Source organism: Anabaena sp. 90 (genome assembly GCF_000312705.1).
Taxonomy (GTDB): Bacteria; Cyanobacteriota; Cyanobacteriia; order Cyanobacteriales; family Nostocaceae; genus Dolichospermum; species Dolichospermum lemmermannii.
The window spans coordinates 3,336,000-3,451,342 of record NC_019427.1; the positions used below are offsets into that span (position 1 = coordinate 3,336,000).

The window sequence follows — 115,343 nt, forward strand, 5'->3', positions numbered from 1 at the left end:
GTTTCGGGTATGCTTATGATATGGGTGGGAAAGTGTGCGCCCATATATATAAGGTTTTTATTTATCAAGATAATTATTTCCCAAATAAATCCCTCCAAGCAGGGAAATAGGAAAATAAAGTTTGTCCTCATAACCAAAATACCAAGACGTTATTTGTATCTCAGAATGAAGATGCAATTACAGTAGATGGAGAACTGGGAAAGATGGTTAAAATCAGCAGATAAATAAGTAATTAAGAAATTTCAAAATCAGGAATAATGCACACAGACACAATATTTTATCAAATCTTCCTCACTTTTCACACCCTATTATTTGAAATTCTGGGAGAACCTACAGAAAACGCCACAGATTATAAATTTACCTCTGTGGAAGTGAAAGAAAAAGCATTTCGATTTGATGGAATTTTTATGGCAGATAGTCTAGAAAAACCCATCTATTTTGTAGAAGTGCAATTTCAACCAAAACCGGATTTTTACTGGGAATTAATCGCCGAAATCAACATTTATCTTAATCAATTTAAACCTGTACAAGATTGGCAAGGAGTAGCTTTATTTGCGAAACGGAGTTTAGATGTAGGAGAATTGACTGCTTATCAACAAGAATTGATTAATAGTGGGAGAATTAAACGAATTTATTTAGATGAATTACCACCAGGTTCAATTGGTATGGGGTTAATTGAGTTAATTGTCAGTAAGGAAGCACAAGCACCGAAATTAGTTAAAGCTCTCTTGGACAGAACTAAGACAGAAGTTGAGAATGACAGAGAAAAACAAGGTATTATAGAATTGTTGGAGACTGTTTTATTGTCCAAATTTTCACAATTAAGCCGTCAGGAGATAGAAGCAATGTTTTTAGTGAGTGATATTAAGCAAACAAGGGTATATCAAGAAGCCAAGCAGGAAGGGAGAGAAGAAGGTAGAGAAGAAGGTAGGCAGAATGGTGAGATGATTTTATTAATACGTCAGTTATCAAAAAGATTTGGAAAATTGAAAGATATTTACATCGAAAATATCAACAGTTTGAATATAGAACAACTGGAAAAGTTAGGAGAAGCATTATTAGATTTTACAGATATTAATGATTTGGAAACATGGTTAAAATCTGAGATAGACAAGTAGGTTTATTTAATTGTCAGAATCAGGATATCCAGGATTTGAGGATTTTCAGGATGTTATTTTTGGTGGGGAGTTGGTGATTTTTATTTGTCAGAATCAGGATATCCAGGATTTGAGAAATTCAGATACCCGAAAACTTTTAACAATCTTCTCATTTATCACATTAATTATCGCAGAAGCCAGGGATATTTAGGGCTTGCTGAAAAATTGGGAAAAGGCAAGAAAAAAGATGACTAAGTAATTAGGCAAAAGTAAATATAAGTTTTTGTTGTTTAAATTTTTGCAAAATATAACTTTTGCTAATCAAATTAGAGAAAAAAGACGTTATTTGCAAAAATTGCCATAAAAATCCCCGAAAAAACCTTGATAGCAAGGTAGAAAGATTCATAACTAAAAAAGTAATAGCAATACTAGTACAGCACGGCGTAAATAAACCAACCATTCTTAATCGTCAAAAAGCTTGCTCAATATTACTTTTGACTTTTGACTTTTGACTTTTGACTTTTGACTTCCGCCTTGCGGTACTAGTCAGAGAGGTATGAGGAAGTTTAGCCATAACTCTACCCAAGCTAAATCTCCGTTTACCTTGCCCAAATTTGCCCTCAATACAGTTACGAATTCCTTCATCATCAGCGGCTTGTTTCTTTGTTTCTGAACTGACATTTTTGGGCGGTCTTCCTAATGGTAGACCACTAATTCTAATTCCTCTTTCTTGACAATTGCTGCATATTCTGATTCAAATTCAGACAAAGGTATCATTTTTGTCATGATTACCCACGGATTATCTAATGCCAATTTCTCCTCGAAAGGTAGTTGAAACTTTCCTGGTGCTGTTTCTTGTTCTTGCGCTTTTCTATACATTCTATTACGCTTTTGTGCAAGGGTTTTTACCCATTTTAACTCTTTTTCTTGCACCTTTTCATTTTCTATCCCCCCTCAAGTCATTGATTTGTCACGGTTCTATGTTTATTCAGCAAGCCCTAGTTAGGGTTTGCTGAATAAGTCTCTCAAATCCACATTTACTGAAGTCAACTCTTGGTTTAAGAGATAAAATCTACCTATAATACTAACAGAATTATAAAATCCATTTTTAGATTTTTTCAGCATTATTTTGGCATTTCTTTGATTATTTATCCCTTTAAGGATGAGAACACCAGCAAAATTAAAACTACCTGATGCAGTTAATTTACTGCTATTTACACTAGCAGTAATATTAGCAAAAGTATAACCTAAAAACTTGAGATTCCCGGAAATACTAGCAGAATTATTGATATTACCATGAGTTCCCTTGCCTAGATTAACTGTAGCACCGTTGAAAGCTAAAATGCCAAAGTTGAAATTACTTGTGGCTTGAAATCCACTCTCATTCAGACTAATTCCTAGTAATGTGAATTGTTTACCCAGGAGAGTAATATCACCTAAACCAAAAATCTTTTTATTCATTAAATCTACTTTAAACTTAGGAACATTTAGCTTGAGAACATTGGCTAAATTAAGAGCTACATCATTAATTAAAACGTCTTGAAGGTTAAATGATAACGTACCCTTACCTAAAGATTGATTAAAACCAATAATATTTGTTTTTCCGGTTGCGCTTTGATTCTTTAAATTAACTGTGAGATTAGGAATAGTCAAAGTTAAGAAACTTGCTAAATTCAGTTGAACGTTCTTCAGGTTAACACTATTGTGATTAACATCAAAGGTAATCCCTACCAGAGTATTACCCAAAATTGAAACCTTTCCTGAACCACTACCAGAACCAGATTTTATATCTATAGTTAGGTCATCAACATCAATACTCAATAAATTAGCTAAACTCAAGTCAAAGTTTTTAAAGGTAGCATTGCTAGAAGTAATTTTAAATTCAACATTTGCAATTTGATTATTAAACAACTCTACATAGCCATCTCCTTGAAAATACTGCTCGCTAGGTGTTACGTTTAAAGCTAAATCTAAGCTATCGTCATCTGTTCCCTTAATTTTGATAAATCCTAAATCTATTTCTAAAACTTTTAACGAACCACTAATATTATTTAAACTTTTGTCACCTTCAAGGAATAAGATTGCTTCATGACCCCAAGCATTGACTTTGCCATTAATTTCTAAACCTTCTGATATTGGTTGGCCTGCAATCATCGTCGGGAAGGGAACATACTTAATTAATGGGTTAATTTTTCCGTCTCTATCCCTATCAATTGATTCGATAGTCAAATTTACCAGACTTTCTAATAAACCTAGGGCTTTGTTAACTAAATCAATTGAGCAACCTACTTGTTTGGTAATAAAGGAACTGACTAGACCGCGCCACAAATCTATTAAACTAACGGCTTGATTAGGAGTTAAAACTAAAGCTAATCGCTCAGGATCATTAGTATCTATGAGGAATGCTACCTCAATATCTATTTTTTCCCATCTCAAATCACCAATGAAGCCAAAATTATCAAAGTAAGGAGGTAAATATGTTCCACCTCCTTGAAACCTGATATTGCGAAGTTCAGTTCCTACCAAACCATAGGGATTATGCCAGGATTTTTCACTTTGTTGACAGAAAGATGCTGTTAAAGATTCAGGTTCGAGAGAGAGAGAACCAGAGAGAAATAGTTTAGGTTCTTTTTCCTGGGTAGGGTCGTAACCTTGAAGAATTAAATTTCCAGTTAATCCAAAGTTTGGCTCTAAATCAGGATCAATTTTTAATTCCATGAGCAAGTTACTAAAATTAGCTTTAAATTGTTGGCGGGAAAATAGTTGCATATCACTTGCAATATTACCTGTTAAGCTAACTTGTCCTGTGGGATTGAAACTAATCATAGATTCCAAGTATGTAATCCCTAAATTTTTATGTAGAAAATTACTAAAGTTTTTAGGGAACTTTCTTAAATCAATATCTCCGATAAAGTTTAGTCCTCTGTTTAAATTAATATCACCTGATTTTGAATGTGCAAAAGCATGGGCAATGTTAGTGATAATTAACTCTGAATTGGCTAATTTTAGATTGTTGATAATAGGAATTTTATTTGTGAGTTTACTGAAACTAAAATCACTAGTTAATTGATATCTTAATGTGGTTTTTCGTCCAAAAATCAATTCAATTTTTCTGTTATTTAGGAATCCTCGACACCTAATTTCAATTTTATGATGATTTTTATAAAGTTTACATTTTGATGCGGATATTTTAATTTCAGGTTGGCTAAATATTTCAACAATAATTCTATCTAGGGCTACATTCATGTATGGGATTTTACTATGAATGTTAAAAATTTCGTCTAAATTTAATTGCAAATCATGATCTAAATCTAAATCTAAATAAACTTCTGAATTTGACGAGACTAAATCTATATTATCCAAAGATTCCAGTTTTAATTTGAGAGCCTTAGGTAAGGTAATTCCTGCTAGGTCAATGTTAGGAGACATAAGTAAATTGACGTAAATGTTTTGAAGTTTTGAAAGGGTAGACGGTGATCAACTTCTGCTGCTGACACAGCGATGGGAGGAGGTAAGCCGGATTTCTCACAAAGAAAAGAAAAAAAGGGGTCAAAAACTGCGAAAACGTATATGTAACAAGCATTTCAGTAATTATAAAATATGACCCCAGTCAGAACAGATTGTATACCAAAACAGTTCACTTGCAAACAAGAAAAACTCCCTCCAGTAGTAGTGAATTTCCAGGGTGGTAAAGTAACATCAGATGCAGGTCTAAGTTTAATTTATTAAAAAATGATAATTTCATACAAATTTTTTACTTAAATTAAGAGAATTTTATCTTATTTTTTCAAAATGAGAATTGCTGCATTTTAACTCTTTTTCTTGCACCTTTTTCACTTTCTATCCCCATCAAGTCATTTATTTGTCCCGGTTTTATGTTTATTCAGCAAGCCCTACGTATGTAGCAGATGCCCTGACTTCTCTTTTTAAACCTACCCCTTTAGGAGTCTGCTTCTGTATGCTTTTAATTAAAGCCAGTAAGCGTTCATAACCAATTAAATGATTATCCAGATTGATTGCCGTATCTGGGTTTGAACTTTCCCCCATTTTTCCCCCAAGTTAATTTTGAGGTGAGGGAAATCTGAGGGAAAAACTAGATCAGTTATGTTACTAGCTGCTTACAACTGCTAACAGTCAAACCACTTTTATCATGCAATTTCCGTTGTTGCCAGTTTTTTAGCTGCAACACTAGCGCAAAATTCAAAAGTCTGATATTATGAGTTAATGAACGGGTGAGTAGCTCAACGGTAGAGCAGTTGACTCTTAATCAATTGGTTGCGGGTTCGATTCCCTCCTCACCCATTAGAAGCAATGATAATAGTTTAAACCTGCCTGGTAATGATAGCGTAGCTTGGCATAAGCCATATTCCCAGTCTCATGACAAAAGCCGACTCAAGCCGGCTCAAAAATTGTTATTGTGTTTTGTCTATAAAATCAAATTAAGCCTCAACCGATACCATGCGTTTTTTAGCAAGATGGTTTCTGCGGAGTTTAGCAGCGCCAAAACAAACAGCTAATGATGCTGGTAGCGCAATAGGACTAGACTCAAAGGGAACAGGTGTCGCAGCAGTGAATTGTGTTGTAGTGTTGGTGTAATCGGCATAAGAGAAAGTACTCATATCAGTTAAATCGTTATAATAACTGTCATTCCCAGATGTTCCCAAAAATAAGAAGGTGTCAGCAGAATTGATAAACGAAGCATCAGCAAAAGTTATATTACCACTGGTAACGTTAAAAGCATTACCGTTACCAGTGGAAGAAAAATTATAACCAGAACCGACTCCTTTACCACCGGGACTAGATATAACCGTTGCTGTAATCCCTGTTCCAGAGTTATTACCTTCCACTAAACCGCTTAATGTTCCCTTAACTAACCCGTTAGTACCTCCAGGCCGTGTATCCTGAAACTGAAAATTGAAACTAATAGCATGAGCCGGGGCTGCACTTAGGAAAACAGAAGCCGCAAATCCGCTTACAGCAAGGGTTTTAGCGATTATGGGGGGGTAGAGATATTGATCTTGACCATGACTATCAAAAAAATATTTACACAACTTGGTACACAGTATCATTCTACGTGCTTAGTGTCAACTACTTTGAAGATTTATTATCTAGAGAAAAATACTGAAAAACACAGATTCTCGACTTCTTGAAGAAGTCGAGAATCTTCAAATTAAAAATTCAATTCTTTAGTTTATATAAAATCACATTTAAGTTATCAAATTCCCTTTCTAAGATAGAAGCAGGAACATGACCCCATAGCAGCGAACAACATGACACAAATATCAGAATCTTTAGATTTGTCCACAGATAAAGCTTTAGATCGTGATTGTACAACATTATCCCGTCACGTCCTCCAGCAATTACAAAGCTTTGGACCAAATGCCCAGGATTTAAGTGCGCTGATGAATCGTATCGCTTTAGCGGGTAAATTAGTTGCCCGTCGGTTGAGTCGCGCTGGTTTAATGGAAGGGGTGCTGGGATTTACTGGAGAAGTCAACGTCCAGGGAGAATCCGTCAAAAAGATGGATGTTTACGCCAATGAAGTATTTATTTCCGTGTTCAAGCAAAGCGGCTTAGTCTGTCGTCTCGCTTCCGAAGAAATGGAAAAACCCTACTACATCCCCGAAAACTGCCCCATTGGTCGTTATACTCTCCTTTATGACCCCATTGACGGCTCATCTAACACAGATAACAATCTCAGTTTAGGTTCTATCTTTGCCATTCGTCAGCAAGAAGGAGAAGATGCTGATGGTGAAGCCAAGGATCTACTTACAAATGGACGCAAGCAATTAGCAGCCGGATATATTCTCTATGGACCAAGCACTATGCTAGTTTATAGCATAGGTACAGGTGTACATTCATTCATTCTTGATCCTAGTTTGGGTGAGTTTATTCTCTGTCAAGAAAATATCAAAATGCCAGATCATGCCGCCACCTATAGCGTTAATGATGGTAACTTCTGGCAATGGGATGAATCTTTTAGAGAATATATCCGTTATGTTCATCGCACAGAAGGCTATAGTTCCCGTTACAGTGGGGCAATGGTGAGCGATATTCACAGAATATTATTACAGGGTGGGGTATTTCTCTATCCCGGCACACTACAAAAACCAGAAGGTAAATTACGTTTGCTGTATGAAACTGCTCCCCTAGCATTTTTAATTGAACAAGCTGGAGGTATAGCGACTACAGGAACAATGGATATTTTAGATGTAGTTCCCAGCAAATTGCACCAGCGGACACCATTAATTATTGGTAGTAAAGAAAATGTAGCCAAGGTCATGTCTTTTATCAAAACAGGTAATTAGATAAAACTCTAATTAATTAAAAAATCAAACCTCATGTTCCACATAGAACAAATAACAGAAAAACAGTCGGTTAAAACCGACTTTAGCTATAAGACAGGGAATAAATTCCCTGGATTCTGGATTCTAAATTCTGGATTCTAAATTCTGATTCTGTACTCTATGTACTTGCAATAACCTGTCTGTGTCCTTTCCGTGTGATTCATGAACTCTTTCAAAGGTCAAGTCAAGCTATTCTCACCTATAGAGGAGATTGCGGAATTTAAGAAAAGATCAGGAAGTAGAGATCTTTTTCTTCTTGCCCTTCACCTCTGGCAAAATCTAAAATCTAAAATCTAAAATCCTATGGTCAGTCTGCTAGAAAATCCATTGCGCGTCGGTCTACAGCAGCAAGGGATGCCCGAACCACAAATTATCGTCATCTTTGGTGCTTCTGGAGATCTAACCTGGCGTAAATTAGTACCAGCACTGTACAAATTGCGGAGAGAAAGACGTATTCCCGCAGAAACCACCATTGTGGGCGTAGCGCGTCGGGAATGGAGTCACGAATACTTCCGCGAGCAAATGCAAAAAGGCATGGCAGAAGCTCACGCTAATGTGGAATTAGGTGAACTTTGGCAAGACTTTTCCCAAGGTTTATTTTACTGTCCTGGAAATATAGATGATCCCACAGGATACCAAAAACTGAAAACCCTATTGGCTGAACTAGACGAGAAACGAGGAACAAGAGGAAACCGGATGTTTTACCTCTCTGTTGCCCCTAATTTCTTCCCTGAAGCTATTAAGCAACTAGGGTTAGCAGGAATGCTAGAAGACCCCGAAAAACAGCGTTTAGTCATTGAAAAACCCTTTGGTCGTGATTTAGCTTCCGCTCAAAATCTCAACCAAGTAGTACAAAAGGTTTGTAAAGAAAACCAAGTTTATCGTCTTGACCACTACTTAGGGAAAGAAACGGTACAAAACTTGCTGGTTTTCCGCTTTGCTAATGCCATTTTTGAACCTTTGTGGAATCGGCAATTTGTAGATCATGTACAAATTACTGTCGCCGAAACCGTGGGAGTAGAAGACCGGGCGGGTTATTATGAAAGTGCGGGCGCGTTGCGAGATATGCTGCAAAATCACCTCATGCAGCTTTACTGTTTAACGGCCATGGAAGCACCTAACTCTATGGATGCTGACAGTATCCGCACGGAAAAAGTTAAAGTATTACAAGCGACTCGTTTAGCTGATGTTAATAATTTGTCAAAATCAGCAATTCGTGGACAATACAGCGCGGGTTGGATGAAAGGTCAACAGGTGGCAGGGTATCGAACTGAACCAGGTGTTAATCCTGAATCTACTACCCCTACTTACGTAGCCATGAAGTTCATGGTAGATAACTGGCGTTGGCAAGGTGTTCCTTTTTACCTACGAACTGGTAAGCGGATGCCGAAAAAAGTCAGTGAAATTGCGATTCATTTCCGCGAAGTTCCTTCGAGAATGTTCCCCTCTGCGGCTCAACAAACAAACGCCAACGTTTTGGCCATGCGAATACAACCCAATGAAGGTATTTCCCTCCGGTTTGATGTGAAAATGCCCGGTGGTGATTTCCGTACCCGTGCCGTAGATATGGATTTTAGCTACGGCTCTCTAGGTATTTCTGCTACTTCCGATGCCTACGATCGTCTCTTCCTTGATTGTATGATGGGCGACCAAACTTTGTTTACACGGGCGGACGAAGTAGAAGCGGCTTGGCAAGTAGTTACACCTGCCTTGTCTGTATGGGATTTACCAGCCAATCCTGCGAATATTCCTCAGTATGAAGCCGGTACTTGGGAACCAGAAGAAGCAGAATTACTAATCAACCAAGACGGTCGCCGCTGGCGCAGACTTTAATTAGTCCTTGGTCATTGGTCAGTAGCAAAACAACGAACAACTGACAACGAACAACTGTACGGGCGAAGCATTTGGAGAACTATTTTTGGCAATGACCGATAATTTATCTTCCAAATGCTTCGCCCCTACTGACAACGAACAACTGACAACGAACAACTGACAAATATGATTTCCCAAGCACCGACAATTTTTTCTTTGCAAGCGCCCAAGGATGTTTCCCTCACAGAAATTGAGGTAGAACTTAATCAAGTTTGGCAAAGTTACGGTATTCAAGGGGAAGACGGTGGTTTACCCGCTGCTACCCGCGCCACAACATTTACTTTAGTAGTTTATGAACCGGAAGAAACTCAGTATTTGTTAACTGCAACCGGCTTTTACAAGGGTCCAGTTGACGGTATTCTCGGACCACAAACTAAAACAGCTTTACAGGAAGTCCAGAAAAAGCACCACCTTCCAGAAACTGGTACTGCTACACCAGAAACTCTGACGGCTTTACGGGCTGAATATTTCCAAAAGCAGCGCACTGGACCAAATGGAGATAATCATGGTGCAGCTATGGGGTATACTTTTAGTCCTACCAGTCCCACTATTGCTGACGAAATTGCTACCCGTAACCCTTGCCGAATTATTGCTTTATGTCCCATTGCCGGCGATGATGAAGGGGTAAAAGCCCAAGTTTCTGCCTATTGTCCCATTCAAAAGCAATCTTCCAGCACTCTTATCTGTTGTGAGTACATTACCCTTACTGGTACTGTTGCAGCTTTAGAACGGATTGGGGGCATGATTCCCGCTTTGTTAATTGGTGGTTTGCCTAAGTTCCTCTGGTGGAAAGCTACACCAGATGCTGGCAATACTTTGTTTAGGCGTTTAGCGTCTGTTTGCAATAATGTCATTGTTGACTCCTGCAACTTTAATACACCAGAAGATGATTTACTCAGCTTGCAGAAGTTAGTAGAATCTGGTATACCTTTGGCTGATTTGAATTGGCGGCGGTTGTCAGCATGGCAGGAGTTAACAGCACAAGCTTATGATGCGCCTAATCGTCGCGCTGCTCTTAGAGAAATTGATCGTGTCAATATTGATTATGAAAAAGGCAATGCTGCTCAAGCCTTATTGTATTTGGGTTGGTTAGCTAATCGCTTAGAATGGCAGCCAGTTTCCTATAAACAGGAAAACGGTGATTATAATATCACCTCGATTCAGTTCCTGTCTCAAGACCAAAAACACATAGAAGCTGAGTTAGCAGGTGTTCCCATTGCTGATATGGGGGAAATTATCGGTGATTTAATTGGTTTGCGTTTGAGTTCTACTAATATTCAAGCTAATTGCGGAACTGTGATTTGTTCGGAAACTGGCGGTTGTATGCGAATGGAAACTCATGGAGGCGCTCAGTCGTCTGGCTTGTTCCAACAAGTAACTTCTCTTTCTGAACAAAAAGCCGAAGCGTTGTTAAGTCAACAAGTACAACGCTGGGGACGTGAGGCTTTATTTGAAGACAGTTTAACTGCAATTGGCAACACTATTAAGTTAGGCAAGTAGTTAATGGGTAATGGGTTAGTTGTCAGTTGTCAGTTGTCAGTGGAAAATATTTTCCCCATGCCCTCTGCTTCTGCCCTCTGCTTCTGCCCTGTTCCCTGTTTTAAATATTAAAAAACCCGGATAAACCGGGCAGATGTACTGTTTGTCGAGTGTTAGCCAATGATAATTATTGGTTAATTTCACAAGTTAAAGGACAAGCTGCATAAACAGTGGTTTGGGCTTTTTCAGCTTTACCATGCAACCAACTTAACCATTTTATTTGCGTAGGATGAATACCTTTAGCTGTTAGCACTCCAGCAGCAATTAATACTGCCATAACATTAAACATTACTAAACCACCTGCCACAATTAACACGGCACTAGCGGGCATCACAGATTGTAAAACAATGGACAATAGACAGCCAACCGTAGCCATCAATACAACCAATGGAAAGCCGACGACTAACAAGCACACTGCCAATGTAAATGTCCAGATTAAAAAGCTTTTCATCATTAATAAGGAGTCGGTCTGAACTAGATTAGAGCTTTGAGCAGAAACCATGACTTTTCCTCCTAATACACAGCAAGTTTAAATTTCAGTTGTTTATCACTCGAAAGCGAATTAACTGATTTTGTTTCAGTGAAATTTAGTATATAAAACCTTAGCTCCAAAATGAGCATTTCTTTACTAAAGTTTACAGTTGATTTTTTCTACTTATGAATAAGAATTCACATATACCCACAGGTAGGGAAGAGAGTTTTGGTCTATGCCTTGAGAAATATAGACTAAGGATAGATGAGAAGCAGATATTGATCCCCGCAATCTGATTACCCAGATGCTTAACATTTCTTATAAAAAACGATATCATTTCTCATAATTTATCAAAAAGTGATCAAAACAGATTGTAGATGATGGGTAATTCTTAATTTCTTTCACTTTGCCCCGCCTCTTTATCCTTAATTACTCCGTATTATTAGTTGCTAATATATTACGTAAATCCTATGAAAGACCAAGGATAATCAGTATGTGTTAAAAAATATGTATATTGGTGAATAACCCACTAAGAAGACTGCATAACAGAGGCAGGGGAAGCAGGAAGCAGGAAGCAGGAAGCAGGGGACAGAAGGAAAATATTTTCCACTGACAACTGACAACTGACAACTGACAACTGACAACTGACAACTGACCAATTAAAAAAAGTGAAGATATATGACAGAATCACAAACATTCAGAATACCGCCACCCTTGCCAAAAGTAAAAATACAGCATCAGTCGGCAAATTTAGAAATAAATGCACCAGCACCGTCAATAATTACTCTGCCACCACCAATATATTCTTATGACAATGCGCCCACGGATGAACCTTTAGAACGGACATTGGTACAGCTTATCCAGGAAGCATTTGATGAAGGTTACTCTGATGTTCACTTGGGAGTAGGAGAAATACCCCGCTTCCGCAACCGGGGCGAAATTCTGACCACAAGTTACCCCGAAACTGATAAACCGACTTTTATGAATTGGTTGCGGGAGATTCTCTCTGATTCTGAAATTCAAAGGTTTCAAGAACATTTAGAATTTGATGGTGCGACTCAGTACGATTTTGCCCGTGTGCGGATTAATGTGTTCGATTCCCTGCGCGGTTATGCCATGGTACTGCGGTTAATTCCTCTCAAAATTCTATCTATGGAGCAGTTGCGCTTACCACCAGTGTTTAGAGATATTTGTCACCATCACAAGGGTTTAGTTTTGGTGACAGGTCCTACTGGTTCAGGTAAATCCACGACAATGGCAGCAATGGTTGATTATATTAATCGGGAGATGGCTAAACATATTATTACGATTGAGGACCCGGTAGAATTTGTCCACCAAAGTCGTAAGTCTTTAGTTAAACAGCGGCAAGTGGGAATGCACACCCGCAAATTTGATAATGCTTTAAAAGCAGCTTTGCGGGAAGATCCAGATTTAATTCTGGTGGGGGAAATGCGGGATAAGGAAACTGTAAATACGGCACTAAAAGCGGCGCAAACAGGTCAATTGGTGATGGGAACTCTGCACACTAATAGTGCGGTAAAAACTATTGAACGGATTCTCAATTTGTATTCGGGTGAAGAACAGGAAGCTATGCGGATAGCGCTTGCGGAATCTTTAGTAGCTGTAATTGCTCAAGGTTTATGCCGCACTACAGATGGTAATCGGGCGGCTTTCCACGATATTCTCATTAATACTGAGGCTGTTAAGGAATGGGTGAAGAATGGCAAGTATGATGAGATTGCGGACTTGATGAAACAAGCCAGTTTTGATGGCATGGTGACAATGAATCAGTCATTACTCAACCTTTACCAAGAAGGCCGGATTACTGAAGAAACAGCTTTGGAAATGTCGGCAACTCCTAACGAAATGGCGCAATTCCTCCGAGGTCGTGTTTAATTAACAACTGACAACTGACCCTGGACAACTGACCAATGACTAAGTTGAATTTAGACAAACTATCTAAACCCCAGTTGTTCAAGGGTATTGCCTTGTTTACGCCTGGTGGGGATTTGATTTATTGTATTGACCCTAGTAAGCAAGGAAGATGGCATTTACATTTATGTGCGGCTTTGCAGGAAATTCTCGACTTACCAGAGCCGCCACATTTTTTAGTACCTTGTTATACTGCAACCATTGATCACTGGTTAAATCCTCGGACTCAAAAAGTACAAATTTTTGCGGAGGCTTATCCAGCAGTAATGCGTCATCAAGCTGTGCTGAATGCGATTTTTGGGACGGGAGATTTGGTTTGGCAATCAGCACCTTGGCAAGATGGTTTGTGCGATCGCTTGGTATTATCAACTTATCGCTCTACATTTCCTCAACTTTGGCAAGATCATGATTTAATTGTGCGTTTGGATTTGGCTGATTCTCCCTCACAGTACCAGCAACCAGTCATTAATACACAACCAGTGCTACAAAAGATCCCAGGTCCCCCAGGCTTTGTTTTGCGCTTGTTTGTGGCTGGTCATAGTGCGACTACAGAAAAAATTTTACAAAACCTGCACGAATCCTTAGAGCGCTCGCTAGGATATCCTTATACTCTCAAAGTTATTGATGTTCTCACCAATCCAGAACAGGCAGAAATTGATCAAGTTTCTGCTACTCCTACTTTAGTTAAGGTTTGGCCTCATCCAATTCGGCGCATGGTTGGTAATTTACATAATGCGGACAAACTCCTACAAATGTTAGCGGGACAATAGACAACTGATGATAAAGAATGTATGGACTCTACAAGGATTTTAGGACTGGAATTAGCTGTAAAAAATCCTGTTAATCCTGATTCTGACAATTTTATCAAAAATTTACATAAATTCCGCTAAATTACTGAGAAGTCAGGATTACACTTAGAACCACTCATGAAGCAGCAATCATCAAGGTTGTGGCTAATTTTATTCATCTTATATCAATCTGATAACAGCTTTACAAGCAGAGATCAGATGATAAATTTTCTGCTGGCACGCATAAATATACGGATACTAAAAAAATAAAATTCACTAACTCTTGAAAATTAAAGTATACAAGCTGCTATACTGGCTCGCATAGAATGAAAGGTAACAAGACCACTAATCTTTACATGATAAGGCATCTATGTTTGAGCTATCCTTAGACTCTCAACAATCAGGGTTCATATCTACCCCCCCTACAACAATCTAGGTTTGAGCGATTATCAAGATCCTGTATTCGCTGTTAATCCTGCCAATTCTTCTGAGTTACCTGTTCCGTTTATTGATACAGTTTTTCAGGCAATTAATGAAACTAAATATATCCTGAGTGGACTCAGCAGTAATTCTCAAAGAGATTACATTATGGGGACTGCTTTTGGTCTTTATAACCAGGAGTCAGCTAATCAAATATTGACAGCTTGGGCGCGAAATAATTTTACTAATACACCGCATATAGAATTAGTATTTGGTCAAAACTTCAATGGAGCGTATGCAAAGGACAATAATACTATTTATCTATCTGGGGAATTTTTAGGGGCTAATAAGGATAATATTGAGGCTGTTACAGGGGTTTTAGTAGAGGAGGTTGGGCATTATTTAGATAGTCAAATTAATGTACAGGATGCTGCTGGGGATGAAGGGGATATTTTCTCGCGGTTGGTAAGGGGGCAAAGTATTAGTGAGGGAGAATTGGTATCATTGCATGGTGAGGATGATACAGCAACTTTTACTTTAAATGGACAAAATATTGCTGTTGAGATGTCTAAGGTTGCGATGGAAGTATTTAACAACCGCATCTATCAGTCAGTCAGAGGTACTGACAATGGAATTTATAATCGTTCCTCTGCTGATGGTACTAACTGGACTGCTTGGCAAAACTTCGGTGGTGCTACTCTCGGTGGACCTGATTTAGAAGTGTTTAATGGCAGACTATATCAAACAGTTAGAGGTACTGACAACCAAATCTATAATCGTTCTTCTGATAATGGGAGCAATTGGACTGCTTGGCAAAACTTTGGTGGTGCTACTCTCAGTGGACCTGATTTAGAAGTGTTTAATGGCAGACTATATCAAACAGTTAGAGGTACTGACAACCAAATCTATAATCGTTCTTCTGATAATGGGAGCAATTGGACTGCTTGGCAAAACTTTGGTGGTGCTACTCTCAGTGGACCTGATTTAGAAGTGTTTAATGGCAGACTATATCAAACAGTTAGAGGTACTGACAACCAAATCTATAATCGTTCTTCTGATAATGGGAGCAATTGGACAAGTTGGCAAAACTTTGGTGGTGCTACTCTAGCTGATCCGGAGTTAAAAGTCTTTAATGGGAAATTATTTCAAGCTGTACAAGGAACAGATGATCGAATTTATACTCGTGATTCATTTAATGGAACAAATTGGAATGGATGGCAAGAAAGAGGAGGTTTAACTCCTGCGGATGCACCCTCTGGTTTAATGGCCACTTCTAGCTATTTAACACAGCTTAGTAATGAAACTCTAATTGGTAAATATAGTAGAAATGTTGATAATGCTTATGGTTATCAATGTTGGGATTTAGTTGCTGATGCAACAGCAATTTCTGGATCAAGTCCTTATTGGAATGCAGGTACTTGGAAACGAAGAGTTAGTGTGATAGGTAATGGCAATGTTGCGGTAGGTACGGCGATCGCCACTTTTGCTGGTACAAATAATAGTTATTATGGTACATATAACCATACCGGAATTTTTGCTGGATACAGACTTAATAGCGCAGGTGCAATAGATGGTTTTTGGATGTGGGAACAAAATGCTCCATTGGGTTCTGCTATTGGCAAAGGATTTTATTCAATTAGCGGTTCTGGTGTTTCTGATGCCGATAATTATTATTTAGTTAGTGTTTAAAGCGTTGTAGGGGTTTAGCAGTGCTAAACCCCTACGTTTGTGGGAAAACGTTAAGACTGGTGTATCGCTTTTCTGTATTTGTAGAAAATGCGATAGCAAAGCTCACCGCTTGTTTATTTTCAATGATACATTGCGATCGCTCATCTACCGTCAATGATTGTAGGGGTTTAGCAATGCTAAACCCCTACCCGTATCGCCACCAACCGATTAATCCCACATTCCCTACCCATGAATGATATATAATCATATAAAAATTCATCAAAACCATCCCTCATCACCAAAGTGTCCTATAATCCAGAAATTCACCATCGCCGTTCTATTAGATTAAAAGACCACGATTACACCCAAGAAGGTGCATATTTCATTACCATTTGCACTAAAGACAAACAATGTATATTTGGTGATATCAAACAAGGGGAAATGAAATTAAACTTGCTAGGAACAATTGCTGATGAATGCTGGCAAGAAATTCCTCAACATTTCCCACATATCAACTTAGACGTATTTGTGATTATGCCAAATCACATTCATGGCATATTATGGATAGTTAAAACAATTCCCAAAGAAGACAAAACCAGAAATTATGGTAAAATGATTCCCGGATCAATTCCCACCGTCATCAGGTCTTATAAAAGTATTGTTACTAAGAAAATTAATATTATTTGCCATCAAAAAGGAATATCTTCTGTATGGCAAAGAAACTTTTATGAACATATTAACCGTAATGAAACATCTTTGGAAGGAATTAGAAAATACATTATTAATAATCCTCTAAATTGGGATAATGATGATGAAAATATAGGGCAAAATATTCAAGAACAACGATTATTATTAGATATACCTTTTTAGATAAAACCTTCGCTTTTACTGCACATATTGTAGTAGGGGTTTAGCAATGCTAAACCCCTACGTTTTCGCTATAATTGGATTATAGATAGCGTTTTCTGTAATTATGAATTTTACTTGGTTAGATAGTAATAGTTGGTTGATTGAAATTGGTGAACAGCGGATACTAATTGACCCCTGGTTAATTGGTGATTTAACCTTTAATAATTTAGATTGGTTATTTAAAGGTTCTCGGACTCAAGATCGGTCAATACCAGATAATATAAACTTAATTTTGCTTTCTCAAGGATTAGAAGATCACGCACACCCACCCACCTTAAAACAGCTTAACAAAAATATCCCCGTTGTCGCTTCCCCCAATGCGGCTAAAGTTGTCAAACAACTGGGTTATCAACAAATCATCAGTCTCAATCATGGTGAAACCTTCACCTTAAATCATCAAATAGAAATCAAAGCTGTTCCCGGTTCTCCCATTGGACCAACCTTATTAGAAAACGGCTATCTACTCAAAGATTTAGCAAATAATTCCACATTGTATTATGAACCTCATGGTTATCATTCCCCCCAACTTGAAGAAATAGCAGCCATTGACGTAGTAATTACACCAATCATTGATTTGAGTTTACCCCTACTCGGTCCGATTATCAAAGGCATGAATAGCGCCCTAGAAGTAGCAAAATCGGTAAAACCTCGATTTATGCTCCCTACCGCCGCCGGAGGGGATATTTTGTTTGCAGGACTACTGGTAAAATTCCTGCAAGCTAAGGGAACTGTAGAAGAATTTCGCACATTACTGGAAAAAAACAATTTAACAACCCAGGTAATTGCTCCTCAACCTGGTGAAAAAGTTATGGTTTGATTGACACTCTCCGCGTCTTTAGACGCGGAGATTCTACAGAGAGTTTCAGTCTATATCCCTCAGTTATCCCAGTTTCAGGCAGGGTTCCTTAAATATTTGGGTTCTTGCCCTGATTTCGTTTGCCCCTGGCGGGCGAAATCATATCTGACAAGCGTAACCTTCCGAGAGTCTCTCGGTAGCTTTTTATGTCTTTAGTGACAATTTAATTCTATCACGAATATGGATTAAAAGAATGCAGAATTTAGAATTTAGAATTACGTTTTGCAACGGGGATTTTACCCCGACGCAAAACCCGCTGCTTGTAGAAGCAGGGGACTTTAACCCCCAAAGGTAGATGAAAATTTGAAATTATTTCAAATTTTCAAATTAACGTCAATGCAGGATAAAGGAAAGCCTCTAGCCTTCATCCCTTGTCTAAAGCCCAAATGTGGCTGACTCAGTCAGCCACATTTTCAAGGGTTTTCGGCGTTCTTCCTTATAATTTAAAACCAATAATAGTGTGAGGATGTTATAATCTGCGATTTAAAGGCTTAATGTAAATATATCTACATCAAGTTTTCTAAATATCTGTGTGATTAACTATGGCAAAAATTCGTATTTCCCTAGCCTTGAGTCTAGCTACCCTAGCCAGTGGTTTCTTGTTAGCCGCTTGTGAAAATCCTAATCCTTCATCATCTACCGGAAATAGTACCACCTCCCCAACAGCTACCACTACAACCAGTGATACTAAAGGACTGAAAATCGGGAGTTTATTACCAACAACTGGTGACTTGGCTTCTATTGGACAACAAATGGTTGGTTCAGTTCCCTTACTGGTAGACACAGTTAACGCTTGTGGGGGTGTGAATGGTGAAAAAGTCAGTTTAGTACAAGTAGACGACCAAACAGACCCTAAAGCCGGTGCTGCGGGAATGACCAAATTAGCAACTTTAGATAAAGTCGGTGGTGTAGTCGGTTCTTTTGCCAGTAGCGTTTCCACTGCGGCGGTTTCTGTGGCTGTACCCAATAAAGTCATGCTGATTTCTCCTGGTAGCACCAGTCCTGTATTTACCGACAAAGCTAAAAAAGGCGACTTTAAGGGCTTTTGGGCGCGGACTGCTCCCCCAGATACCTACCAAGCATTGGCTTTAGCCCAACTTGCTCGGAAAAAAGGTTTTAAACGAGTTTCCACAGTAGTTATTAACAATGACTATGGTGTAGGTTTTGAAAAAGCATTTGTGGAAACTTTTGAAAAATTAGGGGGAACAGTAATTAATAAAGATAAACCTATTCGCTATGATCCCAAAGCTCAAACTTTTGATACAGAAGCAACTGCGGCTTTTGCTGGCAAACCAGATGCAGTTTTAGGGGTGTTATATGCGGAAACTGGGAGTTTATTCCTCAAAGCGGCTTATCAGCAAGGTGTCACCAAAGGCGTACAAATTTTACTCACAGACGGCGTAAAATCCCCTGCTTTCCCTGATCAAGTAGGCAAAGCTAGTGATGGTAAGTATATTTTATCCGGGGCAATTGGGACAGTTCCTGGTTCTAGTGGTCCAGGTTTAGAAAACTTTAATAAACTTTGGAAGGAGAAAAAAGGCGGTTCTCCTGGAGAATATGCACCTCAATCTTGGGACGCTGCGGCTTTGTTGGTATTAGCCGCTCAAGCTGCGAAGGAAAATACCGGGGTTGCTATTGCTGGTAAAATTCGGGAAGTCTCTGCTGGTAAGGGTACACCAGTTAGTGATGTCTGTGAAGGATTGAAGCTACTTAAAGCAGGAAAACAGATTAATTATCAAGGCGCAAGCGGTGATGTAGATGTTGACGCTAATGGCGATGTCATTGGTACTTATGATGTCTGGACTGTGGGCGATGATGGTAAAATCAAGGTGATTGATAAAGTTAGTCCTAAGTAAGTAATTGAGATCCTCGAGATACACAAATAACGTAGTTTAACCTTGGTCAAACAGCGTTAATTGCTGATAATTCGCTCTCTGATTGACCTTACTCGTAAGGAGAGCTTTTAGGTTCTAGAGTCTGGGGCTTATCCTTGCCCGTTTTCGCTTCAGCTTCCATTACTATGGAGTCCCGAAACTTCTGCGTCCGTTCTAGCAAGATTACTTTTACATCGGAATGTTTCATGTATCGAGTGATTTCAACATCACTCATTCTTGCTAGAACGTTATCAGCAGCATTAGTATCTGAGTGCATTACGACCCCATCATGTCCGGTAAACTTGTCACCATTTCTACTACCCGTTAAGGTAGCAAATCTGGAGTCAAGTTGTGACGTATATGCACAATTCACACTAACAACCGTGCAACCTACACGGGTTGAAACTTGTTTGAGAGCATCCGCAACCATCCCCTTGCACCATGAAGAAACATTTCTCTTCATGCGCTTTCTCATGGGCTTTTTGCTTTTTATTGCTTCCGTCAAATCTTCAAAAGCTACCTTAATTGCATTTAACATCAAGTCATGGGTAGCTGTAAAAACGATTGTTTTAATCCTACCTTTAAAGGATGTTTCCCGATTATTCCACTTGATTTTACCAAGGTTATTCCGTTTAATTTACCTTTGGGGGTTAAAGTCCCCTGCTTCTACAAGCAGCGGGTTTTGCGTCGGGGTAAAATCCCCGTTGCAAAACGTAATTCTAAATTCTAAATTCTAAATTCTGCATTCTTTTAATTCTATCAGCTTTGGCACTGTTTCCTTTAGCGATAGATTTATGAAAAACTGACCTGATTTTGCTGCGTTTAACTTGTTTCGCTGTTCTATAATCAGTTTCTTCTGTTTGGATTTTACCAAAATTATTGCCTAAAAATCTAGCACCATCGTTAGATGATGTAGCATAAACTTCTGTATAACCTCGGTCACATCCAATTATTTTACCTTGAGTCTTTTTTTCAGCTTTTTGGATGTCAGTCGTGTAATGTATTTCCCATCTGCAATTACGCTTGATTAGCCTTAATTGACATTTTACTTCTGTCGGTAAAGTCGTTGGTAGCTTGAGGGTTTTACATGGAGTTAGTCCACCAAAACGCAACCACACTAAGCCTTTGCTATCTAATTTAGTATCAAAAGCCCTAAGAATAATTTGGTTACAAACTTTTGTGTGACCTCGATACCAAAACTTTCTAATCAATGTGCAAAGTTTGGGGTGTTCCAACCATTCACGACTTTCTAATGTAAGTTGTAAAACCCCTTTTTTAGATGGGAACGATTGGAACGATTGACCCAAATATTTCATCACCTTTTCGACACAAGCAGCCTGAACCAAGTGGATATCATCAATTACATCGTAGAGGGTTGAATCCCATAACTTAGCAGGTAATTGATACTTGTCTTTCGATGTGCGTAGCTGTTTGTCAATCTCAAATTTAGACACACCCCAGGCTTTCAACGACCCGAACTCATTCCACAAGTCAGAGCGTAGTTGTCCCAAACGCAAAGCAATTAAATCAAGTTCGTTAGATTTCCAAGTATTTAGTTTTTCAGTCCCTAAAATAGCGATTCTCGTAACGGTTAACTGATTCTTGACAATACGTTTCATATTCTAGACTTACTACATTGTTTATAAACTTGTTCTGGGGTTAAGTATTTCATCTTCCGGTTAAATACGATTAACCCCAGTATACTACGTTATTTTGAAATTAAAATGATAGACTTTTGAGATTAATAGAAGTCGGGGATTTTTGATCAAGCGATAATATCTTTTTCTGGCTTCAGAAATATCCTCAGACGTGCCGAGATTTTTTAATTTTCGCTGACAATTTTTAATTTTTAATTGTAATAGATGCGCCTAATATCTCAGATATCCAAACTTCAATATTGCGGATAGGATGGGAACGGAGGGCTGTAAAATCGGGATGGATGATTGGTTCGACTAAAATTGTAAACATTCCCAAGCGATTACCGGCTAAAACATCAGTAAACAAGCGATCGCCTACCATACCTACTTGATGTGCAGGTAAATTCATTTCTTGCAACGCCGCCCGAATTTTCCGCCGGGAGGGTTTGGCCGCACCCAAGTAATAAGGTAAATTTAGAGAACGGGCAATACCGCCAATTCGCGCTTCACTTAAATTATTACTAACTAACCATAGTGCTGTACAAATCCGAATTTCTGCCACCCATGCTTGCAATTCTGGGAAAGTAGAACTCGTTGTCATGGGTACTAAAGTTTCATCCACATCTAATACTAGCCCTTTCAGCCCATATTGTTGGATGACACCTGGTGTCAGCGTTAATACTGAACCTGATAAAATCAAGTTAGGCTCTAATAGATGGTTGCGAGTCATAATTTTTTGTGAAGGCTAGGAGGTAGGGGCGCAGGGACTAAGCCCATTCAGGAGTCAGGAGTCAGAAAGAAAAATTTGAAGTTTAGATTTATTAAGCAAACTCTAACTAAATTTAGATTTTTGAATAAGGCAAAAGGTAAAAGGCAACAGTAATTAATTAAATTACCAATCACCAATTACCAATTACCAATTACCAATTAATCAAGCTCATTAAACAGATGTTCTTCTAAGAGGGGTTGAAATTTACGAAACTCTTCGGGGGAAAGTAATTCTGGTTCACCCGTTTTAGTCATTCTCGCAAAAAAGAGCAGGGGATCAAGGGGAGTATAAATTGCATACTCCTGTTCATCATGATAAAAAGTGGCAATTTCCATTAATTGCTCTGGTTCTAAACCGTTTTCTTCATCTTCAAGTTCTAAAGTAAAGAATTTTGATTCATCTTCAGGAGGCAACTCACCTGCTACAGTTAAGGCATAAGCAGTATTCTTGAGAATCAAGTTTTGCTCAGAAAGAACCGCTTGAGCAGTGCCGAAAATTTCGTCAATGATCTCATCATCTTCCACCAAGACGGCTTCTTCTTCGTCGCCATCAACTTGCCAAGCAAAAATTTCTATTGGTGCATCTATAGGCAGAAGGAGAACATATTTTTCCCCCTCTACATCGAGCGTATGCTCAATGTAACATTCTAGTGTCCGTTTTAGCTCATCTGTTAAAATCAGAGAACTTTCGGAATCGTGATCATTGTCTTCAGGAAGTGGAGATGAATACATAGCTGAATTATGTAACTGTAACAATACTCTTATATATGGAAATCATTGAACCGCTAAATGACAGCCGATGTCAACCATAAATTGAGAGATCCAACTGACGCTCTCAGGTCTAAAGACACTGAAATCATTAAGATCAAATAAATGATCTGTAATAGTTTTTAGAATACCATTTAAAAGGGATCACTCATCGGTAAATGCTACCGATCTCTGTACCGAACTCCGTCTAGCATCTAGCCATTGTTGTAAAATCAATGCAGCAGCCTTACGATCAATTAAACCCTTATTCCTTGATGGGGAACGATTCTCAGCTATTATCAGTTGTTCCGCTTGATAAGAAGTTAATCGTTCATCCATATATTCTAAAGGAAGTTTCAGCGCATCCGCCAATCTAGCCGCAAATTTTTGGACATGACGGGCTTGAAACCCGATAGTACCATCCATTGAATAAGGTAAACCAACAACGAGAATTTGTACCTGTCGCTCATTGACTATTTGCTGAATTTTCTCCACATCTTCAACAAAAGATTTGCGCTCAATTGTGGTTATACCCGTAGCAATTAACCCAGTCCCATCACATCCAGCTAAACCGATGCGTTTACTACCAACATCCACACCCAAAGCCGAAATAAATGATTTTGATTGCTGTTGAGAGATCACGCTATTGTTGCTCCTGGGATTCATCTGCGGCTGAATCTGATGGACAGGGTATATCCATGTTAGGATTTTGATAAGTAGAAGCCACAATTTCTGACTGCATTGGTATAGCCCTTTCTGGATGCACCTGCTGAGTTTGCGGCATCCATGACATCCCCCCAGGGATAGGTTTCCGGGTTGGTTGTAGTCCTTGTAACATTTCCTGCCACTGAATCCCCTCTAAGGAGACAAATTTCGATTCTCGCAGTTTATGCCAAACTGAGCGAGACATGATCAGGGTATGTTCTTTGCGTTTAGCCCCAATCCGCTCTAAATATTCTTCTCTTTCTGGTTGATAGTCTGAAGAAGCTAATTGTAATCCTTGTTGAGGAAAATCTTGAGCAATGCGGGCTAATTGAGACAATAATTCAGGATACAACCAAGTATAAGCCGGATGAACTGTAAGAGTTGCTACATGAGGATTTTCACCTGTGCGATCAAGTTGCACCTGAAAATAACCAATGGCTGCTTTCCGCTGGGGTTCAAAGACATAACCACTCACAACTTCAGTTTTTGTCATCCACTGCTTGAGAGCATCAATAATAGCCCCAAACAAAGTCGTTTTAAAGTCGTGGGTGTGTCGATCAAATACTTGCCTTACCAAAGGTGGCATTGATGCTGTATCCAGTTGATATAGCAACGGAGCATCAGCATTACTCACCGGTAAGAGGTTGGGTAAATCTGGTTCAGTTTGAATTAATTCCGCTAATAACTGGGGACTAATTTCCCAGTATGTCATTTCTGCTAACCGTTGAAATCCATTGTGGCGATACAGTGCTAAGGCATCAACGTCATTGATATTAACTTCTAGTATCCATGTTCGCGCTTCTAAAATTGATTCAAAGCAATGGCGCAGTAGTTGTGAACCTACTCCCATTCTGTCGCCAGTGCCTGCTAACATTACCCGATTAATTCGCCAAGTGCTGCGGGTTCGGTTAAATGGTGATACTTGAATCATTCCCAGTAGTATCCGTCCCTGTTCGGCAACATAGCCCCAGAAGCGATACTGTAATGGGTTGGGAAACCAACTTAAGAATTTGAGTAACCCATACCAGCGTCGTAGCCATTGCATTTGCCGCATGGCCGCACCAGCTTCTTGGGGAGAAAGATGGGACAATGATTCTTGAGTTAAGCAATCAATTCCGTCCAAATCCCTATGTTGGACTGGTCGGATAACAACGCTGAGGTTTCGAGGGAGTAGTGAAGTCATGTTGATTCAAGCCGCCATTTAACCTTTAAAAAATAGGATTGGTGATGTGATGCTGCAATCATTTTAACGGCTTTTTTTCTCTTAGGTCTTGCTCCCAAAGAGTGATTTTTTTAAGTGACCACGTAAAAAAAATATAAAAAGCAGAAACCGTGATTATACCTTTGGGGTGAAAACCACAATACCTGCTTCTATTCTAGGATAATTCTACTCAAAATACTTTTAAATCTATAGACCTTGGCGAGAAGCGAATTTTTCAAAGTCGGCTTGGGTTTGATGAAGTAATTGTTGACGACTATCTTGAATTGTTTGTTTGCAGTTGGGAACCAAGTTGGGAACCAGATTTCGAGCTTGTAGTGCCATGTGCATTTGTAGATGAGCAACGTATTCACTTATATCTTGGTTGTCTACAGTTGCGCCCGTTAGTACATTTGATTCCATTGCCACTGGGTTCTCCTTGATAAATTTGGTGTAATTGCTTTACTAGACTAGATCAGAAGTTATCATTTTTTTTACTTAACTGCCTAATTTCGCAATGAAGTGTAATGATTGGGAAGGAGGGAACAGCCAAAAATCAAGATAAATAACCTGATTTTTTCCCAAATAGAAATTTTCTAATCCTCCCAAAGTGTATAAGTTTCGTTAAAAACCTCATCCCAACTTAAAGCAATAATATCTGGTTTTTTACCCATTTCATCTCTAGCATCCTGTTTTGCAGCCAGAAAACACTTGTTCCAAATTGATTCCAAAAAATCTCGATTGAGACTTGGCATTTCTTCTTGACTGGCAGTAATTTCTGCCCTAGCTGAACGAATAGAAATTACCCAACTAGCGCTACGTTTTTCCGGTTGACATTTCCACTTAATTATATGCAGTATCAATCGAGTTAGGCGATTAATTACTGCTCTTTTTTCTGATCTTCCCATAGACTCGGCTAAACTCTCTAAAATATCATCAACTTCTTTCATTTTCCCCTCCTCTAGCAGTTGTTTTGCTTTTACTACAGCTAAATATGGTGATTGAAAAACCAGTTCGTCATAAGGTACTGTCATAATTAATAACTCCTTGGCTTGTTTTTTCCCAAATCTTGCATAAAAGATGGTACTGTTTTAACAACTTATACAAAAAATATCCTTTTGTGATTAGATACAATCAGCAAAGACCTCCACTCTAAGAGTATTGTAGGTTTACAAATCAGTCAATAATCTTGGTTTACATGAAATCACCATAAACACATCATATTATTAATTTTATATGCCTATACTTGACGATTAACGATAGACTGTTGATTATGGATAAGTAAATCAAAACTCAACACACAAAATGATTTTAGAACTCTCTCCACAAATTCATTACTTGGTGGGAATGTCTCAACCAGAAACCCATTTATTTGAGGTGACTTTACACATTGTTAACTATCCGTCAGCAGTTCTCGATTTAAAAATGCCAGTGTGGACTCCTGGTTCATATTTGGTGCGGGAATATGGCAGACATTTACAGGATTTTGCGGCTTTTGCGAATAATCAACCCTTATCTTGGCATAAAGTTAGTAAAAATCATTGGCAAGTAGAAAAAGGCAATACTTCAGAAGTAACTATTCATTACCGTGTATTTGCTAATGAATTAACAGTAAGAACAAATCATTTAGATGCTACTCATGGTTACTTTAATGGGGCAGCTTTGTTTTTTAGAATCCCTGGTTGGGAAAATTTTCCCATGCAGATAAGGGTAATTCCTGCTAACCCTCAATGGCAAGTAACTACTAGTTTACCAACATTTGCAGAAACAGTAAATACTTTTTTAGCGGCAGATTTTGATACTTTAGTTGATAGTCCTTTTGAAGTTGGTTGTCATCAATTATATAATTTTGAAGTTTTGGGTAAACCCCATGAATTAGCAGTTTGGGGAAAAGGAAATTTTCAACCAGAACAAATGATTGCTGATTGCCAAAAAATTATTGAGGTAGAATCACAAATGTTTGGTGGTTTACCTTATGACAGATATGTATTTTTTCTGCATTTGCTTCAGCAGGGTTTTGGTGGTTTAGAACATAAAAATTCTTGTTCTTTAATTTATCAAAAGTTTGGATTTCGGACTGTGGATAAATATGAGCCATTTTTGCAATTGGTAGCCCATGAATTCTTTCATTTATGGAATGTTAAAAGAATTCGTCCTTTGGGGTTAGAAGTGTTTGATTATGATCAGGAAAATTATACACCATCTTTGTGGTTTTGCGAGGGAACAACCAGTTATTATGATTTAATCATTCCTTTACGGGCAGGTATTTATAAAACCAAGGCATATTTAAACTATTTGAGTAAGGAAATTACCAGATATTTGATGACTCCAGGACGAAAAGTTCAACCTTTGTCGGAGTCAAGTTTTGATGCTTGGATTAAACTTTATCGTCCAGATGCTAATAGTGGTAATTCTCAAATTTCCTATTATATCAAAGGGGAAATGGTGTCACTTTTATTAGATTTATTAATTCGCGTTCATCACGGGAATCAGCTTTCTTTAGATGATGTAATGCGGCAAATGTGGGAGAAGTTTGGAAAGGACGAAGTTGGTTATACTCCCGAACAATTAGAGGGTGTGATTGAGTCTGTAGCGGGTATGGATTTAGGAGATTTCTTTAAACGCTATCTTCATGGTTTGGAAGATTTACCTTTTAATCAATATTTACAACCTTTTGGTTTGCAATTAGTTGAGGAAAAGAATGAAGAACCTTATTTGGGTGTGAGGATAAATACTGAAAATGGACGGGAGATAATTAAGTTTGTGGAAGCGGGTTCACCGGCACAATTTGCGGGAATTGATGCTGGGGATGAATTGTTAGCGATTGATAGGATTAGGGTGGGAAATCAATTAAATGAACGCTTGAAGGATTACCAGGAAAATGATTCTATCCAAGTTACTGTTTTTCATCAAGATGAATTGCGGACTTATTCTGTTACTCTAGCTGCATCAATTCCTAGTAGATATCAACTTAAAGTTGTGGAAAATCCTTCTTTCACAGAAATGGAGAATTTTGCCGGGTGGTTAGGTGTACCTTTGTCGAGTATTCAGTAATATTAATTGTCTGAATCAGGATGTCTGGTTACTGAGCGAAGTCGAAGTACAGGATTTCAGGATTAACAGGATGAAATATTCCAGATTATTATGTTTGATCTAACAGAGAAGAGAGAGGTGAAGAAATTTTCTTTCTTCTTTCTTCTTTCTTTCTTTCTTTCTTTCTTCTTTCTCCTTTCTCCTGACTCCTGACTCCTGACTCCTGACTCCTGACTCCTGACTCCTGACTCCTGACTCCTGACTCCTGACTCCTGACTCCTGACTCCTGACTCCTGACTCCTATTAGTTATTTTGACTTTTTAATACTCCTAGTTCTGTTTGAATCGGTAAAATATCTAAAGTATCAGTTTGGGAACAATATTTCAGGTCTTCTAAACATTCTAAGCGTAATAATCGTTGACCATGACTAGCTTTGTGTAATAATCCTAATAGGTCATTTTGCCATTGGGAATAAAGAGCGATCGCACTAACCACTTCATCATTGCCACTGATGTCTTCTAGGGGACAATTAGTTTGTTGCCAAATACTATGAGCGATCGCCCCCGCACATACTGTATCCTCTAAAGAATAACTTCCTTCCCAGCCAGAACCAACAATCCAGACTGTTTCCGGTTGCTTTTCTAACAGAAATTTAACTACTGCTGCCCGATTAATCAAAGCTGCTGCGAGAACAATGGGGGCGTTTTGTATCCGCTGTAAAGCCCTTGTCCCATTGGTGGTACTAATAAATAACCTTTTTCCAGCAACTAATTCGGCTGTGCAATCTAAGGGTGAGTTACCCAACTCAAAACCAGCTACTTTAGCACCACCCCTTTCTCCAGCCCTAAGTCGCTTGTCTGAAGGCCATTGTTCACTCACTGTCATCAGTTGATCTAAATCGCTAAAAACCTGTACAGCTTCACCTCCAGCGGCTAATACTGTGGCCATTGTACTAGTTGCTCGCAGAACATCAACAGCGATCGCACATTCTGGAACTGTATCATTTGGGGTCAATTCGGGAGTGTGATATATAAATATCTTCACGTGCTGGCTACACCTATTTCATAAGACTGTGGTAATATTCTACCTACTTGATGTCACCAACTGATGATACTATTTTTCAATAGATAAGAGAGAAAAGGTAACAGGCAAGGGAAAACGAAGATTTTGAGTGATAATTTAGACTCCATTTCCCATTTGCTACTGATTAAAACTTGATGGTTGCACCAGCCACAGCTAAAGCAGCCCAACCCAGCATTAATGCCAATCCTCCCAATGGGGCAACTGCGCCTAAAGACTTAATACCAGTTAAACTGAGAGCATATAAGCTACCGGAAAAAATCACCACACCAATAATAAATAACCAACCACTGACTAAAAGCGTCCTTGGGGGATTTTCTGAACGACTCATGAGCATGGCGACTAACAAAAGTGCCAGAGCGTGGTACATTTGATAACGAGCGCCAGTGTCAAATATTTCTAAAGAGCGCTCGCTAATTTTTTCCCGCAAAGCATGAGCGCCAAAAGCACCACCAGCAACAGACAAACCGCCAAAAATGGCGGCTATAGTTAAAAAAAATTGTGTCATCTGACCTATTAAACATCAAAATGATATGATACAGCCCCTTCTTCGGTTACTTGAAAATTCGCATTGAATTCTTTAGCTTTCTTATCTAAATATTGTTTAGCTTCCGCTGCTGGTAATTGAGACTGCATAGCAAAACTTAACAAAGTTACTCGTCCTTGATTTTCTAGTAACATTTGATAAAACTGCGCTTGTAATTGTTCACTGTTTTGCTGCTTTAAGGCTTTTTTCTCTTGTTGACTTTGTTTATACAATCCTAATGCTAACCAACTCCCCAATATCGCGCTAGGCACACCAAAAATTATCCCTCCCACAATCGTATCTTTACTCTCTTGAGCCGCATTGGGAGGTGAAAATACCTGTTCCCCCTCCACTGGATATACCGTTACTCCTGATTGAGCCGATTTATCTATGGCTTCTGAGACTGATATCGCCAAAAACATGAATCCGAGTGTGAGTAACCAACCAGCAGCCAGTTTTTCAGCCGTCTTCATAGTTCTACTTCAGATTTAGACATTGCTTGTAATTTTAACCTCACTTACCTCAAGCTTCCACTAAATATTGCGAATTGTTGAGGTTTTTTTTGGGGAGTTTTTTAACTTTGTTAAATATCCAATAACCCATATCTTTTTTGCAATGCTAATAACTTCATTCTTGCTTCCCCAGCATTATCAGCTAAATCAGCAAATTCCACAAACCGCCGTAATTCCTTCTTTAATAAATTCCGTTCTACTTCAATAGTTTCCCTATCCAAATCTGGCGGTAAAACAATCATATCAAAAATCGTGGCTCGTTCTTTACCAGGGTGAGGACGTAAAACCCGTCCCCGACGTTGGATAAATTGCCGGGGATTTCCCGAACTTGATAAAATTACTGCGGTTTGAATAGCGGGAATATCCACACCTTCATCTAAACACCGAATTGCGACTAAACCCTGTAATTCTCCACTTTCAAATTGACGACGTAAAATTTCTCTTTCTTCCAAAGAAGTATTTGCTGTGTAGGTACTGACTTTATAACCTAATTCTCCTCCCAAAATTTGAGCAACAGCTTTGAGTTGACGCAGAGAATAACGTTGTCCAATTTCTTGAGAACCATCACTACAATAAAACAATGTATGGGTAGTTCCTCGACGAGTTGCCATTAACTCTTGCAAGGCTGTTAATTTATTTTCTGCAGTGCCAACTAACCGCGCCCTTTGCATTAATAATGATTTGATATCTTCGTTGTTTTCAAAATCTCCCATTTCCCCCATATCTCGATCTCGATAAAGGAGAGAACGCCCAATTTTTTTGGTTAATTTTAAATAAGCGATACTCTCCGTTTCTGTCAATTCTACCAATACCGGATTATAGATATAATGAACTAATGCACCTTGAGAAATCGCATCCTGTAAACTAAATTCAGGTTGGAGAATATGACCAAAATAATCTAATAAAGATTCTGTACCATCATCATCAAAATATCTTTCTGGTGTGGCTGATAAAGCTAGACGTAAACCCACATTTCGGGGTAAACTTTCCTCTAGTTTCGGTGCGCCTAAATTATGAGCTTCATCACCAATAATCAACGTTTTCGGCGGAAAATATTTAAGTTGTGTCTGAAAACCATCACCAATTAAAGTCGAGTTAGTGGTAATTATCGTCACGAAATCTTGAGAACCAGAACACAGATTATAGATTTGTGTAGAAAGTTGACTTTGCCAACTGCGTAAATTATCAAAGGCTAAAATCGGCTGTAAGTTAAATTTCTCACATTCTCTACCCCACTGGGTAACAAGATGACGATAGGGACACACCACCAACAAGACTTGTAAACCAATTTGCTGGTACAATTCACAAGCGATCGCTAATGCAGTAATAGTTTTACCACTACCAGTAGCCATTTTTAATGTCCCCCGACCATGATTAGCAAACCAGCTAGTCACAGCTTGACGTTGATATCCCCGCAATTGCAGAGATAAAGGCATTTTCGGAAATCCCGGTAATGGTTGCTTAACTTGATAGCTGCCCTTTTTCTCCCCCGCATAAGGTAACTTGAGTTTAAAAGTAGGCAATTTCGGTACTGCATTTCGCGTTAGGTACATAAATTGGTAATTGGTAAGAATCAGTAGTTACTTGTTTTTTATTTGCAACTGACAACTGACAACTGACAACTGTACGGGCGAAGCATTTGGAGAACTATTTTTGGCAATGATCGATAATTTATCTTCCAAATGCTTCGCCCCTACCGACAACTGACAACTGTACGGGCGAAGGATTTGGAGAACTATTTTTGGCAATGACCGATAATTTATCTTCCAAATGCTTCGCCCCTACCGACAACCGAAAACTGTACGGGCGAAGCATTTGGAGAACTATTTTTGGCAATGATCGATAATTTATCTTCCAAATGCTTCGCCCCTACCGACAACTGACAACTGTACGGGCGAAGGATTTGGAGAACTATTTTTGGCAATGACCGATAATTTATCTTCCAAATGCTTCGCCCCTACTGACAACTGACAACCGACAACCTTTAGTTATAATTACGCCAAATACCCACCAAAGAACCTTGCACTTCTACTTGCATAGCCGATACTTCTATGGGATTGTAATTAGGATTTGCAGGTTTGAGAGTAACAAGATCATCATGGCGGTAAAAACGTTTTAAAGTTGTACCGTGTCCTTCCACTCTCGCAGCCACGATAGTCCCATTTTTTAATTGGTTAGGTTCAGCAACAGGACGCAAAAATACCACATCACCATCTGCAATCAAATCTTCAATCATACTATCCCCAGCGACCCTTAAAGCATAGCTTTGAGGTGGTAATGATAAATTAGCCAAATCCAAATGTTCGACGGCATCTGTGAACGGTTCAATCAAACCACCTGCGGCAATAGTTCCTAAAATTGGTACACCTTGTTTAACAGGATGAAGTATCCGCAAAGTTCTCGCCCTACCTAAATTCCAGCCAATGTAACCCTTATTGCGTAAATGTTCCAACCGACTTTGAATGGGTGCTGGAGATTTCAAATTCATCCCTTCCATCATTTGGCGAATCGAGGGAGAATGTTGATTCAACCTGATATATTCAACCAACCATTCGTATAGTTCTTTTTGAGGATCTGTGAGACGTTCCATAATTTTATCGGGAAGTAAATAATAAATGTCCCTAGAACATTGGTACTACAAAAATCTTCCCTTAACAAGCTTTTATTAAATATTTATGGTAATTGGTAACTAATAGGGAACAGGGAACAGGGAACAGATAAAAATTTAACCAATTACCCATTACCAATTACCCATTACCAATTACCAATTACCAATATTGTTATTTTGCCCCAAGAATACTTGCAAGTAAAGCTTTTTGAGCGTGGAGACGATTTTCTGCCTGGTCCCAAACCCGTGATTGTGAACCTTCAATTACTTCTTCAGTAATTTCTTCACCACGGTGGGCTGGTAAGCAGTGTAAAACAATTGCTTCTGGATCTGCAAGACTTAATAATTGTTCAGAAATTTGATAAGGTTGAAAAACAGGGAACCGGTTATTTGCCTGTGTTTCTTGTCCCATACTTGCCCAAACATCAGTGTAAAGTACAGATGCACCTTTAGCTGCTGCTTCGGGATCATGGGTTAAAAGAACTTCAGTTTTTTTATTGGCTATTTCTCGAGATTTTTCCACAATTTCTGCATCTGGGGAGTATCCTGACGGAAAAGCTATTCTGATATTCATTCCCACCAAAGCACAACCCAACATCAGGGAATTAGCGACATTATTACCATCACCGACATAGGTTAAAGTTAAACCTGCCAAAGTTCCAAACTTTTCTTGAATGGTGAGTAAATCAGCCAATATTTGACAAGGGTGTTCTAAATCTGTGAGGGCATTAATTACAGGAATTTTCGCATACTTCGCAAAAGTTTCCAACTCCTGTTGAGCAAAGGTGCGAATGGCTAAAACATCCAAATAACGATCTAACACCCTAGCAGTATCCTGGATAGGTTCTCCTCGACTTACCTGAGTGACATGAGGATGAAGATCAATTACCTGTCCCCCCAGTTGATACATTGCGACTGTAAAACTCACTCTAGTGCGTGTTGAAGCTTTGGAGAACAACAAACCCAAAACTTTATTACAATGCAACTTGAGTTTTTCCGACTTTAGTTGAGTAGCCAATTCCAGAAGTTCTTGCAGTTCCCCAGAACTCAGATCCGCTAGACTTAATAAATCTCTGCCTATTAATGCTGCCATGCTTGATTATCTATAAAGAACAAATGTTTCCGCGCCTTTGTATAACCGTGTCACCAGGAATACTCCAATTGCACTGTACCAAATATTTTTGCATCAATCTACAACCTAGCGGCTAGTTTTGCCAATTTTTGGCAATCAGAAAAATATTTTGCTTACCCTCTAGACAAATCATGTCCCCATGTTATAATATGAAATCGGTGAGGCAATCAAAAACCTTCTTACCAAAATCGCCAGCATAGCACAGTGGTAGTGCATCCGACTTGTAATCGGAAGGTCGTAGGTTCAAATCCAACTGCTGGCCCTTATCGAAACCCTTGAGAAATCAGGGGTTTTGTCGTTTCTACCCATGAATTCTATTTTATGGAATCTATATTTAGATATGCTGGAATATGCTGGAATATATAGGAACGTAAATTTAAATTAGTTCAAAATTAGTTCAAAATGGATAGCAAATGGACTATCGAGGAAGTCAACGCAAGGCTAAAAGCGGGTAAGATAGGGGTTGCAGTTTGCCAACGTGGCGACAAACTTTCCCTCCGCGCCACATTCCCGCCCAAATCAGGAACAGGCAAGCCTCACCAACAATATTTAGCTTTAGGCTGTTATGCCAACCCTGCTGGTTTGCAATTTGCAGAAGCAGAAGCCAAAAAAGTAGGGGGGCTACTGGCACAAGGAAGATTTGAATGGTCAGAATATCTTGATCAGGGGTTACAATCGGCACCGATCAGCAGTGCCAAAAATTGGATACAAAAATTTGAGGTAGATTATTACAGTCGTAGGGGTAAAAGCCCCACTACGGAAACCACATGGAAATCAGACTACCTACCAGCTTGGCGACTACTAGGAGATGAACTTACGCCAGAGGCAATGTTAGCAGCCGTGGCTCAAGTACCGGCTAATACCAGAAAGAGAAAACTGGTGTGCGAAAAGTTAATAGCACTGGCAAAATTTGCAGGACAGCCCATAGACCTTAAACCCTACATCGGTAGTTATGGGATAGGGGAGACAACACCCCGCTATATCCCCAGTAGGAAAGAAATAGAAGCCAATAGAGAACTTTTAAAAAATCATTGGCAATGGGCTTATGGCATTTTGGCAACCTACGGGCTAAGACCGCACGAAGTATTTTTCTGTGAAATCTCCCCAGAACATCCATACCTGCTAAAAGTCCTACGGGGGAAAACTGGTTACAGGGAGGTTTACCCCTACCATCTGGATTGGGCAAAGAACTGGGAACTGTGGCGACAGCAAGAATTACCATGCACCGCACCCACGCTCAAAGAATATGGACAGCGAGTAACTAAAGCATTTTCTCGCGCAAACATCCCTTTCACTGCTTACTGTTTGCGCCACGCCTACTGCATTAGATTATCCACAGAATACAAAATCCCGGTGGCGATAGCGAAGCGCTGCTGCAAGCAGTTCGCCAGGGGAAACGCATCTAATTTTTTTTGACAAAATGTAACTTCTATGAATAGATAAAAAGGGCAGTATTACCATGTTAATATCAAGCCAATAAATGAGTATGAAGAAAATTTGATGGTAAATTCGTTTCTATAAGAATCAATAAAATGAGTTGAAGTGGTATTCTCAATAAAACTAAAGAGACAAAATTCACAAAATGAAGCTACCACCAAAAATCACAATAGTAGATCACTTTAAAGATTTAGAAGATAAAAGAGTTGAGAGAACAAAAAGGCATAAATTAATAGATATAGTAACCATTGCGATTTGTGCAGTGATCTGTGGAGTAGATAGTTGGGTATTGATGGAGGCTTATGGAAAAAAGAAAGAAAAATGGCTAAAACAATTTTTAGAACTTCCAAACGGGATTCCATCTCATGATACATTCGCAAGAGTATTTGCGAGAATAGATCCGCAACAATTTCAGAATTGTTTTTTGAGTTGGATAAAATCTATCAATAAAATTACAGAAGGAGAAGTCATAGCAATAGATGGGAAAACATTAAGGCATTCATATGATAAAGGAAAGGATAAAGGTGCGATTCAGATGGTAAGTGCATGGGCAACTAGTAATAAATTAGTATTAGGACAATGTAAAGTAGAAGAAAAGTCAAATGAAATAACAGCCATACCGGAATTAATTAAAGTATTAGATATAGCCGGATGTTTAGTAACGATTGATGCGATGGGGTGTCAAAAAGAGATAGTAAAATCAATTGCAGAAAAATCAGGCGAATATATTATCGCACTCAAAAAGAATCAAGGTAATTTATATAAGAATGTAGAAGAAATCTTCAAAGAAGCTATATCTAAAGGGTTTGAGGGATTCAAATATAGTGAATTTCATACAAAAGAAGACAAACATGGAAGAGAAGAGATTCGTCATTATCTCATGTTATCAGACATAGAAGAAAGAATAGATACTGATAAGAAATGGGTAAATCTTCAAAGTGTAGGAATGGTAGAATATATACGAAAAGTTAATGGAAAAACGAAGGTTGAGACAGGCTATTATATAAGTAGTTTGACAAATAATGCGAAATTACTAGGAGAATCAGTCCGCACTCATTGGGGTATAGAGAATTCATTACACTGGGTTTTAGATGTAGCTTTTAGAGAAGATGATTGTCGGATAAGAAAGGATAATGCACCACAAAACTTTGCAGTTATTCGTCATATAGCAGTTAATCTTTTAGGAAAAGAAAAAAGCCAAAAACTAGGAACTAAAAGTAAGCAGTTTTGTGCAGGATGGGATGATGAATATTTAGAGAAGATTTTAGAATGTATCTGATAAAAATCAGAAAATATAGACAAATATAAATATAACCAATTTATTTTTCTGTTGATTCTACAATAGAATCTATATTTTTGATGCCAAAAAATATAGATATTAATATATAGAACTGAACAAAATAAATCCATCATTAAAAATAAATAATTACTCTAAATTTATGAAATTTTTATAATTTTAATAAAGGAATTTATCAGATTTTGAATGAAGTTAGATATTTTCCCATATTGATGCACTAATATAGTATTTTGTCAAGATAATTTAGATGCGTTTCCCCTGCCTATACGACCGAATGAATTTCCGTCAGAAAGACAAATAGAACTACTTCAAATACAAAAAATCTCTCCTTGGGAAGGGTGTTCAGGAGCGGCGATAATCTGTGATGGCTTGGTGATTGCAGTGCAAAGACAGCATCAAGCTCCCGACCGTCCTCAATCGCTGGAAGCTTCTCCACTTTGGAAAATTTATGAGGATGATCAATGGCGTGATTTGCTTCACCAACATGGCATTAACCCAACGCCACAGATTGTTGGTAGAAAAGCGAATTGTCCCTTTGCAGATAAACGGTTGTTAATTACAGATAAAGAAGATACTGTAGAGATTGTTCATGATTTTTTGATTAGTAATTGGACAGAATTACAAACATACATAGATAAAGAAAGTGAGAAATTGCGATTGCTGAAAAAAATTGAGCAGGAAGCTTCTTACTGGGCGAAAAAGGGAAAACGGAAACACGATTTACTATTACAGGGAAGCCGTTTAAAAACTCTTGAAGATTTATTGGAGAAAGAAAACGTTACCAATGAAGATGAGGTTGCTGATTATGTCAAAGCTTGTAAGGATAGGGACGAGGAAGAACAGCTAGAAAATGAAATTATTACATCTATAGCAAATGCAAGGCGATATTTAATAGAAAATAAGAATCTGGATGCGCTAACCGAACTTATAGAAATAGGAGAACGGTTGCAAAAATTACCTAATATTAATGGAATTAGTACAAAAAAAAGATTGGAATTTCTCATAACTTTTGGTCAAATTTTTGACCAAATTGCTGAAAAGAATAGTTTTGAAGGACATACAGATTGGATATACGCCGTAAGTCTTAGTCCAGACGATCAAATTATTGCTTCTTCTAGTCGTGACAAAACTATCAAACTCTGGAGTTTTGATGGGAATTTATTGCAAAGTTTAAAAGAACATCAAAATGACGTTATAGACATTAGTTTTAGCTCTGATGGCACAATGCTTGCATCTGCAAGTTATGATAATACTATTAAAATTTGGAAAAAATCTACAGACCATAACTGTCAAACTAATTGGATATTACATCGTACACTGAAAGGTCATAGAGATCATGTTCTTGGTGTTAGCTTCAGTCCAGACAGTAAAATAATTGGTTCTGCCAGTCAAGATAAAACTGTCAGACTTTGGAACAAAGAAGGAGTTACGTTAAAGATTCTTAATGGGCATAAAAATGGTGTAAGCAATGTGGCATTTAGTCGAGATGGTAAGCTTATTGCTTCTGCTAGTAAAGATAAAACTGTTAGACTTTGGGAGATAAAAAGTTATCAACTTAAAATTGATAGACTAGAAAAATACAAACTAAGAATTTATAAGCTAAAAAGTACTTCTGAAATGTACTTTACGAAAGTTTCATCAGTAAGTTTTGGGTCTGATAACAAAACTTTGATATCAAGTAATGAGGATAAAAATATCAGCTTCTGGGATATCGAGAAAAATGTTCCATCAGTAATACGAAGTAAAGAGCATAAAGCAAAGGTTTCGTATGCTACGTTCAGCCCAGATTATGAAATAATTGCCGCATCTGGCCAAGATGGTGTAATTACTCTTTGGGACAAAGATCAAAATTTTGTTTCAACTCTTAAGGGACATAGAGATAGCGTCACGAAGGTCAGTTTTACAACTGATAGCAAAACTCTTGTTTCTGGCAGTCTTGATGGAACTATAAAAATTTGGGATTGCACTGGTAAATTTCAGGGGCATTCTAATAAAATTGTAAAGATTGACTTTAGTTCAGATGGTGAGAAAATTGCTACAGCTAGTCAAGATGACATAAAGATAGATGATAAAGATGACAAAAATGAAAAATATAGTCAAAACGTAATTGTCAAACTTTGGAAGGTTACTGGTGAACCTCTAACAATTGATGATAATGGTAGGGTTTGGGAAATTAAATTTAATCTAACCTCAACATCTCAATTTAAATTTGACATAAAATTTGATATTAAATTCAATCCAAAACAGAGAAATATAGCTGTTGCTATTAATAATGAGGTAAAAATTTATAATTTCAAGCTGATAGAGATTGACAGCTTTTCAAAATATCAAAGTCATATTCACAGTATCAGTTTTAATCCAGAAGGAACAGAGATTGCAATAGGCTATCTTGATGGACAGGTAATACTGTGGGATATTGAGAATGATAAACCTAAATATAAATATTTAGATTCAGTAAAGTATTCTACGCAAGTTAATATGGTTGCTTTCAGCCCTCAAAAAGAAGGGCAAGACAGAAAGATTGTTACAGCTGGTGCTGATGGTACTGTAAAGCTGTTATATCTTAATGATAATCGGATAATACCTATAAATTATCAGGGTGCTGTTTCTTATGTTGGTTTTAGTCCTGATGGTGGGGTTATTGCCACAGCTAGTTTAAAAAAAGATGAAGGAAATAAGTTTATCCAACAAATTGCGCTTTGGTATATTAAAGATGGCTCTCAACGAATACTTAAGAGAAATTCCCACACAACTGTAATGAGTATTGGTTTTATTGATGATGGTAAAATAGTTGCTTCAGTTAATGAGGATCAAACTATAGAAATCTGGGATATTGCTACTGGAAATTTGCTACAAACTATTCAAGGAAATGATAATTCTTTGATTGGTGCTGCTTGTATTTTTAGTTCACAGAATGATAAAAGTGCGATCGCGGTAGCCAACTCTGATGAGAAAAGAATCTGTTTATGGAGCTTAAGCTTAGAAGAATTATTAAGGAATAGTGTCAATCAGATTCAAGATTATCTTTTTTGTTACATCAAGCAATCTATTCCTGTAGTGCTTGCGTTTGCAGTATCCGCGTTGTGTCGGATTGAAGATAGCAAAGTTAATACTTTGTTAATGCTTTACTTACTGATGTTTTAAGTAAATCATGTTGAATGATAAAGAGAAAAATCGCCCTCCCAAATCCCATAGACGATCGCTCTCATCATTAGTATAATCCCCCACTCAAAACAGACTCAACTGCTTCCCCACATCACCTTGAGGCTCAACAACCGAAAGTAACTCATCCCGTTTTTTAGCAATCAACTCCAAATAATACCCACTGGAATAGGTTTCAGAATTAGTCAACCCCGTAATTCCTTGATAAAACGTCACAACATCCCCAGTATTACCCAGAACCAAAAGAGCCTTTTCACCCTTCTTAATTTTTCGAGTAACCTGTAACTGTTCCACAGGAAAATCACCAGAACGAATAACCTTTGTTAATTCCTGGTAATATTGTTCTGCCTTAGCCTTTGACAGAAGATATTGTGTCAGGTAGTTCAAAGGAAACTCCTTTTCTAGACGAGAACGGTCTCTTTTCTGCCATAAACCCGATGAAGGGGGTAAATGAGCAATCGTACAGAAAGTTACACTAAGGCTGCAACCGTTGCTGGATAAGCATTCTGTTAATCAATGTTTTTAGCAATTCTCAATGTACCAAATAATCTTTAAGCTATTTGGCACAGCTTTTTTGTACGACACAGCAGTGGTTTGAAGACCCTAAATTTCAGAGGCTTCAATTGCTACAGGTTTTTGGTAGGTGGAAAGGATTTTGAAAACAGGTTATCAAGTCCTTAGCGTAAGTTTCGGAATGGATGCTTATTTCACCCCCTGAACGAAGTAATGTGATGATTTGATTTTTGTCTAAATCCGTTCTTTTGGACATTGGGAATTTTGCTATTTTTGGAGGATGTTCTTTTTATCTTCGCAATAGCCAGAAATATACGATCGCTTTGCTAGTTTCTTAATTGCTACTTAATCAAATACCGTTGACGGCTGACTCTAAAAATGTTTAGTGTTACATAACAGACAACAAGGATTGGAGGGATGAGCAAGTTTGGTGAAACAATCAGGCAACTTCGAGAGGCTCAAAATCTGGGACTTCGGGAAACAGCTACTATGGTAGGTATCTCGCCTGCTTACTTAAGTCGCATTGAGCGGGGTAAGGAGCATCCGCCAAAGCCGGAAGTTATAAAAGCATTAGCAAAAGGTTTAGCGGCTGATCCTGATGTACTATTTCGGCTTTGTCCTTCCACAGACCCAGATGTAGTGACTTTGCTGAAGGAAAGACCAAAGGTACTAGAATTAGTTCGTTTGGTGATGGTTCAGGAACTTTCTGATGAGCAGCTTGGTAAAATTGAGCATTTTATTAAGCGAGATATATTAAGAGAAACTTCCTCGGATACAATACTCACTGTATCTGAGTAACTCAAGCCTAGCTCTCCCCGCAGTAAGTGAGGAGGAATACGAGGAGAATTTTTATTAGCACATGAAAGCAAAACAGTTGCCGATTCCTGATTTAGAAGATAATACGGAAGATTACACTATTTCTGATGGTTGTATCCTTGACTTTATTAGTGGTGAGAAAAGTCTCAAGGACACGCCAAAAGAACAAGTGCGTCAACGGATTGCAAGGGCTTTGTTTCACGAGTATGGAATTTCGGTGGAAGATATGGCGGCTGATTTTCCGGTTTCTATTAATGGGAAGCGGAAAAAGCTGGATATTGCCATTTTTCACCACGACCAGGAGCATACAGTTCAAAATTTAAGTCGAGTGGTGGTTTGTCGCCAAGAACCAAAGGTCGGCAGAAATGCAGTGAGGATTCGAGATTACGACCAAGCAGCGAAGGATTTAGAAGAACTAGAAACCATCATGGAGCATATTGACTTCTGTAAGTATGGTTTGTGGACGAATGGTTTAGAGTTCTTTTACTTAGAGAAGCAAAAAACGCGGTTTGAAGACCGGTTTGAGCCGATAGGTGATTGGCCACCTGCGGATGAATCTTTGGACACACAGGAGGTAGTTTCTAGTGCGCGTACCCGCAAGGCTGATCCAGAAATGCTGCGTGTGGCTTTCCGGCGCTGCCATAATTTTATTCATGGTAATGAAGGAATGCCCAAAGATGCGGCATTTTGGCAGTTCTTATACTTGATTTTCTGCAAAATGCACGATGAGCAGAAATCACTTCGCGGTCAAAGGCGATTTTGGGCAGGGCCGAAGGAGCAGTTCGATACTGAGGGGCGTAAAGAAATCCGCTTGCGGCTTATACCTCTGTTTGAAGAGGTGAAAAAGAATTACAGCAATCTTTTCAGGGGAAATGAGGAAATTACTCTTTCTGACCGCGCCCTTGCTTTTATGGTTTCTGAATTGGCAAAATATGACTTTACACGTACAGATGTAGATGCTAAGGGTGCGGCTTATCAAGAAATTGTCGGCGCTAATTTACGGGGCGATCGCGGACAATACTTCACGCCACGGGGTATTATCAAACTGGCTGTGGAAATGCTTGACCCCAAAGAAAATGAGCGAATTTTAGATCCAGCCTGTGGAACTGGGGGATTTTTGGTGGCAGTGCTGGCGTATATGATGAAAAAGTTTCGGGAAGAAGCGAATGTGCCAGTAGGATTAGAGACTACAGAGGAGTTTCTATCTGTCAATGGACGGTTGCGCCAGTTTGCCGAGAAACAAGTGTTTGGTGCGGATTTTGACCCATTTCTAATTAAAGCTTGCCAGATGAATATGGTGATGGCAGGAAATGGCAGGGGTCATCTTTATCATATCAACTCTGTGGATTTCCCTAACGGACATTTAGATGGGTTAGAACCAGCTAAAAAAGAAATTCCCCTAGAATCAATTGATGTGTTGTTGACTAATCCGCCTTTTGGTTCTGATATTCCAATTACGGATAAAAATACACTCAAGCAGTTTGAATTAGCTTACAATTGGGAACGGACGGAGGATGGTAGTTTTCGCAGAACTGGTACACTCAAAGGCAGTGTTGCACCAGAGATACTATTTATTGAGCGTTGTCTGAACTGGCTAAAACCGGGGGGAAGGATGGGGATTGTTTTACCAGATGGCATTTTGGGCAATCCTGGAACTGAATATATCCGGTGGTGGATTCTGCGTCATTCTTGGGTATTAGCTAGTGTGGATATTCCAGTTGAAGCATTTATTGTAGAAGCGAATGTAAATATTCTCACAAGTTTGCTGTTTCTGAAGAAGAAAACCAAAGAGGAAATTAGGGCTGAGGATTTAGGAGGTAAGACAGACTATCCTGTATTTATGGCAGTGGCAGAGAAGGTAGGATTTGACCGTCGAGGAAATACGCTTTATAAACGGACTCCTGATGGTGAAGAAATTGTGGTTGTCAAAGAGAAAATAGAAAAAATTCGGATTGGGGAACGTATTATTGAACGTCCTTTAAAACGAAAAGAAAAGATACTCGATGATGACTTGCCTGTAATTGCCGAAAAATATCGAGAGTTCCGTCAACAATACCCAACTCCAGGTATATGATTTCTCGAATAGAAGCATTTAAATATCGCTGCTTTGACCGACTTGATATTAAACTCGGTCAATATCATGTTTTAGCTGGTGCAAATGGCACGGGTAAAAGTACGCTGCTTGATATTCCTTTATTGTTGGGCGAAATTCTATCACAGGGATTAATCCCAGCTTTTTTAGAATCTCCTTCTATTGGTGGCAGTCCAAGAGCGCAAAATTTACAAGAATTACTGCATTATGGCAGAGGAAATTATTTTGGTTTTGCCATAGAAGCTGATTTACCTGAAGAAATTATTATTAAATTGCTCGAAGATGCACCACCCACGGTTCTAAAAGATAAAAATAGGCATCCTCGAAGTATTAGATATGAAATTCGGTTTCAAATTTTTAATAATATTGAGCTTCATGTAACTGATGAATTTTTATATATTGTTCCGCAGAAGGTTTCTGAACCGAAAGAAGGCTGGGGAATAGGAGGTAAACGTCCTCGTTACTGGCACACAATTATTGAGCGGGAATCTGGTTTACCAACAATTCTGAAACAAGAAGATCGAAGCCGCTCTAAAATCAACTTGCGACTGGAACCCCAGGAATTAGCTTTAGCAAATTTACCCAGTGATATTGATAAATTTTCTGCGTCTATTTGGTTCAGAAATCTTTTAGAAAAAGGCGTAATGCGTTATGAACCAAGTTGGTCAGTGCTGCGGAAGGCTTGTCCGCCTGGACAGCCTAAAACCTTGCGTAAAGATGGTTATAATTTGCCTTGGTTAGTGCTGAATTTGCAGCAGGAACAGCCAGAGTTATTTGAGTCTTGGGTAGAACACATTAAAATGGCTTTGCCTAATGTTATGGCAATAGAAGCTATTCAACGTGAAGAAGATTATCACGCTTACCTCAAATTAACTTATTGGGGTAATCATGTTGTGACTTCTTCAGGATTATCTTACGGGACTCTGCATATTTTGGCACTGACTATTTTGCCCTACCTACCTCAACCCCATAGTCTAATTTTCTTGGAAGAACCGGAAAATGGTATTCACCCTAGAGCAATTGAGGTAGTATTACAATCTTTGAGTTCGGTGTACGATTCTCAAGTTTGGGTATCTACACATTCTCCTGTAGTATTGGCATATACTGAACTAGAATCAATGATTGTGATGCGAGCTAGTAAGGAAAATGGTGCAGAGGCGATTCCCGGAAATAAACATCCGCGTTTACAAGATTGGCAGGGAAGTATTGACCTTGGTTCTCTGTTTGCAGCAGGGGTACTGGGATGAGAGATTGTATCTTCTTGGTTGCTGATAAAAATATGGAAGCTGCTTTTACAGGTTTTTTTACCAGAGTGCAGTTCCATAGAAGTCTGGGAATTAGGCAGTTTGCATTCGACCCACAACAGGATATTATTGTTGAAGCGGGGAGTGATCCAGGTGTGTATACCCGCGCCCATCAATTAATTCGTCCTTATCAAAAAACTCATCGTTATGCTGTTGTAGTATTAGATAATGCTTGGGATGGGTCGCCTGGAGTAGAAAAAATTACTAATAATATTATGGAAAATCTTATTGATACTGGTTGGGATGAAGAAAATTGTGCCGTGATTGTAATAGATCCAGAACTAGAGATTTGGATATTACAGGATAATCGCAATGTAGAAGAGGCTTTTCGGTTTAAACAAGATATCTCTTTAAGAAAGTGGTTAGAAGAAAAAGGGTTATGGGATGCTTCGGCGTTGAAACCTGCTGACCCGAAGAAAGCTGTTGAAGATGCTTTGAAATTATCCAGAACTCCTCGTTCATCAGCTATTTATAAAAATATAACTAGCAAAGTTTCTGTTAAAGGATGTACAGATACAGCATTTCAAATGTTGTGCATTAAAATGCAGGAATGGTTTCCATTTGATGAGGGTCAAGCATGAAAACTACTAAGCTAGACTTTCCAGTAATGTCTTCTTGGATGGAAAGTAACGGGCGGCGTTTGGATTGTAACCCTTACCTTTCAGGGGCTTTTGAAGCTAAGGTAATACTTGAAAAACTATCAGCGAAGAAACAACCTTTGCATGAAGTTACAAAGGGAGGTCTAAACGGAATTTTTCATGCTGGTCGTGAGCGTCGTCAATATGTAGATGATCCAGCTTATGGTGTTCCTTTCCTGGGGAGTACAGATATTCTTGCGGCTGATCTTTCTTCTCTATCTCTTTTGTCAAAAAAGCAAGTAGCAGCTAATCCAAATTTTGCTATTCAGGAAGGATGGACTCTCATCACCCGTTCTGGGACTATTGGCAGAATGGTTTATGTACGATCAGATATGGCAGGAATGGCTTGTACTGAACACGCTATGAGAGTTGTTCCCGACGTTGATAAAATTTTGCCAGGTTATTTATATGCTTATCTCAGTAGTAAATTCGGAGTTCCTCTTATTATCTCAGGAACTTATGGTTCAATAATTCAAAGTATTGAACCTCATCATATTGCTGATTTACCAGTACCAAGATTAGGGGCAGATATTGAAGAAACCGTAGATGAATTAATTAAAGAAGCTTCTATTAAGAGAGCAAAAGCATTAAATATTTTGTATGAATCAGATAAAATATTAGAAAATAAAATACAGCTACCTCGATTACCAGATTTACATGAAATATCTAAACCTCTAGTAGCAGGGGTTAGTTCTAGCTCTCTAAGAATGCGCTTTGATGGTGCTTTTCATTCACCTTTAGCCTTAGAAGCAGAAAAGGCAATTACAAAAGCTAAATGCGATATTCTAACTCTTGCTCATAGCTCTGTTAATCAAAATCTATTTAAGCCAAATATTTTTAAAAGACAGTGGGTAGAATCAGAAAATTATGGACCAGCGTTTGTAAGTGGAAATGATATTTATCGAATGAGTCCATCACCAGAGAGATTTGTTAGTAAGAAATCTAAAGATATTGAAACTTATTTGCTAAAAAAAGGTTGGATCGTTTTTCAAGCAGCAGGACAACTTAATGGAATATTTGGATGGCCAATTTTAGTAAACTCACATCTTGATGGGATGTTCTGTGCTGATGATGTATTCAGATTAGTTCCTCATAATGAGGCCGATGCTGGCTACATCTATGCTTATTTGAGAAGTAATTATGGTCAAAGACTTCTTAAAAGACAAGCTTATGGTTACAGTATTCCCAGAGTAGTTTCTGAACACGTAGAACAAGTTATCATTCCTTGGCCAGATGAAAAAACTCGGCAATCAATTGGGCAACCAGTCTTTAATGCTTGGGAAGATTTAGCTAAGGCTATTCAAATAGAAGCTCAGGCAGTAAAAATAGTTGAAAGTAGTATTGATAAGGGAGGTGCTTAATGGCTGCAAAAGTCATCGCTATTGGTCAACCTGTCAACGACTCTGAACGTCAAGCAATTAAATTTCTTCGTGATAATTTACCCGATACCTACACAATAATTCATAACTTTGAAATCCCTCAAGGCAAAGAAAAGTATGAAATAGACCTAGCCATAATTGCCCCTCACAGCATATTTATAGTTGATGTCAAAGGTATCCCCGGACTAATTGATATTTATAATTCAAAATGGTATCCACAAGGACGCGACCATATTGGCGCACCATTAGCAAAGTGCAGACAAAATGCTAAGGTGATCAAGGCTTTAATTCGTGATACTTATCCTATCAAAACAAACCTCAAAGATATTCATGTCCATGCTGCAATTTTAATGACAGCCCCTAACTCTCATGTCGAGGCTCATGGGAGTTCAGATGAGGATGATATCACTTACCTTAATCAAAAATGCTTAACTTATTTCAAAGGCAAAGGTCATATTCCTAGCCATCGTTTGCAGGATATTCGCTCATTTCATGCTGACATTGAACAAGCAATTGTTGGTAAAGCCCGTCCCAAATCTGCGCCTCCTATTTACCGTGAATGGCAAATAGAAGAGGAACTGGGAGGAAATCCAGATAAATATACAGAATATCGCGCCAAGCATATTTTTCTCGGTAAACGCGGCGGAATAGCCCGACTGCGTGTTTATGAAGTTGACCCCTACCAAGAGCATAGCATCCGCGATCGCCAGCGCAATCTGATTAGTAATGCTTATCGTTCAATGGTGCGGATGCCTGGTCATCCAAACATCTTAAAAATAACAGAATTTTTCTCCACCGAAGCGGAAGATAAATTCATTTTAGTTATAGAAGATATAGCAGCAGAACCTCTCAGCCAACACATTAGAAAACCTAATTTAGCACTTACTTTTGACCAAAAGATTGGCATTATCCAAGATATTCTCTCAGCCCTTAACCACGCCCACAAATACGAAGTTATTCACCGCAACCTTACACCAGATGCTATTTTAGTCACACCTGATGGTAATGCGCGGCTGACTGGTTTCGACTATGCCAGGGTGACAAAAAACCGCAGCAGTACGATTGCAGAATATATTGTAGATAAGCTTGACTATAACTACCAAGCACCTGAATGTTACCGCGACCCCAGCCAAGCCAGTATCGCCTCAGATTTATTCTCGGCTGGGTTGGTGTTTTACGAATTATTAACAGGACAAACGGCTTTTGAGAATACTGCCTTTTTGGAATGCGATGCTATTTTTCCAAAAAAACCATCCTCCTATAAACCAGACCTCCCAACAGGTATGGATGAATGGTTGCAAAAACTTTGCGCTTTTGACCCTGAAGAACGCCTTATAAGTGCAGCAGTTACACTGGTGGAATTCAACAATATCATCACACCAAAATCACCAGTTGTACCTCAGCCCAACACGGGAGAAACCCCTAAATCTTTAGCTGAAATAGACTTGCAGAATTTACCCGCAGATTATATTCTTGACGAGCTATTTATTATTCAAAAGCGTCTCGGTCAAGGTGGATTTGGTGTAGCCTACAAAGTATTTGATTCGATGGGTGATAGGGATTTAGTAATGAAACTTATCACCCGTGACAAGCAATCAATTTACCAACGTTTAGTACGAGAATACAAAACACTGCTAAATATTCCCGAACATCCTTATATTGTCAAAGTTATTATTGCTGGTAAATTGCCAGATGATACACCATACATCCTATTTGATTACATTGATGGTGAAGATGTAGAAAACCTTCTAGGAAAAGAAGCCCTTTCCTTGGAAGATGCAGTAAAAATTGCACGACAAACTGCCGCAGGTTTGGCACATCTGCACGAAAATGGTGTGTATCATCAAGATATTAAGCCTTCTAACTTGTTACTCACAGATAAGGGAGTCCGCATCATTGATTTTAACGTTGCTGTCTCAGAACGAGATGAAAGCATGACAGGCGGCGGAACTAGGGCATATATCCCACCGGATTTTGACTTGACTTTAGATTTAGACGAAATTGATCAGGCGCAAAAAATTGACCGCGATATTTATGCACTGGGAATTACTCTCTATGAGTGCATTACAGGTAAATATCCTTTCGACGACCAAGACCCCAGACTAAGGCGAGACAAGCAACCCCGCGATCCACGAAGTTTTACTGCTTGTAAGGATTTGAGTGAAGAACTAGTGCAATTCTCGATGAAAGCGATCGCACCGCGCAGGGTTGATAGATTTTCTGTTGCTAAGGAATTTGCTGAAGCGTTAGATGCAATTAAACACCCTAGAAAGGTGTCTCAACCTACCCAGCTAACAACTGAATCCCTCCCAGCGACCTTAACAGATACCTCTAAACCTAATTTTAATCCCTTTGTTAGCCATCTGCTTACCTTGTACAGCCAGAGTCAACAAACCAATGCTGGAACAAGGGGATTGGATAAAATAGGGGAACTAACTTATGTCCCTACACTTTTAGACCAAGCATTACAACCTGCAATTTTAGCGGGTAAATTTAACTTAGTGATTATTTCTGGTAATGCCGGTGATGGTAAAACAGCCTTTATTCAACAATTAGAAAAGCAAGCTGAGAAAGAAAACACTAAATTGCAACGGGGACTAAACGGTTCGGAATTCCAAATAGAAGGACGAACTTTCTTTACCAATTACGACGGTAGCCAAGATGAAGGGGATAAAGTTAATAACGAGGTACTGTTAGAATTTTTAGCTCCCTTCCAAGGGTCAAATACACAAGTTTGGCAAACCAACGAAACGCGGTTAATTGCAATTAATGAAGGTCGCTTAGTTGACTTTTTATCTGAACATGAAAGCCGCTTTCCCAAACTCACTAAAATCGTCAAAAATGGTATAAAAGGTGCAGATCCCCAAGAGGGTGTTGCCATCATTAACCTTAATCTTCGCTCAGTAGTCGCTAACTTGGGTGAAGAAAATAACTCAATTTTTGATAGATTAATCCGCCGCATGACTGAGCCGCGTTTTTGGAAAGCTTGCGGTAGTTGCGACTTGAAAGAAAGATGTTATATCTTCCACAACGCCCAAACCTTTATGGATGAGAAAGCAAGTCCCAAGGTGATTGAAAAGCTCAAAACCTTATATACCATCACCCACCTGCGGGGACGCTTACACATAACCTTGCGCGATTTACGTTCAGCTTTAGCCTTCATGCTGGCGGGAACAAGGGATTGCGACGAGGTTCACGAACTTTATCACCAAAGCACTCCCGAAGCACGACAAAACATCCTTGATGGCTTTTATTTTAATTCTTGGATAGGAGGTATAGAGGGTTCAGGCGATCGCCTCATTTCCCTGCTGCGAGAAATTGATCTTGGAGAAACCAGCAATCCCAGTCTTGACCGCAGTTTTGCCTTTTTGAAACCCAGTGCTAAAGAAATGGGACGGTTTAACTTCTCAGACCGCAGCCGCAATGATGATCATTTATTACAAAGGGCGTTCGATGAACTACCTCGTGACTATCGAAGTAAAATCGAAGAAAATGGTCAAAAAGTATACAAACAATATATTGCTATGCTACGACGGCGGCAATACTTTGAACGCCGTGATTCAGGATGGCAACGAATGCTACCCTACCGTCATTTTGAATATTTTTTAAAGTTAGTAACAAAACAGGAAGACTTAACTAAGGAAGTGCAACTACTTCTACGCGCTATCAACAGGGGTGAAGGTTTGAGAAACCCATCTCGCCTTGGGAATAAACTAGCCCTAAGAGTCCGCCAAGTGAATAACGGTACTATTCGCAGTTACCGTGTATTTGATAGTCAAACTTTTAGCCTTCAACCGCATGAAGCTAGAGGAATTACTGCTTTTATAGAATTTTTACCACAAACCTTATTCCTTCAGTATGATTCTTTGATGAGCCATAATGCAAAGTTAAGTATAAACTTGGATGTATATGAAATGCTCAGAAGACTTGATGATGGCTATCGTCCCAGCGTTGAAGAACAACAGGGGTTTTACCGGAGTTTGGCAGTATTCAAAAATCTCTTAGCTTCAGCCCCGTATCAAGAAGTTTTGCTCACAGAGACTGGACAAGATTTTTATAATATCAGCCGCGATGAAGCTGGTAACTTATCGCTCAAACAAGTCCAGGAGGAAATTTAATGGGACTCGATAATAAAAAAGACAAAGATTTTGCACTAGACAAAATCAGTTACGTTAACTTCAAACATATTGAAATTGACCGTACTTTACTTAATTTATTTCCTCGACTAAAATTTGATGGCTATCCAAGTAGAGTTAGAAATTCGAGCCTTCTATTCACAGTTGAGAAATTTTTAGAAGAATTTATAGATGATAAAAATCAATCCAAATTTATTGGTTTTGCAGAGCATAAAGATATTGTCTCTAAATGGTTAGAAACTGATTTATTGGATTTAGCTAATCGAGGAAAATCAAATCAAGCTGTTGTATCACCTCGTCCTTTACACGGTAACGCATACAAATATAGAAATACCAAATATGCTAAAGATGAAGGATCTTCTGAACAAATTTATTGGATGATTTATTATGCTCGTAAGGGTTTGGGTCAAGCTGCAAGGGATGCGTTGAAGGATTTTATTTTTGCGGGGCTTGACCAACAAACTGACCTTATTTTGCTTTCAGACCAAAGAATTGATGTAGAAACTCAGGCAATTCTACATTTTGATAAGCAAGTGAAAAAAGATGCTGAAGACCGTTCCAAAGAACCGGAAAGATATTCTCCCCTTTGTATTGGTCAAGCAGACTTACTAGCAGATGATATTCTGCGTTTGCTGACCTATGAAAATTATATGCCTCGGTCAGTTCTGGTGGATTACCTGAAAACCCTGTTGTCTTTCCACTTAGCCCTTTACCACCTGCGTCTGATGAAACTTTTACCAGCGTTAGTAAAGCGGCGTGGAAGTGACCCGACGTGCGATCGCTGTCCGGTAAACCCCAGAATATCTTCACCGCATGGTGATTGTCCGCACCGTATCGGGCTAGTAGTTGATATGGGCGACCCCACCAACCCCCACATGACTGATTTGGCTCGTCATAGTGCAGAGACTCATTATCGCCGCATACCAGGTTATATTGAAGCTCATTTCATTACTAAGAAATTGGATGAAATGGCTGAATATTTAAGAACAAGAAATAAATTATCACCTGCTGGAAATCATTTCTCTGTTGGAGAAGTTTTACAACTTTTACATTCTTCTAAAAATAAAGAGCGAGAGGATTATTTTAAATCAAGAGTCACACCCCTGATAGAAAGGTATCAGCAAGGAGCAGAATCGTCTATTCCTCCAGAAGTACAGCGCATTATTAATATGAATTTAGGAGAATTTGATACTTACATAGAAATAATATTAGCTCTTCGAGGTAGTTACCATCGGGAGGCGATTATCAAATGCTTAGACGCTTTTTTATTAAAAAATAGTGATTTAGGTTTGCTACGCCAATCTCGTGCCAAGGGTAGCCCTCGCTGGTTTGCTCTGGGAAGTCGATTACTTGAAGTATTATTACAAATTGCTGTTTTAGAACCTCAAGGAACAAGCTTTGTGACCCGTGAAATTAGAGTTGATGAACTGTTAACATTGCTACGCGATCGCTATGGCCTCTACATTGACCGCTTACCCCCTGGTGATGGCTTCGGACAACCCAGCATTGTAGATCAACAGGCACTGCGAAAAAATGTTACAGCTTTTAAGACTCGTCTGCGCGAAATTGGATTTTTCCAAGACCTCTCGGATGCCTATGTTACCCAAACCGTGACTCCTCGTTATACCATAACTACTGATAACTCAGGGAGGTAACAGATGAGCCAAGGTTTTCAGGAACTTCAGGATGATGAATTAACTCAAGCCTTAGAATTATTATTATTGCCGCGCCTGAGAGATATTCTTGCTTCACGCAGCAAAGGTCATTGTATGCGAGTCGCAGATTTAGACTCACATCTAATGATTGTACTGACACGCAGCTTGCGCCGAGAAATCCCAGAAGCACAGAGTTTTATTTTGAATGGTAATGGTCAAAATACTGACGATACAGATTTATATATTTCATCTACCAAGTTAATCGAACTACGCAACCCTTTACCTGATGGTTCATTGAGACCACCATTACTGGTATTTTTACCCTCCAATTTGCAAACAAATGCAGAAGATTCCTTCAACGTTGCATCATTTGAAGAAATTTCTTTGGCTGATGTTTATCAACAACTGGTTCAAAAACTCATTCAGCAAGTTCCGACACCCCTACAAGGTTATGTTAAAGAAATTTTGAGGTATTTAACCCAAGAAAAATGGCGTTGGACTAATGCAGTAACACAAGCGCGTTTTTTGCAAACAGCAGTAATTAATGGAATAGATGGAGATACCCTTGGTGCTGCATTATATGAATTGGGCTTGGTTCCAGATTTTCATTTGTTTGATGAACCTGCAACTACCACTTTTAAAATCCGCAAGAATTTAGAATCGATGCAAAAACTTACCTTAAATTTTGATAAATCAATTCGGGGTAGAGTTTTAGATTTAGAGTTAACAGACAAAATATTTCAAAATAGATTAACTGAATTTTTAGTAGAAGTAGGTTTAGAAGACCCTCGTATCTGGACTAAGCAAGTTGTAATAAATCCAAAAAATTGGGATATTTCTTTTGATAAATGGAAATTTCAGGAAGAAGTTAGTCCTGACAAAGTATCGATAGAAGTTCTAGATATTGGGCTAACATTTATTCAAGATAACGCAACTAATCAAAATTTACAAAGCCTAATTGGTCAACAAGTATTAGTTCCCAAAGAGCAGAAAAAATTTAAAGTTGAATTTAAGGTAGATCCTCACCCTCAACAAATAGAAGGGTTAAATCACTTTACTGTCCAAATTATGACGCAAGATGGTTGTACTGTTGGAAGTGCTAAAAAAGTTAAAGCATGGACAACAAAAAAAACAACTAAAAGTGTTACTTTAGATAAACTCGATCAATTTGAATTTGAAGAAGGCTGGCATTCTGTTAGGGTTTTACCTTGGACAGAAAATGATGATCCAATACGTTTAACTGAACCAGATATAAATTCAAGGTTGGGCAAGATAAAACCTTATGAAAGTGAATTATTTTATGTACTTCCAAATACTGAAATTGATGCAGAACCACCAACAATCAAGTTTTTTGAAGAAACAAGTTTAGAACACGCTAAACTGAAGCTTCAGTTTGCAGCTATTTCGGAGCGTCGTGATCCCAAAGCAGTTACTCTTAAAGATGTAGTTTGGGCTGAGAAAAGTAGCAAAACTCGCAGAACATTCCAAGAAGCCTTAGAAGTTAAATTTGGTCGGGATGGCAAATTTCGTATTCCTATAGCACCATGCTTAAAAGATTTGGAACTGGCAATATTAACATCTCCACAAAGTCCTGTAAGTTGGAAATTACAGGTCAGCATGGGTCAAGTTGGTTCTCCCTTACCAGATATTATTGATTTTCCAAAATCAGGACTAGCATCAAGTTTTTTATCAACCCGTGCTGATTATTTCGCCGCCGTTCTTTCAGAGGACAAGAATTTCATTTCTCAGGCAGTTAATTTTAGTGATTTAAAAAACTATTGTTATGAGTATGCTGCTGCATACAGAGAAATATTAGTTGACTTGTGCCGTAAAGTAGAAAAAAGCAATGGTTCAGATGGGCAGTCTCTAAGTGATTTGAAAAAACTACTTTTGGTAGATACCGTGCGCTTAGAAGTTATAGACTTCCGGGGACAAACACGAGAAGCTATATTACTGGGTCCAACCCATCCGTTACGTGCCTTATGGCTAACTACATGGAGTCAAGTTGCACAGTCCTGGATTACTGCTGCCTACAATGGGCAAGAAGAATATGTGAGTTCTACGCGAGATAGCATTTTGCGGGGGTTTGTACCTTTAAATGTACCCCCTACTTTGCCCCTAACTGATGGCAGAGTTTTCATTACCGTTGATAATATTAATTTCTTTTGGTCGCTGTATGCCCAATCAACCGAAGAAAACACACGCGGCTTGTTAGGTGAAGTCTGTACTGCTTTTGGACTACCAGAACCTACTATTGGTGCTGCGGTGAATGCTGAAGTTTTAGCTTCTCGGATTGAAAGGTATTTGGCACAAAACCCTTATATCCGCACACTCACTATTAATGCCTTTAACTCAGGTCGTGCCACCATCCTTGCAGATGCCATTATTTTATTGCAAAAGCGTGAAGCATTTCGCAATTTACGGTATGAAATTCGCTTATTTGTCCCTGACCCAGAAGTACCAGGAGTTGGTGAAGCCATAGAACAACTCCTTACACCAACTGCCAACATAACTTCAGAAGTAGTTGATGCTTTTTCTACATCTAGCGGAAATTATTTATTTCCAAAGTTAAGTTTGGCAGTTCATTCCGTTAATGATTTTCGTAACCTAGAATCAGAAAATAAATACCAAGCCCACATCAGCATACTGGTAGATTTATTTCCTGCAAAAGAAATTGGTTCAGCGCCACCCTTTCAACCAAAAGAAATTGCATCATTACATGGTTTAATTCAAGACTTTGTTATCGAATTCCAAGATGATGAAAGCGGTACTTTTTGGCGGCGACAACCGTGTCATGGAAAGGCACTTACTCTTCCTGGTGCGGAAAGCTTGATTGATTTACTGGCTGAGTTACCGAAAATAATATCCGGCGCAACTGCTACTGTTGCTACAGGGATACCAGCTTTTGAAAATCGTCCGGTGGTAACGTTGGGTCTAAATGCAGAACAACGGGAATTATTGCACCATATTCATAATGTCTGTGATTGGGTCTTCACCATTGATCGTAATATCGGCATTGAATTTTTTGATCATGGTGGTCAGAGCGATCGCCCGCCTTACTTGGTTGACTATGTTCCTGATTCTACTGCTAGTGTTGGACATCGATTGGTCATTACCTCGCGCTCTTTATCAGAACTGGAATCAGTATTGTCCCAGGTACTAGAGCGACACGGATTAAAAGCAAAAGAAAGAAATACGCAGCTTATCCTTGAGCAGATGCGATCGCTTTCTGGACGATTAGCATTAAAACTAATTTCATCTGCTAACCAGCAAACAGAGGCACTTGGGTTAGCTTTAGCTCGTCTATTTTTGCAGTATCAAGGAGCATTATCAAACCAAATTATACTACCGCTTGATGCCCATATAGAACTATTTCAAAAAGCAAAGCAGCAAGCAGAAGCTTTGGGTAACTCAGTTACCCTTCAAAGGACAGATTTAGCACTTTTCGATCTAAATATCACAACTCGAACTATAGTTTGTAATTTGGTTGAGGTAAAATGCTATGCACAAGTAGGAAGTGTTAGTGATTTCAATCGATTGAAAGATGAAATTTCAGAACAAATTAATCAATCTAAAAATGTTTTATGTCTACACTTTGAACTACAAGAAAGACCAGATTTTCTACTAAAAATTCGTGAGTTTGCAACTATATTGGAATTTTACTTAGATCGATCTTTACGATATGGAGTAATCGATAAAGATGCTGCCAATGAAGCTAGAAGTCTACTAACAACTTTAGAAGATGGTTATACGTTACAATTTACTCAAAGTGCGCTAATTTTTGATTTTCAAAAACCGGGAACTGAACCACCAGAGTATGACCGAGGAATTGAATTTCATCGCATCGGTATTGATTTAATTGAAGAATTGGTTGCTTTAGCAGAACCAGCCCTCACACAAATCACTCAACACTCTGAGCAAGAAGAAATTCAACAAGAGTTAAAACAAAGGGACGTTACAGACTCAATACCCCGTCTGGTTTCAGCCGCTTTTCTTGTCCCATCAAGGGAACGCTCTACAACTTGTGATGATTTTACAAAGGATAAAGAACAAAATATTTCCCCAAAACAAGAACAGCCTGAAATATCCACTTTATTAGTTAAATCAACAGAAAATTCTCTTGAAGTATCCTCAAATTTGGATAGAGAAATCGAAGCTTACAAAGTAGAACCTGAAACACAAAAAGAACATCAAGATATCTTTAAACCTGTTGAGGTTATTAAATCATCAGAAAATATTGTCTTATCTTTACCACCAGAGATAGAGACTGATGATACACCTCAAACTGAACTGAATTATGACATAATGCTTGGTGTTCAATCTCCAACACCCCAGTATGGAATTTTAGGAGAAACGTCTGGGCGTAAGGTTGCCTTAGACTTGAATCAAACTCATACCATCAGCCTTTTTGGAGTTCAGGGAGCAGGAAAAAGTTACACATTAGGGAGCATTGTTGAAATGGCTTGTATGCCCATTTCAAATATCAATATTTTACCAAGTCCTTTAGCAACTGTAATTTTCCATTACAGTCAAACCCAAGATTACAAACCAGAGTTTACCTCAATGGTTTCTCCCAACTCCGAGTCTGCTCAGGTAGCTCTGTTAAGGGAAAGATTTGGGGCAGAACCAGCCGCGCTTAACGATGTCGTAATTCTTGTTCCCTCTGCAAAACTTGAAGAAAGAAAAGCTGAGTACCCAAATATAGAAGTTCTTCCTCTTACCTTTGCTGCATCAGAACTAAAAGCTACACACTGGAAATTTTTGATGGGTGCTGTTGGTAGCCAAAGTATGTATTTGCGTCAAATCAACCAAATTATGAGAAGACTACGCGACCAAATAACTTTTCAAGAAATTCTCCAAGGCGTAGAAAACTCTTCTCTATCAGATCATTTAAAAGATTTAGCAAGAACTAGATTAGAATTTGCAGCTGAATATATTGATGATAGCCGTCGGCTGACTGATACTATTCTTCCCGGTCGCTTAATAATCGTGGATTTACGAGATGATTTTATTGAAAAAGACGAAGCGTTGGGACTCTTCGTTGTGTTGTTGCAAATTATTTCAGAAGCAACTAATAACGGACAGCAATTTAATAAACTTGTTGTTTTTGATGAGGCTCATAAATATATAGAAAGTCCAGACCTTGTAGATGGATTAATAGAGGTAGTTCGAGAAATGAGACACAAGGGTACTAGCATAATGGTTGCCTCACAAGACCCACCATCAGTTCCTATATCTCTAATTGAGTTATCCTCACATATAGTAATGCACAGATTCAACTCACCAGCTTGGCTAAAGCATATTCAAAAAGCTAATGTCGCACTTAATTCTCTAACTTCAAAAAATATGAGTCATCTTGGTGCTGGGGAAGCTTATATTTGGTCGAGTAAAGCTAGTGATGATGCCTTTGCCAAAGGAGCGATTAAAATTCGGTGTCGTCCTAGAGTAACCCAACATGGTGGCAGCACAAAAACCGCAGTTCATATCTAGTTAACAGCCAATAGACTTTCTATATAGCTAAGTTTCTCTCAATAATCACTTGTTTATCAATATCTCTGTTTCAATATCTATCTTTTGGCAGATGACAATGTATTTACTTAGTGAATATTTCAACTTTATACCCCACATTCCGCAGATACTAAAGCCCACATTCCGCACTTCAAAAAGTAGTATACAAAAACTACATTGACGACTAATTAAAAACTAGAATTTTTAAAAACTAAGTAGCCACCAATAAATAAATTATATACACCAAAAATTCAGCTTTTTTATTATGTTTAAAAAGCTAGTAAGACAGTTTAATTTGAATTTTTTAATCAATTATGCAAATACAAGACTATGCGATAGGGAATTATAGAGTCGGCAACTAACACAATAAATAATATTTTTGACAAGAATTAGGTAGGAATTGCAATATCCTACAATGTTCATCCGTTAAGTTAAGAATCTTATCAACTTCTTGTGTAATCAGAATATGAATCCCCTGAAAACATTGAAATATCCACCTTAATGTGGGAGATTCTGTGGGTTTACTCAGTTGATTTTTAACAGTAGCTTTTTGTGTTTTCAATGCAATTCGTAATTGTCTTTGTCCCAGATTATAAACCAGAAGACACAATGCCATTAACATCATCATTGTCTCTACTCTTTCGGGATTTTTCACAAACAAACTATCCGCGAAAAACAATGGGTCTTTGATAAATCTAAATCCTCGCTCTGTTGATTGCTGTTCTTTATATATTTTCAATATTTCTGTAGGTGTTAATTTGGTTGTATCTAAAATATTCGAAGAATAAAATAAATCGACCACAAGAATTTTCATGTTTTTTGATTAACTCCTGATTTTCTATTAATTTACATCTCACTTGATAAACTACTGTTTGTCCTTTATTTAATTTTTCGGTAATTTCTATGTCAGATGTTTGATGATATTTTAATTTTGCTATTATGTCTTTAATTTTTAATTCTGCTAAAGATTTTGAACAAAAATCTTCTTTTTCTAACTTGACTAGCTGTTTATTAGTTTTTAGAAACTCTTCTAAGATTTTTTTGCTTAATTTCTTTAAATCTGCTTTTTTCCTTTCTGTGCTTTCAACTAATAACCATCTTTGCTCTATTCCCCCGTAAAATACTTTCTCTTCCTGATAGCTATATCCTTTGATATCACTTGGTTTCAGTTCTTTACTTATAAATGCTTTCACTAAGTTTTTGGCTTTTTTAATGGATAATGGTACTCGACTTATCCATTTCATGTTCGACATTAATTTTAAATTATTTTCACTATATAATGCACTATCAGCGACCATTATACTTTCAAAATCTATTTGTTTAGAATATTCCACTAAGATGTGAGCAAATACGGCTTTATCTGATTCGTTTCCTGATGCTCCTCTGAAAAATAAAGGTATATCTCCATCACTACTTACTATTAAATCTAATATACATTGTTTTAAGTCTGGGCGATGGTCACGGGAATAGCCCTGTGTGATATTAATCGGATTTTCTTTGTTTATTCCTTGTTCTTTATCTTCATTATTTACGCAGTTCTTATACTCTCCATGTAAATGTAATGAGCTTGAATCTAAATGGGAATATTTAGTTTCTATTCCAAATTTCTTGACTACTTCTAAGGCAATTATTAGGAATATTTTTGTTAATCCATATTTATAGAGCTTGTCCATTACTCTACCTATTTTATCATCGTTTAAATCTGATGCTTTTATTCCTTCCTTTATTAAATGTTCTATGGGTTTATCTTGAAAAAAATCAGGGAATAAATATAATGGTCTTGATACAAAACCCAGTCCATTGAGAATGATTGCTTTGACTACTTCGCCTGTATTTACTTTCTCTCTGATATCTACTAAGAATATCTCATTAATTTTTTCTACTATTCCTATCTCATCTATTATTCCTAAGTGATCTAAGTTTTTACTCTCAAATTCTTCTTTTTGGTAATTCATATTTTTGGGTATTTTGATTTCCTTCAGACTCATTTTCTCATTTTTTCTTCTGAATTTATTGTCAATACCTTATTACTCCCGGTTCGCTCATTTTTTTTGGAGTTCGAGAAATTGCCAAAAAAACAAGAAATCCAGGTGTCGTAATGGTTTTAGCGATTTCCCGAAATTTAGCTTGAACTACCACATCCGGCGCTAAAACTCTATTTTTATGCGAACTGCTTGCAGCAGCGCTTCGCTATCGCATAAAGTCTGTAGGGTAGTACATTTTTATCAAAGCCGAAAACCCTGATTAAATCGTTCAGCTTTTTTGTAACTCGATTTTAAATGGGCGAACCGGGAGTTATTAATTTCAATTTGTTGGCAATTTTTATATTACTGCCTATATTTATTGCCAACTTAGTTATGTGTTTATATTTAAGCTGTTTCTGTTACTTATTACACTTGTATCTGTACTACAAAATGAAGTGCGGAATGTGGGCTACTAATGTTCTTCCTCCTTTGATTAATCCTCCTGATGGTATTGGTGGTAATCTTAGTTTCCCACCTGGTTTTCTTCCTGGTTTCCCTCTTAGCAATAATACTTTTGGCTGGAAAGTGGTATAATTTGATTCAATAAATTCCCATAACAAAAGCCTCTCAAACTTAATTCAGAGGCTTTCAAGTATTTTTATACTGTTGTGGTGGTACGGTTTCATTACCTTCTCATGGATATTACTGGCGGATGATGGACGAACATCCATCAATGCGGATTTACGAGTTAGAAGATAAACAGGATTAGTAAAGCGAACTACTTGCAGCAGGGCTTACGCGATCACCTTCTTTTCAGCCCTTCCCAAAATAGGAATTAGCCACTCACTAATCACAAGCATCAATTACCTGTTCTTTATTGTGTAAAGAACAATGCCTAATTCAAAACAAGGATGGTAGCCTTTATCCTCTGGTTTATACATAAATAACTTACCAGCAGGACCAACATTGAATTTACTTAATTGCCTACTTAATCTGTGTATCGCCACCTTAAGAGGGGAGTTTTTGCTTGTTCCTCCCTCAAATTGAACTCCATTCTCATAAGTATAATCCCTAACAGATGAAGGATCATGCTCAGGAATATCATCTACTTGCGGTTTTGACTTACGTGGTGAACATTTATAATCTTGCTCACAAATAATTACCGGAGTTTGTAATTCAGTTTTTTTTGCCAAACAAGCTAATATTTGGAAAGCACTTGATTCGGCTTTTATTCCTGATAAAGGATCAAGTTTTTTAGAACCAGGCATTTCTAATAACACAGATTTTTCCTTCGCCCTCTCCCAAAAATTATCTAATATTTTCAGTTTAGCTTTCTCTGATTTACCTTTTTCCAGCAAAGGAGCTATGGACAAATATTGCTTTTTAGGCATATTCATCTGTTCAGCCATAGCCTGACGTTCATCGCTTGTGAACCCTAAACCAATTAAAACTTTTGGTGTGACTACAGAAGTGTTAGCAGATACATTAGGCTGGTTAAGTAAGTTTATTAGCCAGTCGTAAGAACCATCAGGATCTTCCTTTATATCTGATTTGTGAATGACATCAATAACTCCTTTTTGCCTCCGCAATTTTGCTGTTTCCCGTCTAAATAGTTGATTATCACCATCACTCAGAAAAACAGGGGCTGCTGTAACTACAATAATTTGTATATCAGAGCGTTGGGCGCAGATTTCTCGTATCACACCCGTTCCTTGCCATCGTTGGAGTTCTCTTTGCTCCTCAGTTTCAGAAGTAGGCGTAACATAGAGAATCTCATCAATTAGTGCAAACTTGACAGTTGGGTTTGTTTTAGCTATTTTGATAGCTTCTTTGGCATCTTGAGTAGAGTGACAGATAAAACCAGCTTGTTCTAATCGCCGTTCATGTAGCGCTACCCAAAGTTCATCATCATCTAGCACTAAAATACTGAAATCAATCACATTCTCACCTTTTTAATATGAAGAAATAAATTTTTCACCAGTAGATTGTAACAGGTCTTTTAAATGGTTAAATGCTTCTTCTAATCTAGATATTGCCTGATATCTTTGTTCGTTATCCTGAATACTAAGATTATTTAGTGCTGTTTGAAAGTGCTGTTGTAATTGTTGACGCTCATTTCCAATTTTCACGACTGTATGACAAGCTACGCGAGCATCTGCTCGCCATTGTTCAATAGCGTTTTCTATATCTTTTATTCTCTGATCATCTTCATGACTTAGATTTTTAAGATATTTAATATTTTCCAGGCATGATGTTATTTGATTATTCCTTATTTTTTGCATAGCTTGTAATTCTTTCTGCAATAATTTAAGGTTTTCTGGCTCTAATGGGACTAATTCTGCTATCTTATTTAGCAAATCAGGAAGTACCCAAGAACTGCCGAAACAATCATGAGAACCATGTCCAAAACGCAGAACTCGGTACTGCTGTTTTAAGAGTGAAAACGGAGTAGCAGTCAACACTAAAACAGCACCACTGAAGTTTTCTACTCTCAGCATTGGCAGGTGTTTTAACTGGTTTTCTGCCATGATAATGACGGATTGTTTGAAAGCCTTCGATTTATGTAGATGTTCATTTTCATCAATAAATAACGTGGGAATATTATTCAATGTAGAGATAACACTGGCTGTAGCAACACTTGTTAAACTGTCCCTAAAAGCTAAAATTGTATTAAATTGAGATTTAATTTTCCTCACAACTAAATCAATAGATTGTAAACACAGTTGAGTGTTAAGGACTTGATCAGCCGCTACTACTATATTTGGATTGATTTGCTTTTCAGAGAGTGTAGATGAAGCAATATGATGGATTAAAGTTGCAACATCTTGTTTATCACTATTATTTCTCCTGGTTATCTGCCACTCACTATCTAATAAATTTATCAGGTAATCAGCTTGTTTTTGGCTATACTCTGAAATACCCAAACCGTTAAGCCACCATGATGGATGCCATACTTCTTGTTGCTGAGAATATACTGCTAGATAAGTCTGAGAAAGCAATGACAGTGCTGGCAGTAATTCTAAAGTTTTACAGCAGATAAGAGGCAAACTTAAGGATTTTCCAGTTACATAGTCAGCTATCTCTTCAATATCTTGTAGTTTAATTGCAAAATTTGGCGCTGTTGGACGTAATATTGGCAAAATACCTTCTTTAACTTCAGGATTGCCAGGAGTATTAAACTCAAAAATATGTTGAGAATTTAAATTACAACTACGCCAAAGTTGTTCATCACTAGAATGAAAAAATATAGCATCTATGAATGTAGGTAATTTGCTTTTGGGAATAATTACCCCTTCTGTATCGCTATGGTTAAATTTTCTATAATCACTGTTGGATGCAATGATGTATACTTCAGCAAAATTATTTAATAAAGCTTTTGCCCAAAGAGAATTTCTATTATCTCTGCAAATCACACAAGCAGTTAGGTAAGGTTGAATTAATTGTATGTTATTCATAATTGATGTAATGTTGGTGTTAGTTTACTTTGTAGAAGCAATTACTATTGTGTCTGCTTCCATGTATACAACTCCCGGACTCATAAATCCACTTTCACTAATTGCCATTTGGCACCATAAATTCAAAATAGTAGTCCTAGTATTTTTAGCAATTTGTGACATATTTATTGTTGGCTGTTGAAATGTTTTACTATTAATTTTCGCTAGACTGTCTGGACTATCTAACGATGGTTTTTGAGCATTCCAGTTAAGTTGTATTTTTAAAACTCTACCTGCTTCATAAAAGCATACACTACGTACTAAAGATTTTCCGGATGAGCTTTCTTGATTTGTATGGCGTGGGGTAAATAGACAAATAAATAAGTCATAGAGAGCAATAGCTGAAGTGCGTGCCGTTTCTTGCTCCTGTAAAGCGAAAATTGGACTACTAGCGTGTGAACAAGCAATCCAAGTTTCAGGGTCATTTATGAAAATATCTGCATTTCCGTAAACTTTTTGATGAGCCATTAATGCTATAATATAAGCAGAGCCAACGCAAAGATTACGCTTTGCACTATTGTTGGTTTGACCACAAAAAAAAGCACCAGTCAGACATTTTAGTGACTCATGAATATTATTAGCTGATGCCTCATTTTCCCACCAAGCGTTAGGTAGATTAATGTATAAGGCATCGGTGATTTTCCTTTTGTATTCACTAGCGTGAAAAAAATCATTATCGTCTTTTGACTCAAATAAGAATTTTCTCACTTCTCCAAAGTTATGCTTCACTAGGATTGTTGTATCATCGCTTAAAAACCATCTATCCGAGTAACGCCATAGTCGGTATAGAGGATGTTCGTCAATATCTAACCAAGACAAAAAAGCTTCAGGTAGTTGCTTATAATCCTGCTTACAAGAGTGAATTAATGGTTTTGAAAAACATTCTAAATCATAAGGGTTAGGTATATCTTCCCCAGAACTAGCACCAGCAATACTTAAATGAGCAATTTTTTTTGCTCTTAGAGGTTGATGTTCTTGCCAATAATCCACAAAATCTATCCCATGTGCGTTACTTCTCGTAGTTTGCTGACCATGATAATAATCTACTAGTAAGTATAGCTTATAATTTTGAAATTGTAGTTCTCTTATCCAAGCTTGGATAGTCTCAACAATTAATTGAATATCTTGAGTTTGAGGTGATTGAGGTAAGTCAAAAAAACCAATTGCTAGAATATCATCACGACGGCTCAGTTTATCAAAAATTACTTTTAAACCATAGCCATGTGCATTTGGAGGAGAATCATATTCAACCAATTTAAAACTGTCATCAACAACAATTACTACTTTTTGTCCTTGCTCTTGATTCCAGACATATCCTAAGCATTGGTCATTTTGATTTAAATATTGTCTTATTACTGTCATAAATATAGGACTCCTATTTTATTTTTGAACAAAACTCTGTACACTTTAATATTCTGAAATCCTCTTGCTTTCCTACGGAAGTAATTTCAGGAATCAAACCGAATTTCTATATTACTTTTTATTAATAACTGTATACCATAAATCATCTTCTACTGGTGGCACTACAATCTCTAAAATGTCTTGCATACGATTATTTAAAGACTGATAAAATGTCATATCTCTTGGTTCTTCTTGTTGTAATAGTTTGAGTTGTTTGCGATTTTTAATAATTACTTTATCTTTCTCTACTTGTATCAGTAAATATGGACCTGATTGACCAGCACATTTAGCACGGAAGGCATGATATGCTGCTTGCCAAAAACAATGATGAAAACAAATAGCAAAACCTCTCCATCGTAACCAATCTGGACTATCCCCATCTGACCATTCAATAGCTGCTTCTAAAGAACTTTCAAATACCTCATTACTAAATATGGAGACTGGTTTTAAACTTGCTGAAATTTCCAAGGCTTTATCGACTGTTTTTGTATCAACTTTTTGAGTTTCAATATCACTTGTTTCTTCTAAGGTGCGAGTGTATGTTGCACGTCGTAAAGCATGACGTAGACTAATATTAATCAACTCATAAAAAACCTGTTTATTGGTTAAAGTCTCCCATTCAGGAAAATCAGGTTCTGGTTCTTCAGAAATATTTTTTGACGCTTTAAGGTCAAAGTTACCCCAAATCTCTATTAAGGATTTCAATTGCCAAAGAGATGATTTTGTTCTCGGTTTCAGGGATTCTTTTGCCGGATCATCCCAAACTTCAGCTACTAAACCAGCCGCTTGATGTGCTATTTGTCTAGATTGTTCTTCTCTACCCCGCATTTGAATTTTCTCAGCTTCTTTTTTCCTTAAAAGTAGTTCTTCATATAAACCGGGAATATTAATACCTACTATCTTTTTCTGCCCATCCAATTCTTCTTTAATTAAATTTCTATGTTTTTCTGTTAACCATGTGGGTCCATAAATATCGACACCATGTTCAGAATAAACTAACATAGTATTAGTCGAAGATTTATTGGTATTTTCTCCGGTTTTAGCAACATTAAAGTTCACAAAATAATCTTTTACTGTTTCTAGAAATAAATCGGGTAAGCTTAGGTTATTTTTCAATTTCTCCTCTATTTTTGATAAAGCATCAAATTTCAGAGAAAACTTCAGTGTTTCTGAGACTGTTTGAATAACATTATAAAGTTTAAAATACTTTTGTCTTTGAAAAATTTCTGGTGTTTCTGGCTCTCTTGTATCCCATTGAGCAAATAAATATGCCATGCCAGCAAACCAGTAGTTATCAATGATTAATGGAAAATGAATCAGATAATTCTTTAAAAAATTTGGATGTTCATTAGTATAGGGAGTTTTATGGATTAAAGACTTCTCTACACAAGCGAACCAGGCTTGAGAAGGGTCATTATATAATTGCCTCGTCCAAACCTTGTCATTTCTAAGTCGGCTTTTCTCGATCTCTGTTAAATGCGATAGTCCTAGATTCTGAGCCATTGTTAATAATATATCTTTGGTGTTGGGTTGGTTTTGACAAATAAACAACCCATCAATCATTTTCTGGAATTTGTTTAAATCTTTTTCTTGACTACCCAAAGGAAGTAGATTACCTAGTTTCCAGGCTTCATAAATAACAGCAGTAGCACCAAAATTAGTAGGAATAAATTCTATTTCGTATCGCGTAATTAATTTTTTAATTATCTGTTTTATTTCATCTAATTCATCTTTGTCTAGAATTTCACCTGGCTCTAATTTTTTTATTCTATCGTAATAAATTTTGTCTAAACGCTGCATGACTTCCGCCATATCTGATATACCAAACTCATCAGTTTCTTGGGTTTCCCACTTAACTGATTGCCAGTCTAAATTCCGAAAGTTAGCATTATCATATAATCTCTTGACATCATTTAATAATGATTCTGTTTGGAAAGTGTTGAATAATTGGTCAGAAACATGAGGATCAAATCTTCTTCTAATAACTGTTTCTTCTTGATTCTGATATTTATAATTAAATAAAATCTCAAAAATCAAAAAGTTAGGGTGATAATTATTAATAGAGTCGTTAAACTGGACATACCTTGCAGATTCAGCATCAGTCATAGAGAAAACTGCTAAAGCTTCTTGAATCCTTTCAACATAACTGGAAAAATATGGGTTAGAAGTCATAAAGAATTTAGCCACTTACTTTTTATTACACTCCTCTTTGGAGATTATACCAGTTCAATATGTTATCCTATCCACAGTAAATATAAAAATTTACATATAGACAATACTTTAGCCAATTTTCAAAATATAGGTCTGAAACCCAATAAAATCGTGAAGATATCAATAGGGTTTCAGGGGTTTGGCTAAGGTATTGATAGAGATATAATTATAGTTACAGCATAGATGTATTTCCCGCTTCGTAAACGCTAATAATTTTCTTACGCAGATATGCCGAGTAGAGTTTTGTCTTATTTTTTACTTTTATCTTCTCAATTATTGTACCAAACCGTTACACAAAGTGCTGTATTTTTCGTTGTTCAGCATATTTTTATATTGATATTCGTCCCAAGTACAGTTAGGATCTTTCACGTTGTAATCATCGTATACCGCCTTAGCTAAAAGAGAATCTCCACCTAAACAATGAGAAAAACAAGCTTTATGACGGCAACTTGACTGGTCGTAACTCATAATTGCATGATAAAAAGGTGAGTTTATTGCTAATGCTTTGTGGTAAATATTTTGGATATCTTCCATCTGAATATTGCTGACAGCTAGGTGAGTATAATCTTTTTGGGTTAAAGGTTCACATCCTCCGACTACATAACCATCTGATGAAATCCGCAAAGTGTGTCGCCAGTATTCAGGAATTAATTCTGGGCGAAGTGTGATGGTTATAGAGTCATTAATGTGAATATTTTGATATAAGTGTCCATATTCATCTTGACGAATCTTTTCTGGAATTAGCCAACCACTTTCTATTAAAGCTGGAATAAAGGCAGCACAATAAGCACAAATTTCTACTAAAATCGTGACTGATTTAGAAATTTTAATTGGCTGAAGAGATTGAGATAAGCTGTCTAAAAAGACTACTATATCCTTGGATTGTAGCTGGTAGTTTTGCATTTTTACAGCCATCAAAGGACCAATATCAAACCATTGTATTTCTTCTTCAATAATAAGTTTATGAATTAGTTTAATAACTGAATCATCATTGAAGCGGTGGAGTGTAGTAGCTACAATTACTCTTTTGGCTAACTGGTGATTTACAGCAATTCTTAAGTTTTTTAAGACTAAATCAAATTTACCTTTTCCTCTAATTGCATCATGTTCATCACGTAAGCCGTCTAATGAAATATCTAAATAATCGAGTTGAATTTGCTCTAAATTATCAGCATATTTATCAATAGCTAAACCATTAGTAACTCCACCCATCTTGATTTGGGGATATTTTGTGCGAAGTTTAGCTATATGTTCAAACAAGGGGATTGAACGGTTGGGAGTAAGAGCATCTCTATCTGTGACTGCAATTAATCTTGTACCCATTTGCTCGATCATTTTTGTGACTGTGTTTAGTAAGATTGGCATGGGTGTTAATTGGCTGATCATAGCGCCACTTTCATAACCCAAAAAGCAATGTTGGCATTCTAATCCACAAGTATTGCCTATACCTAGTTCTAACTGTATAAGACCTGATGTTTCAACTAAATTTTGATAAAGTTGATAACTAGTAATTTGTTTTTGACCTACTGATAACCATTGTCTGACTATATTGATATCATAACCAATAGCATCATTGTGCTTTGCATATACTCCTCCTTTACTAGCTGCTAGAGACATATAAAACTAACCTCCTCATTCACCTCCTCAAACTTGGTTAATCCTCTAAAAGAAATTTAGTTTTGAAAATTGCTAGATTCTTCTTTAAGTTTTGTAAAATTGGTAAAGAGTGATCTCCTTTGTCTAGCGAGATGATTGTATACTTGTCCACTTCTTATAAAACCTCCGATTTAGAGACGAAAATTATGTAACAATTAACCAAGTTACAACAAAACTTATTTTTAGCATTAAATTCTCTATCTATTACCCCATTAGGGATGCAAGCGATACCCCAGATAAAAGCTTGTAACCAGGTTACAAGAACTGACTTGCTAATTCTGCCTCTGTAGAGTCTATACAAGCAACTTTCTGAAAATTTTCATCGATTAACCTCAAGAATCGATACTTGTAACTGCTGATGTTGTCTATTGTGGTAGGTGATGCAGTTTGACACACTACCACAATTTAGATTATCTTCTAGGACAAGAATCGGACGTTAAGCAATTAAGGATTTTGCCATCCTTCATATGCAGCAAGCACTATGTCAATTGCAGGGTGACTGCACAATTGCTTAAATGCTTCAGTTCCACCAGATTTAATGGCAGAAACAATCTTAGCCTTAAGTTCTGGTCTCTTTTCAATTTCCCGCTTCAAAGCCTCAGCAAATCGCTGTTTTTGCCAATCAGTTTCGATAGAATAGATTGGTGATACAACATCAACTATCGCATTCATTTCCTGGGCAGATTCTACTACATCCGGGTTGGTGAAATAATTATTTTGTACTCCGATTTGCTCTCCTTCAACTTTATCTTCGTTGAAGAAGACACCATTGCTATTGGATACATAAATGTGCTTAATAGTCATTTTATTTTCCTTATCTGAATGAATGTTGATGGTGAATAAGACCATACTAAAATCAACCCGAAGGTTTTTTACTAGTTGAAAAAATTGTGCTAATGGAGTTTTTCCCCTATTAATCTTGTTTACCTTATGAGTCTGTTGATTGAGATTTATGATAAGATTAATTACTCGCTCATAAGTTTCCTCCTGGTTGTGGTCTATTTCCTGTTTATTAATGACTTCAATTACACCAGGCAGAACTTTTAAAGATACAAATTCTCTCCAAAATCCTGGTTCATTCAGCTTACCTTTGTTGTAAGGTGAGGCGGTGATGAAGATAAACCTAGTAGCTATACCACGATTAATAAGTTCACGGATAACGCCTCTTCCTTGCAAGCGTTGTAATTCTCCTTCTTGCCCAAGAGTAAATAAAATTTCATCAATCAGGGCTATCTTGATGTTGTATTTTGTGGCAAAGTCTATAGCTTCAATTGAATTTTTGGTAGCATAGCAACTGATTCCTGCATTTTCTAACTGGCTTTTATGTAACGCCAGCCATTCTTCACTGTCGTCTAAAATTAGCACTTGAGGATTCATCGAGATAACCACAAAAAAGTTTTTCCAGTTTTCGTAACTGTTATGCCAAATATGGGTTTATTTACCCCACAACCCATATAAATAAAGGATTTTATTGTTTTTGATACCAAATTTGTCAAAATAACCAATGAATTAACGTAAAATCCTTATACAACAAAGATTTTGGGATTTAAGAAAATAATTTAGCATAACAAGTACCGAAGAGCCAAAAGTTTTTCCAGTTTTCGTAACTGTGACTGTTGACGATCTGAATCAGGTTAATTCTACTTATCGTCTTCGTCACAATTATTTAGGTTACAAATAACACGAAAAAACTGTTATCTAAGGGAAATTCTTGTACAGCCTGGCTCTTAAGATACTAAATACAGTAATCTCATGAAACCAAGTTACAGGTATAATTTCAAATTTTATTTGTAGAATATTGATACACGCTGCATTTAGTAAGATTTTCATTTGATACCAAAGCTAGAGTTTGCATTTTTGACTAAGTAACTAGGCGATGTTCCGAAGGAGCCGTCCAAAAGATGTTCGCTTTTAGGCTAACAGTCGAGAGTGTTGAACTGTCTATTTATAATTAACTGCAAAGTACCCTGTTGATATACCTTTTATAACCATTGTTTCCAGAGTGTATCAAAATATTGGGGGTCAGTGCTTGTTCAGATTTCCTGGAATTTATTGATCAAGGGGATTCCAGCATATCTCAGTACAATTCCTAGAGGAAAAATCAAATGCAGTAGAATCTCAGAGATGGCAACAAAATTTACTCATTACTTATTAATTCATCCCATATTTGGTTAATTTTGGCGTTTATTGCATCCATTGTGATGGATTTACCTTTATAATTAAGACGCTTACAGGCTTCATAAAACAAAATCATTTGCTCGACTTGTGCGCCCTCGAAAAAACAACAACACCAAAGCGCGGTAGCGTTTTTACTACAAATTATTTGTAATTCTGGCGTTTAAAATAATGGGTTCAAAATTTTCGTGTCATAATTAAGCGTTCACGAAATTTACCGTAGGTAATTGCCTATTGATAGACTTGTTAAAAACTTTACTCTTATCAAAGGAATTGCTGCTTGCAACGGCACAATTGAACGACCAATTAAATTAATTGCTTCCCTACGTCCCGGTGTGTTTCTAGGAACTCCACAATCTAATGGGGGGTTATTCTTTTTCCACCACCCTGAATAAGACAATCCAGATAACCAGATGGGAACCCCATCTTCCACAGTGCTGCTTTGACTGAAAGCTTGCGAACTGCTTGCAGCAGCGCTTCGCTATCGCTTTCCAAACGACCTTGTTCTTTCAATATCCTCTCCAATTTGTTCGCTCCAGCATTTCCACCCTTCCCGTTGCTGCAAGGATAAGTGGTTAGTGTGGGCAACAACGAATATCCTTTTACGAAGGTGCGGCGCTCCAAACTCCGATGCCGAGATAATTTCAACTTCTGTAGAGTATCCTGCCATTCTGAGTCCTCCAAGGCACGCTCGTAATCCTCTATGGATAAATCCTTCAGGGTTCTCAATAACGACAAATTTGGGCTTGCCAATGCAGATACACCGGAAGGCTTCAAACCATAAGTTTGACTCTGGGTGTGCAAGTCCGGTTCTTTTACCTGCGTTAGATGTGCCTGTGCATGGGTGGGAAACGAAGTAGACATCTATATTTTGTGGCGGTGTGTAAGTAGGTCGGCGTTAAAGAATCAATCTATGTAACGAAATATAAATTAACGAATACCTTATAAATAGGGTGTTTCACGGTTTTTACAAAACTAAACATATATCGATTTTATTGGGCCGACTTACTTAAGTTTTAATATCAGAGTGAATAGGAATTAGTGGATAGTGTGAACGCAATACTTTTTGCGCTTCAGGCAGAATCTCTACAAATTGGTAAGTTGTGAAAATCTGATAACCATAAATTTGTTGAACAATTTCAGCAGCCAATTCCCACGCACCAATTCCAGCAAAGTAATCAATACAGGTAATCATAACAAAATTATTTCTGTGCTACCGCCTTTAGAGTTTGCTGTTGTTGTTTAGAGCCATGAAATTAGTTAAATCAGTTGAATCACCAATGGACAGTAATAGGTTGAAGATGCTTGAAAATGATGTCGCAGAAATCTTGGAGAAAATCAGAAACTTATCCGCAAAATATCCCTGCAATTCTCTTGAACAGTTTGCAATTTCTATCCAGTTGGAATTAGAAAGCTTTGTATATACCGCTAAAAAGCAAGCCAAATAAATTGCGAGTAAATAATTCAATCCATACTATTTCCGAAAGTAACAACTAGGAATATTTTATCATGAACAGAATCAATTTTGCAGGAATTGAAGGTGAAGTTAAAAGTGTTTCACCTCATGGGAATTATACAGTAGTTAAGTTGAGCGATCGCATTACAATTGTCGGAACTTTCAGTAATCGCTTTCACTGGGAAGAGTCGCCTGATTCTGATTCTGGATTCAAGAGTTTTATCACCTATATCGGGTTAAAATCTTATTCAGAATATCAACATTTTGCTGATTGGGTTGCATTGAATAATGGGTATTTTGAAGGTGACGATGGAACTCCAAGAGAAGCCAAGCGTGTTAAACATCCTAGCTTTCCATTGGAGATAAAAGTTAGAGGTTTAATAGCTGAGTCAGTTTTTGAATTAGTGCAGATGTAATAACAAAACAAGTTGGTGTTATTGATTTTTTAGTAACACCAACTAAAAACATGATTTTTATTTGCTACCGCTTTTAGTTTGTGATTTACTTAGAAGTGAGAAACAATGAGTTTGTAATTGGTTGCCAAACAACGAAATTCTGAATAATTTAGTTTAGATAAGAGGTGAATTAAATGTATCTTGAAGCATCAGACGCTTGGTGTTTTGCTGAAGAATTGTCAAACAAAATCATTAATGGTGTTTGGAGTGATGTTATTAAAAAGCTCAAACAATTAAACAATTAAACCCCATGCAGTCAATTTATGTATTTGATTTGATAGTCAAGAATAAAATGCTTAATCAATCGAATATTGACAGTCTTGTGAGAGTAATTTCTAATCATTTAAATGATAAAAATGAATAGATAATGTAACGTCACTGCTAGTTAATTCTGGCAGTGAATTAATTAATAAAATAAAGGAAATTATGATTAAAATAATCAATGGTAAACGTGACGGTTTTATTGGTCAAGATAAAATTTATATTGGTAGACTTAATAAGTTTTATGGTTTACAAGAAAGTTCTTTACATAATCCATTTAAAGTCAGCAGCGAGAAAGAAAGAGTTGAAAGTTGTAAAATGTTCGATAAATATTTGTACGACAAAGTTAAACTTTGGATGAATGAGGGAATACTTGATGAAACAACAATCGCTCTTAGGAATATATGCTTTAAAGTTCTTGAAGGTGTAAATGTAATCTTAACTTGTTGGTGTAGTCCTTTGCAATGTCATGGGGATGGAATTATTAGGTGTGTGAATTGGATAATTCAGCAAGATTGGTTTAAACAAGCGTATAGCGAGTATTATAAGTGATTTTATTTTGGTAGCATTTGCAAATTATTGTGAGTGCTACCGCTAATTGGTGTTGTTTTTGAGGTGGAATTTGATTATGTCTGATAATAATGCACCAATGCTGTTAGAAATTTACGAGAAATTAGGAGTTACAAATCAGTTAGATGCTTTGAATGCTATCGCTGACTTAAAAACAATTAATTCAAGTATGGAGGCAGAAATTCATACGATCTTAAATATTGACTTTGGAATTCAGGGATACTATCTCAAGGATAAGTGTACTTCTGAAAAGCTAAAAATACTTTCCATTATTGGAAAAAGATTACAAAAAGTAACTGACATTTCTAAAATTCCAGAATTAGTATCTATTGAGAATTTGCCAAAGTAAGTAGCTGATATCAAAGTCCTGGTTCTTGTAGAATCGGGGCTTTTTAAAAAGCTATTGCCAAATAGTGATGTTGTTGTAAAACTATTGCTGTTAAATAAACCTTAATGAAATCTCTAATATTTTTTGGAGGTTTCATTGAATATTTATTTCAGCATTTTATTAAATATGGACGCTACCGCGAAGAGATTTTGGGAGTCAATTGATTCCTTTTCTTTTTTTTCTTTCATTTTATTTTCTTTTAGGAGTTTCATCATGGCTATTAAATTTGTCACAAAATCTCAACAAGAAGTTCAAGTTATTGAAAAGCAACGTTTAACTTTATTAGATGCTATTCGAGTTATGAGTTGGGAACAGCATAAGCTTGATAATCCTAATTATAAACGTGGCTTAGAAGGTTATAATACAGAATTTGGTGATGAATGGAAAATAGATCCAATTCACGATAAATCTTTAGATGAATTGATTGAATTTATCCAAGAGTTAGGTTTTACCGTTGATGAGTTGTTAAGTGTCAGATCAGAACATTATTCTGAGAAGAAACTAATTCAAGAACGAGTAGCAGCTAAGAAAGCTAGAGAGTTTGGTTATGAGACTAGTCAAACGAATGGCTTTAAAGAAAGTGAAGATGGAGATGGAGATGATGAATATGGGTATCCTCCATACTAAATCTTTGCTTGATTGATTTAATAGTTTCTAATCTCTATATGAGGTTAGAAGCTTTTTTTTTAATTACAACTGGAGGAAAATAATGGTCAAGTTCGTAAGAAAATTTAAACAACAGCCGATTGATAGAAAACCTGGAGAAACACCAGTTCAAGCAGCATTCAGAAAATTAGCGGAAAATACTAAATATTTCAATGAAGTAATTAAACCACATTTAGAACAATTAGTATCATGTTATCCCGATAAATACATATTTTTGTATTATCACGATAAATGTATGATTTTTGATGGTAATTATTACGTTAAAAACAGAGAATTTAGAAGCATTTCTGACAATGAAATATATGACAAAATTGGTCAGATTTTAGCAACAATATAGATTCTGATTTTGAATAGCTCTGATTCCTATAGGAATTGGGGCTTTTTTTTAATGAATTACTAAATTTTTTACGATATTGCAGCTACCGCTAAGAGAATTTAGTTTATTTTTTTAGGACATCTTTATGCTACATCTACAACAATATCTTTCCGAATCTCAACAACAAGAAATTTTACAACATTGTAGAGAAATTGGTAAGCGATCGCCTCTTTTCAGTCCGACAATGAAAAATGGCTCTCCCTTTAATTATCAAATGACCAATTGTGGTAAAGTTGGCTGGATTTCTGACCAAAATGGTTATCGGTATGATGATAAACATCCTGTAACTAATAAACCTTGGCAGCCAATTCCAGGAGTTATCAGAAATTTAGCTAAATCTCTAGCAGCAGAAGTTGGAGATTATAACTATAAACCTGAGACTTGTTTGATTAATTATTATACTCAGAGTAGTAAATTAGGACTTCATCAAGATAACACTGAAGTTAATCAAAAATCACCAATCATTAGTATTAGTTTAGGTGATGATGGAATCTTTCTCATAGGTGGTAAACGTAGAAAAGATCCTACCAAAGAGATTATCTTGAAAAGTGGCGATATCTTGATTTTACATGGCGAATTTAGGATGTTTTATCACGGCATTAAAGGCATAATTCATGGTACATCTAATCTTCTCAAATCTGGAGGAAGATTAAATTTGACTATCAGACAAGTTTATTAAATTGTGAATAGCTTAAATAGCGATTACTCCTATTCAAAGAAGTAATCGTTATTTTTTTCATAATTTTTACGATAGTAACGCTACCGCGAAGAGAATTTGTTTTTAATGTTTTACTAAGGTTTAAACTAATGTTTTACCAGCATCCAGAAATCAAAGGTTCTATCCGTAATCTTCGCCAGTATTATCGTGAATCAGCGGGAATGAATGTGTTTTCTTATGACATATATCTCAATGATAAGCTAGTTTTGAGTGAAGATTTTGATTTTTCTTCTCAATCTCGTGAGCAAGCTTTAAGTTCAGCTATCGCTAGAGGTAATAGAATCAGACAAGATGAATTAATCAAGCATGAATTAGCTGCTGTAGGCAATAACCTTTATGTCAAATGGTGTACGGATTTGACAAAATATGGGAAAAGTATTGGTTTAACAGGCTTTTATAGTGTATTTGAAAAGGGTAGACAGTATTGTATTTATAACACTCAGAACCTTGATGAAGCACTTACTAAATTAAATGAAATAACAGCAAGAAATCAAAACGATTTACGTCGGTATAAGCAAATCCGCGAGGAAATAGATTTTTAATTAATTGGAATCCTAGCTTTCATCATGAAGGTTAGGATCTATTTCATTTTTTTCTGTGCTACCGCCTTTTGGTTTTGGTCTTTAGTAGTAGTTTCATGATGAAATATATTGCTCAAACAATTGAAGCTCATGGTGTATCTGTTGAAGAAACCAGATATGAGCCAGAATATCCAGAACTATATTCTCAGAAAATTGCTTGCTTTACAGGTCATAGAAAAATTCCTGATATCACCAAACAAATCAATATAGCAATTGACTTAGCTTTAGACATGGGGATAAATCATTTTTTTGTTGGTATGGCTTTAGGTTCAGATCAATTGGCTGCAAAGGTTTTAATGAGTAGAAACTTACCTTGGACGGCTGTAATCCCTTGCGCTAATCAATCAGAATTGTGGAGTTTGCAGCATAGGAAAGAAAGCGATTTTCTTCTCAGATATGCAGAAAATCAAGTAATCCTTAGACCCAACTATACCGCAGATTGTATGCACATCAGAAATAGATACATGATTGATCATTCTGATGTCTGCATTGCAATCTATGACGGAAGATTTACAGGTGGAGCTTTCAAAACTTATTGCATGGCAGTTAAGAAGTTTATGTCTGTGATTAAAGTGCATCCAAAAACGAAAGAAGTCTCGATTTATCAACCACCAAAACCAAATCATACTCAATTTAGTTTGTTTTAACCATTTCTAATTTTAATACTCCTAATTCTATTCACAATAGAGTTAGGGGTTTTGTTATGCAAATCCATCAGGAGAAATAAATGCTCAAATCAGCAAAACTTACAACCACTACAGGCTATACATGGAAAACCTCAATCAGTGCAACGGCATCTTATGAATCAACGATTGAGTATTTTCTAGGAAAATATTTCGCTGTAGGAATTTACCCTATTGAAAATTTAGAAAAAGTTGTGAAAGTTGAGATTTTTGACGGTAAAACAATGGTGGTATCTGAACTTTGATAGCTTTATTTTTTCAGTGCTACCGCTTAGTGGTTGTGTTCATGATTGTATTATCTGGATGAAAGAATAATGACTTGTAACGGATACTCAAATGACGAGACTTGGCAAGTTAGTTTATGGATTGAAGATTGTGATTTGTCAGAACAGGAATTGAAAGATAGTTTCTTAAATCTCAAAAATGAAATATTCAAAGAAAAATCGCAATATAACAGATTTTGTAGTGCGTTAGAAGACCTACTTACTGAGTCGCTTAATGTGGTGAATTGGAAACAATTAACAGAACTAAATGGGATTGATAGCGACGAAGACGATACAGAAAAAGATGATGACTGTGATGAATGATGGTAGATGGGAAGGTTGGAGAAATTACGAAACTTATGTAATTTCAATGTGGATAACCAACAATGGATTACCTTGTGAATCATCTGCAAGTGAACTAGAGAAATATTTTGAATCCTTGAAAAATCACTTCTTAGAAAATAAAGATTCAATATTATTTCAACCATTAACTTATTTACTTACAGCAAGTTTTGAAGAAATTGATTGGCAAGAAATAGCTGACGAATTTAATATCAAAGAGGATGAATAATGACAACTGAATTTTTGAATCAATTGGCAAAAGCCTACTGGAATATGGATTATTATGATTTTCTCTTCAGAACTAAATTTGTAGATTCTGATTATGCCAGGGAGAAATTTCAATCTTTTCAAGCTGGTTGCAAGAAACTACTTGAGTTTGACCATGAAACTTTAGAATCAATTCTGGCAATGTCCACGTCTGACCAGAATAAATCTGAATTGAACTCATGAAAAATGAAGGGTTAGGATTGCAACTAACCCCTCTAATAAGTTAATTACTGAAGTTAGTTTATCATGAAAAATCTGGAAAAGTTACTTGAGCTTAGAAACAATATTTCTAAGTTGCAATTTGAAATTGAAGGCTTGATGCCAGAAGCAGTTGGTGAAGCAATAGAAGTTTTGGGTACTTGTGAAAACACCAAAAATAAAACTGTTTACCAGAACAATAACAGCAAAATTGTTTTGGTATTCAAGAAACAATACGAAACACCTCAAACTGATTTGAAGTTAAACAGACTTGAATCAGATATCAGAACAGCAACGGCTAAATTATCTCAAAATAAAGCCAACGATTTAGCTAGAATTGAATCGGAAATTGAGAAGCATCAACAAGCGATCGCTGAATTAGAATTAGAACGCAATCGTGTAATATTCACTCCATATCTTTCTAGGCTGAAAAAGGAATATGAATTACGTCGTCAAGAGACAATGACATTAAAACCAACCCTTTCAGTGTTCTTGTAAATTGTTTAGAATTAATGTAGAACTTTGGTAATAAATACTAAGTTTCTACATTTTTTCTGTGCTACCGCTTTTAGGTTTTGGCTTTTCATTTCAGATTAGTCATGTCATAAGTTTTTGGATTTTTAAATAGTTTGAATTGTAATAAGAGGAAAAATCATGTTTTCAGTATTTGGGAAAAAACCAGTTGATGCAATTTCTTTACCTGATGTACCTTATAGTGTGAGATTAAACTGCAAAGATGGAGGAATATTTGTAGGTGGAAAAGAACCACAGCACAGACGCAGTAATCCAGATGATAAAATTGATATTTCTATCATCAAAGTCTCTAAGTATTATGGAAATCTGGGACTACAATATACAGGTCAATGGATTCAATTATTCTTTGTTGCTGCACCAAACATAGATCCCAAAATATTGCCACAAAATACAGTCTGTGTTTGCTATATCAAGAAACAAAGTATTTCCAACTTGTTTAGCAAAGTTCAAGATGTAATTAGTGAACAAGATCCGGGTATGGGAATATTCACTATCAAATTCAACAAAGAATCTGGTAAAGATGGTCCATACTATACAGTTGCTTTCGACTGGAGAGAACGTCAAGGTGAACCCGAAAACAAGCAATTGCAACAAATAGCTGGATTGTTACAGACTCAACCAGCTTTATTTGATTTTGAAGGTACTCGTGATATGCAGTGTTTGGATGGTTTGTCTAGCGAAGAAATAACTGCACTTCTTGAAGGTGGCCAAGAACAGCCAGAGTTACCACCATCAAATGTTAAGAAGATTAAAGGCGGTAAATAATTGATTTGATTTAGGTTTTGGGCTGGGAGAAATCCCGGCTCTTTTTTTAGTTAGAGGAAATTTATGAAATTATTAACAGGTTTTACGCCAAAAGCTTTGCTAACAACAAATAGATGTTACCGTCCTCCATCACCAAAACAAAGATTGTTGAAATTAGTTGATACTCTAGAAATACATGGAGTGTTAACTGATTATAATGCAAGATTGATTGAAGCGATTGCATTATCTCCGTTATGGGATGAGGAAGATCATAAAGATTTTATAGGATTGGGCTTAAAGATTGCCAAACGGCAATTTAGCGATATGACTATGAACCATACCTATGAACAAAGTTTAGCATCGCCAGAAAATCCAAATAACTGGAAAGAGTAAAGATAAAAACCGAGTTAGTTATTACTGGCTCGGTAACAAAATTTGATTCTGGCATAGCAAAACACGAAACAGAGAAAACTAGGGATTTAAGTTTTTGGACAAACTGAAATAGTTGCCTTTTTTTATTGGGCTACCGCCTAATGATGATGTTGTTTGTTTGAAAGAAAAATGCTTGAATCATTAATTAAGTTAGAATCTAAAATCCAAGATGGTATAGATACTTTCAGTGAGTTAGATTCTATTTGTTTGGAATTAATTGATTTAATTAATAATAATGAAAACCAAGAAATTAAATCAAAAGCTGAATTGCTAATGGAAACATTAAAACCGCAATGGACAAGTATTAGTTTTCAGGCTTGGGTAATTGGGGAGATTTTGTAATGTTGAAATCTAAGAAAACAGTGAAAGAGAAAGATGAACAATTCTTTCAATATTTGAGTGCGGTTTTGGAAAGTCATGGATATGAACTTATCAAAATTCTTTCCGAAGATGATAATGAGCTTGGAAAAGTTTATGAAATTCTTTACAAAACTAAGACATTAGTTACTGAGGAATTTCAAGATGAGAAAGGTGAGAACAAAACTAGGGACGTGCTTCGAGAAGTTACCGACACAGATATTATTGTTCAGCATTTTTCAAGTTCAGGAATTAATTGGGTATGGCTTTCTCAGTTCGAGGATTATAAAGCTGAACGTCGTGCAATCAGTTTGATAATTCAGGAGTTGATGAAACTACCCAAGGAAGAAAAGATTAAACAGTCGGCATTTTTTGTAGAAAGACTTGCTGAGTTTAATCCTAGTTTAGTTAGTCAAATGCTTAACGCTTATTAAGTTTACCACGAGTCAGGAGTAATTCTGACTCTTTTTTTTCTGTGGGGACGCTATCGCGCAGAGGTGTTGGTTTTTTATTAATTGCGAGGACACCCATGAATAACATGATAGTTCATTATCAAGGATTCCAAATCGAAATTTATGAAAATCATCCTACATGGATTGACCAACGATATGCTTCCGAAGTTAGTCTTTCCTCGCATCCTGATTTCTATATATTTGATGGTAACGCTTGTACTCCAGATTTCGACAGTTGTTTGAATCAATCTCTCAGAAACTGTGATGACCTTATTAGAGATTATGGGGCAAATGTTATTTTTGAACCAACTTTGGTATTGAATCCTCCTGGTTGGAATGATCCAGACAATTTCTAACAATTAGTTGGCAATACATAAGGGTATTGCTGACTTTTTTAATGCTATCGCTTATTGGGGCTGTTGACTATATGGAGAAATTAGAAATGTACGCAGAACTGTTTGATATTAATAAAATGGAAAAAAGAACCTGGATTTCACAGGATAAAAAGTTTATAGAGTTTTTAGAGAGTTCCATGTTTATATGTAAAGATCATCGCTATGATGATGGATTATATGGACATTATGAAATTCAAGTTAGCAGATGGGCTAAGAACACTAAGGTAGCATTAGTTCATATCTTGTTTGACCCCGGACTGATGGGAGATGGTGATAAACCAGATTTAGATGAAACGTTTATACAAGTTCGTAAAGCTCCAAATGATGATATGGAAACTTTATGTAAATTTGTAGATGAATTAATTGAACTTGCTAATAAGAAAACATCTTTTATCTAGTTATTTGACTCAGGTTTATTCCTGGGTCTTTTTAGAAGTTTATCAGTAATTAATCGGGTTGGGGTTTCCCAGCCTATTAATGTTGTCATGTTTAGAAAATGATTAGTGCTACCGCTTAGTGGTATTGGTAATCATTAATGTTACATAATGGAGAAAAATATGCCTGAATCAATTTGTAATAATCTCGAAACTAATCAATCTCGGTTTGCTAACTTCGATGATGATGAAATCAATTTACTTTATGCCTTACTAAGATATGGCTATAAATATCCAAGTAATCTACCTGATGATTGCATTGGTGCATACGATATGTACCAGGAAATTTCTGCTGAGATTGCCCAAAGGAGTCCTGAAAACAGTTAATTAATTGGAATTACAGGCTGGGAGAAATCCCGGCTTTTTTTAATGCTACCGCTTAATGATTTTGGTTAATTTTCAATAAAAATAGAGGTTAAAATGTTCATCAAAACCATCGCAGTTAGCTACGAAAGAAAGTTTAACTTAGGCGACTTTAATAGTGCCGTATTAGGCTGTTCACTCTGGGCATCAATATCAGAAGGAGAAAACGAGGATATGTGTACTCAACTTCTCCAAGATAAATGTCGGGAAGCTGTCAGAGAAGAATACAGAAAACTGCTTGATAAATCCAAACCAGTAGAGACTTTCACTGTTAATGGTAATTCCCCTGTTGCCGATGAATATATACCAGAAGGTGATATCTATGGTAATTAAATGACAATTAAGCTGGGGTTATCCCGGCTTTTTTTAATGTTTGATGTTAATTAATAAGGATAAAAAAATGAGTAAAGATTCTAATATTGAATGGACTGGTAATACATGGCCAATAGTAACGGGGTGTGATCCAGATTCGGACGGCTGCGCGAATTGCTATGCAGTGTTAGAAAGTTGGATTCATTCACATCATCCCAACCCCAAAATATCCGATGTTTTTGCAGGAACAGTCAGAAAATCAACCAATGGTAAACTGCAATGGACAGGGCAAATCAATCTACAACCCCAACGCTTAAAATGGATTTTGGAATGGGGAAATTGGGAAAACCCCGAACTCGTATTTGTCGCTAATTTGGGGGATTTATTTCATGAAAAAGTTCCCTTTGAGTTCATAGATGAAGCTGTGGCCTATATGATCATCGCCCGGTGGAACATTTACCAAATTCTCACCAAACGCCCGGAAATTATGCACCAGTATTTCACCAGTCCTGACCGTCTCCAAAAGATTCAATCTGCATTGGTGAAAGCTAAATCCGAAATACTAGAAACCAAGCTAACAAAACGGGTACGCAAATTGGTTGAGGAAAGTTGCAGATTCTTAGAGGAAACGGAACTCAAGTTACCATTGGATCATCTGTGGTTGGGGTATTCAGTATGCACACAGAAAGACGCTGAAGATGTTTATTATCTGCTAAAAACACCTGCCAAAATTCGTTTTCTCAGTTGTGAACCAGTTTTGGAAGATATTGATTTATCAGAGTATTTAAGCGAGTTTATTGGTGCGGGTATCTGTGATGGCTGCGGTGAACAACGGGACATTCTCTATGCTGTTGACGCTGCACCTGTAGCTGGATTAGCAATTTGTAATCAGTGTATACCCCGACTAAGTTGGTGCATTCTTGGTGGGGAGTCTGGACACAATGCCCGTGTTTGTGAGATTGAACATTTGCGAACTGCTTGCAGCAGCGCTTCGCTATCGCTCACCAAAGCTTGCCAAAAAGCCCAAGTACGAATATTTATCAAACAACTTGGAGCAAAACCAATGTTAGATAATGCACCCTACAAAATCAGTGATAAAAAAGGTGGAATTTTATCTGAATTTCCAGAAGATTTACAAATTAGGGAGTTTCTATTGGTAAATCAATAACATTTTTAATTACTAATTCGCAATTCGTAATTTTGGGGTTTAATTACGAATTACAAATTATTTTAAGGCTTTGCATCTCTAACTATTGGAATTATTTCATGGATGTCTACCACCCTTGCAGCAATATCTACAAAAAAGGTAGTTAAAACATTAACTATGATTAATGTCACAAATATTGTTCTTCCTCCACCTGGAATGTTAACAATAATGCCGGCAATTTCAGATAATTTCTCTATATTTTTTTTGCTTGTTTCAATTTCATGCCAGTTCACATTATCATTATTCTGGTGAATTTCAAGCTCTTTAATTCGTCCCAAAAGCGAGGTATCATCCCAAAAAAGAAGTTTTTCAATATTTTGGATTTTAGCAGTATTTTCTCTTAACTCCACCTCTAATTTTATCAGAGATTCAGTAGATTCTTTCTCAATTATCGGACGTTGAGTTAATAACTTAACAAGCGTTTTTAATTCTTCACTAGAGCGTCTGCTAGAACCGGATTCAGCCGCTTCAGGAATAGCTTTTAGTAAGGCATCTTGTCGTTTAGCTAATGCAGAAAGCTTTTGCTCTAAGCTTTTTCTGTCAGTAATATCAATTGCTTGGTTAATGATAAAATTTTCACACCGTTTGCTACAAACTGCCAAGCATATATCATCATGATGATATTCCCAATTTGTCTCTGTTCCCACTGGGGAATTAATCAATTTTTTTATTTCTCTAGCTTGGTCATAGCATTTGTCACCTGCTATTTTACCTTCAACGCTATCTTTAAATAAAGTAGATAAATTGTTGTTGACTCTCAAGTATCTACAATTTAGATCAACCAGGGAAATAAAACCTGGTATAGATTCTATAAAATCAAATTCAGTCATTTTTTTAATTTAAAAGAGAATATTTAGATTTAATTATACCTCCTAAAATTTGACTATTTCTTCCATCGGTGTATCCATCTAAAATACCGAGCGATAGTGTAACTAGCGCGACCTGGGAATCGCCGTGAACATTTCCCACTCCCCCGTATTCCAAAACTCAGGAAAGCGCAACTTAGGCACACTCATAGCTCACCCCCATGCTGTGTTTCCCAATCCAAAACAGCCTCTTTTGTAAACAACCCCGAAATGTCCCGCCCCTGCGCCATCAAATCATCCATAAAATGCTAACTCCCTAGCTCCAATGGATTGTGGATCACCAAACCCTCTATCCACTCAAAATCTTTTATATTTGCCGTTGCTAACGGTAGATCAGAATCTAAACAGGTTGCAGCAATTAGGGCATCACCTACGGACATTTTTCGCTGTTGGCGCAAAGCCACCGCAATTTCCAGCGTAACTTTATTGATCATCAAAACATCCAAGTTATCTAAAATCGCCATGATGGCCTGTTTTTCAGCCTCACCTAAACGATGGTAGCCCAATGTTTCCAAACGACTAATCGCAGAATAATGCGTGGCATAATTCACCAACCAGCTACGCAACTGCGTATATGGCGGCTGAGTGGCATAAATAATCAAATTACTATCAATCAGCATCGTCTCTCCCGAACAAATTGCGATCTTGGCGTTGTTCACGCTGCCAAACAACTGGATCAGTAATTTCTGCAAAAGGATTTAACGCCACCGCCTGCGCCAATGCTTGCGCCAAACCTTCGCGCCTTACTTGGTTTAAAGTGATAGGCGTTTTTTCTCGTGCTTTTTGTTCTAAATAAACAGCATAATTCAGTAACTCCGCTTGCGATGATATCGGTAGAGCGGCAGCATGGTGTTGAATTTGTTGCAAAATAGGGTTCATAGCTGTTTTTATGTCGTTTGTCTAGTACCGACGATATCTATATTACTGCTCATACGCCCCCAACCCCGAAATTTCTCGCCCCTGCGCCAGCTTGTGCAACAACGGAATCAAATCCTCCATCAATGCTAACTCCTTCCGAGCAGCAATTCTCATTTTGAAAAAAATAAGATCAAACTCTCTTAATTTAAGTGGAGAACCTGTGTCAAATTATCATTTTTTGATGGATAATTATTATCCGAGAAATTGGGTGTAAATAGTGTCCATGTTGTTAAAACGGGTAGTGTAGGATTAGTGGGCATTACAAATAGGAACACTTTGTTAAAAATTATTACAGCATTAATAGGGTAGCTCAAAATTAGATCAATTATTTTAGATGTAGCCAAAACCATTGCTAACACTGGGTTTTAGATAAATAAATTCTGCCTTGTAATCGGAAGGTCGTAGGTTCAAATCCAACTGCTGGCCCTAGTGAAACCCTTGAGAAATCAGGGGTTTTGTCGTTTCAATGCCCTGTTATATTAACCTTTTGATATTTCTCCATCGTGCCGCAACACTTTAGAATTTAGTGGAAAATAACAGAATAATAGATCAACTTTAGATCAATGAACAGCAAGAAGTGGACATTAGACGAGGTTAACGCAAGATTAAAAGCCGGCAATATCGGTGTAGTGGTTTATCAGCGGGGAGATCGTCTCTCACTTCGTGCCACATTTCCGCCAAAACCAGGAATAGACAAGCCACCTTACCAACAGCTTTTATCTTTGGGGATTTACGCCAATCCTGCTGGGTTACAATTTGCTGAATCAGAAGCCAAGAAAGTTGGAGGTTTATTGGCCCAGGGGAAATTTGAGTGGTCTGAATATCTTGTCAAGGAATTAGCAATTACTGAAAATACCACTGACAACGCTAAATTATGGATTGAGAAATTTGAGGCTGATTACTACAACCGCAAGGGGAAAACTCCTATAACCGAAACCACCTGGAAATCAGATTACTTGCCAGCATGGCGACTTTTGGAAGATGAACTTACCCCAGAAACGATATTAGCGGCTGCATCTCAAGTACCAGCTAACACCAGAAAGAGGCAATTGGTATGCGAGAAATTAACGGCATTAGCTAAATTTGCAAATATAAACATTGACCTTAAACCTTATACGGGAAACTATGGTATCAGCGAAACTACACCCCGCTATATTCCCAGCAAGGCAGAAATAGAATCCAACAGAAAATTATTTAAAAATTACTGGCAATGGGCTTATGGAGTTTTAGCGACTTATGGACTCAGACCACATGAAATATTTTTCTGTGAAATTTCCTCAGAACACCCATATCTGTTAAAAGTTAATCAAGGTAAAACAGGTTACAGAGAAGTTTATCCGTACTATTTGGAGTGGGTCAAAGATTGGGAATTATGGAATCAGCACCCATCACCATGCACTGCTAAAACTTTCAAGGAATATGGACAGCGAGTAACAATACTATTGCCAAAATAAGAGCCTTGATAATTTTTGGCAAAAACGGCAAAAATAATCATATATAAGCGTTTCGATGAAAAGGTAGTTTAGAATCTAAAACCCTTATCCTACCGTCAATACATTTAAAAAATCCTTGTCGGAAACCTTTAAGGAATTTTTAGGGGTGATTGTTTTTGCCAAGCAAGAGCGAGGAACGGGAGTTCATGGTTAAAGCATTATCATCTCACCCTCGTAATTTGACTAAGGTATTGGAGTAACTAAAGCATTTTCTCGCGCAAACATCCCTTTCACTGCTTACTGTTTGCGCCACGCCTACTGCATAAGGTTATCCACAGAATACAAAATCCCGGTGGCGATAGCGAAGCGCTGCTGCAAGCAGTTCGCTGCTAGTTGGGCGGGTCACGAACAATCACTTGCTAATCCATCTGGAGTACAAATGAATAACTACGCAAAACACAGCAGTATTTATAACTTAAACTTATTTAGGGGCAGGAACTTGTGGGAGTAGAGAAGGAGAAGGTTGACTCCCACCAGTATTTCCATTTTATAGGTGTGGCAGATGTGGCAGATTTTTTCCATGCCTTCTACTCTACCATGTCTTTCTACTTATTTTTTCTGGTAGCCGAATTAATCCTGTGAACAGTTACCCCCTACTTAGGGTTTGCTGAAAAAGTGGAAAAAGGCAAAAAAAATTAACTAGGTAGTTAGGCAAAAGCAAAGATAAGTTTTTGTTGTTTAAAATTAGGCAAAACATCACTTTTTCTAATCGAATTAAAGAAAAAAGAGATTATTTGGAAAAATTGCCATAAAAATCCCCAAAAACCCCTTGATAGTAAGGTAGAAAGATTCATAACTAAAAAAGTAATAGCAATAGCAGTTAGAGAGGTATGAGGAAGTTTAGCCATGACTCTACCCAAACTAAATCTTCGTTTACCCTGCCCAAATTTACCTTCAATATAGTTACGAATACCTTCGTCATAAGCAGCCTGTTTCTTATTTTCTTTACTGACATTTTTAGGTGGTCTTCCCAACGGCGGACCACTGATTCTAATTCCTCTTTCTTGACACCAAGCTCGATTCTCTCTTGTCCGATAAATTTTATCCACATGAACGGATTCAGGATAATATCCAGTGTCAGTTTTGTATGCTTCTACCTGCGATTTTAAGTCTCCTGATTCGTTAAAATTATCCCAACTGATGTGGTCTAAAAACACATATCCATCATAACAACTAGCTGATAACTTTGCCCCAAATTCTGTCCTTTTACCCGCTTTGCCTCTGATAATTGGACGGATATGTGGTTGAGTTAAACTGACTATACGGTCTTCTATTTTCTGTTTTTTATTTTCATATAACCACAGTTGTTGACGATGAATTTCTGCTACTACTAACAACATTTTATATTGTCTGTTACTCAGTTCTGAGAGTGAGGTACTTAGCTCAATTAATTGCTGGATATGAGATAAATTTCTTTTGATATATTGCAGTTGTTGTTTAATAGCTTTTGTTCTTTCTTGAACAGTTGGTCTCCTTTTTTTGGCTACTAATAAGTAATCTTTTCTAGCTATATTTCTGTAAGTTCTTGGTTTGTTTATAGTTTTTCCTTCTAGAGATTTATATAGAATATCTATAATTGTTTCTGTGCGCTTTCTGGCTTGATTTAATAATCCTAAGTCTGTGGGATAACTGACATCTGCTGGTCTACAGGTGGCATGATTACCCATCGGTTATCTAATGCCAATTTCTCCTCGAAGGGTTGTTGAAACTTTTCCGGTGCTGTTTCCTGTTCTTGCGATTTTATATACATCTTAATGCGCCTTGATGCAAGGGATTTTACCCATTTTAACTCTTTTTCTTGCACCTTTTTCACTTTCTATCCCCATCAAGTCATTTATTTGTCCCGGTTTTATGTTTATTCAGCAAGCCCTACTTATCTACTCTATTTTTCAGTATCCCCCAGCCGCTATCTGCGCCCTCTTTTTTGTGGAGTTCTCTTAGTCTAAACTCCAGTGGAATGACCTGAAGCTGAAAGATTAACAACAATTTGATGATATTTTTTGAGAGTCGGGCGATGTCCAACACTAATAAAGGTTGTCTCTATATCTATCAGCAAATTATAAAGTTTTTCTTCATTTTTAACATCTAACGCACTAGTAGCCTCATCTAAGATAGCATATTTGGGTTGAGTGATTAAAAGCCGAGCAAAAGCTAATCTTTGTTGTTCTCCTAAAGAAAGAATTTCACTCCAATCTTTCTCTATATCTAAACCCTCAAATCTTGCAGCTAAGTCTGATAAATTCACTAACTTGATAATTCGATCAAGTTCTTCATCACTAATATTAGCATTGCTATGGGGATAGATTAACTGCTCTCGCAGAGTACCTAAAATCATGTAAGGACGCTGAGGTAAAAATAGTATTTCTTCTAATTCTGGACGCACAATTACACCAGTTCCTGAATTCCATAAGCCAGCTAAGACACGCAATAAAGAACTTTTCCCACAACCACTATCTCCCATGACAAGTAAGCTTTGACCCGCTTGTAATTCTAGAGAAAGGTTTTGAAATAGGGTTTTTTCATAGTTAGGAGTCTGAACAGTCAGATTTTCAAATGCTAATCTGTTTTCTTTTAGTATCTGAATATTGCTGTTATCAGCAGTTGATTTTCTGGATTTTTGGAGATATTCATGAAAAACATATAACCGATTAATGGCCGCAGCAAATTTTGTAAATTTTTCAAATTGATACATAATCAAATTCACTGAAAAAGCAACTTGTCCAAAAGCTCCTCCAGCTTCGGTGATTTTGCCTACTTCAGTTTCCCCTGAGAGAATTTGGTTTCCTAAAATTAACGCTGGGATAATCCAAGGCAGATAACCAAATTGATATTTAAATACATTTAAATATACTTCTGACCAGAGGATTAATTTTTTAAAATTATTAAATACTTGATTAAATATAAATTTAACTTTGTTTTCTTCTTGAGATATGCCATTATAGAAGGCGATAGACTCAGAATTTTCTCGAATGCGAACTAAGCTGAAGCGAAAATTAGCCTCTTTTCTGAGTTGTTCAATATTGAGTTGAGTTAATTTTTTACCATAAAAAACAATAGTAATTGTATAAGCTAATATAGAATAGAGTATTAAAGCAATAACTAAATTAGGAGAAATAGACCAGAGAATGACACTAAATGCAATCACTACCAAAATTGACTCCAGACAATTGACCAAGAAGCCAATAGATTGCTGACAAAAATTAGCAACGTCTTCAGAAATACGTTGGTCTGGGTTATCAATTTCTTTATCAAAATTACTCAATTCATAAAAAGCACGATTTTGAAAATATTGATTGAGTAAATCATGGGTTAACCATTTGCGCCAATATAAACCGATTATTTCTCGTAAATAGCCATAGCCAGAGTTTAAAAAACCAAAGATAACAATTCCAGCAAAAGCAACTGTTATACCTTGCCAAAATCCTGTACTATTACGAACCGAAAGGGCAGAAATCAGGTTTCCCTGTACGGTATTTAGAAAAACCTTAACTTGAGTATTAGCGAATAGTAAAATCGCTAGAAGTCCAAGTAAACTGATCGCACCTCGTTTTTCATTACCTAACCAATAGAGTTTGGCGATCGCCCAAAATTGCGATACTGCTCTGAGTTTAAATCCATTCATCTTTATATGGTTAATCAGTGTTAATGATTTTAGTTGACTCCAGATTTTTTTGCTAAACCTAGATGTGTAGGAGTTTAGCATTACTATATCCCTTATATCATAAGCAAAAGAGAAAAGAGTAAAATCTTAATTCAAACAATAGAATCAAACGATTAAGCTGTGTGGATTATATGTATTGATAATAGAGTCAGAGGTTGTTTGAAAACTTTTTCGTGTGGTATCTGACACCCGCAGATCCCCCTAAATCCCCCTTGAAAAGGGGGACTTTGAGGAATTTAGCCCCCTTTTGTAAGGGGGGTTGGGGGGATCTCGATTAATTCTGATACTTTTCAAACATCCTCTCAGTAGCCGATTGAATTTTGTATCACAAATTTAGATGTATAACTTGGCTAAAATACTCAAAATATTAATATTCAAGAAAGACTTTTGGATAGTTTCCCCAGCATAAATGTAAAAGCTGAAAGCTGAATTTGTATTTCGTCTGCCACCAGTTTAAGTAATCCACCTGACGTAGTAATTAGGATATCAATTGTACAAAAATCTCCATAGCAGCTAGGAATCTTTAAACTCTGCTCAGATACGGGAGTAATTCCCAAATTCATGGCTATTAACAGCGGTTGTTGATCACCAGTACCATGAATAAGCACACACCACATACCATTTTCATGAGAACACAATAAGGTTCTTGTGCCATTTTGAATCAGTTTGTTTTGCCCACGAATTTCAGCAAGTTTGTGAATTAGTAAAAAAGTGGGATGGTGTTGACTATATGGCTGAAAGGTTTTCCGATTAATTGACCCAAACTGCCAAGCACAAGCAGGATTTTCAAACATATCCTCCCGTACATAACAATCATGACCCAGCCAATTCCCTGTATCCTCACATTGATATACTCCTAAAGCACCACAAAACTCTTGTTCTGTTCCTTGATAGATAAAAGGTGTTTGTGGACCTAAAATTAAACAAGCAAGGGCAAAATGTAACCGGACTCGCGCTTCATCTCGATTTTCCATCCGACACAAGAATTGATGAAAAATTCTGGTTGTGTCTTGGTTATCCAGGAACATCAGATTATTCTGCCAACCATGATGATATTGCTGCGATGGTTTTAGAAAACCACAACAATAATCTGCAAAACCTCCTAGCCAATGACCATCAGCCAGACTATTTTTAATAGAATAGTAGGTTGGATAGTCAATCAAACCGGAAAATTTGGCACTATTATATTCAATTACTTCTGCGTGGGTGCTTCCTGCGTGTTCTGCTATTTGTATAAATTCTTTTTTCCCTAGATGTGTTGCATATCTTAATATTTCTTCTACACAAGGTTCCCAAAAATCAACCCCAACATGACGGGCTGAATCGTAGCGAAAACCATCAATATCTGTTTCGGCAATCCAGTATTTAAGGTGTTGAATCAGTAACTCGCGGACATATTTCGTCTCCGTGCGCCAGTCTTCGAGAAACCCAAAGAGTCTTTGATTCACCATGTCGGTGTATTCTGGTCCGTGAAAAAGCGCCGTATTACGTGCCTCGATGGGAAAAGGCATAACCGCAGCTTGTTCACCTTGCACATACTTGAATTCTCCCCCTGGTGGACCGCCATATTCTTCCCAGTTAATGCTATCTGCGATGTGATTGACAACTACATCTAAAATGACGGCAATATCAGCTTCATGCGCTTTTTTCACCAATTCACGCAGACATTCAAGTGTACCCAGACGGGGATCAACCATTAATAAATGAATAGGATGATAGCCATGATAACCATCAGCCTCGTTGACATAGACAGGACTCAGAATAATGACTCTGATTCCTAGTGCTTTCAGGTATGCTATCTGGTCAGTTACACCGCGAATTGTGCCGCCATGACTGGCATGGGGAGAAGATGGATCATATTTAACTGCACTTAGACCAGTGTTATCGTTGTCCGTACTGCGAGCAAATCTATCAATAATGATTGAGTAAAATAAACGAGAATTCCAATCATCAGGACCAGGTGTGATGGACACTGATGGTTTAGGTCCATACAGGGGCTGATTATTGACAAATCCGAGAAATAGGGAGGGAATTTCTGCCATTGAACGTGGTGCTTCATCGCAGATAAAGAGGAACTGCGATCGCTCACTTGTATGTTCATTCCCATCAGTATCCACGTATCCTAACCTATATTCATATCCTCCGCCATTTCCAATAGGAGGTAAGACGACTGAAAACATTTTAAAGCCATTTTCGATGACGCTTTCCGGCTGTGCTACAATGCGATCTATATCGCAATATCCTTGTCCATCATTTAACTCATAAGCTATCTGCCCCAAATCTGGATGTTTGGATAAGTGAACACCAAATCTGATACAGATTTTCTCGTTAGTTCTAAACACCCATGTATATGGTGCAATGTTAGGGTCTAAATGTATTTCACAGTATTCATCAAAATAGCGCATATAGCATTCCTCCGAATTAAAAATGGTGTGTTGGAAAACTAATGATCATCAGCATTTTAAGGATTTTAGGACTTACGCAAGTGTCACACCAAAAATCTATTGTAGGGTGCATCAGATATCAACAATCTGTTTATTTGCTAAATTTTTGCTGTCTGATGCACCTTGCCAATGTGCCAGTTGCGTAAGTCCTGGATTTATTGTTGAAGTCTAAAAAATATCAGGGTTCATTTTTTTTGCGACTACAACCATATCAATCAAATGCATTTTTTTCAACGTTTCATTTTGATTAACTTGATGTTCAAGTTCTAATACTTCTGCCACACTCTCTATTGGTTTAACTGGATGATAGAGAAGAGCCTGAATTTGTGGATATTCAATATATGTGCCAACTTCCATAGTTTTGTGAGTATAAAACTCAGAATGGTAAGCTTCCCATTGCTTGATGGTAAATAGGGGTGTTGTGGGAAGTTGATAATGTTCTGATTTGAATTTAAACTCATCTCCAAATGTCTCTTGTAATGTGGGATTAAACGGATTATTCAGGATAGTTTGAAACAGATCGAAGGGCATATATCTAATTCCTAAACCTGCGGAATGTCCATTTTTACAAATTTCGGCAAATTCTTCTCGGCTAATCAAAATATCTTGATGATCAAACTCCTTAGTAGCTCCCTTGTGATGGAGGATGGGAGACTTACAAGCAAATATTACTAAAGAACCATTTGGCTTCAAGAGGTTATAAAAAGTGGCAATACTTTCTTGGATAATATCTAAAGAAATATGTTCAAAAATGTGGGAACAAACGATGAGGTCAAAAGTTCCATATTGCGCGATCGCTGGACTTTGCATGACATCATTCAGAAGATGAACTTTATCACTTTTGACTGGTGATGTATGTGCTTCTTTAAGTAAACCATCATATTCATCAGTTTGCCAAAAAGCGTCATCCTTTAATTTTTCTAATAGTTTTTGGTCTTCATTAAGTAAGCATTTGGCTACTATGGAAGCGTGTAAAAATCTCTTTTGATCTGGTTCGACCAAAACAATCTTTTTAGCTGACCAAAACCGAGGCAGTAATCTTCCTAATCCACATCCAGCATCAAGAACAACTGCGTCAGGTGTAATCAAGTCTTGAATGTTGTTAGCCCAAACTTCCTGATCTCTAGTTTTCCAGGCTTGATGAGCTATATCTGTTACCCATTGGTAGGGGTCAATTGTGTCGTAGACTGTAGCAGTAATTTTTTCCATGATTATACCTGAGTGAACGTAAAACAAACAAAATTTATTGACAGTGATTATACTATTAAAAACGCAGCCGGATTAAGTGCATTAAATACTCTAAATATTGTCGCCAAGTGACTTTGCTCGCTCCTTCTTGACGCTCTTGAAACACATAGCCGACTTCTGTAATACGATTAATCTGACATCGCCCTAATACTTCAATTAAAATCTTGTAACCCAGGGGATTCATTGATTGCTGGGCGATCGCTTCTCGACGGACTAAAAAATAACCACTCATGGGATCAGAAACACGACTAACGACACTGGGTAAAATCATCAATCCCAAGAATTGCGCCCCCCGTGATAAAAATCGCCGATGCCATTGCCAATCACTAGTTCCACCACCTTCTACATGACGACTAGCAACAGCAAGATCCGCTCCCTGGGCGATCGCCTCTAATAACTTTATTAATACCTCTGGCGGATGTTGTAAATCCCCATCAATTACTGCTAGTATTTGCCCTTGAGCTACCTGCCAACCCCTAATCACCGCAGTAGATAGGCCTCGTTCTCCCTGACGACGCATCACCCGCAGGTGAGGATAATCTTTTGTTAGTCCCTGGGCAATTTCCCATGTGCGATCGGGACTATCATCATCAATTACAACCAATTCATAATTATTTGGTAACGCTTCATCAAGCAAATGGCTTAACAAATGCACCACTGCTAAAATGTTCTTGCTTTCATTGTATGTAGGAATAATCAAAGAGCAATAAACAGGCTCGTTAGACTGCGAAAGTTCTGACAATGCCGGAATTTTTAACGTTCCCACCGGGACTGATATCAAGTCGTTTAAGCTATTAGTGATCATGATTCTGTTGTTTCCTTAATTTGCCAGTTCAACCTTAAATTAATACCAAAATTCCAGAATGTCACACAAATAATTGCTATCAATTTTGCCATATATTCATTGATTTCAAATTTATAAACTAAAAAATTCACAATTAAACTATTTAAAATCAGTCCGAAAAAACAAATTAGATTAAACTTGAAAAACCTTTGTAATCGCTTATTATCTAACTGTTGTGAATCAGATATATCACCAAATGTCCATACATCATTCCAGAGAAAATTATTAATAATTGCCACTTCGGTAGAAAGCATTCCACTGGGAGTTAATAACCAACCTAAGAATGTATGTAGAAAGTAAAATACTCCCAAATCTACAAATACACCACTTAAACCTACAATAGCGAAACGAACCAGACGACTGAGAAAAACCCAAGAAGAACTTAATTGCAGTCTGTTGATGAGATTGGTAATCTCCAGAAAATGATTCATTGCCTTTTTCTCTATTGATAATTTTACTTTCAAAATCAATGTTTATGATTGCTGACCTTTCTCAAATTCCCATAAACCTCCCGGTGGTATATCCAATACTATTATTGCTTTTTCAGCATACTTTTCATCCTGTTCCATTTGATGGAATGACCGACTATTATTTTGTATGAAGAAAATCTGATGATAATTTTCAGGAATTTGCATAATTTCATTGTCTGCTACTGGCAATAAAGGAACTTTTGGAGAATAATGACTTAAAGCTAAAATTCCTCCTAAATTTATAGGAGCGTTATTAATTACCAATAATGGACTTTCTGATTTATTCATAGTTTGAATAGTTTGGATAATCAATCTACTACTTGATTGCGTCCACCAACTCCGAGCTTGAAAAAATGTAACATCAGAAACTAATCCAGCTAAAAGAAATAAAACCATCAGTAATTGAGCTATTTTTCTCCGCCAAAGTTGCTCTTGCAGAATTTGAAAAGCAAAACTTAAAAGATAAGCTACCGTAATTTCTAAGCAAAGATATAAAGGCAATTGGTAGCGGACTTGAAGAGACCGACTTCCTCCAGAGGTTATGTCATATACCATCAACAATAAACTAGGAAATCCTCCCAATAGAAAAATAAATAAATAAGCTTTATTTTGATAATTTCTTACTAGAAGAAATAGGGAATAAATAATTAGAATTAAGCTAAATATTAACGAAGTAATACTATAGTATAAAGAACCTTCATCAGTGAAGCGGGCAAGTATTATACTTGTAGTAAAATTTAGATCAAAAAATATGCGAGTAACTCGATCTAGAAAAATAGCAATTAGCTCGAAAGGATTATTGATATATTTTATGCCAAACCCTGAAGTTAACGCTAATGCTGTTTGAAGATGGGTGATAAATACAAGCAACCAAGGTAAAAATATTAAAAAGGCAGCGATTGTACTAATTAGATAATTAATGAAAGTTTTTGTAAAATGAAACTGTTGTTGAATAATTACATAAATACCATGAGATATCATGATCAAAAACGTGAATAAATGGGTGTATAAACCCAAGACTAAAGATAGGCTATACAAAGCCCAATTAATTTTATTTTCTTGTTTCATAGCTCGCAATAAAGCAGCACTTGATCCAATGATTTCCACCATCCATAAAGTATATTGACGTGCTTCTTGAGCAAAATATAATTGTAGGGGAGAAACGGCAATTAGTGCCATTGCTAACCATCCCACAACCGCTGAATCAAATAACTCTAAACACAGCCAATATACAGCAGGAAATATCAATAAACTGATCACTGCTGATAAACTTCTCACACCAGCAGGAGAATCCCCAAATACTTGCGCCCACAATCTGACCATAACGTAATACAAAGGGGGATGCTGTGGGTCTGAGGTGATTAAATAATTTACTGTATCAGCCACACCGCGATCTAGATTAATATGTTGATATTTGTCAAAATTACTAATGGGAATTATGCCTTGATTCTGAGAAACTTCCTGTTTCAACTCGTCTAATGTGTGTCCAGAAATTGCTACAGATGTCCAATTTTCATCACTGGAATAAATTTTTTGCCCTAAATTGGTAAACCGACAGAAAATACTTAATCCCATGAAGATTATTACTAAAATTTTTAACCAACTTGGGGGATTTGTTTTTGTTAGTAGTTGTGATTGGTTCATTTGATGATGTGAGAATTTTTTTTCTGATTAGAAGCTAATGGGTTTTCTTAAAGCGATCGCTATGCAGTTTTTCTTTCACCAACATAACTCGCATAGGAATTTTGTAAGACTCTAACTTATCTTGGCAAAAGGCTCGTAATCTGATCCGAAATTCCCGCAGAGATTCATCCGTTGTCAGACGAACCTTAGCGGTAACTATATTTCCAGTAATGGGATTTGCTTCACCCTTAACGGACACTTCTAGCACACCTTCCATAGTCTGTAAAACATTCTCTACTTCAGCAGGATAAACCTTTTGTCCACCAACATTAATCAATTCGGATTTGCGTCCGAGAATTTTTAGCCAATCACCGTCAATTTCCACCAAGTCTCCCGTCATGTACCAACCATCTGGTGTAAAAGGTGCTGGAGCATTTAAGTAGCCTAGCATGGCACTTTTGGCTTGAATTTCCAGCATTCCATTGACGATGCGGGTTTCATATCCTTCCCCACCCACCTTAAACCAGAGAGAATCAGAGGAACGGGATTTTGAACGCATGATACCCAGTTCGGTGAGTCCGTAGGTTTGATGGAAACGGATATTGGGAAAAAGCTGATTTAAATTGCTCAAAACGCTTTCTGGCATCACTTCTGTCCCATAGGTAACAATTTCTAAGGAACTAAGGTCGTATCTCTGGTGAACACCACCCAGAAGTAGAAGATTGAGAAAGGTGGGTGAGGTGGGTAATACTTGTATCCGATGCTTGGCGATCGCTGCTGCTACTGTTTCTGGAGAGTGATCTAAAGGTATAACTGCACATCCCCCATTGGCGAGAACGTGCAGGAGGGTGTTAATACCACCAATATGGTCAAATAATAAAAATAGTAGTGTTCTTTGGGCAGGTCTTACCGTTTGGAACTTCTCTTGCATTAAAATGAAATCATGGACAGCAGCTTTGCTTTTGCCTGTGGAGCCGGATGTAAAAATGATTAATCCGGGATGTTGGCGATCGCGCAGTTGATGCAGAAGCTCATGTCTAGCTTGAGTTCCAGTCTGCTCAATACTCACATTATCATCTAAGCCAACCTTGATGATCCATTCTACCTCTGCTATCTGACGCAACTCGTCCCGACTGGTTTTCATCTCTGCTGTTAACAGTGCCACAATGCAATTATGTTGGAGTAAGGACAATAACAAAGCTACAGAATTGGGTGAAAAATCTGCTTCCAAAGCGATCACTGCACCTTTGGGAACAACCTCCTTTTGCAATCGTTCCTGCCAAAATTTGACTAATTGCCCAAGTTCACTATAAAGCACCGAACGATAGCGAACGCATTGCGTCCCGGCGGGAACTAGCGCTCCGTAGGAGTCGCCCCAGATTAACGCCTCAGCATCTTTGGTCTGATCAAACCTCTCCAATAGAAATTCAATAGCCATCAGACACCCCCACACACAGTAGCATTGTGAATACAATCAACTATATAATCAGTTAGTGATCCCACAGTAGCTAATGGATTAGTGCTACTGGGAGTAATTTCAGTAATTGTACTAGTTAGATTCATCGTGAATCCCAACTCAGCCTCAATATCCTGCTCAATCGCTATCAGCAATGAGGTCAGTCCCAAAGAATCTATGTATCCACCACCCGCGAGAATATTAGCAGCCGCACCCTGTTCAATTTGGATACGACCCCAGCCTTGTGTAGTTACTTCCTGAATACAGTCCAGGACAATATCCTGAACAGTTTCGTTAATCTTGGCTTGTTCTGACATTTAAAATTTACCCCACTTTTGTTTTGCTTAACCAATCCTGAATCTGACAGTGGAACTCCTTCTCACGTTTGATCACCCCAGCCAGAAAAGTGATAAATTTTTGCACTTGAGTCTGATTGTCCTGGGAGTTTTTACGGACAATAATCAGAAATGATTTGTAAACCTCTTCCCACAATTGGATAATCACGAGAATCTCATCCACGAGTTCTGAGACAGGAAGATTGAGTTCTTGATCCAAATCATGGAGGAAGTCCCGCAAATAATAGCGACTCCAGCGCATATCAAAGAGGCATTTTCCCAAAGATTGCGGAATTTCTCCCGATGTGGAGTAATAAGCACAAAAAGCTTCATAGATATAAGTGTTGAGAGCAACACCTGATAAATAAAGTCTACCTGGTCTACTTCTTGTCCGCCCCTCCAGAAAAGCAGTATTGACTTTATTTAGAACATTGATTGCCACCGAATCAAACTTTTTATTTTGATAATGCTCTGCAATTGTCACATTGATAATACCGTAAGTGACTAAAAAAGAATAGCCCCTAGCTTGAGTAAATTCTGGAAACTGGAGATTCCCGCGCCAGAATTTTTCTAAGGACTCAAGAGAAATCGTTCCCAGAAACTTGTTAGGTATAGGGTCATAAATGAAAACCTCTTCAGATCCTATTCCCACCACAGTGATATAGTGATCACCGACCATAAAACTACCACCTAATGTAGAGTTAGTCGGCGGTTTGAGATAATTTGGATTATGAAAATCTGGACTATGTGGTAGTTCGTAAGTCGTCCCTGTAAGAATTACTGGTTGATTGCGTTTTATGGAGGCACTAATTTGAGCAAGTCCCTCTTGGAAGGAAGATTCACCGGTTGTAGTTAATTCAAATAGATCCATCCCCTCTCGAAAAAGCTTATATCCACGCTGCATCACCAGGTTCGGCACTACATCAGTGGTATCAACGCTAAACACAGGGATACTCCAAAAATCAGCATTAGGTAGGAGACTGAGTATACTTCGACCCTGATTCTGGCGTAAATGCAAATCTACTAATGGATAATGACATACGTAGTAATAGGGAAATTCCAATTGAAGTTGGGATGCAAGAGTGATTTTATCCATATCATTTTTTACTCTGAATGAAACCTCAAATTGTAGATTAGAGCTTAGACCAGTTTTCAATCCTATACTCAATAGATATATCTTTTTGCACTTGTAAAAACCGCAGTGGCATTGGTGAACCGTCCTTTTGACACTCAAAGTTATACATCTCACAGCTAAAAACAGTTGCTAGATTAAAACCCCGTGGCAAGGTATATTTTCCCTCATAGAAATTTCCGCTGGTTCGCTGTAAGGTCATAGTTCCAAAATGTATCTGCTCAACATTCGGAGTTTCATCTGGAACATGGGCGCGTAGATGAACTTGCACTTGATCAGGTAAACTAGGTACAACTTGGAAATTATCGGATGTTTTTACTCCTTGAGATGAAAAGGATACTCTGGTCATACCAGTGGAAAGTCCAGTCAATCGGTTGCCTGGTTGCACCTGCAAAATCTGTGGATCTTCCACATCATAGCTACCAGTAAGATCAGTACATCGTAGTCCAGTGTCATACTCTACAACCGGATTAACTGTTAATGGTGCGCTACCTACTCCCAGGACTTGATCACCTTGTAGTTCCACAGAAACAGGTGTCCCTTCCTTACCGAAAAACAACAGTAGTGGGTGTTTTAAGCGCTTACCCCAGTGAGTGTCTACGTGAGCAGCATCGGGTTCTAAATAGTAGAAAAGGTCAATATTAGGCACACAACCTTGAATAACTAGCACATCAACCAATTCTCTTACCGGGCGGGTATAAATTCCTTCCGCATCACCGACATCAATCCAGAGCATGAACTGTGGTTTTTGCATTGGCCAGGAGTAGAGCCAAGTATTACTATCAAAACTACGAACAGCCGGGGAAAGCATCCCTACTTTGCCAAAAACATCAGGATGGCGTTCGGCAATGTTATAGCTGACAGTTGCACCAGCACAAGAGCCGATTATGGCAGTGTGGGAGCGATCGCTCAAAGTCCTGAAATTATTATCTATAAAAGGCTTTACCTCTTGTATAATGAAACCCTCATAGGTATGACCTCCTAGTGCTTGATCTTTATACAAACCCGCATAATGCCAGTAATCAGATGTCACAGTAGCAGCAGCAGCAGCGATACCGACGACAATAATTTCATGAATTAAATCACCATGTAATAGTTGCTCAATTGTTTCATGTATTCGCCAAGATTCACCATCCACTTTTTTTGGCTCAAATAGGTGCTGCCCAGAGTGCATATAAAGAACCGGATAACTCCGAGTCAAATTATCTGCATAACTGGGGGGCAAATAGATATATAACTTGCGGACAAAACCTGAAATTTTTGAATCTAAATCAATTTTCTCAATCTTCCCACGCATTGGTTTTTCCTGGGTTTGATGAAATTTTCCGTTCATAAATTCTCTACAGTTTTTCTATCACCAACCAACAACTCCTCATCAATATGTTGGAAGTAAAAATAATTGAACAAAATGATGGACACAAATAACATCAGCACCCCTTCCATAATCATCAAAAACCCAATTCCCCGACCTGGACCTGTTTCAATTAATCTACCAATACTGTTAGCAAGTACGCCGTCAACATCCAGCATCGGTTCTAGAATTGTATCAGTCAGTGGACTAGCACTGAGAGTACCAAACGCTGCCCCCAAGCCTGTAATAGTGTAGAACAGTCCCAGTACACGCCCTTGAACATTTGGATGCACGCTATTTTGCCAAATTGTGGCATTAGTGCTGAGAATAATTGGCAGTGTAAAAAACGAAAGCGATATACCCAAGGTAATTAACGGGACAGAAGGTTTGAGACCAGCAATTACTAAAGCTATGCCATTTAAACTAGAAAATATAAACAAAGGAGAGATAGATTTTTTCCCACCTCCCCAGATACTCATAAAAATGCTGCCAGCAAGCATTCCACAGCCAGCGATTGACATGATACTGCCATAGGTTGTTGCTGTGGAAAAGGATAAAATGAGGGGATTAATTAAAACTGTAGTCATACCATTCACAAAAGAATTAATTGTCATGAATGCCAGCATGATCATCAAAAAAAGGCGAGAAGAAATATTTTCCCAGCCGTAAAAAATGTTATTAAAGATAGCAGTTATTCCTGTTATCGGGATAATACTAGGCTCAGGCTGAGGAATATCAATAATTAATAACGTTAAAAACCCAATCAAATAGCTGCATAAATCTATCATTAATAAGCCTTGAAGTTGGAAATTAACGATAATGATACCGGCTAATACTGGTGCTGCTAATTGTCCTACTGCTGAACTAAAATGTATTAAACCATTAGCTCGTCCCATCTGATTACTAGAAACCATCATCGGTAAAGCGGCAGCCTTGGCTGTCATTTGAAAAGAACCGCAGACTGAGGTAAAAAATGCAGCGACATAAGTATGCCAGAGTTGTAGATTATCAGTCAGTAGCAGTAAAGCAAGTGTGAGTATAACAGTGGCTGCACCTATTTCACTGATAATAATTGTTGTTTTGCGATGCCATTTATCCACCAATGCACCAACAAAAGGAGTAATTAATACGCCTGGCAATATAGTAAAAAATAAAACTAGGCTTAATTGGGCAACGGCGTGAGTATTTTGATAAACCCAAATACTTAAACCAAATCCTGTGAGACGATTACCGATTTCAGATACAGACTGCCCTAACCAGAAAATAATAAAGTTACGGAGTTCACGAATCGGTTCAATGAGTTGATTAAGATGTTTCATCATTTGCATCTATATTTAGTGAGTTGTAAAAATTGGTTTTTCCATTTATGTAAAGTCTATAAACTCTCTTCTCTACTTTCCTGTTATATGTGTAGCTTAAAATCGCGCCCCGCCATCCACGTCTATAATGCTACCAGTAAAGTAGTCACATTCAATAATAAACCGTGCGGCCTGCCAGATTTCATAAGGTTCAGCAATACGCCCCAAAGGTATGTTAGCAGTCATATCCGCTAAAGCATCTGGGGATACCCGACTCAAAATTGGCGTATTTGTTAACCCAGGTGCTATACCTGCTACTCGAAAACCGAAAGCAGCTAATTCCAAAGCCCATGTGCGTGTATCCGCATCTAGTCCTGCCTTAGAGGCACTATAATTAGACTGACCTGGATTGCCTGACCTGGTGACAGAGGAAATATTGATAATCAACGCAGGAGAAATATTTTGTTCAATGGCTAAAGCTGCAAACTCCCGTGCCATAAAAAAAGCACCGGTCAAATTTACATCAATTACTCGCTTCCATTGAGCCGTCGGTAGTTTACGCAACCAACCCTCTTCATCTTGTGTAACTAACAATCCATCTCTAAGTATACCTGCGTTATTAACTAGGGTATTAGCATATCCTATTTTTGAAGATGCTAAAGGTATAAAATCTTTAACACTTGATTCATTGGCAACATCTAAATGCAATCCGTAGATTTCTCCCGGTAATTCTACAGCTTCTGTTACTAAATTTTTTAGCCCATCCATATCTAAATCACCAGCAACCACCTTAGCCCCAGCACGAGCCATTTCTAGCGCGATACAACGCCCAATGCCACTAGCTGCACCGGTAACTATAGCTCTAATATTTTCTAATTTCATAAAACCTTACAGTCCATTTTCGTGTGTCAAAATTTGCTTGTCCATGTATAAAAATGTATCGTATTTCTGTTAGAATTATACAATGTCAAGTGTATTTTACGTCAACCTGAGAGTTTCTGAGCCTGAAAAATTTTTTAAATTATTTTTTTATACGTCTGGTGAAAATTTCAAAATTTATGATATTCTAATAATTGGGGTAAATTACTGACAATATAATATACAAAGAAAGTGAGAATACTGGGATATGTTTTTTGAATCTAGAGACTTTGAATTTATTGCACCTTTAGAAAATAACTGGCTAATGGTTCGCACCGAATTAGAACAACTCCAACCAAAAAACTTTATTGATTGGCCAGAAAAAAATATTTATAACCAAGGCTGGGAAGTGTTTGGATTATATGCTTTTGGACAAAGATTAGAGGACAACTGTAGATTATGTCCCGAAACAACCAAACTAGTTGAAAACATCCCCGGTATGATGTCAGCGGGTTTTTCTTCTTTAGCACCAGGGACATATATTGGACCTCATTTTGGGGCTACTAAGGCAGTTCTGCGCTGTCACTTAGGTTTAGTTGTACCGGATGATTGTGCAATTCGGGTAGATAAAGAAACAAAAAGTTGGCAGGCAGGAAAATGTCTAATTTTTGACGATACTTATGAGCATGAGGCCTGGAATAAATCTGACAAAACAAGAATCGTTTTACTTATTGACTTTAAGAGGCCGGAGTCAATTTTGACAGAGCCAATAAGCAGTAGTCAAGGGATTGATGAAGAGTATTGGTTAAATATTTTATCTCAAACTGAATTGTCAAAATAACTAGTGATTTAGTTGTCTTCTGTTCTATGGGTTTACCCTACTATGGAGCGATCGCAGTTGTTCAGAAAATTACTTAAGTGGTTTGATTTATGGAAGTTTATGTATTGCCTCTATCTCTTTCTCAAAGACAATTATGGTATCAGGAAATATTATCTCCTGGCAATATAGCTTATAATATTCCTATTGCCTTAAAGTTAGTGGGCAATCTTAATCGAATAGCTTTAGAAAATAGCTTTCGGGAAATCATGAACCGCCATGAAATTCTCAGAACAACCTTTGCTATAGAAAATGCAGAACCCGTTCAATTAATTCATTCAGAACGAGAGTTTCATCTCGAATATAAAATTATAGAATCACTTGCAGATAAGCAATCTGATCATCTCAAAATCATCTTAGAAACAGAATCGCGTCAACCCTTCAATCTCGTCAAAGACCAATTGATGAGAGTGATTTTATATCAAATATCAACACAGGAACATATTCTTTTAATAAATCTCCATCACATTATCAGTGATGGTTGGTCATTAGGAATATTTATTCAAGAACTGACACAATTTTATAGTGCTGCGGTTAAAGGTTCACATATTTCTTTGCCAGAACTACCGATTCAATATGGAGATTATGCCGAATGGCAAGAAACTTGGTTGCAAACACAGACAGTTCAACAACAACTAGCATATTGGGAACAAACCTTAGCGTCTCCCTTACCAGTTCTTGATTTACCTCTAGACAAAATCCGTCCAGCATCACAAACTTTTGATGGTGCAGTGTTACGTGAACCGCTATCAGCATCTATTACTAATTCTTTAGAAACATTGGCTAAAACTGAAGGTGTCACCTTTTTCATGGTGGCTTTAGCAGTTTATCAAATTCTATTATTTCGTTATTCTGGTCAAGATGATATTGTCGTTGGTAGTCCTTTTGCCAATCGTAGACGTAGCGAAATTGAAAATCTAATTGGTTGTTTTGTTAATACTTTACCCCTACGCAGTGATCTTTCGGGTCAACCTTCATTTCGACAATTATTACAGCGAATATCATCAACCTGCCTAGATGTTTACACAAATCAAGATGTTCCTTTAGAATTAATAACTGACAAACTAAAAATTAAGCGTGATCCTAGTCGTTCACCAATTTTTCAGACACTTTTTGCTCTACAAAATGCACCAAATGGCGAAATTCAATTACCAGAAATTACAATTACACCTATCTATCTTGACAATGGTGGTGCTAAATTTGATCTGAGTCTGATGTTAGAACCTGCGGCTGAGGGATGGATAGTAGCGCTAGAATATAATACTGATTTATTTACAACGGAAACTGCCCAACAAATACTCACACATTATCAACAATTGTTAATTGCTGTTGTTAATAATCCTGATGTTGATATTAACACTTTACCTCTATTAAGAACTAGGGAAAGACAAAAGCTTTTAGCATTAAGTTCTGCATTAGAATACACAAAATCAGAGACAACAAATTTAGTTGCACTATTTGCTAATATAGCTAATATTTATAGTGATAACGTAGCTGTAGTTGACTCAGAAAAAAAATTAACTTATCAAGAATTAGACCAACTCTCAAATATTTTAGCTGCTGCTTTACAACAAAAAGGAGTGGTTAGAGAAACACGAGTAGGGATTTTTCAAGAACGTAGTGTAGAGTTAATAATTTCTATACTGGCAGTTTTGAAAGCGGGTGGAACTTATGTACCCCTAGATCCTCATTATCCGCCAGAAAGGCTAGGTTTTATTGCTCAAGATAGTGGAATTAATTTACTATTAACAGTAGAGAATTTACTATCTACAATTCCGGTAAATATTGCGGAAATTTTGGTGATTGATAAGATAGAGTTTGCACCGAATGTAATTCTTACTTCTCAAATTCTCTCTCATCAAACGGCTTACATCATCTACACTAGCGGTTCGACTGGACAACCAAAAGGTTGTTTAGTCAGTCATAACAATGTTGTGAGACTGATGGAAAATACCCAAGCATGGTTTGAGTTTAATAGCAAAGATGTTTGGACAATGTTTCATTCTTTCGCTTTTGATTTTTCAGTGTGGGAAATGTGGGGAGCATTATTGTATGGTGGTAAATTAGTTATTGTTCCTTATTTAGAAAGTCGTTCTCCCACAGCTTTTCGCACTCTTTTACAACAAGAAGGTGTGACGATTCTCAATCAAACTCCTTCTGCTTTTCGGCAGTTAATCCGGGCTGATGAAGAATTTGCCGATAAATTAAATAGTTTACGAGTAATTATTCTTGGCGGAGAAGCATTAGAATTACAAAGTCTCAAACCTTGGATTAAACGTTATGGTGATAGTCACCCGCGTTTAATTAATATGTATGGGATTACAGAAACTACTGTTCACGTTACTTACCGTCCCATTCTAGAAGAGGATATTTTAGAAAATCGCGGTAGTGTGATTGGTGTACCGATTGCAGATTTATCTTTATATATATTAGATTCCGGTTTTGAACCTTCACCTTATGGTGTTCCTGGAGAAATCTATGTGGGTGGTATGGGCGTATCTAGGGGTTATCTTAATCGTTCTGCTTTAACAGCAGAAAGGTTTATTCCTGATCCTTTTAGTCAACAATTGGGAGCGAGATTATATCGGACAGGAGATTTGGCGAGAAGGTTGAGAAATGGTGATATTGAATATTTAGGACGCTGCGATTTACAGGTAAAAGTACGCGGTTTTCGCATTGAATTAGGTGAAATTGAAGCAGCTTTAACGGCACTTCCAGAGGTGTTAGAAGCTGTGGTTATTGTCTACTCAGAAGCTGAAGATGATCAGCGTTTAGTAGCTTATATTGTCTCGAATAGTGAGATTGACTACAATAAGTTACGGACGGATCTAAAAGAGAGTTTACCAGATTATATGATCCCGGCGGCTTTTATGGTGGTAGATGCGGTGCCATTGACTGCTCAAGGTAAGATTAATCGTCAAGCATTACCTATACCAGATTGGAATAAAGCGGCAGCTAGACGCAGTTTTACACCTCCACAAACCGATGCTGAAAAGGTAATTTGTCATGTTTGGGAACAAGTGTTAGGTATAGATGCTATAGGAATTGAAGATAACTTCTTTGATTTAGGTGGTGATTCTATTTTGGCCTTGCGAGTCGTTACAGAAATGCGTCGTCAAGGTTGGATATTAACACCCAAGGAAATTTTTCAAGAACAAACTGTAAAACGCCTATCTACTATAGTACAAAAGCAGAATTTGCCAGTGGAAACTACTGCTATAGTTGCCGGAGAAGTTCCTTTGACTCCTATCCAAAAATGGTTTTTTGATCTGAACATTCCCAATCCTCACCATTGGAATCAAGCTTTAGTTTTAGAAGTTCATCAATCTTTAGAAGCTTCAACAGTTGCATCCGCAATTCAATTAATTTCCGAGTATCACGATACTTTACGATTACGCTTTGAACAGAAACAAGGAGTTTGGCGACAGTTTTATGTAGAAAACAAAGCTACCCAAGAGGAGAATTTAACTTGGGAAATTGTTGATTTAGCTCTGAAAACAGAGTTAGAACAAAATACTATGATGAGGGAAGTTGGAGAGAGAGTACAGCGATCGCTAAATTTAACTAATGGACCTCTGGCTCGGTCAATTTGGTTTGATTTAGGAGAAAATCGCCCATCTCAACTTTTAATAGTCATTCATCACTTGGTTGTTGATGGTGTTTCTTGGCGGATTTTACTGCAAGATTTGGTGGAAGCAATCAGTGGTAGTCAACTTTCACCATCTACCTCATCTTTCCAACAATGGAGTCACTTTCTGCAAACCTATAGGAACTCTATAGATATTCAAGCAGAAACACAATTTTGGCTCAATACTATTCAAAAAGAAGCAGCAAAAATTCCCCTAGATTTTCCCCAAAGCTTAATAAATAACTCAGAGTCTTCTGTGAAAACAGTTGCTTGTAAATTAACCACAGCACAAACTCAGATATTTTTAACAAAAGCTAATAAAGCTTACCGCACCCAACCCCAAGAATTATTACTGGCAGCTTTAACGAAAACTTTGGGAAATATCACCCAAAAATCAAATCTCCAAATTATGATGGAAGGGCATGGTAGGGAGGAATTATCTTCAGATTTAGATATCACGCGCACCCTTGGTTGGTTTACTACCCTTTATCCTCTCAGTTTAGAATTACCGGATATTAATTTAGAATCAGAAATCATTAAAACCGTCAAAGAAAAATTGCGTGCTGTTCCCAAACGCGGTTTTGGTTATGGACTTTTAAGATATCTTGAACAGGGAACAGGGAACAGGGAACAGGGAACAGGGAATAGGGAGAAGGGAGAAAAGCCGAAATTTACCAATTATCAATCACCAGAAATTAGTTTTAATTATCTTGGTCAAGTACGCAGTGAAAGTGGTAAAAATAAAAAATTACTCCGCTTATTGAATTCAGAAATAGAACCAACTCGAAATCCTGAAGGCTTGCGTCCCCATCTTATTGATATTAACGCCATTGTTGTTGAGGGAGAGTTGCGGGTTGATTGGTTATATAGTTCTAACTTACATCAAGAAGAAACAATTACTAAATGGGCGGATGAATTTCACAAAAATCTTCTAGAAATTATCAACCATTGCAAAGAAGTAGGTGTAGGTAGCTATACACCATCAGATTTTCCCCTAGTTAAAATTTCTCAATCTTCTGTAAATAAGCTCCAGGAAAAATATTCTCAGTTAGAAGATATTTATCCCCTATCTCCTTTGCAAGAAGGGATGTTATTTCACACAATATATAATTCAGAAGATGCTATTTACTTTGAACAAGTTACTGGTAAAATTATTGGCAAATTAGATGTTGACAACTTTAATTTTGCTTGGCAAGCTGTTGTAGATAGACATCCTATTTTGCGGAGTGCTTTTGTTTGGGATAACCAAGATACCCCTCTACAAATTGTGAGTAAATCTGTTGATTTTTCCATTGTCCAAAAAGATTGGCGTGATTTATCTTCTACTCAGCAAGAAGATAAACTTCAGGAATATCTCATCGCAGAACGGCAACAAGGATTTATTTTAGACCAATATTCTTTGATGCGGTTTAGCGTCATGCGCTTAGATAATTTTACCTGGCAATGGGTGTGGAGTCATCACCATATTACCCTTGATGGTTGGTCATTACCAGTTATTTTCAAAGAAGTTCTGACTATTTATCAATCAACCTGTCAAAGAGTTCCCCATTCTTTGCCACCGGTTCCTCCTTATCGCCATTATATTCAGTGGTTAGCAACTCGGAATTTGCAGGAAGCAAAACAATTTTGGCAGGAAAATTTAGCTGATGTTTCTACATCTACTCGTCTGTCTTGGCAGATACCAGAATCAGAATTTGATGTTAATTTACCTGCATATCAAGAAGTAGAATTACGTCTGAGTCAAGATGAATTTGCAGTATTGCAAAAGATGGCACAAAACCAGCGATTAACATTGAATACTGTAGCTCAAGGTGCTTGGGGAATTTGTTTACAAAAGCATGGCGCAGGGGAAGATGTATTATTTGGTGTTACTGTTTCTGGTAGGCCACCGGAATTACCAGAAATAGAAAGTATGGTGGGGTTATTTATCAATACTTTGCCAATGCGAGTCCAAATTAATCCTAGTTTATCTGTTGCTGCTTGGTTGCAAAATATTCAACAGCATCATGTTGAAATGAGAGAATATGAATATAGTAAATTAACAGATATTCAAAAAGAGATTCAAATAGGGTCAGGAGAGTCTTTATTTGAGAGTATTTTAGTATTTGAAAATTACCCTGTTGACCAAAGTTTAAAGGAACAAGGGCAAGATTTTAGAGTTGATGAAATCCAGTTTTATGAAAGAACAAATTATCCTTTAACGGTGGGTGTAATTCCTGATCAGGGATTATTATTAAAACTAAATTATCAAACTAGATTTTTATCGCCTTCAGCGGCTAGAATCATGCTGTTGCGCCTGCGGAATATCATGATGAATATGGCAGAACAGCCGAATGTGGCATTAGGAACAATCCCGGCGTTATCAAAACCAGAGCGATCGCAAATTATCAGTAACATTGCAGTTAATACTATTACTTGGGGGGATTTTCGTCCTGCTCATCAATTATTTGAAGAACGTGCTGATTTACAGCCTGATAGCGTGGCATTGGTTTGTTGTGAGAGTGAAATTACTTATAGTGATTTGGATAAATATGCCAATAATTTGGCAGCTAAACTCATCGCCACAGGGTTTGGATTTGAGTCCATAATTGGCTTATATTTTGATCCTTCTATTGAATATGTGATTTCTCTCCTGGCTGTGTTAAAAATAGGTGCAGCCTTTTTACCTTTAGATCGCAGTTATCCAGAAACACGACGGCAATTTATTGTAGAAGATAGTCAAACTCGTTTGATTTTAACAAAAACAGTTTCTGCACCAGGATTATTTCCAGATGATGTCAAAGTTATTGCTATTTCTGAATTAGATTTAACGGCAAATATTCCTCGTCCTTGCTTAAAAGTTAGACCAGAAAATCTGGCTTATGTGATTTATACATCCGGTTCTACAGGTAAACCCAAGGGTGTTTTGGTTTCTCACGCAGGGATAGAGAATCTGGTACGCAATCAAACTGCAAGTTTCGGTGTCACAGCCAAAAGTCGCGTTTATCAATTTGCTTCTTTGAATTTCGATGCGGCAGTTTCCGAGATATTTATGGCTTTGGGTAGCGGTGCAACTTTATATCTGCAAGAACAAGCAAATCGCTCTCCTAATGCTGCTCTATGGGAGACATTAACTGCATGGCAAATAACTCATGTTACCCTCCCTCCTTCCTTAGTAGCTGCTATTGAACCAGCAAATTTACCCAAATTGCAGACTTTGATTGTGGCAGGGGAAACGGTTTCTGGGGATTTATTGCGGCGTTGGAGTGGAGAGAGCCGCACCTGTTTCAATGCTTACGGACCAACGGAAGCTACAGTTTGCGCCAGCTTGATGAATTGTAGCAATTTGTTGAGAGAACCGAGTATTGGCAGAGCGATCGCTAACGTCGAAATTTACCTTCTTGACTCATTTTTAGAACCAGTGTCCCCTGGTGTCACTGGGGAAATATATATTGGAGGTATCAGTTTAGCACGGGGTTATTTACACCGTCCCGATTTAACAGCAACCGCATTTATACCCCATCCTTTTAGTAAAACACCAGGGGCAAGACTTTACAAAACAGGCGATCGCGGTGTATATGATCTACAAGGTAATATCCGCTTCATGGGTCGTCAGGATGCCCAAGTTAAACTTAACGGATACCGCATAGAACTAGGTGAAATTGAAGCCGCCCTAACTAAGCATAAAACCGTAGATAGTGCGGTAGTTTTATTGCGCCAAGATTTACCCGGACGTAAACGCATAGTTGCTTACGCCCTAGCACCGCAAGACAACCCACCAACTAGTCAAGAATTAAAGGATTATTTAGCAGAAACTTTACCTGCATATATGTTACCTAGTGCAGTAGTGTTAGTTTCAGCTTGGCCACTCACACCTAACGGGAAAATAGATCGTCGAGTCTTACCCGCACCGGAAATATCAACTACACCAACCATAGCTAAAACGCCTACAGAGGAGATATTCGCGCAAATCTGGGCAGAAGTCTTAGGACTGGAAACCGTCAATCCTGATGATAATTTCTTTGAATTAGGAGGAGATTCGATTATCAGTTTGCAAATAGTTTCTCGCGTTCGTGCTGCTGGTTGGGAAATTAACCCCAAAGACATCTTTGAAGCTCAAACTTTATCACGACTTGCTGCAATAGCTAAACCATTAGCGCGGAAAATAGAAATTATTGAGCCGTTAACTGCTGTTGTTGACCTTTCCCCCATTCAGTATTGGTTTTTGAGCAAAAATTGGACTCATCTCCACCACTGGAATCAAGCAATAGCCCTGAATAGCAGTGAACCTTTAAATATAGATGCCTTGATTGTGTCCTTAAACGCCTTAGTTGCCCATCACGACGTTTTCCGCTTGGGATTCTCCCAAAATCAAGGACAATGGCAACAATTTTATACTGGTACTGCGAAAAGCCCACCTTTGCAAATTGCAGACTTTAGCGACCATTCACCCCAAACCCAACAAGAGGCTTTAACCGCAATTGTCGAAGCAGAACACGCAAGTTTTCAATTAGATAATCCGCCATTACTGCGGTTGTTATATGCTACCAATCTCAGCGAGTATGGTAACGTTTTATTTCTCTTTGCTCATCATTTAATTATAGATGGCGTATCCTGGCGAATTTTACTCACAGACTTAAACCAAGCCTATCAACGAACTATAGATGATCAACCCATTTCCTTACCATCAAAAACATCCTCCTATCGAGAATGGACTGCATCTTTGCGAACTTTAGCAGATTCTGATGCGATCATTAAAGATATCCCCTTTTGGCAGAACATTTTCTCAAATCCTGTCGCTACCTTACCCGTTGATTATCCAGTTATCAACGGTAAAAATACAGTAGACAGTACAGCCATAATATCTTACCAATTAACCCCAGAAGAGACAAATATTCTCCTCAAACAAGCAACTATAACCTATCATGCCAATATCCAAGAAATCATGTTGGCGGCATTATTTAAAACTCTCTGGGAAACTTATCAAGCTGACAATTGGCTCATTGATTTAGAAGGCCATGGTAGAGAAGAACTAATTGATCAATTAGATATTTCTAGAACAGTAGGTTGGTTTACCTCCCTCTATCCAATTTTACTACAGCAACCAGAAACCAATACCCATCAAGATACATTAATCAAAGCAATTAAAACTCAAATTAGAAATATTCCCCATCATGGCATCAGTTTTGGATTACTACGATATGTCAGTCAAAATAAAACCTTACAGGAAAACCTTAATTATGCTAATCAATCTGCTATCAGTTTCAACTATTTGGGGCAAATTGACAACAAATCCCCAGGTAATCACCTATTTAATCTTAGTCATGTGCCTACAGGAACGGGGCTATTTGCTAAACAAGAACGTCCTCACCTGTTAGCAATTAATGCACGTATTCAAAACGATTTTCTGCAAATAGAATGGTCTTACAGTCAAAATATACATCAAAAACAAACCATCAATCATCTAGGAGAAAAATATGTGGAGAACCTGCGTTTATACCTCACAGATTCAACATCTAGTAATTCATCATTTTATAGTGCTACTGATTTCAACCTAGTTGATTTATCTGAAAACGAACTAGATTCGATTTTAGAAGATTTAGAATAACTCTTTTTTATGCTCTGCTTTTAATAAAACACAAGGTTAATTATGACAAGTCTCAAAGATAAAATCCAAGATATTTTTCCTCTTACTCCCTTACAAAAAGGACTATTATTTCATTCCCTCTATGAACCAGAATCAGGGGTTTATTTTGAACAATTACATTGTCAATTACAGGGAGATGTATCTATAGTCGCAGTACGTCAAGCTTGGCAAACTTTAGTAGATCGTCACCCCATTTTGCGGACTGCTATTGTTACCAAAGGACAAACAGAACCCGTACAAATCGTATTTCGCAATCTCGTATTTAATATCACAGAAGAAGATTGGCGAGGATTAAGTAGCATAGCCCAAAAAATCCGCCTTGAAGAATTTTTAGAATCAGATAAACGACAGGGTTTCGTTCTCAATCGTCCCCCCTTAATGCGAGTCAGCTTAATTCGGTTAGAAGAAGATCGTTGGCATTTAATCTGGAGTCATCACCACTTAATTTTAGATGGTTGGTCTTGGCCAATTCTACTGCGAGAATTTTTAATGCTGCATAAAGCAGCCAGAGAAAATATAAATATTTCCCTACCTAATGTCCGCCCCTATGGTGATTTTATTGCTTGGTTAAAACAGAAAAATCCCCAAGATGGTGAATTTTTTTGGCGTGAATATATGGGCGACTTTGAAAGTGCTACCCCATTATTAATGACTTCTAAAACCAAAGTCAGCGACACCTTTAAAGGTGGAGAAATTAACCAACTATTATCACCAGAAAATACCGCATTTTTACAAAAATTAGCCCGTAATTGTAGCGTCACTCTCAACACTGTAATTCAAGGGGCTTGGGCAATATTACTTAACCGCTATAGTCGGACTACAGATATTGTTTATGGCATTACAGTTGCAGGAAGACCTCCAGAATTGCCAGGGGTAGAAGGGATGATTGGACCCTTTATTAATACCTTACCATTTCGTGTCTTGATATCTGGAGAAGAAACTCTGGAATCTTGGTTACAAAAACTGCAAGCTAGAGCATCTTTAATGCGTCAATTTGAACATACTAGTTTATCAGACATTCAAAGCTGGAGTCGTGTCCCCCGTGGACAACAAATGTTTGAAAGTTTGTTAGCTTTTGAAAATTTCCCCTTTGACAACTCCTTAAAAACTGAAGATTTTGGTTTAAATGTACCAGAGTCATCCTTCTCTGAAAGTACCCATTATCCCTTAACTTTAGTAGTCGTTCCTGGGGAGATAATTTCTCTGAAGTTAAGCTACAATGCGGCTCGTTTTGATGCAGTAACTATGGAATTATTGCTAGAACAATTTAGCAATTTGTTGTTAAACATGTCCAATAATTCTCAAGCACTTTTGCACTCTTTATCACTGCTTGGCTATGAAGAAAGAGAACAGAAAACAGAAAAGAAAGAACAGTTACCAATTACCATTGCTGAAATCTTCACAGAAACTGTTAAGAAATATCCAGAACGCATTGCCCTAACTTATGACAATGAAAGCCTCACATATCAAGAATTAGACCGTCAGTCTAACCGCATAGCTCGATATTTACAATCATTAGGAATTAGTGCAGAAAAACGAGTAGTAATTTGTTTAGAACGTTCCCCAGAAATGATTATAGCCATGTTGGCTGTAGTCAAAGCAGGGGGAGTTTATGTTCCCGTTGATCCGGCATATCCTGATGATAGAATTGAATTTACTATTACTGACTGTGAAGCAGAATTAATTCTCACCACAACTAATATTACTGAAAAACTTCCAGACTCGACCATCAAAATTTGTTTAGATGCAGAAAATGCACCTTATTTGAATGTAAGCACAGAGGCTTTAATTATAGATAATATTGAGCCAGATTCAGGAGCTTATATTATTTATACATCTGGTTCAACAGGAAAACCTAAAGGTGTATTAGTCACTCAACATAATCTAACTCGATTGTTTAAGAGTACAGAACATTGGTTTAAATTTAACGAGCAAGATGTGTGGACATTCTTCCATTCCTTTGCTTTCGACTTTTCTGTGTGGGAAATTTGGGGAGCTTTATTTTATGGTGGAAAATTAGTCATTGTTCCTCATTGTGTGAGTCGTGACCCTCAAAGATTTTTACAACTACTACAAAATGAGCAAGTTACTGTTCTTAATCAAACTCCTTCGGCCTTTGCTCAATTATTAGCTTGTAAAGATGTTGCTGTTAATTTATCAAGTTTACGTTACATCATTTTTGGTGGTGAAGCTTTGAATCTTG

97 protein-coding genes, 2 tRNA genes and 4 pseudogenes (1 of these 103 only partly in view) are annotated in these 115,343 nt (G+C 37.5%); 54 read left to right on the plus strand and 49 right to left on the minus strand.

What is annotated here, in order from left to right; genetic code table 11:
• Window positions 1–257: 257 nt before the first annotated feature.
• The gene (locus ANA_RS14550; protein WP_015080813.1) at window positions 258–1,118 is read left to right on the plus strand and encodes an Rpn family recombination-promoting nuclease/putative transposase; all 861 of its coding nucleotides are present in this window, start codon (window positions 258–260) and stop codon (window positions 1,116–1,118) included.
• A gap of 10 nt (window positions 1,119–1,128) precedes the next feature.
• A complete protein-coding gene (locus ANA_RS14555) occupies window positions 1,129–1,308 on the plus strand; it encodes a hypothetical protein (protein ID WP_041458080.1) in 180 nt (59 codons plus the stop codon).
• Between the two features lie 324 nt (window positions 1,309–1,632).
• On the opposite strand, the pseudogene ANA_RS24750 reads toward ANA_RS14555, so the two are convergent.
• The 4 genes and pseudogenes from ANA_RS24750 to ANA_RS26645 all read right to left on the minus strand — a co-directional run.
• A pseudogene (locus tag ANA_RS24750) lies at window positions 1,633–1,833 on the minus strand (transposase); the annotation flags it as partial.
• Window positions 1,794–2,030 carry a hypothetical protein gene (locus ANA_RS14560; protein WP_083881473.1) on the minus strand — a complete coding sequence of 79 codons (237 nt, stop codon included), beginning with the start codon at window positions 2,028–2,030 and terminating at the stop codon, window positions 1,794–1,796. The gene ANA_RS14560 and the pseudogene ANA_RS24750, both read right to left, overlap by 40 nt.
• A gap of 69 nt (window positions 2,031–2,099) precedes the next feature.
• Entirely contained in the window at window positions 2,100–4,526 is a 2,427-nt protein-coding gene (locus ANA_RS14565) for a hypothetical protein (protein WP_015080814.1), read from the minus strand.
• Between the two features lie 450 nt (window positions 4,527–4,976).
• Window positions 4,977–5,144, minus strand: coding sequence for a hypothetical protein (locus tag ANA_RS26645; protein WP_158310538.1), 168 nt, complete (start codon window positions 5,142–5,144; stop codon window positions 4,977–4,979).
• Between the two features lie 183 nt (window positions 5,145–5,327).
• On the opposite strand from ANA_RS26645, the gene ANA_RS14570 reads away from it, so the two are divergent.
• Window positions 5,328–5,399 (plus strand) — tRNA-Lys (locus ANA_RS14570).
• Between the two features lie 137 nt (window positions 5,400–5,536).
• On the opposite strand, the gene ANA_RS14575 is transcribed toward ANA_RS14570, so the two are convergent.
• Window positions 5,537–6,166, minus strand: coding sequence for a hypothetical protein (locus ANA_RS14575; RefSeq protein ID WP_015080815.1), 630 nt, complete (start codon window positions 6,164–6,166; stop codon window positions 5,537–5,539).
• 201 nt (window positions 6,167–6,367) lie between these two features.
• Here ANA_RS14575 and fbp point away from each other — a divergent pair, with 201 nt between their 5' ends.
• The 3 genes from fbp to opcA all read left to right on the plus strand — a co-directional run bounded on the left by fbp (window position 6,368) and on the right by opcA (window position 10,816).
• The gene (gene fbp, locus ANA_RS14580) at window positions 6,368–7,405 is read left to right on the plus strand and encodes a class 1 fructose-bisphosphatase (RefSeq protein WP_015080816.1); all 1,038 of its coding nucleotides are present in this window, start codon (window positions 6,368–6,370) and stop codon (window positions 7,403–7,405) included.
• Between the two features lie 342 nt (window positions 7,406–7,747).
• A complete protein-coding gene (zwf, locus tag ANA_RS14585) occupies window positions 7,748–9,277 on the plus strand; it encodes a glucose-6-phosphate dehydrogenase (protein ID WP_015080817.1) in 1,530 nt (509 codons plus the stop codon).
• A 165-nt stretch (window positions 9,278–9,442) separates the two neighbouring features.
• Window positions 9,443–10,816, plus strand: coding sequence for a glucose-6-phosphate dehydrogenase assembly protein OpcA (gene opcA, locus ANA_RS14590; protein ID WP_015080818.1), 1,374 nt, complete (start codon window positions 9,443–9,445; stop codon window positions 10,814–10,816).
• A 166-nt stretch (window positions 10,817–10,982) separates the two neighbouring features.
• Here the strand turns inward: opcA and ANA_RS14595 are convergent, their stop codons facing one another.
• Window positions 10,983–11,357, minus strand: coding sequence for a hypothetical protein (locus tag ANA_RS14595; protein ID WP_015080819.1), 375 nt, complete (start codon window positions 11,355–11,357; stop codon window positions 10,983–10,985).
• Window positions 11,358–12,005: 648 nt separating this feature from the next.
• Here ANA_RS14595 and ANA_RS14600 point away from each other — a divergent pair.
• The 7 genes from ANA_RS14600 (at window position 12,006) to ANA_RS14625 (ending at window position 19,756) form a co-directional block, all read left to right on the plus strand.
• Window positions 12,006–13,223: a type IV pilus twitching motility protein PilT gene (locus tag ANA_RS14600; protein WP_015080820.1), complete on the plus strand. Its 1,218-nt coding sequence runs from the start codon at window positions 12,006–12,008 to the stop codon at window positions 13,221–13,223.
• A gap of 35 nt (window positions 13,224–13,258) precedes the next feature.
• Window positions 13,259–14,029: a circadian clock KaiB family protein gene (locus ANA_RS14605; protein WP_015080821.1), complete on the plus strand. Its 771-nt coding sequence runs from the start codon at window positions 13,259–13,261 to the stop codon at window positions 14,027–14,029.
• A gap of 456 nt (window positions 14,030–14,485) precedes the next feature.
• Window positions 14,486–16,156, plus strand: coding sequence for an exo-alpha-sialidase (locus ANA_RS14610; protein WP_015080822.1), 1,671 nt, complete (start codon window positions 14,486–14,488; stop codon window positions 16,154–16,156).
• Between the two features lie 20 nt (window positions 16,157–16,176).
• Entirely contained in the window at window positions 16,177–16,392 is a 216-nt protein-coding gene (locus tag ANA_RS26055; protein WP_148279058.1) for a hypothetical protein, read from the plus strand.
• A gap of 46 nt (window positions 16,393–16,438) precedes the next feature.
• Entirely contained in the window at window positions 16,439–17,005 is a 567-nt protein-coding gene (locus tag ANA_RS14615) for a transposase (protein ID WP_015080823.1), read from the plus strand.
• 103 nt (window positions 17,006–17,108) lie between these two features.
• Window positions 17,109–17,861 carry an MBL fold metallo-hydrolase gene (locus tag ANA_RS14620; protein WP_015080824.1) on the plus strand — a complete coding sequence of 251 codons (753 nt, stop codon included), beginning with the start codon at window positions 17,109–17,111 and terminating at the stop codon, window positions 17,859–17,861.
• Between the two features lie 581 nt (window positions 17,862–18,442).
• Complete coding sequence (locus ANA_RS14625) at window positions 18,443–19,756, plus strand: ABC transporter substrate-binding protein (RefSeq protein WP_015080825.1); 1,314 nt, start codon at window positions 18,443–18,445, stop codon at window positions 19,754–19,756.
• Window positions 19,757–19,844: 88 nt separating this feature from the next.
• Here ANA_RS14625 and ANA_RS27120 read toward each other — a convergent pair whose 3' ends face one another.
• From ANA_RS27120 to ANA_RS14665, 8 genes are all read right to left on the minus strand, one after another.
• Complete coding sequence (locus ANA_RS27120) at window positions 19,845–20,204, minus strand: hypothetical protein (protein WP_174783390.1); 360 nt, start codon at window positions 20,202–20,204, stop codon at window positions 19,845–19,847.
• A gap of 289 nt (window positions 20,205–20,493) precedes the next feature.
• Window positions 20,494–21,393: a hypothetical protein gene (locus ANA_RS14635; protein ID WP_235081856.1), complete on the minus strand. Its 900-nt coding sequence runs from the start codon at window positions 21,391–21,393 to the stop codon at window positions 20,494–20,496.
• A 223-nt stretch (window positions 21,394–21,616) separates the two neighbouring features.
• On the minus strand, window positions 21,617–22,141 hold the full coding sequence (locus tag ANA_RS14640) for a YqeG family HAD IIIA-type phosphatase (protein ID WP_015080826.1): 525 nt from the start codon (window positions 22,139–22,141) through the stop codon (window positions 21,617–21,619).
• A 197-nt stretch (window positions 22,142–22,338) separates the two neighbouring features.
• Complete coding sequence (locus tag ANA_RS14645; RefSeq protein WP_015080827.1) at window positions 22,339–22,911, minus strand: DUF3727 domain-containing protein; 573 nt, start codon at window positions 22,909–22,911, stop codon at window positions 22,339–22,341.
• 180 nt (window positions 22,912–23,091) lie between these two features.
• Window positions 23,092–23,568, minus strand: a complete 477-nt coding sequence (gene ruvX / locus ANA_RS14650) for a Holliday junction resolvase RuvX (RefSeq protein WP_015080828.1) — start codon at window positions 23,566–23,568, stop codon at window positions 23,092–23,094.
• A gap of 1 nt (window position 23,569) precedes the next feature.
• Window positions 23,570–24,814 (minus strand): GNAT family N-acetyltransferase, encoded by a 1,245-nt coding sequence (locus ANA_RS14655; RefSeq protein ID WP_015080829.1) that lies wholly within the window; start codon window positions 24,812–24,814, stop codon window positions 23,570–23,572.
• Window positions 24,815–25,039: 225 nt separating this feature from the next.
• Window positions 25,040–25,252 carry a hypothetical protein gene (locus ANA_RS14660; RefSeq protein ID WP_041458081.1) on the minus strand — a complete coding sequence of 71 codons (213 nt, stop codon included), beginning with the start codon at window positions 25,250–25,252 and terminating at the stop codon, window positions 25,040–25,042.
• Window positions 25,253–25,425: 173 nt separating this feature from the next.
• A complete protein-coding gene (locus ANA_RS14665; RefSeq protein WP_015080831.1) occupies window positions 25,426–25,863 on the minus strand; it encodes a DUF29 domain-containing protein in 438 nt (145 codons plus the stop codon).
• A gap of 271 nt (window positions 25,864–26,134) precedes the next feature.
• Here ANA_RS14665 and ANA_RS14670 point away from each other — a divergent pair, with 271 nt between their 5' ends.
• A complete protein-coding gene (locus tag ANA_RS14670; RefSeq protein ID WP_015080832.1) occupies window positions 26,135–27,883 on the plus strand; it encodes a M61 family metallopeptidase in 1,749 nt (582 codons plus the stop codon).
• A gap of 282 nt (window positions 27,884–28,165) precedes the next feature.
• On the opposite strand, the gene ANA_RS14675 is transcribed toward ANA_RS14670, so the two are convergent.
• From ANA_RS14675 to argF, 8 genes are all read right to left on the minus strand, one after another.
• A complete protein-coding gene (locus ANA_RS14675; protein ID WP_015080833.1) occupies window positions 28,166–28,906 on the minus strand; it encodes a 2-phosphosulfolactate phosphatase family protein in 741 nt (246 codons plus the stop codon).
• Window positions 28,907–29,069: 163 nt separating this feature from the next.
• Window positions 29,070–29,450 carry a DUF423 domain-containing protein gene (locus ANA_RS14680; protein ID WP_015080834.1) on the minus strand — a complete coding sequence of 127 codons (381 nt, stop codon included), beginning with the start codon at window positions 29,448–29,450 and terminating at the stop codon, window positions 29,070–29,072.
• Window positions 29,451–29,458: 8 nt separating this feature from the next.
• The gene (locus ANA_RS14685; RefSeq protein ID WP_015080835.1) at window positions 29,459–29,941 is read right to left on the minus strand and encodes a hypothetical protein; all 483 of its coding nucleotides are present in this window, start codon (window positions 29,939–29,941) and stop codon (window positions 29,459–29,461) included.
• A 110-nt stretch (window positions 29,942–30,051) separates the two neighbouring features.
• Window positions 30,052–31,533 (minus strand): DNA phosphorothioation system restriction enzyme, encoded by a 1,482-nt coding sequence (locus ANA_RS14690; protein WP_015080836.1) that lies wholly within the window; start codon window positions 31,531–31,533, stop codon window positions 30,052–30,054.
• A gap of 27 nt (window positions 31,534–31,560) precedes the next feature.
• Entirely contained in the window at window positions 31,561–31,683 is a 123-nt protein-coding gene (locus ANA_RS28260; protein ID WP_256370247.1) for a hypothetical protein, read from the minus strand.
• Window positions 31,652–31,795 carry a hypothetical protein gene (locus ANA_RS27760; RefSeq protein ID WP_217361115.1) on the minus strand — a complete coding sequence of 48 codons (144 nt, stop codon included), beginning with the start codon at window positions 31,793–31,795 and terminating at the stop codon, window positions 31,652–31,654. Before ANA_RS27760 ends, ANA_RS28260 begins: the two co-directional genes overlap by 32 nt.
• Before the next feature lie 169 nt (window positions 31,796–31,964).
• Entirely contained in the window at window positions 31,965–32,570 is a 606-nt protein-coding gene (gene lexA / locus ANA_RS14695) for a transcriptional repressor LexA (RefSeq protein ID WP_015080837.1), read from the minus strand.
• Window positions 32,571–32,760: 190 nt separating this feature from the next.
• Window positions 32,761–33,681 (minus strand): ornithine carbamoyltransferase, encoded by a 921-nt coding sequence (gene argF, locus ANA_RS14700; protein ID WP_015080838.1) that lies wholly within the window; start codon window positions 33,679–33,681, stop codon window positions 32,761–32,763.
• 229 nt (window positions 33,682–33,910) lie between these two features.
• Between argF and ANA_RS14705 the strand changes: the two genes are divergently transcribed.
• The 4 genes from ANA_RS14705 (at window position 33,911) to ANA_RS14720 (ending at window position 39,598) form a co-directional block, all read left to right on the plus strand.
• Window positions 33,911–33,982, plus strand: a tRNA-Thr gene (locus ANA_RS14705).
• A 140-nt stretch (window positions 33,983–34,122) separates the two neighbouring features.
• Entirely contained in the window at window positions 34,123–35,136 is a 1,014-nt protein-coding gene (locus ANA_RS14710) for an integrase (RefSeq protein WP_200863827.1), read from the plus strand.
• 166 nt (window positions 35,137–35,302) lie between these two features.
• The gene (locus ANA_RS14715) at window positions 35,303–36,436 is read left to right on the plus strand and encodes an ISAs1-like element ISAsp2 family transposase (RefSeq protein WP_015078025.1); all 1,134 of its coding nucleotides are present in this window, start codon (window positions 35,303–35,305) and stop codon (window positions 36,434–36,436) included.
• Window positions 36,437–36,826: 390 nt separating this feature from the next.
• Window positions 36,827–39,598 carry a WD40 repeat domain-containing protein gene (locus tag ANA_RS14720; protein WP_041458082.1) on the plus strand — a complete coding sequence of 924 codons (2,772 nt, stop codon included), beginning with the start codon at window positions 36,827–36,829 and terminating at the stop codon, window positions 39,596–39,598.
• 84 nt (window positions 39,599–39,682) lie between these two features.
• On the opposite strand, the gene ANA_RS14725 is transcribed toward ANA_RS14720, so the two are convergent.
• The gene (locus ANA_RS14725; protein WP_041458083.1) at window positions 39,683–40,003 is read right to left on the minus strand and encodes a hypothetical protein; all 321 of its coding nucleotides are present in this window, start codon (window positions 40,001–40,003) and stop codon (window positions 39,683–39,685) included.
• A gap of 543 nt (window positions 40,004–40,546) precedes the next feature.
• On the opposite strand from ANA_RS14725, the gene ANA_RS14730 reads away from it, so the two are divergent.
• From ANA_RS14730 to ANA_RS14765, 8 genes are all read left to right on the plus strand, one after another.
• On the plus strand, window positions 40,547–40,927 hold the full coding sequence (locus tag ANA_RS14730; RefSeq protein ID WP_015080840.1) for a helix-turn-helix domain-containing protein: 381 nt from the start codon (window positions 40,547–40,549) through the stop codon (window positions 40,925–40,927).
• Window positions 40,928–40,988: 61 nt separating this feature from the next.
• Window positions 40,989–43,019 (plus strand): methylation-associated defense system DNA methyltransferase MAD2, encoded by a 2,031-nt coding sequence (locus tag ANA_RS14735; RefSeq protein ID WP_015080841.1) that lies wholly within the window; start codon window positions 40,989–40,991, stop codon window positions 43,017–43,019.
• Window positions 43,016–44,284, plus strand: a complete 1,269-nt coding sequence (locus tag ANA_RS14740) for a methylation-associated defense system AAA family ATPase MAD3 (protein ID WP_015080842.1) — start codon at window positions 43,016–43,018, stop codon at window positions 44,282–44,284. Before ANA_RS14735 ends, ANA_RS14740 begins: the two co-directional genes overlap by 4 nt.
• Window positions 44,281–44,922: a methylation-associated defense system protein MAD4 gene (locus ANA_RS14745; protein WP_015080843.1), complete on the plus strand. Its 642-nt coding sequence runs from the start codon at window positions 44,281–44,283 to the stop codon at window positions 44,920–44,922. Before ANA_RS14740 ends, ANA_RS14745 begins: the two co-directional genes overlap by 4 nt.
• Window positions 44,919–46,340: a methylation-associated defense system restriction endonuclease subunit S MAD5 gene (locus tag ANA_RS14750; RefSeq protein WP_015080844.1), complete on the plus strand. Its 1,422-nt coding sequence runs from the start codon at window positions 44,919–44,921 to the stop codon at window positions 46,338–46,340. The genes ANA_RS14745 and ANA_RS14750 overlap by 4 nt, the downstream gene beginning before the upstream one ends.
• A complete protein-coding gene (locus tag ANA_RS14755) occupies window positions 46,340–50,476 on the plus strand; it encodes a methylation-associated defense system protein kinase MAD6 (protein WP_015080845.1) in 4,137 nt (1,378 codons plus the stop codon). Before ANA_RS14750 ends, ANA_RS14755 begins: the two co-directional genes overlap by 1 nt.
• Window positions 50,476–52,149 (plus strand): methylation-associated defense system protein MAD7, encoded by a 1,674-nt coding sequence (locus tag ANA_RS14760; protein WP_015080846.1) that lies wholly within the window; start codon window positions 50,476–50,478, stop codon window positions 52,147–52,149. Before ANA_RS14755 ends, ANA_RS14760 begins: the two co-directional genes overlap by 1 nt.
• 3 nt (window positions 52,150–52,152) lie before the next feature.
• A complete protein-coding gene (locus ANA_RS14765) occupies window positions 52,153–57,639 on the plus strand; it encodes a methylation-associated defense system ATP-binding protein MAD8 (RefSeq protein WP_015080847.1) in 5,487 nt (1,828 codons plus the stop codon).
• A 376-nt stretch (window positions 57,640–58,015) separates the two neighbouring features.
• Here ANA_RS14765 and ANA_RS14770 read toward each other — a convergent pair.
• Window positions 58,016–59,612: pseudogene (locus ANA_RS14770) on the minus strand (IS1634 family transposase).
• A 471-nt stretch (window positions 59,613–60,083) separates the two neighbouring features.
• Here ANA_RS14770 and ANA_RS28265 point away from each other — a divergent pair.
• Complete coding sequence (locus tag ANA_RS28265) at window positions 60,084–60,215, plus strand: hypothetical protein (protein WP_256369493.1); 132 nt, start codon at window positions 60,084–60,086, stop codon at window positions 60,213–60,215.
• A gap of 269 nt (window positions 60,216–60,484) precedes the next feature.
• On the opposite strand, the gene ANA_RS14775 is transcribed toward ANA_RS28265, so the two are convergent.
• The 8 genes from ANA_RS14775 to ANA_RS14815 form a co-directional block, all read right to left on the minus strand.
• The gene (locus ANA_RS14775) at window positions 60,485–61,561 is read right to left on the minus strand and encodes a response regulator (RefSeq protein ID WP_015080848.1); all 1,077 of its coding nucleotides are present in this window, start codon (window positions 61,559–61,561) and stop codon (window positions 60,485–60,487) included.
• Between the two features lie 12 nt (window positions 61,562–61,573).
• The gene (locus ANA_RS14780) at window positions 61,574–63,076 is read right to left on the minus strand and encodes a hypothetical protein (RefSeq protein WP_015080849.1); all 1,503 of its coding nucleotides are present in this window, start codon (window positions 63,074–63,076) and stop codon (window positions 61,574–61,576) included.
• A 24-nt stretch (window positions 63,077–63,100) separates the two neighbouring features.
• A complete protein-coding gene (locus ANA_RS14785) occupies window positions 63,101–64,477 on the minus strand; it encodes a hypothetical protein (RefSeq protein ID WP_015080850.1) in 1,377 nt (458 codons plus the stop codon).
• 111 nt (window positions 64,478–64,588) lie between these two features.
• Entirely contained in the window at window positions 64,589–66,688 is a 2,100-nt protein-coding gene (locus tag ANA_RS14790) for a hypothetical protein (protein ID WP_041458084.1), read from the minus strand.
• A 312-nt stretch (window positions 66,689–67,000) separates the two neighbouring features.
• The gene (locus tag ANA_RS14795) at window positions 67,001–68,344 is read right to left on the minus strand and encodes a radical SAM protein (RefSeq protein ID WP_015080852.1); all 1,344 of its coding nucleotides are present in this window, start codon (window positions 68,342–68,344) and stop codon (window positions 67,001–67,003) included.
• 483 nt (window positions 68,345–68,827) lie between these two features.
• Window positions 68,828–69,760 (minus strand): response regulator, encoded by a 933-nt coding sequence (locus ANA_RS14800; RefSeq protein WP_015080853.1) that lies wholly within the window; start codon window positions 69,758–69,760, stop codon window positions 68,828–68,830.
• Window positions 69,761–71,039: 1,279 nt separating this feature from the next.
• Window positions 71,040–71,426, minus strand: a complete 387-nt coding sequence (locus ANA_RS23635) for a DNA cytosine methyltransferase (protein ID WP_083881476.1) — start codon at window positions 71,424–71,426, stop codon at window positions 71,040–71,042.
• A gap of 141 nt (window positions 71,427–71,567) precedes the next feature.
• Window positions 71,568–71,753, minus strand: coding sequence for a DNA cytosine methyltransferase (locus ANA_RS14815; protein WP_041458086.1), 186 nt, complete (start codon window positions 71,751–71,753; stop codon window positions 71,568–71,570).
• A gap of 106 nt (window positions 71,754–71,859) precedes the next feature.
• Here ANA_RS14815 and ANA_RS14820 point away from each other — a divergent pair, with 106 nt between their 5' ends.
• From ANA_RS14820 to ANA_RS14930, 23 genes are all read left to right on the plus strand, one after another.
• Window positions 71,860–72,006, plus strand: a complete 147-nt coding sequence (locus tag ANA_RS14820) for a hypothetical protein (protein WP_235081857.1) — start codon at window positions 71,860–71,862, stop codon at window positions 72,004–72,006.
• Window positions 72,007–72,067: 61 nt separating this feature from the next.
• Window positions 72,068–72,430 (plus strand): hypothetical protein, encoded by a 363-nt coding sequence (locus ANA_RS14825; RefSeq protein WP_015080855.1) that lies wholly within the window; start codon window positions 72,068–72,070, stop codon window positions 72,428–72,430.
• A gap of 465 nt (window positions 72,431–72,895) precedes the next feature.
• Complete coding sequence (locus ANA_RS14830; protein WP_015081244.1) at window positions 72,896–73,282, plus strand: DUF4326 domain-containing protein; 387 nt, start codon at window positions 72,896–72,898, stop codon at window positions 73,280–73,282.
• Window positions 73,283–73,358: 76 nt separating this feature from the next.
• On the plus strand, window positions 73,359–73,649 hold the full coding sequence (locus tag ANA_RS14835; RefSeq protein WP_015081243.1) for a hypothetical protein: 291 nt from the start codon (window positions 73,359–73,361) through the stop codon (window positions 73,647–73,649).
• Window positions 73,650–73,901: 252 nt separating this feature from the next.
• Window positions 73,902–74,315, plus strand: a complete 414-nt coding sequence (locus ANA_RS14840; RefSeq protein WP_041458088.1) for a hypothetical protein — start codon at window positions 73,902–73,904, stop codon at window positions 74,313–74,315.
• A gap of 82 nt (window positions 74,316–74,397) precedes the next feature.
• On the plus strand, window positions 74,398–74,691 hold the full coding sequence (locus ANA_RS14845; protein WP_015080860.1) for a hypothetical protein: 294 nt from the start codon (window positions 74,398–74,400) through the stop codon (window positions 74,689–74,691).
• Between the two features lie 124 nt (window positions 74,692–74,815).
• Window positions 74,816–75,409: an alpha-ketoglutarate-dependent dioxygenase AlkB gene (locus tag ANA_RS14850; protein WP_015080861.1), complete on the plus strand. Its 594-nt coding sequence runs from the start codon at window positions 74,816–74,818 to the stop codon at window positions 75,407–75,409.
• Between the two features lie 128 nt (window positions 75,410–75,537).
• Window positions 75,538–75,990, plus strand: coding sequence for a hypothetical protein (locus tag ANA_RS14855; RefSeq protein ID WP_015080862.1), 453 nt, complete (start codon window positions 75,538–75,540; stop codon window positions 75,988–75,990).
• Window positions 75,991–76,085: 95 nt separating this feature from the next.
• Window positions 76,086–76,676: an SLOG family protein gene (locus ANA_RS14860; protein ID WP_015081241.1), complete on the plus strand. Its 591-nt coding sequence runs from the start codon at window positions 76,086–76,088 to the stop codon at window positions 76,674–76,676.
• 80 nt (window positions 76,677–76,756) lie between these two features.
• Window positions 76,757–76,957 (plus strand): hypothetical protein, encoded by a 201-nt coding sequence (locus tag ANA_RS14865; RefSeq protein WP_015080864.1) that lies wholly within the window; start codon window positions 76,757–76,759, stop codon window positions 76,955–76,957.
• A gap of 69 nt (window positions 76,958–77,026) precedes the next feature.
• Window positions 77,027–77,299, plus strand: coding sequence for a DUF7249 family protein (locus ANA_RS14870; RefSeq protein ID WP_015081240.1), 273 nt, complete (start codon window positions 77,027–77,029; stop codon window positions 77,297–77,299).
• A complete protein-coding gene (locus ANA_RS14875; RefSeq protein WP_148279062.1) occupies window positions 77,280–77,546 on the plus strand; it encodes a hypothetical protein in 267 nt (88 codons plus the stop codon). Before ANA_RS14870 ends, ANA_RS14875 begins: the two co-directional genes overlap by 20 nt.
• A complete protein-coding gene (locus tag ANA_RS14880) occupies window positions 77,546–77,767 on the plus strand; it encodes a hypothetical protein (protein ID WP_015080867.1) in 222 nt (73 codons plus the stop codon). The genes ANA_RS14875 and ANA_RS14880 overlap by 1 nt, the downstream gene beginning before the upstream one ends.
• Window positions 77,768–77,830: 63 nt before the next feature.
• Complete coding sequence (locus ANA_RS14885; RefSeq protein ID WP_015080868.1) at window positions 77,831–78,280, plus strand: hypothetical protein; 450 nt, start codon at window positions 77,831–77,833, stop codon at window positions 78,278–78,280.
• A 156-nt stretch (window positions 78,281–78,436) separates the two neighbouring features.
• On the plus strand, window positions 78,437–79,081 hold the full coding sequence (locus ANA_RS14890) for a hypothetical protein (RefSeq protein WP_015080869.1): 645 nt from the start codon (window positions 78,437–78,439) through the stop codon (window positions 79,079–79,081).
• A gap of 63 nt (window positions 79,082–79,144) precedes the next feature.
• Window positions 79,145–79,453, plus strand: coding sequence for a hypothetical protein (locus tag ANA_RS14895; protein ID WP_015080870.1), 309 nt, complete (start codon window positions 79,145–79,147; stop codon window positions 79,451–79,453).
• 168 nt (window positions 79,454–79,621) lie between these two features.
• Window positions 79,622–79,834, plus strand: a complete 213-nt coding sequence (locus tag ANA_RS14900) for a hypothetical protein (RefSeq protein WP_015080871.1) — start codon at window positions 79,622–79,624, stop codon at window positions 79,832–79,834.
• On the plus strand, window positions 79,834–80,283 hold the full coding sequence (locus tag ANA_RS14905) for a hypothetical protein (protein WP_015080872.1): 450 nt from the start codon (window positions 79,834–79,836) through the stop codon (window positions 80,281–80,283). The genes ANA_RS14900 and ANA_RS14905 overlap by 1 nt, the downstream gene beginning before the upstream one ends.
• Before the next feature lie 95 nt (window positions 80,284–80,378).
• Window positions 80,379–80,657 carry a hypothetical protein gene (locus tag ANA_RS14910; RefSeq protein ID WP_041458089.1) on the plus strand — a complete coding sequence of 93 codons (279 nt, stop codon included), beginning with the start codon at window positions 80,379–80,381 and terminating at the stop codon, window positions 80,655–80,657.
• Window positions 80,658–80,728: 71 nt separating this feature from the next.
• On the plus strand, window positions 80,729–81,094 hold the full coding sequence (locus tag ANA_RS14915; protein ID WP_235081859.1) for a hypothetical protein: 366 nt from the start codon (window positions 80,729–80,731) through the stop codon (window positions 81,092–81,094).
• A gap of 159 nt (window positions 81,095–81,253) precedes the next feature.
• Window positions 81,254–81,457, plus strand: coding sequence for a hypothetical protein (locus ANA_RS14920; protein WP_041458091.1), 204 nt, complete (start codon window positions 81,254–81,256; stop codon window positions 81,455–81,457).
• A 93-nt stretch (window positions 81,458–81,550) separates the two neighbouring features.
• On the plus strand, window positions 81,551–81,826 hold the full coding sequence (locus ANA_RS14925) for a hypothetical protein (protein ID WP_015080876.1): 276 nt from the start codon (window positions 81,551–81,553) through the stop codon (window positions 81,824–81,826).
• Between the two features lie 67 nt (window positions 81,827–81,893).
• The gene (locus tag ANA_RS14930; protein WP_015080877.1) at window positions 81,894–82,973 is read left to right on the plus strand and encodes a DUF5131 family protein; all 1,080 of its coding nucleotides are present in this window, start codon (window positions 81,894–81,896) and stop codon (window positions 82,971–82,973) included.
• 62 nt (window positions 82,974–83,035) lie between these two features.
• Here the strand turns inward: ANA_RS14930 and ANA_RS14935 are convergent, their stop codons facing one another.
• The 3 genes from ANA_RS14935 to ANA_RS14945 form a co-directional block, all read right to left on the minus strand.
• A complete protein-coding gene (locus tag ANA_RS14935; protein WP_015080878.1) occupies window positions 83,036–83,842 on the minus strand; it encodes a hypothetical protein in 807 nt (268 codons plus the stop codon).
• A gap of 284 nt (window positions 83,843–84,126) precedes the next feature.
• Complete coding sequence (locus ANA_RS14940) at window positions 84,127–84,498, minus strand: type II toxin-antitoxin system VapC family toxin (protein ID WP_015080879.1); 372 nt, start codon at window positions 84,496–84,498, stop codon at window positions 84,127–84,129.
• Window positions 84,488–84,757: a hypothetical protein gene (locus ANA_RS14945; RefSeq protein ID WP_015080880.1), complete on the minus strand. Its 270-nt coding sequence runs from the start codon at window positions 84,755–84,757 to the stop codon at window positions 84,488–84,490. Before ANA_RS14945 ends, ANA_RS14940 begins: the two co-directional genes overlap by 11 nt.
• A gap of 602 nt (window positions 84,758–85,359) precedes the next feature.
• Here ANA_RS14945 and ANA_RS14950 point away from each other — a divergent pair.
• Window positions 85,360–86,250 (plus strand): hypothetical protein, encoded by an 891-nt coding sequence (locus tag ANA_RS14950; RefSeq protein WP_015080881.1) that lies wholly within the window; start codon window positions 85,360–85,362, stop codon window positions 86,248–86,250.
• Between the two features lie 686 nt (window positions 86,251–86,936).
• On the opposite strand, the pseudogene ANA_RS14955 reads toward ANA_RS14950, so the two are convergent.
• The 14 genes and pseudogenes from ANA_RS14955 to ANA_RS15015 all read right to left on the minus strand — a co-directional run.
• Window positions 86,937–87,944, minus strand: a pseudogene (locus ANA_RS14955) (IS5 family transposase); the annotation flags it as partial.
• Complete coding sequence (locus ANA_RS26650; RefSeq protein ID WP_158310539.1) at window positions 87,902–88,102, minus strand: hypothetical protein; 201 nt, start codon at window positions 88,100–88,102, stop codon at window positions 87,902–87,904. The gene ANA_RS26650 and the pseudogene ANA_RS14955, both read right to left, overlap by 43 nt.
• A 129-nt stretch (window positions 88,103–88,231) precedes the next feature.
• A complete protein-coding gene (locus ANA_RS14960) occupies window positions 88,232–89,992 on the minus strand; it encodes an ABC transporter ATP-binding protein/permease (RefSeq protein WP_015080883.1) in 1,761 nt (586 codons plus the stop codon).
• 332 nt (window positions 89,993–90,324) lie between these two features.
• Complete coding sequence (locus ANA_RS14965; protein WP_015080884.1) at window positions 90,325–92,355, minus strand: alpha-amylase family glycosyl hydrolase; 2,031 nt, start codon at window positions 92,353–92,355, stop codon at window positions 90,325–90,327.
• A 207-nt stretch (window positions 92,356–92,562) separates the two neighbouring features.
• The gene (locus ANA_RS14970; protein ID WP_015080885.1) at window positions 92,563–93,603 is read right to left on the minus strand and encodes a class I SAM-dependent methyltransferase; all 1,041 of its coding nucleotides are present in this window, start codon (window positions 93,601–93,603) and stop codon (window positions 92,563–92,565) included.
• 61 nt (window positions 93,604–93,664) lie between these two features.
• A pseudogene (locus ANA_RS14975) lies at window positions 93,665–94,447 on the minus strand (polyprenol monophosphomannose synthase); the annotation flags it as partial.
• A complete protein-coding gene (locus ANA_RS14980; RefSeq protein ID WP_085929749.1) occupies window positions 94,444–94,917 on the minus strand; it encodes a GtrA family protein in 474 nt (157 codons plus the stop codon). The pseudogene ANA_RS14975 and the gene ANA_RS14980, both read right to left, overlap by 4 nt.
• 42 nt (window positions 94,918–94,959) lie before the next feature.
• The gene (locus ANA_RS14985; RefSeq protein WP_015080888.1) at window positions 94,960–96,600 is read right to left on the minus strand and encodes a glycosyltransferase family 39 protein; all 1,641 of its coding nucleotides are present in this window, start codon (window positions 96,598–96,600) and stop codon (window positions 94,960–94,962) included.
• A gap of 34 nt (window positions 96,601–96,634) precedes the next feature.
• The gene (locus ANA_RS14990) at window positions 96,635–98,017 is read right to left on the minus strand and encodes an ANL family adenylate-forming protein (protein WP_015080889.1); all 1,383 of its coding nucleotides are present in this window, start codon (window positions 98,015–98,017) and stop codon (window positions 96,635–96,637) included.
• Window positions 98,017–98,352 carry a hypothetical protein gene (locus ANA_RS14995; RefSeq protein WP_015080890.1) on the minus strand — a complete coding sequence of 112 codons (336 nt, stop codon included), beginning with the start codon at window positions 98,350–98,352 and terminating at the stop codon, window positions 98,017–98,019. The genes ANA_RS14990 and ANA_RS14995 overlap by 1 nt, the downstream gene beginning before the upstream one ends.
• Before the next feature lie 7 nt (window positions 98,353–98,359).
• Window positions 98,360–99,466, minus strand: coding sequence for a hypothetical protein (locus tag ANA_RS15000; RefSeq protein ID WP_015080891.1), 1,107 nt, complete (start codon window positions 99,464–99,466; stop codon window positions 98,360–98,362).
• Between the two features lie 37 nt (window positions 99,467–99,503).
• A complete protein-coding gene (locus ANA_RS15005) occupies window positions 99,504–100,835 on the minus strand; it encodes an alpha/beta hydrolase-fold protein (protein WP_015080892.1) in 1,332 nt (443 codons plus the stop codon).
• On the minus strand, window positions 100,832–102,175 hold the full coding sequence (locus ANA_RS15010) for an MFS transporter (RefSeq protein ID WP_200863862.1): 1,344 nt from the start codon (window positions 102,173–102,175) through the stop codon (window positions 100,832–100,834). The genes ANA_RS15005 and ANA_RS15010 overlap by 4 nt, the downstream gene beginning before the upstream one ends.
• Before the next feature lie 93 nt (window positions 102,176–102,268).
• The gene (locus ANA_RS15015) at window positions 102,269–103,033 is read right to left on the minus strand and encodes an SDR family oxidoreductase (RefSeq protein WP_015080894.1); all 765 of its coding nucleotides are present in this window, start codon (window positions 103,031–103,033) and stop codon (window positions 102,269–102,271) included.
• A 244-nt stretch (window positions 103,034–103,277) separates the two neighbouring features.
• Here ANA_RS15015 and ANA_RS15020 point away from each other — a divergent pair, with 244 nt between their 5' ends.
• From ANA_RS15020 to ANA_RS15030, 3 genes are all read left to right on the plus strand, one after another.
• Window positions 103,278–103,850 (plus strand): aspartyl/asparaginyl beta-hydroxylase domain-containing protein, encoded by a 573-nt coding sequence (locus ANA_RS15020; RefSeq protein ID WP_015080895.1) that lies wholly within the window; start codon window positions 103,278–103,280, stop codon window positions 103,848–103,850.
• A gap of 89 nt (window positions 103,851–103,939) precedes the next feature.
• Window positions 103,940–113,101, plus strand: coding sequence for a non-ribosomal peptide synthetase (locus tag ANA_RS15025; protein WP_015080896.1), 9,162 nt, complete (start codon window positions 103,940–103,942; stop codon window positions 113,099–113,101).
• 42 nt (window positions 113,102–113,143) lie between these two features.
• Window positions 113,144–115,343 carry the beginning of a non-ribosomal peptide synthetase gene (locus ANA_RS15030; protein ID WP_015080897.1) on the plus strand. It continues 8,738 nt past the right edge of the window, so the window shows 2,200 of its 10,938 coding nt (coding positions 1–2,200); it begins with the start codon at window positions 113,144–113,146; its stop codon lies beyond the right edge, outside the window.

Excerpts from the sequence above, each read along its gene's own strand:
- ANA_RS14550 (WP_015080813.1), top strand. The coding sequence starts at position 258 with ATGCACACAGACACAATATTTTATCAAATCTTCCTCACTTTTCACACC.
- ANA_RS14565 (WP_015080814.1), bottom strand. The coding sequence starts at position 4,526 with ATGTCTCCTAACATTGACCTAGCAGGAATTACCTTACCTAAGGCTCTC.
- ANA_RS26645 (WP_158310538.1), bottom strand. The coding sequence starts at position 5,144 with ATGGGGGAAAGTTCAAACCCAGATACGGCAATCAATCTGGATAATCAT.
- ANA_RS14575 (WP_015080815.1), bottom strand. The coding sequence starts at position 6,166 with ATGATACTGTGTACCAAGTTGTGTAAATATTTTTTTGATAGTCATGGT.
- fbp (WP_015080816.1), top strand. The coding sequence starts at position 6,368 with ATGACACAAATATCAGAATCTTTAGATTTGTCCACAGATAAAGCTTTA.
- zwf (WP_015080817.1), top strand. The coding sequence starts at position 7,748 with ATGGTCAGTCTGCTAGAAAATCCATTGCGCGTCGGTCTACAGCAGCAA.
- opcA (WP_015080818.1), top strand. The coding sequence starts at position 9,443 with ATGATTTCCCAAGCACCGACAATTTTTTCTTTGCAAGCGCCCAAGGAT.
- ANA_RS14595 (WP_015080819.1), bottom strand. The coding sequence starts at position 11,357 with ATGGTTTCTGCTCAAAGCTCTAATCTAGTTCAGACCGACTCCTTATTA.
- ANA_RS14600 (WP_015080820.1), top strand. The coding sequence starts at position 12,006 with ATGACAGAATCACAAACATTCAGAATACCGCCACCCTTGCCAAAAGTA.
- ANA_RS14605 (WP_015080821.1), top strand. The coding sequence starts at position 13,259 with ATGACTAAGTTGAATTTAGACAAACTATCTAAACCCCAGTTGTTCAAG.
- ANA_RS14620 (WP_015080824.1), top strand. The coding sequence starts at position 17,109 with ATGAATTTTACTTGGTTAGATAGTAATAGTTGGTTGATTGAAATTGGT.
- ANA_RS14625 (WP_015080825.1), top strand. The coding sequence starts at position 18,443 with ATGGCAAAAATTCGTATTTCCCTAGCCTTGAGTCTAGCTACCCTAGCC.
- ANA_RS27120 (WP_174783390.1), bottom strand. The coding sequence starts at position 20,204 with ATGGTTGCGGATGCTCTCAAACAAGTTTCAACCCGTGTAGGTTGCACG.
- ANA_RS14635 (WP_235081856.1), bottom strand. The coding sequence starts at position 21,393 with ATGAAACGTATTGTCAAGAATCAGTTAACCGTTACGAGAATCGCTATT.
- ANA_RS14640 (WP_015080826.1), bottom strand. The coding sequence starts at position 22,141 with ATGACTCGCAACCATCTATTAGAGCCTAACTTGATTTTATCAGGTTCA.
- ANA_RS14645 (WP_015080827.1), bottom strand. The coding sequence starts at position 22,911 with ATGTATTCATCTCCACTTCCTGAAGACAATGATCACGATTCCGAAAGT.
- ANA_RS14655 (WP_015080829.1), bottom strand. The coding sequence starts at position 24,814 with ATGACTTCACTACTCCCTCGAAACCTCAGCGTTGTTATCCGACCAGTC.
- ANA_RS14660 (WP_041458081.1), bottom strand. The coding sequence starts at position 25,252 with ATGGAATCAAATGTACTAACGGGCGCAACTGTAGACAACCAAGATATA.
- ANA_RS14665 (WP_015080831.1), bottom strand. The coding sequence starts at position 25,863 with ATGACAGTACCTTATGACGAACTGGTTTTTCAATCACCATATTTAGCT.
- ANA_RS14670 (WP_015080832.1), top strand. The coding sequence starts at position 26,135 with ATGATTTTAGAACTCTCTCCACAAATTCATTACTTGGTGGGAATGTCT.
- ANA_RS14680 (WP_015080834.1), bottom strand. The coding sequence starts at position 29,450 with ATGACACAATTTTTTTTAACTATAGCCGCCATTTTTGGCGGTTTGTCT.
- ANA_RS14685 (WP_015080835.1), bottom strand. The coding sequence starts at position 29,941 with ATGAAGACGGCTGAAAAACTGGCTGCTGGTTGGTTACTCACACTCGGA.
- ANA_RS14690 (WP_015080836.1), bottom strand. The coding sequence starts at position 31,533 with ATGTACCTAACGCGAAATGCAGTACCGAAATTGCCTACTTTTAAACTC.
- ANA_RS27760 (WP_217361115.1), bottom strand. The coding sequence starts at position 31,795 with ATGCTTCGCCCGTACAGTTTTCGGTTGTCGGTAGGGGCGAAGCATTTG.
- lexA (WP_015080837.1), bottom strand. The coding sequence starts at position 32,570 with ATGGAACGTCTCACAGATCCTCAAAAAGAACTATACGAATGGTTGGTT.
- argF (WP_015080838.1), bottom strand. The coding sequence starts at position 33,681 with ATGGCAGCATTAATAGGCAGAGATTTATTAAGTCTAGCGGATCTGAGT.
- ANA_RS14710 (WP_200863827.1), top strand. The coding sequence starts at position 34,123 with ATGGATAGCAAATGGACTATCGAGGAAGTCAACGCAAGGCTAAAAGCG.
- ANA_RS14715 (WP_015078025.1), top strand. The coding sequence starts at position 35,303 with ATGAAGCTACCACCAAAAATCACAATAGTAGATCACTTTAAAGATTTA.
- ANA_RS14730 (WP_015080840.1), top strand. The coding sequence starts at position 40,547 with ATGAGCAAGTTTGGTGAAACAATCAGGCAACTTCGAGAGGCTCAAAAT.
- ANA_RS14735 (WP_015080841.1), top strand. The coding sequence starts at position 40,989 with ATGAAAGCAAAACAGTTGCCGATTCCTGATTTAGAAGATAATACGGAA.
- ANA_RS14740 (WP_015080842.1), top strand. The coding sequence starts at position 43,016 with ATGATTTCTCGAATAGAAGCATTTAAATATCGCTGCTTTGACCGACTT.
- ANA_RS14745 (WP_015080843.1), top strand. The coding sequence starts at position 44,281 with ATGAGAGATTGTATCTTCTTGGTTGCTGATAAAAATATGGAAGCTGCT.
- ANA_RS14750 (WP_015080844.1), top strand. The coding sequence starts at position 44,919 with ATGAAAACTACTAAGCTAGACTTTCCAGTAATGTCTTCTTGGATGGAA.
- ANA_RS14755 (WP_015080845.1), top strand. The coding sequence starts at position 46,340 with ATGGCTGCAAAAGTCATCGCTATTGGTCAACCTGTCAACGACTCTGAA.
- ANA_RS14760 (WP_015080846.1), top strand. The coding sequence starts at position 50,476 with ATGGGACTCGATAATAAAAAAGACAAAGATTTTGCACTAGACAAAATC.
- ANA_RS14765 (WP_015080847.1), top strand. The coding sequence starts at position 52,153 with ATGAGCCAAGGTTTTCAGGAACTTCAGGATGATGAATTAACTCAAGCC.
- ANA_RS28265 (WP_256369493.1), top strand. The coding sequence starts at position 60,084 with ATGTGGGCTACTAATGTTCTTCCTCCTTTGATTAATCCTCCTGATGGT.
- ANA_RS14780 (WP_015080849.1), bottom strand. The coding sequence starts at position 63,076 with ATGAATAACATACAATTAATTCAACCTTACCTAACTGCTTGTGTGATT.
- ANA_RS14785 (WP_015080850.1), bottom strand. The coding sequence starts at position 64,477 with ATGACAGTAATAAGACAATATTTAAATCAAAATGACCAATGCTTAGGA.
- ANA_RS14790 (WP_041458084.1), bottom strand. The coding sequence starts at position 66,688 with ATGACTTCTAACCCATATTTTTCCAGTTATGTTGAAAGGATTCAAGAA.
- ANA_RS14795 (WP_015080852.1), bottom strand. The coding sequence starts at position 68,344 with ATGTCTCTAGCAGCTAGTAAAGGAGGAGTATATGCAAAGCACAATGAT.
- ANA_RS14800 (WP_015080853.1), bottom strand. The coding sequence starts at position 69,760 with ATGAATCCTCAAGTGCTAATTTTAGACGACAGTGAAGAATGGCTGGCG.
- ANA_RS14815 (WP_041458086.1), bottom strand. The coding sequence starts at position 71,753 with ATGATTACCTGTATTGATTACTTTGCTGGAATTGGTGCGTGGGAATTG.
- ANA_RS14820 (WP_235081857.1), top strand. The coding sequence starts at position 71,860 with ATGCTTGAAAATGATGTCGCAGAAATCTTGGAGAAAATCAGAAACTTA.
- ANA_RS14825 (WP_015080855.1), top strand. The coding sequence starts at position 72,068 with ATGAACAGAATCAATTTTGCAGGAATTGAAGGTGAAGTTAAAAGTGTT.
- ANA_RS14830 (WP_015081244.1), top strand. The coding sequence starts at position 72,896 with ATGATTAAAATAATCAATGGTAAACGTGACGGTTTTATTGGTCAAGAT.
- ANA_RS14835 (WP_015081243.1), top strand. The coding sequence starts at position 73,359 with ATGTCTGATAATAATGCACCAATGCTGTTAGAAATTTACGAGAAATTA.
- ANA_RS14840 (WP_041458088.1), top strand. The coding sequence starts at position 73,902 with ATGGCTATTAAATTTGTCACAAAATCTCAACAAGAAGTTCAAGTTATT.
- ANA_RS14845 (WP_015080860.1), top strand. The coding sequence starts at position 74,398 with ATGGTCAAGTTCGTAAGAAAATTTAAACAACAGCCGATTGATAGAAAA.
- ANA_RS14850 (WP_015080861.1), top strand. The coding sequence starts at position 74,816 with ATGCTACATCTACAACAATATCTTTCCGAATCTCAACAACAAGAAATT.
- ANA_RS14855 (WP_015080862.1), top strand. The coding sequence starts at position 75,538 with ATGTTTTACCAGCATCCAGAAATCAAAGGTTCTATCCGTAATCTTCGC.
- ANA_RS14860 (WP_015081241.1), top strand. The coding sequence starts at position 76,086 with ATGATGAAATATATTGCTCAAACAATTGAAGCTCATGGTGTATCTGTT.
- ANA_RS14865 (WP_015080864.1), top strand. The coding sequence starts at position 76,757 with ATGCTCAAATCAGCAAAACTTACAACCACTACAGGCTATACATGGAAA.
- ANA_RS14870 (WP_015081240.1), top strand. The coding sequence starts at position 77,027 with ATGACTTGTAACGGATACTCAAATGACGAGACTTGGCAAGTTAGTTTA.
- ANA_RS14875 (WP_148279062.1), top strand. The coding sequence starts at position 77,280 with ATGATGACTGTGATGAATGATGGTAGATGGGAAGGTTGGAGAAATTAC.
- ANA_RS14880 (WP_015080867.1), top strand. The coding sequence starts at position 77,546 with ATGACAACTGAATTTTTGAATCAATTGGCAAAAGCCTACTGGAATATG.
- ANA_RS14885 (WP_015080868.1), top strand. The coding sequence starts at position 77,831 with ATGAAAAATCTGGAAAAGTTACTTGAGCTTAGAAACAATATTTCTAAG.
- ANA_RS14890 (WP_015080869.1), top strand. The coding sequence starts at position 78,437 with ATGTTTTCAGTATTTGGGAAAAAACCAGTTGATGCAATTTCTTTACCT.
- ANA_RS14895 (WP_015080870.1), top strand. The coding sequence starts at position 79,145 with ATGAAATTATTAACAGGTTTTACGCCAAAAGCTTTGCTAACAACAAAT.
- ANA_RS14900 (WP_015080871.1), top strand. The coding sequence starts at position 79,622 with ATGCTTGAATCATTAATTAAGTTAGAATCTAAAATCCAAGATGGTATA.
- ANA_RS14905 (WP_015080872.1), top strand. The coding sequence starts at position 79,834 with ATGTTGAAATCTAAGAAAACAGTGAAAGAGAAAGATGAACAATTCTTT.
- ANA_RS14910 (WP_041458089.1), top strand. The coding sequence starts at position 80,379 with ATGAATAACATGATAGTTCATTATCAAGGATTCCAAATCGAAATTTAT.
- ANA_RS14915 (WP_235081859.1), top strand. The coding sequence starts at position 80,729 with ATGGAGAAATTAGAAATGTACGCAGAACTGTTTGATATTAATAAAATG.
- ANA_RS14920 (WP_041458091.1), top strand. The coding sequence starts at position 81,254 with ATGCCTGAATCAATTTGTAATAATCTCGAAACTAATCAATCTCGGTTT.
- ANA_RS14925 (WP_015080876.1), top strand. The coding sequence starts at position 81,551 with ATGTTCATCAAAACCATCGCAGTTAGCTACGAAAGAAAGTTTAACTTA.
- ANA_RS14930 (WP_015080877.1), top strand. The coding sequence starts at position 81,894 with ATGAGTAAAGATTCTAATATTGAATGGACTGGTAATACATGGCCAATA.
- ANA_RS14935 (WP_015080878.1), bottom strand. The coding sequence starts at position 83,842 with ATGACTGAATTTGATTTTATAGAATCTATACCAGGTTTTATTTCCCTG.
- ANA_RS14940 (WP_015080879.1), bottom strand. The coding sequence starts at position 84,498 with ATGCTGATTGATAGTAATTTGATTATTTATGCCACTCAGCCGCCATAT.
- ANA_RS14945 (WP_015080880.1), bottom strand. The coding sequence starts at position 84,757 with ATGAACCCTATTTTGCAACAAATTCAACACCATGCTGCCGCTCTACCG.
- ANA_RS14950 (WP_015080881.1), top strand. The coding sequence starts at position 85,360 with ATGAACAGCAAGAAGTGGACATTAGACGAGGTTAACGCAAGATTAAAA.
- ANA_RS14960 (WP_015080883.1), bottom strand. The coding sequence starts at position 89,992 with ATGCTAAACTCCTACACATCTAGGTTTAGCAAAAAAATCTGGAGTCAA.
- ANA_RS14965 (WP_015080884.1), bottom strand. The coding sequence starts at position 92,355 with ATGCGCTATTTTGATGAATACTGTGAAATACATTTAGACCCTAACATT.
- ANA_RS14970 (WP_015080885.1), bottom strand. The coding sequence starts at position 93,603 with ATGGAAAAAATTACTGCTACAGTCTACGACACAATTGACCCCTACCAA.
- ANA_RS14980 (WP_085929749.1), bottom strand. The coding sequence starts at position 94,917 with ATGAATCATTTTCTGGAGATTACCAATCTCATCAACAGACTGCAATTA.
- ANA_RS14985 (WP_015080888.1), bottom strand. The coding sequence starts at position 96,600 with ATGAACCAATCACAACTACTAACAAAAACAAATCCCCCAAGTTGGTTA.
- ANA_RS14990 (WP_015080889.1), bottom strand. The coding sequence starts at position 98,017 with ATGGCTATTGAATTTCTATTGGAGAGGTTTGATCAGACCAAAGATGCT.
- ANA_RS14995 (WP_015080890.1), bottom strand. The coding sequence starts at position 98,352 with ATGTCAGAACAAGCCAAGATTAACGAAACTGTTCAGGATATTGTCCTG.
- ANA_RS15000 (WP_015080891.1), bottom strand. The coding sequence starts at position 99,466 with ATGGATAAAATCACTCTTGCATCCCAACTTCAATTGGAATTTCCCTAT.
- ANA_RS15005 (WP_015080892.1), bottom strand. The coding sequence starts at position 100,835 with ATGAACGGAAAATTTCATCAAACCCAGGAAAAACCAATGCGTGGGAAG.
- ANA_RS15010 (WP_200863862.1), bottom strand. The coding sequence starts at position 102,175 with ATGATGAAACATCTTAATCAACTCATTGAACCGATTCGTGAACTCCGT.
- ANA_RS15015 (WP_015080894.1), bottom strand. The coding sequence starts at position 103,033 with ATGAAATTAGAAAATATTAGAGCTATAGTTACCGGTGCAGCTAGTGGC.
- ANA_RS15020 (WP_015080895.1), top strand. The coding sequence starts at position 103,278 with ATGTTTTTTGAATCTAGAGACTTTGAATTTATTGCACCTTTAGAAAAT.
- ANA_RS15025 (WP_015080896.1), top strand. The coding sequence starts at position 103,940 with ATGGAAGTTTATGTATTGCCTCTATCTCTTTCTCAAAGACAATTATGG.